The organism is Paenibacillus sp. Z6-24, from assembly GCF_054161335.1.
This window is the reverse complement of record NZ_CP096398.1, coordinates 1,495,858-1,611,200: the sequence shown is the minus strand read 5'-3', so window position 1 is coordinate 1,611,200 and position 115,343 is coordinate 1,495,858. Positions and strand designations below refer to the sequence as shown.

Here is a 115,343-nt window from a genome sequence, read left to right as displayed (position 1 = left end):
CGGGTAATAACGGTTACGGATTGTCCCTGACGAATAATACCACGGTTTACACGACCAACCGCAATACGTCCCAGATACTCGTTGTAATCCATCAGTGTAACGAGGAATTGCAGCGGCTGTTCTGTATCTTCAGTTGGTGCAGGGATGTTGCTAACGATGGTCTCGTACATAGCTTGCATCGTTTCGTCCTGTTTCTCAGGGTCCATGCTGGATGTACCGTTCAATGCGGATGCATATACGACAGGGAAGTCCAGTTGTTCGTCATTGGCACCCAGCTCGATGAACAGTTCCAGAACTTCATCAATAACTTCAGCCGGACGTGCAGCCGGACGGTCGATTTTGTTAACGACTACGATTGGGGTAAGATTATGCTCGAGTGCTTTGCGAAGGACGAACTTGGTCTGAGGCATACAACCTTCATACGCGTCAACGACAAGCAGAACGCCGTCAACCATTTTCATGATACGCTCTACTTCACCACCGAAGTCGGCGTGTCCAGGGGTATCCACGATATTAATGAGGTAGTCTTTATAGGTAATAGCTGTATTTTTAGCCAGAATTGTGATACCACGTTCGCGCTCCAGATCATTGGAATCCATTGCACGCTCCTGCATAGTCTCGTGATCACGGAAAATACCTGACTGCTGCAGCAGTTTGTCTACCAGTGTTGTTTTGCCATGGTCAACGTGAGCGATAATGGCGATATTGCGGATGTTATTTCTTAAATGCATAAAATTCTCCAAATCCTCTCCATAAAATGAGCGTCGGTCAACGAAGCCGACGCTCTACTATTTATTATAAAAAAATTGTAAAAACCGTCATTAGTAAACTGATTCATTATTCATTATACGGCATAAATCACATAAATCAAGCTTATTCATACTTATTACCAGCCTCTTTTGGAATTACTGCGGTTCAGCAGCATCCAGATTCCCGCTGCAATCAGCAGCAGTGCGATTAGATATAATGCCGAAGTTCCCATCAGGCTGAAAAAGAGCAAAATGATTGACAGCGCGCCCAGAATGACTGCAGCAAAACCGATATTGCGGGATACGGCAAACGATGACAGCATATAATACTCATACAGACCGACAGCGATACCGAGTAGCAGCAGCGGCCATAGATATACCATTAACGACCAGCCCCAGATATTGCAGAAGAAAAATAAAATACCGTAGACCGTCAGTATGCCACCTGGAATCAATACATACGAAGGAGCACTGCGGCTAAAGTAAAACAGCTGCAGCAGCACACCCGGCAGCAAAATAAGCAGCGGCCAGAATACATTGCCGATAAAAGCAAATACACCAAGTTTGCCAAGCAAAATGACCAGCCCGGCCAGTATAATGAATATTGCGATAATTCCCTGATTGCGATTCGTCATGTAACGCTCTCCTCCCAGCCGTTTTTTATCCAAATAGAGCAGCTGATCCCGTATATCTCCATACTCCCAGTGTAGCCGATCTTTTGCAAAAAGACTACATAAAAGCCCCCTCTTTGCTTATGCCTTCATCACCTTCAGCGGTTAATCCTAATGGTATTCTGGTTATTAATACAACATGCAATTCTGATCTACCGATCTGTACATCCGGAACAAGCCTCAACATCTGTAGTGTACATGATCCACTGGTCTGACGGAGCTTTAGGCAATTGACCTGTCCCGTTAGACACCCAGCTGCCGGTATACTATTATTATCGGTTAATTCGGGCTAAGATAAAGGAGTGGAGACATTTTGGATATTACTCAAGCCAGCTTCTGGCTGGCGCTTTTGAACATCATTTTTATCGATCTGATTCTGGCAGGCGATAATGCGATCGTTATCGGCCTGGCTGCACGCAAACTGCCGCAGCAAACACAGAAAAAAGCCATTCTCTACGGTATGGGCGGAGCTGTTATCATTCGGATCGTGGCAACGATCGCCGTTATTTGGCTGCTGCAGATTCCATGGTTGCTCGTCGTAGGGGGTCTGCTGCTGATCGGTATCGCCTACAAACTGCTTACCGATAATGAGGAGCACAAGGAAGTCAAAGCCGGAACCTCTCTATGGAGTGCAGTCTGGACGATTATCGTAGCCGATGCAGCAATGGGTCTGGATAATGTAATCGCCGTCGCCGGTGCTGCCAATCAGCATGTCGGTCTGGTCATTATTGGTCTCTGTATTAGTGTACCTATCGTCGTCTGGGGCAGTACCATTTTCATCAAACTGACCAATCGGTTTCCATGGATTATCTATGTCGGCAGCGCGGTGCTTGCCTATACAGCTTCGCATATGATTACCGAGGAAGAGCGTCTGCATGCTGTTTTTGCAGCGCATCCTCTATGGAGATGGATATTCATCCTCTTTATTATCATTGGCGTACTGATGGCCGGCTATTTGAAAAACCGGCAGGCAAGCCGCCGGACTGCTTCCTGATCACACTAATTCGACTCAAACGAAACAGCAACGTTATTTTGAAAAGCTTGCAGGACCAAGTGAAAAGAAATAAACTGATCGCTCCTTAGATTTATATAAGATTCATCAAAAAAACAGCTGCTCTCATTCACTCCCGGTAGATTCGGTAGTGAATGAGAGCAGCTGTTTTTGGTGGGATTATTTTCGATAGCATACATAATATTCGAAGTCACAGAGAATCATATTAAAACATCCTAATAATGCTTCAGCAATTTCAAGCCGTGTATCTCCTGTCTGCAGCAGCTTTTACCTTGTCGCTTAGAGCCAGTCTTCCTCTGTGGCTTCAACCTCGGAAGCATCGCCTGCCGAACCAGATTCAATGATCAGCAATTCGGTCTGCTCGACTGCTCGCTGAATCATTTCCTCCAGTTCCAGATAAGACTCGACCTTCTCCACAATCCGCAGATTCGGATTAGTTGCCGGCGACTTGGGCACAAACAGCGTACAGCAGTCTTCATAGGGAAGAATCGACAGCTCATAAGTGCCAATCTGCTGGGAGACGTGAATAATCTCATCTTTGCTCTGCATGACCAGCGGCCGCAGAATCGGCAGTTCGGTCGCCCGTTCAATGACATTCATGCTGTTCAGCGTCTGGCTCGCTACCTGTCCGAGGCTCTCGCCGGTAACGATAGCCAGTGCCTTTTGCTGCTCAGCGAGACGGGTCGTAATCCGGAGCATGGCTCTGCGCATCAGCGTAATCATCAGATTATCCTGTCCTGTCGTTGTAAAGGCTGTCTGAATCTCGGTAAAAGGTACTACATGCAGCTTGATTTTACCGCCATATCCAGCCAGTACGCGGGTCAGATCAATGACTTTTTGCTTGGCTCGTTCGCTGGTGAATGGATAGCTGTGGAAATGGACGCACTCAATCTCCAGTCCTCTTTTCATCGACTGCCACCCTGCTACAGGGCTGTCAATCCCGCCGGACAGCATGAGCATTGCTCTGCCATTGCTGCCACGCGGGAATCCGCCAACTGCCGGAATAATCTGGCTGTAAATGTAGGCTGCATTCTCGCGTACTTCCACCCGAAGCTCAATGTCGGGATGGTGTACATCCACGCTGAGCAGCGGGTTGGCACGCAGCACCGGTGACCCGATCAGGTGATTCATATCCTGGGAAGAATGTGGGAATGGCTTCCAGACCCTTCGTGCGGTGACTTTGAATGTGGTCGCTGCCTGTATACCATGTTCGCTAATCAGTTCCAGGGCAGCCTGAATAATGGAATCCAGCTTCGGCTCTGCCTGTTTGACCGGAATAATATCCACAATTCCAAATACATTGCGCAGCAGGCCAATCAGCAGTTCGGCAGATACGCCGCCGGTCTCCACGTATAATCGTCCATATTCACGGTGTACCTTGGCCTGCGGATAAGGACGCAGGATCTCACGCACATGTTCGGCGATGACCTTTTCAAAACGGCCTCTGTTTTTTCCTTTGAGTGTAATCTCGCCCATTCTGAGCATCAGGCGACTAATATTATGCATCAAACCGTTTTATCTCCTCTCCAATGAGCGCAGTGACTGTACTGTCTGTTCAAGCGCTCCTATCAGATACTCCATATCATCCAGCGTATGTTCGTCTCCCAGACTGATCCGGATGCCGCTGTCCGCATGTTCACGATCCATTCCCATTGCTGTCAGCACGCGGCTTGGTACCGACTTGCGTGAGGAACAGGCAGACTGGGTCGATACCAGGCAGCCCTGCTGTTCCAGACTGTGCAGTACCACTTCGGCCTTCATGCCCGGATACGTAAAATGTACAATATGCGGCGCGGTAGGCGACACTTCGGTCAGTACCAGTCCCGGAATATTGCGGATCGCCTGCTGGAGCCTGTCCCGCAGCATACTCAGGTGCTTATACTGGTCCTCCTGCCGCTCTGCCGCAAGACGCAGCGCTTTGGTCATACCGGCAATACCGGCGGCATTTTCGGTGCCGGAACGATATCCCTGCTCCTGCCCGCCGCCAGCCAGCAGCGGCAACAGTTCAATCCCCTGTTTTACATAAAGCAGACCGGTTCCTTTGGGCCCTCTCAGCTTATGGGCAGACAGGCTGTACAGATCAATTCCCCATTCCTGCAGGGATACGGGAACCCGGCCAAATCCCTGTACCCCGTCCACATGAACGAGTACACGCGGATAGCTACTTTTGACCAAGCGTGTAATCTGCTCTATCCACTGGATCGCACCTGTCTCATTATTCACATGCATGACGCTCACCAGAATTGTGTCCGTTCTTACCGCAGCAAGTACATCCTCCGGAGATACGGTTCCATCCGGCAGCGGACGTACATAGCTTACTTCAAATCCAAACAGTTCTAGCTGACGGCATGTCTCATAGACGGACGGATGCTCGATCATGGTGGTGACGATATGTCCTTGCGTCCGTCCTTTGCGCAGGGCCGCCCCCTTGATTGCCATATTGTTGCTCTCTGTCGCCCCAGATGTCCAGATTACCTCCGAAGGCTGAACACCCAATATGCCGGCTGTCACTTCACGTGCGCGGCGAATCAGCCGTTCCGCTTCTTCACCATACCGGTGAAGCGAAGAGGGATTGCCGTAATGTTTGTCCATGATCTCGGACATGGCACGTACGACCTCGGGATAAGGAGGCGTCGTTGCCGCATAATCAAAATATTTCATTCGATCCTACCTCCTGCTTCATATCTATAGGTACAGGCAGCAGACAAGACTAAAAGAGATCAAAATACGGATAAACGCTCCGCTTTTTGATCTCTTTCAAAAATAATAGTCGATGCCATTTCTTCTGAAAGTTACAGTCAGATGCTAAAACCATCTGCCTGTCATTATACCATACATTACTGGTTGAAGAGTTGGCTTTATTGGGATGGATCACTGAAAGTTAAAGGGCATATTTGCTCTGTGCATTCTCAATTTTGCCGATGTAACGCTGTGTTTCTTTTGGCAGCTGATCAAACTTGGCCATCAGTTCGTTATCATTGGAGATACCGAGCCTTTGCAGACGACCCGGACCTGCATTGTAGGCAGCCAGTGCAGTCTTGATGTTGTTATCATAATGCTTCAGCTGGTAGGACAGATACTTGGTGCCTCCATCGATATTCTGGGCAGGATCATAGGAGTTGCTGACTCCGAGACCAGCGGCTGTACCATCCATCAACTGCATCAGGCCTTTGGCCCCGGCAGAAGAACCGGCATTCGGGTTAAAGGAAGACTCTACATCGATAACCGCTTTAATTAGTGATTCAGGAATTCCATACTTGCTGCTGGCCTTGCTGATCAGATCATTATAAGCGGTTGCCTTGCTTCCACTGTCATCTCCACCCAGTCCCTGCAGCGCAGACACATCACCGGCAGATACAGCAGCAGGAATACTGCCTGCTGACATGCCAGTGCGTGCAGTAGCTGTCGCATTCTCCGGACTTACTTCCGGCAGTTGATCAAAGTTATACCATGGATCTGTAGACCCTGCTCCATACGTGCTGCCTGTTACGGAAGAAGGAGTGCCTGTCGATACCAGACTCGCCAGATCCTGTACAGCCGCTCCGGAACTCTGTGCTTCCGCAGATGTGCCAATATTTTGCTGCAGCATCAGTTGAAACAGCTGATCCGTATCATTGGTCTTTACCGTTGCAGGGGTCGTGCTGCCTCCACCTGACGCATTCAGATATCGAAGTTCAAGCATTTGTTTGGCTGTATTTGGATCAATTTGCATACGGTTGGTAGCTCCTGTCTATTTATAAAATAATTGAAGGATTATTCGTCTAAATATTCTCTATATTCTCAGTGTACTGCTTTTGCATCCTTCTGGCATGGGAATGAATGACGATTCTGCCGAACCTGAGGGGAAATAGGAACAATCTCCTGTATGATACCATGGTTCATCACGCCCATACACTGTAAGTATATGCGGGTACAAATCCGAGCCTGCAGGCCAGCTGATAGGAAGCCTGATTGTCTGCGCTGCATTCCCAAACAGGCTGGCATGCCGTTTGCAGGCATTCTTTTATAAAAGCGGCCGCCGTGATTGCTGCGAGGCCTTTGCCCTGATGTTCTGACGCTGTATAGATATCCATCTCCGCTGTCCATGCATTTGCAAAAATGGAAGTGCACTCGCAAACCACCTGATTCTCATACAAAATGGCATAGCCCCATCCATGGATCATATAGTTCGCAAGCGACTGCCAATACGCTATATAATACTTTTCGTCAAAAACTGTGCTTTTTTGAATAACGGAAGCATTTATTTTTTGCAGTTCATATCCGTCAGGCATCTGTCTTCTGGTATCCAGCATAGCTGTGGATGGATAATTCATCGCTTGTCTGGTGAGCTGCCGAAGTGGAGCAGGAAGATCAGCAGCCATTTCATCCCAGAACGGATCACCTGAAAATAAGGTAAATCTCTTACCAGCCCGTATCCGATTCAGACAGCGTTGATGAACCATATATTTGAATGATTCTGAAGGACAGGATCCTCCTGCATAGTACAGACCTGCCGGTGTCTCTACCCATATCGATCTGTCGGCATTATATAGGGATGCGGAAGTGATTTGCAGCAGGTGAGATGGAGCAGGGATGTCACTTAGCAAATGGATCTGTCCATCTGTTGACTCTGTATGTATAGTGCCAGGTATACGGGCGTCCAGCACGGAGTATACAAAAGCGGGATAGCGCTGAGCATATGGTTTTTCTATGGCGTTATCATTGATTTTCATATCTACATGGAGCTCCTTGGAGGGTTTTATGTATACCGCTGATTTGGATTCAATGCAGGTTAGTCTGCCTGTTATAAAAAATAAGGATGCCTGATCCAGGCACCCTTATCATGTCAATTTCATTATTGGTATGCGTTATTTAAGCGTGGCGCTGATTCATACGGCGCTGTGTCAGATAGTCACTTTCGTAATAGGACAGATCATCACGCAGTTCTTCGAATGTTCTGGTGATTTCCAGAATAATCTCTCTAACCGGCTTCACTGGCGTTTGACGGAAACGGATAGCTTCCTGCCCTGTGTAGGCATAACGTCCATCTTCGGAGTAGCACTCATTTTTGGGATAGAAAAAGCTGTTTACACATTGATGATATGCGTTATACAGAGCTTTTTCAGCAAATTCTGCATCAAAGTTAGCACGGCGCAGAACAACGCCTAATTTCTCATAGGATACTTCGGAGAATACCAGCAGGTGACGCAAATCTGCCAGAAACCCTTTGTAAAAAGGTAATGTATCTTCTCCCTGTTCGGCTGCCAAAGCCTTTAGAGAATACTCATTCAAAAACCCTTCCAGTTTCTCGATGACCGGTTTCAACTTTTCCCGTGTGCCTTCGCTCAACTTATGGACATTTGCAGCTGACATGACTGTAGCTCCCCCTTAATTGGTTCCTTCAAGACCGGGTTAGGTCGTTGTAAAATTTAACCCTGATTTAACTTACATCCTACCATAAAACTCATCTCATGTGTTAGTTACGGCGCAGTTTATAAGCATCAAATTTTAAGCTTTTTACTGCCATTGTCTCATCATTCTCTTAACCAATTCGATTCTTCCTGAAAATTGGTTTCACCAATGTATCAGTCGATGATTGGTTTAATATCATATAGATTACTTCCATTCTCCTTAACAATCAAGGGATATGGCAGGTACATGATAAAGATTTTATCGACTATTGCCGTTTTTACCTGTTTTTTATCATAAAAGCGGTGTGTCTCCATATATTATCGGAAGACACACCGCTTTTGTATAGCGGATATTGAATTGGTCAGTAAAAATGTGATAAAGATGTGTTCCATACATGCGAATAAATCCGCCATACATGACCAAATAGCGATTGTACTTGTTAAATCAACGTGGCGTTAGTTGGGAAAGTTTCTCGTAAGCCGGGTTCTGTACCAGTTGTGGTTCAATCGGGAACTACCCTCCCACTTTTGGTGACAATCATCTATCTAGGCCAAACATTGCTGTTTGGCTCCAGCGACCAACCTCGATACACCTCGGGCTAAGGCTGCTTTTCCGAAGAAAAGCCGTATCTCTTTAGGTCTTGCTCCAGATGGGGTTTACCAGGAACAAAGTCACCAGTGTTCCTCGGGGTCTCTTACACCTCGGTTCCATCCTTGCCTGTGCTCTTACGAGCCATCGGCGGTCCATTTCTGTGGCACTATCCTTCAGTTTGCACTGACTGGACGTTATCCAGCACCCTGCCCTGCGGAGCCCGGACTTTCCTCCCGAAGCCTCTCGGCTACCGGCGATTGTCTGTTAAACTTTCCGCGAACGCAACACATCGTATTATATAATTTTCACGCAGTGGTGGCAAGAGGCAAATGCAATTTTATTTGAATTCTATTTATTGACAACCCGCATCCGAATTTCAGTGATATATTTCTTTTTTAGGAGTCTCTGCTCCTGATACAGCAGCTCCAGTGTATTCTCGCTATTTTGATAATCCAAATAACCCTTGATGTGCTGAATGGCCGAGTACCGCAGCTCAGAGCGCAAACCCCATTCATAAAAAAAGGCTGGCAGCCTATCCAGTTCATTCTGGTAGTCTGCACAGCCCTTATTATTTGTTCTGTCTTATTCTTCTTCTCTGTCGGTACCTGTTTAAACGAACCGGAATACTTCGGTATTAACAGCAGACGCATGCACAGCGGTTGTGTACTTGTCTGCCTGCAGACGCGCGCTGAGCACGCCTGCCACGCCCGGCTTCATAATCTTCTCTGTATTATGTCCCGGATCAATAATGGCGATATCGGCGAGCAGTGCATCGTGAGCGGTATGATAATCAATATCACCGGTTACGATTACATCAGCGCCCTTGAACAGGGCTCCGTTCACATAACGACTACCCGATCCGCCTAGAACTGCAGCTTTTTTGATCGTCCGCTGCAGATCGCCTACGACACGTACAGTCGGCACATCCAGTCCCTTTTTAACGATATCGACAAATTCGCCCAGGCTGACCGGCGCATCCAGCTTGCCGACACGTCCGAGACCATAAGCTTTGCCCGGCAGTGCCAGCGGATACAGATCATAAGCTACCTCTTCATATGGATGAGATTTGATCAGTGCCTGTACTGCCTTGTTACGCAGACTGGTTGGAATAATCGTCTCAAAACGAACTTCGGCAGCATGTTCCAGCTTGCCCTGTTCACCGCTGTATGGGTTGGTGCCCTCTTCCGGCAGGAAGGTGCCTGTTCCTTCGGCACTAAAGCTGCAATGGCTGTAATTGCCGATATGGCCGGCTCCCACTGCCCAGACCGCACTGCGCACTGCATCCAGATGCGAAGCGGGCACAAAAGCAACCAGCTTCAGATAATCGTCCGAGGACGTCTGCTCGATCGGTACAGTCTGACGCAGTCCAAGCGCTTCTGCCATCCAGTCATTGACACCGCCCTCGGCGATATCCAGATTGGTGTGGCTAATATAGACAGCAATATCGTGCTTGATCAGCTTCTCATACAGGCGGCCCATCGGCGTGCTCGTTTGCAGGCTTTTGAGCGGCCGGAAAATAATCGCATGATGGGCAATAATCAGATTGGCATTCAGCGCGATTGCTTCGTCGATCACTTCTTCCGTCACATCGAGTGCAACCAGTACACCGGTAATGTCTTTTTGCAGCGTACCAAGCTGCAGACCGATCCGGTCATCCGGTACAGCGATCGATTTGGGTGCAAACTGCTCCATATACTGGATTACCGTTTGTCCTTTTGCAAGCATAACAGTACCTCCTTAATGAGCTTGATTTGCTGATTGAGCGCAGCGACTTTCAATTTGGCTTCGCCCGTATCCGAACGGCCGACCGAGGCAGCGACTTTCTCCAGCTTGCCGATTTCCTGCTGCCATTTCTCCACAAATACCGGTGAAGCTTCTTCCAGCAAATAAGGACCAAACTGCAGCAGACTGAAATCATGCAGCTCTACCTGCAAGCCTTCCCCTCCTGTGAGCAGTCGTTCAGCATAAAGCTCTCCATTGCGCGCCGCTGCATCTTCCAGCCGATCCGCCGTCAGAATCTCATATGTACGGCCGTCTTCTTCCAGAATCTGCTCGGCAGACAGGAACCAGCCATGCTCCAGCAGCCAGCGGCGGACGAACTCTTCTCCAACATTCGGTTGTAAAATCAGGCGTGACACACCTTCCAGCTTATCCAGTCCTTCGGAGAGAATGGTCACGATCAATGCACCACCCATACCGGCGATCGTAATCACATCCACCTCTCCCGGCTGCAGCACCGCCAGACCGTTACCGAGCCTCGGCTGAATCACATGACCGAGCCCGGCTTCATTGACCTGACGCTGAGCCGCATCCAGCGGTCCCTGATTGACCTCCCCGGCTACCGCTTGCGTTACCCGGCCCTGACGCACAGCAAATACCGGCAGGAGGGCATGGTCGGACCCAATGTCCGCCAGCCGGCTCCCTGCTGGAATCTGCTCCGCAATTCTTGTTAATCTAGTTGATAATTTCATGCAGCCACCCACACTATCCATTTTTTTCGAAGTATAAATAAAAGAATGCAAGCCAGTGCAATCTTGGTTACACACAGCGCTGCAAAAATATCCGGCATCTGACCGCGAAGCAGTACTTCATCCACTTCCGGCATAAACCAGATCGCGATTCCACTCGTAAAATATACGGCCGCCAGCTTTTTACCGCGATGATGTACCAGCCAGCTGAACCATACGAGCAGCAGACTAAGCGGCAGCCACAGGCCCTGCAGTACGAGCCATGATGCTCCTGGATTCACCCGGGCAAAAAATCCGGCATACAACAATACAAAAGCACCAAACCCGATATACAGCAGCACCGGGCTGGAAATCACATATCCCATTATACACCAGATTAACCCACATCCAAGGACAAGTACAGTAATCCAGAAAGATGGATCCAGTTCGTGCTGACGGATGATCAGTATACCTAATCCCAACATTAACATACTTCCAACCGCAAGCAAAAAAGACGAGGCAATCGGATTGCGTTTGCGCCAACGAATGCCGCCTGTATAACAAAGCGCCGTGAACACCGGCACACAGACCAACTGTACCAGAAATGGAAATGTGGTAAAGTACAGCACGATCATACAGATAAAACAAAGCATCAGAAACGTAAACATCCATGTCCGAATATTGCCCTGCTTGAATGACTGCATGGACAATACTTTCTTGTCTCCCCGCTCCTGATTGACGTCATATAAATTCATCAAAAAGTCGCAATAATGCGCCGGCAGCAGACGATTCTCCCGCCAGTATTCAATTTCATCCAGAATAACTTCTCTTTTGTCCTGATTCACAATACTCCCCCGCTTCTGCATTCATTAAAAGCTCATGTCTCCCTCTAAGTATATATCGCTGAATTGGTGCCAAAAGTAAAGGGTTTCCATTTATTCAGCGCAAAAAGGGATCTGCCGCAACAATAGCAGCAGATCCCTTGTATGACAGCTTATCCAAATAAGCGGTTGAATCCTATTCCAGGAAGTCCTTCAGACGTTTGCTGCGGCTTGGATGACGCAGTTTGCGAAGGGCTTTGGCTTCGATCTGACGGATACGCTCACGGGTAACACCGAACACTTTACCCACTTCTTCGAGTGTACGAGTACGTCCATCGTCCAAACCAAAACGCAGACGAAGTACATTCTCTTCACGCTCAGTCAGCGTATCCAGCACATCTTCAAGCTGTTCCTTGAGCAGCTCGTAAGCTGCTGCATCAGCCGGTGCCAGTGCATCCTGGTCCTCAATAAAGTCACCCAGGTGAGAGTCATCCTCTTCCCCGATTGGTGTCTCCAGAGATACAGGTTCCTGTGCGATTTTCATGATTTCGCGTACTTTTTCGACGCTCAGTTCCATCTCGGCTGCGATCTCTTCCGGCGTCGGTTCGCGCCCCAGTTCCTGCAGCAGCTGACGGGATACCCGGATCAGCTTGTTGATGGTCTCTACCATATGCACCGGAATACGGATCGTTCTGGCCTGGTCCGCAATCGCACGGGTAATGGCCTGACGAATCCACCAGGTGGCATACGTACTGAACTTGTAGCCTTTGGTATGGTCAAATTTCTCAACGGCTTTGATCAGACCCATGTTGCCTTCCTGAATCAGATCCAGGAACAGCATACCGCGTCCTACGTACCGCTTGGCAATACTGACCACGAGACGAAGGTTGGCTTCAGCAAGTCTGCGCTTCGCTTCTTCATCTCCTTGTTCGATCCGCTTGGCCAGCTCGACTTCGCTGTCCGCGGAGAGCAGCGGTACTCTACCGATTTCTTTCAGATACATTCTGACCGGGTCATTGATTTTGATACCTGGCGGCAGTGCCAGATCATCGTCAAAGCTGAACTCGTTATCTCCGCTTTCACGCTCATTCTCGGAATCGGTTGTGATTTCCTCGTCACCTTCATTGATTACTTCGATACCCATATCTCCGAGTTGTTCGTAGAACTCATCGATCTGTTCAGCATCCTGGTCAAAAGCGGCCAGTCTTTCCATAATATCCTTGTAGTTCAAGGAGGATCTCTTTTTACCTACCTCAATAAGCTGCTCTTTTACCTGTTCGAGCGTTAATTCGGTTTCCAATTCAGTATGCTGATCGTTCGCCATCTTTCGACTCCCTCCTCCCTGAAAATAAATGCTCAGAACATTTATTGTCTTTCCAGGGTGATAATCTCACTTGCAATTTGAGCCGCACGCAGGAAATCACCGGACTTCTCCGCGCGCAGCATGTCTTCTCTTTTTTGTTCGATCAGTTTTTGCTGTGGGAACTTTTTGATTTCACGAATGTAATCATCCATTCCGCGCAGCGTCTCATCCAGCGGAGCATCCATCATGGAGATGGACGTTGCAGTCTTCTCCAGCCGGTCATCATGGAGCGATCCGATGAACCGGCTGACATCAGGCGCTTTGCCCTGTGCATAATACGAATAGATATAGGCAGCCAGCGCTGCATGTTCCGGGATATTAAATGCTTCTCCCAAATGCTGTGCCACATAGGTGGCCGCCTCTCCATCCTGCAGCATAATCGACAGCAAACGCCGCTCGGCTACATGGTAGGCAGGCAGCAGCGTCGGAGCGGTAGGCTTGCGTGAGTTCCGTCCATTTCCGCCGCTGCCACCACGCCCTCCCTGCTGGCCGGACTGCGGCTGCTTGCGGTTCAGCGTCTGGCGCGCCAGATTGCAGTCCTGCTTCAGACTGTCCAGAGATACACCCACTTCAACGGAAAGTTCCTTGAGGTATACTTCCCGCTCGGTCGGCGAACCCAGATTGGCAATCACATTGATCGCTTCCTGCGCATAGGCAGCCTTGCCGTCCTCTTCCAGCAGATTGTAATTCTTTTTGATGTAAATCAGCCGGAACTTGGTTGTTGACACTGCACCATGAATAATCTGCTCCACAAATCGTTCCTGACCATACGTCTTGATGTATTCGTCGGGATCCAGCCCGTTTTGCAGTACGGCAATCTTCACATGCAGGCCTGCACCTTCCAGAATGGGGATACTTTTGAGTGCTGCTGCCTGACCGGCGTTATCGCCGTCATAGCAGACCACCACCTCTTCGGTTAGCGTGCGTATCAGTGAGGCATGATTGTCGGTCAATGCTGTACCCATTGTCGCTACAGTATGTTGTACCCCCGCATCCCATGCTGCAATCACATCACCAAAGCCTTCCATCAATACAATTTGTCCCTGCTTGCGGATTGGTCCTTTGGCCAGGTTCAGATTATACAGTGTACGGCTTTTGTTGAACAGTCGGCTCTCCGGCGAATTCAGATATTTCGGCTGGCCTTCGCCCAGAATCCGGCCTGCAAATGCGATTACTCTTCCGCTGCGGTTCATGATCGGGAACATGACCCGCCCGCGGAAGCGGTCCACATAGCCCGAGCCATTCTGTCTGGGAGACAGCAGTCCCCCTTTTTCCATTTCTTTCAGATCAAAAGAACGTTTCTCAAAAAACTGCACAAGCGTATCCCAGCGGTCCGGAGCATAACCAATCTGAAACTGATCAATCAGCTTATCGCCGAATCCGCGGGCCCGCAGGTATTCCATCGCAGATTTCCCGTGTTCCGTATTTTTCAAAAGATAATGAAACAGCTTGGCAGCCCATTCATGAGCCTGAAGCAGACGTTCCAGTTCCTTGTTCTGCGGAGTGGTTGCCGCTCCTTTTCCATCCTGGAAAGGGACATGTGATTCTTCTGCCATTAATCTGACCGCTTCCGGGAAAGACAAACCATCAATTTCCATTCTGAACTTGATGGCATTGCCGCCCGCGCCGCATCCATAACAGTAAAAAATCTGGCGTTCCGGTGTGACTGTGAACGAAGGAGTCTTTTCCGAATGAAACGGACAGAGGCCCTTCATGTACTTTCCCTGTTTGGTCAGATGAACATATTTGCCTACCGTGTCAACAATGTCATTATGCTGAAGTACCGCTTCAATGACTTCATCAGGAATACCACCGCTATATCCGGTGTTCATCGTTACCACCTTCATCTCTTTTCACACGATAAATAATATTCGCTATTCCGAATGAAATTCCTGCAAATTTGTTAAAAGTTTTACGAGCTCGGCCTGAAAATTTTTCTTATCGTCCGTTGTAAGCGGTTTGGGCCCTTTACCATACTTACCCTGACGTCTTGCTTTGGCCTGTGCATGACGGCGTGCCAACAGAAATTCGATATTGTCTGCATGGAACTCCATTCCCCGGAAGGACAATATCCGGCAGTGCTTGGCCAGAGCAATCGTAGCCAGCCCATAATCCTGGGTAATGACGATATCGCCGGCATGAACATGATTCACAATATATAGATCCGCACTCTGATCGCTGCGGTCTACCTGAACAACACGTACACCTTCTTCCGCCTGAATTCGGTGATCAAAGGAGGACACCATCAGTACAGGCACTCCAAAAGAGCGCGCTGTCTCAGCAATCTCTGCTTTGACCGGGCAGGCATCGCCATCTACCACGATGGTAGGGATACGGCTTAGCGATTCCGATTCCAATACATGTCCTCCTTTCCGGGATTACATCAGACAGCATACAGGTTCACGGATCATACGTTCGTTTACAAAGCCGAAAATACGGAACGACATCATTTCTCATCGTCGTTCCGTATAACTGTATCTGTTAGTATATAATATATTATTTAACCAGCTTGGAGAAATCTGCATACATCTTGATATCGCGATCGATCACAGTCAGCAGAGCCAGGCGGTTCTCGCGTACCGCAGCGTCGTCCACCATAACCATAATATGATCAAAGAAGTTCGTAATCGCCGGACGAAGTGTTGCCAGTAAAGTCAATGCTTCTCCTGTGCGATTATCGGCAAGCAGATTATGGTAAGGCACGCTGACCGACTGCCATGCTGCATAGAGTTCTGTCTCTCCTGCTTCTGTAAACAGCGCCGGATTCACAACTGCACCTGCCGATTTGGCAGCCAGATTGGATACACGTTCAAACGATTCGATGATCAGCTTGAAGTCAGGGACTTCATTAACAGCTTGCATCAGATCATTACCGCGTGCGACCACGGAGCCAATATGATTGAATCCTGCCGAAATAACAGCATCCACAACGTCATAGCGGAGTGTCTCGGACAGCAGCTTTTTCACACGCAGTCCAAAGAACTCATATAATTCTATACGTATTATATCGGAAGAACGTTTCATATTCCTTAAATTTTCATGAATATTCAGTGCAATATCAAAAATCTGTTCCAGGGTCAGCGACAATCCGCGTTCCAGCAAGATCTGAACGATCCCTGCCGCCTGACGACGCAGCGCATATGGGTCCTGTGAACCGGTCGGAATAATACCGATCGAGAAGCAGGCTACGATCGTATCGATCTTGTCCGCAATGCTGACCAGCGCACCGGTCACCGAAGCAGGAGCAGCTTCACCTGCAAATCGAGGCTGATAATGTTCAAAGATGGCACGGGCCACTTCTTCGCTCTCGCCGGCTTTGCGGGCATAATCTTCACCCATGACACCCTGCAGTTCAGGGAACTCATAGACCATCTGGGTCACCAGATCAAACTTGCTTATATCTGCAGCGCGGCTGATGGCCACTGCCTGGTCGGCCGGCACCTGCAGTACAGTACCCAGCTGATCGGCGATCTGGCGAATACGGCGCACTTTCTCGCCGAGTGTTCCGATTTCCTCATGAAAAACGATATTATCCAGCTTGGCAACCGCATCTTCGATCTTCATCTTCTGATCTTCTTCATAGAAGAACTTCGCATCCGACAAACGGGCACGCAGTACTTTCTCGTTACCTCTGGCAATCACATCCAGCGAGCGGCTGTCTCCGTTACGAACCGTTACAAAGTACGGCAGCAGCTGGCCTTCGTTATCCAGTACCGGGAAATAGCGCTGATGCTCACGCATCGAAGTGATCAGCACTTCCTGCGGAATGTTTAGGAAAGACGGATCAAACGTACCATACAATACCGTCGGCGTCTCTACCAGGAACAGTACTTCTTCCAGCAGATCTTCTTTCACATCGATATTCCACTTCTGCTCGGCTGCCAGATGGGAGATCTGGGCACTGATCATCGCTTCACGCTCTTCCACATCGGCGATGACATGCTGTCCGCGCAGTGCTTCCATATAGAGTGTAGGCTCGGCAATCTCGGTCTCGGTACCGAGGAAACGGTGACCGCGTGTCACACGTCCTGTGCGAACGCCAGTAATTTCAAAATCAATTACATCATGTCCCCACAACGCGACCATCCAGCGAATCGGACGAACAAAGCGGAAATCATATGCACCCCAGCGCATATTTTTCGGGAAGTTCATGGATGTAATGATGTTTTGCAGCGCCTCGGCCACAATAGTCTCCGTGCTGGTACCGATACTGCTCTTGCGGGCATAGATGTATTCCACACCACCGACTTCGCGGAATGTAAATTGTTCCGGATCAACACCCTGACTGCGGGCAAAACCAAGTGCAGCCTTGCTCCAGTTGCCGTTCTCGTCCTGGGCAATCTTACGGGAAGGTCCTTTCACTTCCTCGTTGATGTCTTCCTGCTTTTCCGCTACATCCTTGATCCATACGGCCAGACGGCGCGGTGTTGCGAATGCTTTGGCTTCTCCATAAGTCAGACGGGAATCATCCAGCCATTTGACCGTTTTATCACGCAGCTGGTTCATTGCCGCACGCAGGAAGCGAGCAGGCACTTCTTCCAGACCAATTTCGAGCAATAAGTCCTTCGCCATGATTACATCTCTCCTTTCTTGAGCATCGGGAAGCCAAGCTTCTCGCGATTTTCCAGATAAGTGGCCGCCACCTGGCGTGCCAGATTCCGTACACGGGTAATGTAGCCTGTCCGCTCGGTGACACTGATTGCGCCGCGTGCATCGAGCAGGTTGAATGTATGCGAGCATTTCAATACATAATCATAAGCCGGGAATACCAGATGCTGATCCATCGCACGCTTGGCTTCCTGTTCATAGGTGCTGAACAGATTGAGCAGCATAGGCACATCGGATACTTCGAATGTATAAGTAGAATGCTCCACTTCCGGCTGATGGAATACATCACCGTAAGTCATGCCATTTACCCACTCCAGATCAAATACATTTTCCTTTTCCTGAATGTACGAAGCCAGACGTTCCATACCATAGGTAATCTCAACCGATACCGGGTTGGTCTCGATACCGCCTACCTGCTGGAAATAAGTGAACTGTGTAATTTCCATACCATCCAGCCATACTTCCCAGCCGAGACCCGCACAACCGAGGGAAGGATTCTCCCAGTTATCTTCGACAAAGCGAATATCGTGATCCAGCGGTTCAATACCAAGTGCTTTAAGGCTGTCCAGGTAAATCTCCTGGATGTTGTCCGGTGAAGGCTTAATAATCACCTGGAACTGGTGATGCTGGTACAGACGGTTCGGGTTCTCCCCATAACGGCCATCGGAAGGACGACGGGAAGGTTCGACATAAGCGACACGCCAAGGCTCAGGACCGATCGAACGCAAGAATGTCATCGGGTTCATCGTGCCGGCACCTTTTTCCGTATCGTAAGGTTGGACAATAATACAGTTATGCTCGGCCCAGAAGTTTTGCAGCGTCAAAATCATTTGCTGGAAGTTCATTGACATTACTCCTTTATCTTCGTAGTGGGATTACTGGAATCGGCCCGAATCTTGTATCCATGAAAAGATCAGGTTCCGGCAGCCAGCAACCGGTCATGCTCTCCCGCTGAAATAGGCATCTGCAACGCACGCAAAAAACTCCCGTTCCTACGCCTGGTTACAGACATAGGGACGAGAGGTTCAGTTCCCGCGGTTCCACCCTATTTGAAGACATTTGCATGTCATCCACTTTTCCATATTCAGCTCATATGCTCACGGCTGCCATTCAACTGCTGGTCGTCATCAGGCTCTCACGATCCCTGACTCGCTGGTGGACGGTAATCAGCAATTTACTATACCGGTCAACGCATCATGTGTGTCTGCAGGAGACACAATTTATAAGTTAGATCATATCGGAATTAGCGTGGTTCGTCAATGTCGTTTTGCAATGATGCACGAAATGGATAGGAGTCTACAGTAGATCTCTACATGCGCACAGGTTCAACAAGCTGAAAAACCAGACGGAATGAGGGCGGCCCGCTGTTCGGCGAACTACCATTTCTCCATCAATGGAAAACATGGGAATGTGTGCCTGATGTCTTCCTAACGCCAATCTTCATGCCTATTAGATCTCGTAGCGTTCGAGCTGCTCCAGGAAGCGACGAGATTTCAGTTTGAGGCCGAGCTGTGCTTCCATAAAGGAATCCATAACTTTCTTCAGCTCGGCACGGGTCTCTTCCTTTACATCAATATTGCCCAGTCGGCGGATATCCAGCCTGCTGAACAGACGCAGCAGCTTGAGCACACCCGGGGATACGAGTACGGCTGCAGGATCCTGACGCCGCTCCTTCTCGGATAAAATACCGCCCAATCCCGCACTGATCCAGAACTTGCCCTCTGTCTCTCCGGAGAACATGCAGGCATCTACCTGCGGTCCATATCCGGCGGCCTGCAGCACTTTCATCTCGAACAGTGAAGTGAGTACAACCGGATCACGGCCTTCCCCGAGAAAGGACAGATAGGCCTTGAGCTGTTCAAACCAGAAATGGCCGGTTTCATTATCCTGCAGTGCCTTGTCCACCAGCTCGCATGCATACGCACTGTATGCGGCCAGTATAATATCTTCACGCAGCCGGTGATTGGATTCGATCACTTCTCCCTGGTTCAGTGTCCCCATTCCCGTTCCGCTGCGGATGAAGGAAAACTCTCCATAGGTAAAAGGCTGTACAAGCGCACCATGGCGACTTTTTGCTTTTTTGGCTCCGCGCACAAATACGGCGACTTTACCGTGTGCTTCCGTGCATAAGGTAATGATCTTGTTGCCCTCGCCGTAATCCATGCTGCGGATGACGATACCTCCCACTCTGTATAGCATGCGTCATCTCCTGATCTGTATTGAATTCCAGCGTGGATATCCGGCGCTGGTTGACGTATTTGCCGATGGTATGACTGCTGTTACAAAAGAAACAGAGCATTGATGCAATGCTCTGTTCAACTTTATTACGCGTCCCGGTGGAAGCCCAGATCCTTGAGGACCCGATCCTGGTTACGCCAGTCTTTCTTCACTTTTACCCACAATTCCAGGAATGTCTTGGAACCGAGCAGGTTCTGGATATCCATTCTGGCCCGCTTGCCCACTTCCTTGAGCAGCGCACCCTGTTTGCCGATAATGATTCCTTTTTGGGAATCACGTTCCACATAAATGACAGCGGAAATATTTACAAGCCCATTTTCCTGGGTATACATGTCTTCGATCGTTACCGCGATGGAATGCGGAATTTCTTCGCGGGTCATCTGGAGGATCTTCTCACGAATCAGCTCGGCGCAGACAAACTGCTCGGGGTGATCGGTTACCTGATCGTCCGGATAATATTGTGGACCTTGCGGCAGGTATTTGCCCAGCTGTTCCAGCAGTGTATTTACATTGTTACCAAGCTTGGCAGAGATCGGAATAATCTCGGCAAACTCATGCAGTGAACGATATTTGTCGATGATCGGCAGCAGCTGCTCTGGAGCTACCTGATCAATTTTGTTAATCACGAGGAATACCGGCGTTTTTACTTTTTTGAGATGTTCGATGATAAAGCGGTCACCGCCGCCGAGTCCTTCGGCTGCATCCACGAGGAATAGAGCCGCTTCGACTTCATTTAATGTGTTCAACGCCGTCTGGTTCATAAAGTCACCCAACTTGGACTGACGTTTGTGCACGCCTGGTGTATCCAGAAATACAATCTGCATTCCCTCAGTGGTATATACACCGTGAATCTTGTTACGGGTCGTCTGTGGTTTATCGGACATAATCGCGATTTTCTGACCGATCACCTGGTTCATGAGGGTGGATTTCCCTACATTCGGGCGGCCTACAATCGCGACAAATCCTGATTTGAATTGTTTTTTTGACATATTACACTCCGTTCATTAGCGGATCATTATCCGCCTGGGTTGTTAAAAATAATTAATCAGATCCGGCTCTTATGAATCCTGTATTTACTGATCCAGATTCCATGGACCAAACGCATGCGGCAGCAATTCGGCAATGGTCGTCATACGGGTATCACCTTTCATATTGCCAAGCAGTACAGGCATATCGGGATGGCACAGTTCCACCATCACCTGACGGCATACCCCGCAGGGAGCAATCGGCTCATCGGTCTCTCCGATGACGGCCAGCATTTTGAAAGTACCCGGCCGCTGCCCCTGTGCAATCGCACTGAACAGGGCCGTACGCTCTGCACAGTTGCTTGGAGAGTAACCGGCATTCTCGATATTGCAGCCATGATGCACCTGTCCATTGGCATCCAGCAGGGCTGCACCTACCGAGAAATGCGAATAAGGTACATATGCTTTGGCACGTGCAATTATGGCTTCCTGTAGTAATTGTGATGCTTCCATCATGTTCCTCCTGTAATTCGGCATTCATGATTATCGCTTAATTCCATGCAAGTTGCTGTATACAATATGCGCGGCTGCTTACTGCTGCGCATCTTATCCATAATGTTAATTTATAATCAGATCCGCATAAACAGACAGGTATCTCCTGTGCAGAAATCATACTGCCTGCCATTCATTTAGCAGCCTCTGCTTGCTGAATTGGAAAATGGCTGTTGTTCGAACAGCGACGTTTATCACTGACCATACAGCAGTATATATCTATTTTACACGATTTATGTCTATTCGCCCATAGTGAAACTGTTTTGTCAGCTAGCCGGCTCACTGCGATCACATTGTCAGCAATTATTTCCGCTTATCGTCAAAGAAATCCTCCCTGCCACCCGAGAGGGCTGCAAAAGAGGATTTCTTAAAGAAAACCTAATCCGGTCAGATTGATTGCATTGGCATTAACTTGCCGGTTAAAAGTTCAGCCAGCTCAGTACCGGTCCAATAAAAACAGCAATACCGATTACAGCAGCCGCAAGAGAAGCGACCAGCACAGCACCTGCCGCGGCGTCTTTAGCCTTTTTGGCAAACGGGTGCCAGTCGGGAGAGCATAAATCAACAGCAGCCTCAACAGCGGTATTCATCAGTTCCGCGCCAAGCACCATCGCAATGGCCAGCGTTAACAGCATCCAATCTCCAATATCAACGTGAAAATACCATCCAGCTACGATAATTACCATCGTAGCCAGCACATGCACACGGAAATTGCGTTCCGTACGGAAGGTTGCAATCACGCCTTCAATCGCAGAATAAAATACAGCTCTCCACGTTCTCTTTTTCATTAGCGGGTCAATCCGATCTGCTGTAGTACCGCTTCTTGTTTGCCCATCATTTCCGCTTCACTCTCATCATCCTGATGATCATAGCCAAGCAGATGCAGGAAGCCGTGCACAAACAGGAATCCGATCTCGCGTTCCACCGAATGTCCATAATCCTCACTCTGTGCAATCGCACGCGGAATGGAAATGATAATATCACCCAGCATATCTCCAGGCAGCGGCTCGCTGTCTGCTTCCGGATCTGTACCATAGTTGATCTCCATCTCATCGTCCATAGACTCATGCATGGCAAAGGACAATACATCTGTTGGGCGATCCATATTCCGGTATTCCTTGTTCAGCTGGTGAATCGCCTCATCATCCACAAAGGTAAGCGCGACCTCACCTTCCTGAACACCTTCCTGCTCGCCTGCCTTTTGCAACACCTGCTCCAGCAGCAAGATCAGCTCCCCGGTAATTTCATATTCAGTTTGTTCATTTTCCCAAGCGAGCTGCAAACTCATACGTTCTTCTCCTTTATCTCCGGCTTCTTGATATCTTCCGGATACTCAATACGGGAATGGAAAATTCCCATTACCGCTTCCTTGAGCGTCTGGGCAATCACATCCAGCTCTTTCATCGTAAGATCACACTCATTGAACTGGTGATCATCCAGGCGCCCTTTGATAATTTTCTCGATCATGCTCTCGACCTGTTCTACAGTCGGCTTGTTCAGGGAACGCACCGCTGCTTCCACGCTGTCCGCGATACCAACCACCGCCGCTTCCTTTGTCTGTGCTTTGGGACCCGGATAACGGAAATCTTCTTCTGTAAAGTCAGGTTCTAACCCCTGCTCTTCCGCCAGCTTGAGCGCCTTTTGGTAAAAGAAATACAAAAAAGTCGTACCATGATGCTGCTCGGCAATATCGCGAATCGGCTTGGGCAGCTTGTATTCCTTTTGCATTTCCACACCATCCCGGGCATGAGCAATAATAATCGACTTGCTGAGCTTCGGATCAATACTATCATGCGGATTCTCCATATGATTCTGATTCTCGATAAAGTAACCCGGCCGCTTGGTCTTGCCGATATCGTGATAATACGAACCGACACGGCATAGCAGACCATTCGCGCCAATCGCTTCCGCTGCGGCCTCAGACAGATTACCGACCATTACACTATGATGGTATGTACCCGGAGTCTCAATCAGCAGCTTGCGCAGCAACGGATGGTTCGGGTTGGATAATTCTACTAGCTTGAGCGCCGACAGAATACCAAAAGTCGTCTCGAAAAATGGCATCAGCCCCAGCACCAACACAGTCGTCAGCAGACCTCCGATAAAAGCAAAACCCAGCGCATACATGACGGTCATGCGCGTCCAGCTTTCATCATTTAACAACACAAGTGCCAGCACCGTCAACGCTCCAAACAGACAGGTCATAATGCCTGCCTTGAGAATAGTGGAACGCTGGCTCGCACGGTGGATACAATGAATAGCCGTCAATGAAACGACCAGGGTAAACAATCCAAACTGATAATCAAATATCTCATTCTGTCGCATATTGAGAATTACGCTGACCAGAATACTCAGTACAACTGAACATACATAAGCCAGATGAATATCCAGCAGTACGGTAATCAGCATCGCTCCTAGTGCTGCAGGCACCAGATAACCAAAGTACGGGAAATTGCCCGCCTGTAAAATACGTACCAGATGGAAACTTACAATACTAATCGCAAAAATAAGGATCAGCATAAGCAACTGCGAATTGTTGTACGGCGTGCCTCTCTGGGCATTCTGGCGGAAAAATACATAAATTCCCAACGTTAGCAGAAAAGCAAATAAAAGCAGTCCAAGCTGAGGCCAGTAGTTCACTTCATTTTTAAGCAAATTGTTCTCGTCCAGCAATGTGTACATTTCCTGGGTAATAATCTGGCCTGCAGGTACAATAACATCTCCCTGCTGCACATACACGACTGGCGTATTCTCACGCGCTTCTACTTTGGCTGCCTTGGTCGCTTCTTCATCATAGAACTTGTTGGCTGTCAGCGTAGCACGGATCAGTTCCTGCGAGACTTCACGCGCTGTCCGGCTGTTCAGCGAGCTGGTACTGACCATCTCTGCCACACGTGCTCTGGCAGACTGGGCATCCCTGATCTGATCGCTCATCAATCTGGAGACGATCGACGTGGCCACCTGGCTCATCTGCTGAACTTCCTCTGTGGACAAGCGCGGAATTTTCAGGAAGGTCTCTTCCGGAATGCTGTAGGTCTGATTGGAAATGGTCTTCTGCATTTCATCCATCAGCTGTGCGGAATAATTGCCTGATTCCCGGTGATTTCGGATAAAGTTGGCAATCGAATTGCGAATGCGCTGCGGAATCTCCTGGCTGTATATCTGTGCCTTGTCGGAACTTGAAATCTGATCGTCCTGATTGAGCGACTCAATTCGTTCCAGCATCTGCGACATAACCGTATCCCTGTGCATGGATACAATAGTGTATACAGCTTCGACCTTTTCCGCTGCCGCTTCCTGCGCCTGCAGTGTAGCTTTGTTATTGGGGAGCTGCATAGGCGCCACAATATCTTTTTCACTAACCGCACCGACTTGAATATCAAAACGTTGCGGCACCAGATTGGGCGCCAGACTCCCGTAAAAAAGCACAAGCAGTACTGCAAATAAAATATAGCGGGTTCCCCGGCCGCTCTTCCATCCTGCCACTCTGGAATAGAACGAATTGCGTTGGGACGGTTCCTTGGAAGTCATACATACAGTCCTCTCACTTCTGAATATTCAAAATGTGCGGTTGCTGCGTACCCACTGACCGTCTGCTATTCCAGATTCTCTGATGCTCTGTCATATGCGACGATAATTTTCTGTACCAGTGAATGGCGCACCACATCCTGCTCGGCAAATGTTACAAACCCGATCTCTTTAATGCCATCCAGCACAAGACGGGCTTCCACCAGTCCTGACTTTTTGCCGCGCGGCAGGTCGATCTGGGTCACGTCTCCCGTAATTACCATTTTGGAGCCGAAGCCAAGTCGTGTAAGGAACATCTTCATCTGTTCCGGCGTGGTGTTCTGCGCTTCATCCAGAATGATAAAGGAATCATCAAGTGTGCGGCCACGCATATAAGCGAGCGGCGCGATTTCGATCAGTCCGCGTTCCAGCGCTTTGGCCGTCTGCTCCTGACCCATAACATCATAGAGGGCATCGTACAGCGGACGCAGATAAGGGTCTACCTTTTCCTGCAGATCGCCTGGCAGGAAGCCGAGACTTTCGCCTGCTTCAACAGCCGGACGGGTCAGCACGATCCGTTTTACTTTGCCTTCCTTCAATGCGGCTACAGCCAGCACTACCGCCAGGTAGGTTTTACCGGTACCGGCAGGACCAATCCCAAAGACGATATCACGTTTCTGAATCGTGGATACATAATACTTTTGACCAATCGTTTTAACACGAATCGGCTTTCCGCGAAACGTCTGGGTGATCTCCCCTTTATATAAGTCGAGCAGCTGATCTGCCCGCATATCCTTCGCAAGCTCAATAGCATATAAAATATCCCGTTCTGTGAGAACATATCCTTTGCGGATCAGCTCCAGCAGCACCTCAAATAACTGCTGTACCTTATCCACAATCTGAACGGGACCCTGAATGACAATATCCGCTTCTCTACTGCCGATATTGGCTTCCATTTCGCGTTCGATGATTTTTAGAAAACTATCCTGTGGACCGAACAACGACAAGCCTTCTTCTGCATTTTGCAAGGGTATTCTGACGCTTTGCGTTTGCTCTGACAAATAGCCTCAATCTCCTCAATTATAGAATTAGTGTATATGCTGCCTTCTTCATAAACTTTACCATTGTATCTGTGCTCATGCAAAATTTTTTAGGGGCATATGGTTTTATTATTCACCCTTATACAGCGGTTTGAAGCAGATGTAAAGAACAAACCGGCCTCGTAGAGACCGGTTCATTAAAGGGACAACTGCTGCTGGGCTCCTGATGAAAAAAAACGTATTCCTCAGGAATTGCGATTACTCCCGCGGTTCCATACCTGTGGCTGACGAGAACGCGGTGATCCAAGAATCTCTGCCCACATCATCCCTTGACGCAGCTGATCGGCATGCACCTGTTCTCCGCTCACCTGTACAGCTTCCGGCTGCTCGGGACTGCTTTTTAGAGCATTGCTGCCAGTAATCAGTCCGCCGGCACGGCTTTTGAGGTTGGATTCCAGACTCTTTAGACGCTGATCCAGCGCTGCCTGTCTGCCGGACAATCCTTCCAGTTCGCCGCTTTCTCCCCGGACGCTTGTATGATCGCTGCCGGATTCCCGTGCAGGACGGCTGGGACTGTTATCCCAGCTCTCATCCTGTTCATAGGATTCACTGCTCTCATACGTATCCGGAGCGTTATAGCGCCGCTGGGCTTCATGATAACGACGCTGCGCTTCCTCGGCTCCATCATTATTGATAAGCGGAGGAACAGCGTCACGGGCAGAGCGATCTCCCTGTCTCGGCTGTCCGCCAAATGTAGGCATAGATGAAGGACGATTATTGGACTTTCCCTTACCGGAACGACTGCTGATGGCTGTAAAAATAGCGAAGCCAATAATCAGCACAATATAGATATTGCTAAAAATCCAGTCCATCATATGTTAACCACATCCTTATTTATTCGGGTGCTGATCGCTGCTACCCTGATTCGGATCGTTGACTTTGCCCAGCGAACCGCGCATTTGCGTATCTGCCTCAATGTTTTTGAGGTTCATGTAATCCATAACACCCATCTGGCCTTTACGCAGCGCTTCGGCCATAGCCAGAGGTACATCCGATTCGGATTCAACTACACGCGCTCTCATCTCTACGACACGCGCCTTCATTTCCTGTTCCTGCGCAACAGCCATTGCACGTCTTTCTTCCGCTTTGGCCTGGGCGATACGTTTGTCCGCCTCTGCCTGTTCGGTCTGCAGGATCGCACCGATATTTTTACCCACATCCACATCCGCAATATCAATGGACAGGATTTCAAATGCAGTACCGGCATCCAGTCCTTTTTGCAGTACGGTACGTGAAATCAGGTCCGGATTCTCCAGTACCTGCTTGTGAGATGTACTCGAACCTACAGTTGTAACAATACCTTCACCGACACGGGCAATGATTGTCTCTTCACCGGCACCGCCGACGAGACGGTCGATATTAGCACGTACGGTTACACGAGCTTTAACTCGGACTTCAATACCGTCCTTGGCTACTGCTGCCACAATAGGCGTCTCAATCACTTTGGGATTAACACTCATCTGTACTGCCTGTAGCACATCACGGCCTGCCAGATCGATCGCTGCGGCACGTTCAAATTCCAGGGGAATATTGGCACGCTGTGCCGCGATCAGTGAATTTACTACGCGGTCCACATTACCACCGGCAAGATAGTGACTTTCCAGCTGATTCAAGCTCAATCCAAGACCGGCCTTATGCGCTTTGATTTGCGGATTGACGATACGGGAAGGCACAACCCGGCGCAGACGCATCGCGACAAGGGTAATGATGCTCACCCGCAGACCGGAAGCCACTGCGGAAATCCATAATGCTACCGGGAAGAAACTGAAAAACACGCTAAGAACAACGATAACAACAACAGCGATTAGCAGAAAACTTAAAATACCTGGACTCATTGGTTAGATCACACTCCATTTCAGAATTTACTAACAAAATAACAATCAAAAAAATAATTTTGATGGCTGGGTCATTGCTTGATCAAAACAAATACCTGCTTTATACAATAGAGAAAGAGCAGTTTGTACACAGCTCTGGCGGATGTCCAGCCAATAAAACAATAAGCAGGTATATATGTAAGAATAACAGTAGAATGACAGATGATGAAACTAACCAATCTTGTATTCTACTGTTGTTCAAGCGACATACCCGCTGAATGTACAGAGACAAGATTACACTTCCCTGCCTTTTTCAGCGATCCGGTTAAATAAGAGGTCCTATACTTCCATGAACATTAGGCTCGGTATCTTCAGCTTTCTCATCTACGATGATCCGGCTACCGTCAATGCGAATGATGCGCACCGGGCAATTTTTATCAATATATACGCCCTGGGTTACCACATCCAGATGCTGGCCATCCACTATAATCGTACCAGAAGGCCGAAGAGGTGTGAGGCTAATACCTTCCAGTCCGAGCAGCTGCTCTCTCTGCAGATTGGACATATAATTCTGATCTGAAGACAGCTGTTCTTTTAGAATAAAACGATTCCAGATGCCTCGTTCTTTGAAAATAACGGCTACAATCGATACGAATATTACTGCTACTCCAAAAGCAATCCCCAGCGACAGAAGCGCGTTGCTTGTATCATAGGCGGCTTTCACTACACCGGTTATGAGACTGGCGGCTCCAAGAACGCCCAGAATCCCAAAGCTTGGTATAAACAATTCCAGTATGAGCAGCACAAGGCCTACACCAAACAGAATCCATGTCTCTGATCCGGAGAAGCCTGCCGCATAACCACCAAAGAAATAAAGGCCAAATGCAACCACACCAATAATACCCGGTATACCAAAACCCGGAACCAGAATCTCAATGGCAATACCGGCAATACCAATAAACAGTAAGATCGTCACTACTATAGGATTGGTCAGGAAACGAGCAATATTCTCACCGATTGAAGGCTCTACGCGAACGATATCAGCTGGTGAATGTCCCAGAGCGGCTACCGCCTCATTTACGGAAGATACCACTCCTTCGGCATAACCGACTTTTTGAGCTTCCTGGGCAGTGAGGGAAATGATTTGTCCCTTTTCCTTGGTCTGATCAATCTCCGGCATGGCCACTGTGATGTTAACGTCTGTCATCCCTGCTGCGATATCGGGATTACGCGAATTCAATTGAGCTGCAGAGCGCATCTCGCTTTTCCAGTAAGCCACCAGCTTGGCATCATTGATGGGCTGTCCTTTACCATCCACGACTGTAGCTGCACCAATCATGCTGCCTGGCTGCATATAAATTTTGTCTGCATTCAGAGCAATGTAACTACCTGCCGAAGCGGCTCTGTCCTGTACAAGCACAGCTGTTGGAACTGCGCTGTTGCGGATCATTTGGCCGATAGCTTCCGCTGCACGCACTTCCCCGCCAGGCGTACTCATCTCCAGCAGAACCCATGAGGCTTTATTTTGCTCTGCCTCCTGCAATCCACGAGCCAGAAACTTCTGTAACCCATTCTCAATCTCACGGTCGATTGGAATAACATAGACCGCCCCGCTTGAAGCTGCTGATGAAGAAGCAGCGAATACCGAATGAATGGATGTTATTCCCATAGCAAAAATCATCATCGACATGGATAACCACATCAGAAGACGGCGGTAACGTTTCAAGCCGTCTGTTTGTTTCATCATGCGTTGTAGCCCCTTTCTCTTCAGGTAAACCTTCTTCGTCACACGGATCAGGCTGCCTTTCATACGGACACTACGATACTGTCATCACGATACGAAAATATAGTTAGAACTGGTAAAACCTTCTCTTTTTATTATACGGGAAATCAATGAATACGTTTCATTAAAATGTCACATTCCTTTGAAAAAGCACCGAGGAGCCGTGTTTCCCTAAGAAAGTATAGAAAAAAGCACCTTCTTTCAAAGAAAGAAGGTGCTTTTGAATTTGTTTATTGCAGAAGTTGTTGAACCGTTTGGTTCACAACTTTTCCGTCTGCGCGACCTTTGACCTTAGGCATCAAGGCGCTCATCAGTTTTCCCATATCGGCTTTTGAAGAAGCACCGGTCTCCAGGATGGTCTGCTGTACAATGACTTTAATTTCTTCTTCAGAAAGCTGGGCGGGAAGATACTCTGAAATGATCTCAATTTCAGCTCTAAGGTTGCTTGTCAGGTCGTCACGACCTGCTTTTTCAAATTCTTGGAGGGCATCTTTGCGCTGTTTGATCTCACGGCTAAGAATATCAAGCACTTCTTCATCGTTCAAATCACGTTTTAAATCTATTTCGAGATTTTTTATCGTGGAACGCACCATGCGGATCGTAGACAATTTGAACTTGTCCTTGTCCCTCATGGCCTGCTTCATATTCTCGTTCAATCGTTCGCTAAGACTCATAACGGATAAATCCTCCTAAAACTTTCTCTTGCGCGCAGCCTCGGATTTTTTCTTACGCTTTACGCTCGGCTTTTCATAATGTTTGCGTTTTTTCACCTCAGCCAGAACGCCATCTTTAGCGATGGAGCGTTTGAAGCGACGAAGTGCTGCATCAATTGTTTCGTTTTTGCGAACTTTCGTTTCAGACACCAGTTTTCCCTCCCTCCGACCAGACCGTCCGGAAAAATAACACGGCTTATCAACTTTCATTATAGGTGAAAGTCAAATGAAGTGTCAACCTGAACAGAGCTTTTTCCAGTCATTTTTTTAGCGTTATATTATATACCCGGTTTTTGGGCGATTGGAAACACTATTTCCAACCTAATTTAAGTAAAAAATATTCAAATAATTACTTTTTTATATAATTATTGAATTCAAAATATGCATTGCTTGAAGAAAGGCGGAGAGAAGCGACTGCTTGGCATGTCCGCTTTCAATCCCGAAAACCATCATCAGGCGTGAGAATCGGAAATTCCTGTCAGTGCTCCAAGCTTGGTACCGGCCAGCAGATGATAATGAATATGCTGAACGGCCTGGCCGCTGTCCGGACCACAGTTGTTGATCAGACGATAGCCGCTATCGGCAACTCCCAGCTCCGCAGCAAGCTGAATGGCTGTACGATGGATATCCGCAATCAGGGAGAGGTCCTCCTCTATTACCTCATTCATGGAGTCGATATGCTTTTTGGGAATAATGAGCACATGGACAGGAGCTGCCGGAGCAATATCATGAAAAGCAAGCAGTCGCTCGTCTTCGTATACTTTGTTGCTCGGGATGCTTCCTTCTACAATTTTGCAAAATAAACAGTTTTGTTGTTGTACCATACGAAATGGCCCCTTTCGTCATTCAATTGGTTGGAGAAGCGGTGTTTTATTACATTTTTTCCAGCATGACTTTGGAGCCGCTGCCTGCCTGCTCGGCAGGAATAATAACGAGTTTGCGCGGCAGTCGCATGCGCAGTTCGGGCACGTGGCTGATAATACCGACAGACAGCCGATCCGTGTGCAGCTTCTCCAGAGAAGTTACCACTGTATCCAGAAGTTCGGGGTCCAGTGTACCAAATCCTTCATCCAGGAAAAAGAATTGCAGCGGATAGCGCCCACGCAGCTGAATCTGGGCGGAAAGTGCCAAGGCAAGCGACAGGGAGGTCAGGAACGTCTCACCACCGGACAATGTCGATACCGGACGGCGTATCCCTCCGTTGCCATTATCGCAAATGACAAAGCCCCCGCCGGAATCGACTTCCAGTGAATAGCGCTGCTTGGTCAGGAAGCGCAGACGTTCCGATGCAGCCAGACTGACCTGCATCAGCTGCTCTTCGGCAATATACTCGACGAAGGCGTTACCCCGCATACTCGCCTGCAGCTTGGACAGATGTCCTGCCTCCACGGCCAAATCGGTACGCTCGTTCTCCAGCTCCAGCCAGCGTATATGACGATGTTCCAGATCTTCAAAATCACGCGCGGCCTTGGCTCTGTTTTCCAGTGCCGTCTCATCGGCCTGACGGGCCTCGGTCCAGCGCTGCTGAATCTCCTGCCACTGCTGTTCGGTAATGCTCTGTCCGTCCAGCTTGGTCTCTACTTCACGCAGATGAAGCGACAGTTCACGCTGCTGCTCACGATGCCGGTCGATCCGCTGGCGGCTGAGCTGAATCTGCTGCTCTTCCATACGGGCAGCATTGACGCTCTCGGCACTTGTAAAAGGAGAAGCCTCCAGCGCCTGCTGCCACTGCTGTCCGGTCTGTACGGACTGTTCTTCCAGCGAAGCACAGGATTGTTCAGCCAGCGCTACCGCCTGGACAGCCTGCTGCTGACGCTGCTCCGCCTCCCGCAGCTGGCGAATGCATTTCTCGGATTCCTGACGATACTTAGCAAGCTCCACTTCGACCTGGCGGATCAGCTGTTCTGCCGACTCGCTGCCAATCCATTCCTGCAGACGGTTCTTTTTCTCCTGCAGCAGTCGTTCGTCGCCTTCATGCCGGGTGCTGTCCTGAATAAGCTGACGGTCGAGCTGATTCAGCTGCTGTTCGCAATGACGCAGTGCTTTTTGCCGTTCCTCAATATAGGGTGTACTTTTCTCCAGACCTTCGCGGATTTTCTCCGCCTGCTCGTCCAGAGCGGCAATACGGGCAAATCCTTCGCGCGCGGATTGCTCAGTCAGATGAGCCAGCTTGGCCTGCCAATCCTGCTGCAGATCATTTACTGCCTGATGGGCAGCATTTAACCGGGCCGAAGACTGCTCCAGCAGACGGGCTGCACTCTGCTGCTCAGTCTGCAGGGACGCTGTACGCTGAGACCATTCCCGCTGCTGCTGACGCCATACTCTGATCTCTTGCTTGAGACGGTTTAGCTGCTGTTCCAGCTCAGTATTATGCTGCTGTGCGGCAGCAAGCCAGCTGTTCATCGCCGGATATTCGTTTAGGCTCTCCGGTGCCTGCAGGGCGTTATTCGCATCCGGACTGATGTTGTCTGCTTGCCCGGAGTCATTGGCATCCGATTGTGCATTAGCAGCCGTCCATTCCCACTCAGCGAGCAGACTGTCCAGTTCAAAGCGGCGGGCACGGATACTGTCATTCAGCTGACGGGCAGTCTGCTGCAGCTGCTCCAGTTCTCCAAGCTGCTGTTCATGTTGGTCTGCCGAAGCATCGTTAGTGTCCGGTACAACAGCCGGCTGAGGATGGTGTACCGAACCGCAGACTGTGCAGGGTTCTCCATCCTGCAGACGGGCCGCCAGTACAGCGGCCAGACGATGGGATTCGGCTGTGCGGGCTGCCTGATGATACTGCTGTTCCTGATCACGCAGGACGTTCTGGAATTGCAGCAAATGCTGTTCATCCTGCCGATGTCTCTGCAGTAGACGGGAAGCTGTCTGATAAAGCTTCCGCTCCTGCTCACTGTGCTGCAGTGTCTCCTGCTGCAGTGCATTCCAAGCTTCATGCGTACGCTGATTGGTCTGCTGGTAATGGTCGTGCTCCTGCTGCATCTCATGCAGACGGTTACGGGCCGCATCCAGTGCAGACAGGCGCTGCTGGGCATCCTGAAGCTCTTTGCGATCCTGATTGCGTACTTCACAGGCTTTGAGCTGGAGAGACAGCTCTTCACGCCGCTTCTCTGCTTTATCCAGCATGGTCTTTTCATGATCGGCTTGACGCCGCAGCTCAGCCAGCTGCTGTCTGGTCTGTTCCAGGCGGGAGTTCAGCAGCGTCTGCGTCTGCTCCAGACTACTGCATTCCTGCTGCAGCTGCAAAGCCTGCTGCAGCTGTTCCATCCGCAGAACAAGACGCGGTTCGTTGAGAGACAGTTTCTGTTTGGCTCGGTCTTCGCATTCAGCAGCATGTACTGCAGCCTGCTCGGCCTGCTGCAGTTGTTCTCTGAGCAGATTGGATCGGCTTTGTTCCTGTTCCAGCCGGGTTAGCGCCGTTTTCCAGGCGTCCAGCAGCGGAAGTAGCACACGCGCGGCTGCTGCGCCATCAATCTGCTGCTCCAGTGCCTGTATATCCTGCTCATGCTGCTGCAAATCATTTAATCTGGATTGCAGCATGGTCTGCTCTTTCATCAATTCGCGTATTTTGCCCAGCTGCTCGGCCTCTGCATTGATTTCCTGCAATTGACGACGAATCTGTTCCGCTTCCTGAATTGCGGCTTGTAGACGCTCCTTGGACAGCTTAACCGCTTCGGCCGAAGCATCACCAAGACCGGCCTGCTCCGCAGCCAGACGACCGAGCTGATTGTCGGTTTCCTTGACACGCTGACTGAGCTTTTGCATCAGCCGGTCGCCGTAACGTTCCAAGTGGAACAGACGCTGCAGCATCTGGCGCCGGTCACTGCCTTTTAATGACAAGAATTCGGCAAATTTGCCCTGCGGCAGTACCACTGCCCGGGTAAAGTCGTCCATTTTGAGTCCTATATACTCTTCCACGCAGCGGGTAACGTCGCCCAGCTTGTCCGCCATCACTCGATCTCCATCGGCATGGCATTCAATAAACCGGCTCATCGTATTGCTGACGGTATGGTCTCCTGTACGCTTGAACCGCCGCTCCACCCGGTACGTATGCGGACCCAGATCGGACAGCAGCTCAAACGAGAACGAAACAAACACGGCGTCCTCGGAATGATTCAAAATACCCTGTGTTCCGTTTTGCGCGCGCTCCACCTTGCCGTACAGCGCCAGTGTAATGGCATCCAGTACGGTGGATTTGCCGCTCCCGGTTGGGCCGAATATACCGAACAGACCGGTCTCGCACAGAACGGTAAAATCGATTTCCTGTTGTTCACGGTAGCTTTGCAGGCCTGATAATTTCAGGGTGATCGGCTTCATACTGCATCCCCTCTATCTGTACATATAATCTGCTTGCTTTTATTCATATTGCGATATGGTTGAAGCTGACATTTCAGCTGTTTTTTCAAATTAAAAGAAGAAAGTCTATTGGATAGTCTACCGGGCATCGCTATCCTGATTCAGTGATTCCATGGCATCCTCGGCATCAATCAGTTCAAGGAAAAGCTCCACTAGCCGGTCTTCCGGAACAGCGCCGCCGGTCTGGCGTTCATAAAATTTGCGGAACAGCTCGTGCACCGGCAGCTGGGAGCGCTCGCTGAACTGCTCCTGCATTTCGGTCTCCGGATAGACCGGACGGATGTTAACAATGCCTCCACAGACTTTGCGTAAATTCTGGATGTCGCTCATGGCCAGCGCTTCCTGTAGGGAAATTTCCAGATCGATAAAGGAGTTCGGATCTCTGCCTTCTTCCAGCCACTGGTATACTTCTGTCAATCCGCCTTTGGCTTTCCAGCGTACCAGCGGACGTCCGCTCGTCAGAAAGATTTCTTCCATCTGCGGAATACCGCCGGGCTGTATATCAAGGATGGTCACAGATTTGGCCTGACCGGCTTCGGAAAAGCTGTAGGCCAGCGGCGAACCACTGTAGCGGATCATACCCTCACCCTTGACCGCCTGCGCGCGATGCAAATGACCGAGCGCCGTGTACTGGGCGCCCGTATACAGTGCCGACGGATCAACCGTATAAGCGCCGCCTACCTGAATCGGACGCTCCGAATCGGTCTCCACACCGCCCAGTACATAAATATGACTCATCGCCAGATTTACCGTGTCCGGGCGAAATCCTGCCGCCAGCTGCTTCATCAATAGACCGACACGCTCACTATAGGCGCGCCGGATCAAATTTTCCTCATTATCATCGGTCAGCAATTCATTCAATCGGGCTTCCGATGGATAGGACAGCGGTGCGATAACCGCCATCTCGGATGTACGCGGAATATGAATCTGCAGCCCCTCTGCGGCCGGTACACCCAGCAGGTGAATCCCTCTACCTCGAACAAGGGGGGTAGCCGACGAGATCCGCTCGGGCTGATCGTGATTTCCTGCAATAATAACCATTGGGCGCCCATTGCCGGTCAGCTTGGCTGCCGCTTCGTAAAACAGCTGCTCTGCTGCTGCCGGAGGATTAACTGAATCGTATACATCACCAGCCATCAGGATCAGATCTGCCTGCTGCTCGTCTGCAATCCGTGTCAATTCGTCCACAAAAGCAGCCTGCTCTTCCAGACGGCTGCGGCCTTCCAGTGTTTTGCCAAAATGCCAGTCTGCCGTATGTAAAATACGCATCGGACTCCTCCTTCATCTTCATACATAATAACTGCAGGACCGCCCTTGAACAGGCGGCCCTGACAGTGACCTGGTTTGGTATTCGTATAGTATTCATTTTCTCTTGGTTTAGCCTTCGTTTTGCACTCTTTATTTTTTATTCTTTGTTCTTTTTTTATTTGCTGGTTGTTCCTATTGTAACAGGATGCAAAAGGATGACTGGTCTAACTACGGATGCAAGGATCAATTGTACCTGACCTTGCTGCCATCTCCCCTTAGAGCTTAACAGCCCGTGCACCATCGAAAAAGTACAGCCACAGCTCATCCACCTGCCAGCCCAGCGATTCACGAACCGCCTGGGCATATAATTCCAGCTGCAGGCGATAACGCTGCTCCAGCGCTTCCAGACCGCCTTGATGGGCTGCGATTCGATCTGTTTTGTAATCGATCAGAATGGTTCGTTCGCCTTCGCGGAACAGACAATCGACAATTCCCTGCGCCAGCATAATATCGCCCTGTTCATTGACAGGAATGCCATAGCTAAACGGCATCTCGCGTCTGACCCATTGAGATGCTGTCAGGCGCTGTCCCAGATCGCTGGAGAAAAAGGCGGTAATATCCCTGGTCTTCACTGCATTTGCCTCCGGCTGGGTGAGAATCTGCAGCTGAACCAATTCCTCCCTGACACGGTCTACGAGCGAATCATCTACCGCACCTGTGTTAAGCGGAATTCGCTGCATCAGCGTATGGTAGGCTGTTCCCCGCTCGGCTCCGCTCAAGCCGCGCTTCTCCATAAATTTGGGACGCTGCAGTTTGAGTGTACCGTCGGTATACAGACTGGACGCCGGGCTGTAAGCCATCGTACCGGCTTCCGTGTCGCTGTCTGCTGTAGAATCCGGCTGTGGTGAAGATGGAGCGGTATCTGCAGCCAATGGTGCAGATGCACTGCGGCTGGCAAACGAGCCAAGCAGCGGCTGCAGGTTCCAGATTCCTTCCCATACATCCGTATCAGGCACGTCATCGTTAGCTAGCTGCCTTTTCAGCTCACTGACTGTTGTCTTGGCCGGGGTATGCACCGCATCTTCATACGGATACTCCCAGGAAAGACGATCGTAAACGAGGCGCTGCCAGTCCGCTGTATCTGTATCTGTATCTGTATCTGTATCTGTATCTGTATCTGTATCTGTATCTGTATCTGTATCTGTATCTGTATCTGTATCTGTATCCAAATGGTCGCGGATTTCCGCTGCTGTGACTGCACGTTTTTCCATCAATGCATGCCATTTGGGATCATGCTCACGCGGGCCGGCATAGCTCAGTTCGCCATTTTCTTCTGCTATCCGCAGTTCATGACTGTCGATGATGCGAATCTTCCAGTCGGATGGATCGGCAGCCAGACAGTCCGAATAAGGTCCCGCTGCTGCTTCATTGCGTTCGCGGAACACGGATGCCGCACGGTGACGCATCATCGCAGGTCCAAGCCAATCGAGATAACTGCGGCCGCGGGCCAGTATATAATCCGGCAGCTCCAGCTGTTCCGAATTCTGAACCTGACTCCAGGCCGAGATTTTCTTGTCCAGTCCACGCACCGTTCCGATCATAATCAGCTTGTCTCTTGGACGTGTAAGTGCAACGTACAAGACGCGCATCTCCTCAGCGAGCAGTTCTGTCAGTGCCTTCCGGCGGATCGCCAGATTGGGCAGCATCGGATAGCTCACCCGTGTGTCTTCATCGACAAATTTGGGACCAAAACCAAGTTCCTTGTGCATCAGGAACGAGCCATTCAGATCCTGCATGTTAAACATTTTGGACATCCCCGCCAGGAATACGACCGGGAATTCCAGTCCTTTACTCTTATGAATCGTCATGACGCGAACCGCATTCTCCTGATTGCCAGATACAGCGGCACCGAGATCACCGCCATTATCCTTGAGCCGGCGAATAAAGCGCAGGAAGCGGAACAAGCCGCGGGATGAGGTGGAACGCTCGAACTGGCGTGCACGATCGTACAGGATGCGCAGATTGTTCTGACGCTGGATACCACCCGGCAATCCGCCCAGCCAATCCACATAACCGGTCTCCCGATAAATCCGCCAGATCAGATCGCCCAGCTCATCTTCTCTCGCCTGGGCACGCCACTTGGCCAGCTGCTCCATAAAACGGCGCAGCTTGCTGTTCCAACCGGCAGGATGCTCTTCCATCTGTTCGGATGCCAGCAGCATCGCTTCATAATAGGAAACATCCTTGCCAAACAGCCGGATTGCTGCCAGTTCATTCTCGTTGAGTCCAACAATCGGTGAACGCAGTACCGAGGCGAGCGGAATATCCTGCTGCGGGTTGTCGATAATTTCCAGCAGCGACAGCATAATGTCCACTTCCACCGCTTCGAAATATCCCTGCTCCAGATCACTGTAAGCCGGAATGCCCAGCAGCTGCAGTTCCTCTACCATCATCGGCGCCCATACGGATACGGAGCGCAGCAAAATAACCATATCCCGGTATTCCGCCGGACGCAGTCCATCCATACTTTTATCATAAATCAACAGCGGACGACCGTCAGGTGCTACCATCTCACGGATGCGTGCAGCGATCGCCTGTGCTTCCAGACGGGCCGCTTCCAACTCCGCCTCATCCGCAGCGGAACCGGCAGGCAGCTCTGCTGTCTCTTCGCTGTCTGCCGCTCGTTCGCTGCCCGCACGGTCAATCAGCCAGAACTCCGGTGCGTAGGCATTTTGTTCACCAGGAGGATACTGGGCACCGGCTACAAGCTCGGCACGTTCATCATAACGGATCTCGCCGACCTTCTCATTCATCACCTGACGGAAAATCATATTCACGGCATCCACGACCTGTTGACGGCTGCGGAAGTTGCGTGACAGATCGATTCGACGGCCTTCTCCCTGCCAGTCTTCGCTGTAGGTATGATACTTTTCCAGGAACAATCCCGGTTCTGCCAGACGGAAACGGTAAATGCTCTGCTTTACATCTCCTACCATAAACCGGTTGCCCTGTTCGGGCCGGGAAATGAGCCGGATCAGCTGCTCCTGCACCGAGTTGGTATCCTGGTATTCATCCAGCATGACTTCATCAAATCGCTCCTGGTACTCCAGCGCAGCGGAAGAAGGCAGCACATGATCAGGCTCAGATGCCGGATCGCGTAGAATCTGCAGGGCATAATGCTCCAGATCGGAAAAGTCTACCCAGCCCCGGCGCTGCTTCTCCTGCTGGTATTTGTTACTGAAACGAATAACCAGCTCGGCCAGCTCCATCATGAGCGGAGCCGCTTCACGCAGTTCCTGGGCAAATTCATCCGGTGTACGACCGAAAAACGAAGATTTTAGATCAGCCAGCGTTTTCTTGGCATTCTCCCGCAGCTGCTTGACGGTATCCTGCAGATTCGGATCAATGCCCTCTTTGCGTACCGCTTTGAGCTTGCCGAATCCGGCATTCTGGAAAGTCATATATAGCGCTGTCCAGGGCTGCTCTTGCAGCGCATCCTGCAGCTGACGGATCACTTCCATATCTTCATTCAGACTGTCTGCATAGGCAGCCGGTCCACCCGGCAGCCGAGCCGTATCTATTCCCTGCAGCAGCAGTGCTTCGATCCCTTCCAGCGATACTTCAATATCCTGCATAATGTAGCTCACCCATGGCGTATTCTGCAGGGCTGCTCCATCAGCGGCCTGGAAATGGGCAGCCGTTTGCCGGAGCCAGTGTTCCGGCCACGGATGACTGCGGGCAAAATGATACAGCCGCTCTACGAGCACAATCGCCGCATCATCACTGCGTTCTCCGCCGAACCAGTTCATCAATCGGTGAAACTGCTTAGAATCGCGCTCTTCTTCCTCGCCATATTTCTCCTCAAACAATTCTTCCAGCAGCTCCTGACGCAGCAGGCCGCTTTCATTTTCACTGGCAATACGAAAACCCGGGTCCAGCGGAATGAGTGAATAATAACGACGAATCACTTCCAGGCAAAAGGAATGCAAAGTCGTAATCGAAGCCTGGCCGAGCAGAGCCAGCTGACGGCGCAATCGTTCATCATCCGGACGCTGCAGCACTTCCTTGTCCAGCGCCGCCCGAATACGCTGACGCATCTCGGTTGCTGCTGCCTTGGTAAAAGTCGCTACCAGCATCCGGTCCACATCCAGCGGATGATTCGTATCTGTCACCTGTCGAATAATTCGCTCTACCAGAACAGCCGTCTTGCCAGAACCAGCTGCAGCAGCAACAAGCATATTGCCGCCACGCAGAGAGATGGCCTTCCACTGGTCATCGGTCCATGTGCTGTCTGCCGGTCTTGGCATTTCGGGATAATCGGTTGGGTTAACGGTCAATGGAATCTTCTCCTTTCTGCGTGTTCTGCTGATTCTGCAGCAGCTCCCACGTTTCATTTTTGTTCGGTTTCTTCAATATGTTATAGGCATTGCCTTTGACGGACTCATCAAACTGGCAGACCGACTTGTAGGCACAGAAGGTGCAGGCTTTTTCCTGCTCCATCCGGTACGGGGTAATATCGGTCTGTCCATCCGTAATACCTGTGCCGATATCGCGCGCGGTCTGTCTGACATTGCGCAGCAGTTCATCCCATTGTCCGGGCGATGCTACCGCCGAGCTGCTGTAGAATCCGCCATCGGTCTTCACGGCTACCGGTAAAATGGTCGAATACCCTTTGTCCAGTTCCATATCCATCCGACCAATCACATCACGGTCGGCGAGCAGCAGACCTTTCATTTTGAATTTCTTGAGCAATTCCTGCTGGGACTGCTGCAGGGTCAGCCGGTTGCCGGATTGCAGCATTGGATTATGCACATGGAAATACAGTGCGCCTGCAGGCGAAGCTGGCTGTCCCAGCATCTCTTCCGCATGGGTCAGCAGCACATCCAGATAGGTAAGCATCTGCAGTGCCAGTCCATAATAGACTTCATGCAGCTTTAGATCGGTCTGGCTGGACTTGTAGTCGATAATACGCACGAGCAGTCCATTGTCGCTCTCGGCGATATCCACCCGGTCGATTTTGCCTACGATCTCCATCGTACAGCCGTTATCCAGCGTGAAGCGCAGCGGCGGCCAGTCGCCATTGGGACCAAATACCAACTCCAGATACCATGGTTCAAAGTCTCCGCGGCGAGACTGCTCTCCAATAATGACGGAAGCCCGGCTGACGACTTCACGCAGCTTGCGCGTAATATAGCCGTACCGTTTGGAGCTGAACAGAATCTCTCCCTGCAGCCTTGGCACATGCTTGTCCACTGCCGCCTCGGCAGCCTGAATACATTCTTCGGGACTGAGATCGCCCCATTTGCGCCCCTGATTTTTCAAGTCTCTCGCCAGGTCGGTCAGTGAAGCATAAAACAGCTTGCTGATATCCGGTGCTTTGAGCCGGTATTCCTGACGTTCCCGCAGCTTGAGACCGCGGGCCGCAAAGTGGGCAAACGGACAGGAGACGAACTGCTCCATGCCCGAGACACTTGTCCGCAGTACACTGCCATACAGATGACGGCTTGTATCCTCTGCCAGCTGCCGTCCACTATTTTCATAAAACAGCGAATCCAGCAGCATATGCAGCTGGGGCTGCCATTTCTCCTGCGTCGCATACCAGTTATAGGCATGCCACCAAGATGGCTGAATCGCGCTGCCTCTGCTCCAGTCCCGCAGCTGTCCGATCAGCACCGGCAACGTGGTCGCCGGACGACTAATACGGGCACTGTCCTGCTCTGCCGATGATGCAGCCGGGCTGTTATTCTGATGCTGCAGGAAAGGAAACAGACTGCGTACCTGGGTGATCACTTCCGAAGGCAGTAGTCCTTTGCCTTCATGATCGGTCTGGGAATAGCTGATCCACAGCTTGTCGCTTGCCATGGTCAGCGTATTGTATATCAGAAAACGCTCATCCAGCTGACGGCGCGTAATGCCCGGTGCCAGCGCCAGTCCGTCTTCCGACATACTGGTGCGTTCCATTTCATTGAGAATACCATCATCCATAAATACGGATGGCACGATCCCGTCATTTACTCCGAGCACAAACGCATACCGGATATCCATCGGGCGGGTCCGATCCATGGAACCGATCAGCACCTGATCCATCGCTGGCGGAATAATACCAAGCCGTAGACCGGCCAGTCCCGTCTCCAGCAGACCGGCAAAAGTAACCAGTTCCAGCTCGCCTTCTCCCATAATATCCACCATCTGCTCCAGCAGATCCATAATACTGCCATAGATCTGTACATGCTCACGTGCACGCAGCGGATCGCCTGCCAGGGCTGCACTGCCGCTCATCTGCTCCAGCTGTCCGGCAATATTGCAGTCTTCGATCAGCTGGTACAGAGCGATGCACATCTCGGTCGCATGACGAGCCTTTTTGATTTTCTTTTCAAAAACGATTAATGGGCCGGTCACCAGGTCTCGCGCCTGTTCGATACGCTGTGCAGCTGCACGTTGGCTCTCACTGCGCTCTTCTTCATTATCCATATGAATACCGGGAATATTCCGCCATGGACGTCCATCGGTCCAGCGAGAGCCGTGAATGCCTGTCGCCAGCACCGCATTCTCCAGCCGGTCGAGGTCTTCCATACTGACACGTCCGTCATCGGGAACGAGCATCCCCGTCTTGATACAGCGAAATACATCTTCGTAGCGCCAGTGATACATGACGATATCAAGCGCAGAACGCAGAAACTCGGCCAGCGGATGATGCAGAATGCCGCGTCGTTTATCCATAAAATAAGGAATGCCATAATCCTGCAGCAGCGGCTCAATCATATGTTCGTAATCATCCAGCGTACGTACGAACAGCGCCATATCCCGCCATCGCGCACCTTTATCCCGGGAGATCCGCACCATCTCACGCAGGGCAGCTTCCACTTCGGAGCGTCGATCGGGCGCACTATAAATAGTAATATCATGCTCCTGAGCGTCTTCCTGATCAGTGGATGGCGCACGCCATACTTTGCGGTGGCGATAGCCGTATTCCAGATGCGCCAGCTGCGGACTGTGCTGGAAACGAACCGGTACGCTATCCAAAGAAGCCGACAGGTTCTCGATAGTCGGCATGGTCCCTCCATCGATCGCAGCAGCCAGCTGGGACAGCTTGCGGTATGTCAGCGCCGTCGGATGGAACAGCTCCATCTCCTGCGGCGGCTCCTCCTCATAAGGACGATCCAGGGTAAGCGTAATCGTGACCGATACAGCTTTGTCCAGCAGCGCGGCGATAACCGCATACTCCTGCGGACTGAAGCTGTGAAATCCATCGATCCATACTTCCACTCCATTTAGCGACTCCGACTGCGGGATCGCGGCTGCGAGATCATTCAGCGTATCATCCCGATCCACATACAGACCGGCCAATCCCTGTTCATATTCCTGATAGATGCGCTGCAGATCATGCAGCTTATCGCTCAGCAGCGGCGAACGCCGTGTCCCCTGCTGCTGTACATAACGGGCCAGCTCCTCCGCAGACAGAGCATGATGCTTGAACTCCGTATATAATTCACTTAATTTGCCGATAAAACCGAACTGATCACTGGATGCACCGAATAACCGCAGTTCCGGCTGATGGGCATGAATCAGCTTATACAACAGCATTTTCTTGCCTTCATCGCCGATTGGCGTACGGGCCGATCCGCCGGTTTCCCGCAGAATCCAATCGGCAAAATGACGGAACCCGTACGTATGCGCCCGTACATTACCGCGAAGCTCGGGCGTGCGAATCAGTGCATACTGCGCCTGAAAGGAAGCCTGTTCAGGCACAAGCAGCAAAATGGGCGGACCATCCGGCTGCTGCCCAATCCGATCGATAATCCGTTGAATGACTGTTGTCGTCTTACCGCTGCCCGAACGGCCCAGCATAAACTTGAGTGGCATACCATCACCTTCATTCCTGCAAAATAAAATCTATATTTACAATCAAGCTGTTATAGAAACGAGACATGTAAAGATCACAAGCAAGGACCACAAATAAACATCCCAAGCATCATATCCATAAAATACAATATCAAAAAAGGAACACATGTTCTTATCAGTATCCTATTAAGAGTAATACAATTCGGCTCATAATTCAATCCTGTTCGCCCTTGATCCGGCAAACATATGTAAATCCCCTCTGCCTGAAATACATTATATTGTATATCCGGAAAGAGGGGGTTATGGGATAGGGTCAACAATCGGCTTGGAGACTGTTGATCGTTATCTAATTATAGTTTAAAAGTTTTTGCTGCGTACTTCAAAGATCGCAAATTTCAGGTAATGTCCTTCATTTACACCCAGAATCTGCGGGTGATCCTTGCCGGCTGCACGCCATTCGACCAGACGCAGCACTTTGCCGGCATCTTTGGCTGCATCCTGGATCGTCTCCAGGAATAGATCGGGACGCATATGATAGGAACAGCTCGCCGTAACCAGATAGCCGCCTTCATTGACCAGCTTCATACCGTGCAGATTGATATCCTTGTAACCGCGGATTGCACCAGGTACAGCACTCTTGGTTTTGGCAAAAGCAGGCGGATCGAGGATGACCACATCCCAGCTGCGTCCGCCGCCAGCTGTCATCGGCTTGGATGTATCCTGTCCTGCATCGGCAGCAGCACGCTGATTGCGCTCTTCCAGCCCTTTGGCATTGCTGCGCAAATAATCAAAGGCATCATCCACGACAAATTCCACCCGGTCTTCGAATCCGTTCAGACGCACATTCTCGCGGGCGCTCTCAATCGCATGAGCGGATATGTCCAGGCAGGTCACTTTTTTGGCTCCGTATTTGCATGCATTGAGTGTAAAGCTGCCGGTATGGGAGAAGCACTCCAACACGGTTGCGCCATCCCAGTACGGGAAGTCGACGACTTTGCCTTTGCGATTCACCGGTACCGTCACCTGCTGTCCATCCTGCTCCATCTCTGTCAGCTGAATACCGCTTCGTTCACCCCAGCCAAGCATCAGCGGTGCAATCGAAGCACGATTCTCGCGCTGGTCGAAGAAGTAGCCGGTTTTCTGACCTTCCTCAATATCAACCTTGATCAGCAGTCCGTTCTCCGATACGGTTACGTGACGCGGGCACTCTCCATACATTACGCCTTTGACTTCTTCCAGACCTTCCAGCTTGCGTACGGATACGTCGCTACGTTCGTAGATGCCGGCAGGCTGAACAACCTGTACCAGCGCATCAATGATCTGCTGACGGCGGCGGTCCATTCCCAGTGTCAGCAGCTGTACGACCAGAATATCTCCAAACCGGTCCACGATCAGACCCGGCAGGAAATCAGCCTCTCCATAAACGAGACGATAAGCATTCCCCCCACTCAGAAAACGTGTCCGGTGCTTGAGACACCATTCAAACCGCTCTGCGAAAAAGGCGGTATCCAGATCTTCCAGCGGCTGATGGGATACTACACGTACCGTGATACGAGACGCGGGGTTGTAATAACCGGAAGCGAGGAATTTGCGCTGATGGTTCAGAATGCTGACGATCTGACCGGGTTCCGGCTGACCTTCCACCTCGGCGATTTCACCTTCAAATACCCATGGATGTCCCTGTTCGAGTCTTTTCTTACGCTTTTGATGCAAAATGATGCTTGCCAATAGTGGTCACTCCCTCATAAAGTCCGTACAGCCCGCCAACTTACATTTTGGCTGCCGGTTGTGTGTATGCGCACAGATTCATGCTTGATCAAAACAAAGGATTTCACCTTAACCGAACGGTAAAGTGAAATCCTTTCGTCGTATCCTGTCTGTTATAAAACGATATAAAAGCTCTTACTGGGCCAGCGGAGTTGGAGTCTGCTCCAATACACGAACCAGTTGACCTTTGCTTGTATTGACGCCGGGTTCGGTAAGCTTGACGCGGCACAGCTTGCCGACCATATCTTCGGATCCTTCAAAAGCAATCTGCAGATAGTTATCGCTGTATCCCGCGATCATACCTTCACCGTATAATCCTTTGTCGTTATTTTCCGGAATCACATCAAGTACATGACCGACAAACTTCTCCGCATAGGACAGCTGCATCTGCTCGGACAGATCGATCAGCTGATGTACACGGGCATTTTTCACTTCTTCATCCACCTGGTCTTCCATGCGTGCAGCCGGTGTACCGGTACGCTTGGAATAGGGGAAGACGTGCATCTCGGAGAAGCCGATCGACTTCATCATCTCGTATCCATTGCGGAACATTTCTTCCGTCTCGCCCGGGAAGCCTACGATGACGTCTGTCGTAATCGCTACATCCGGCATGGACTGGCGAATACGGCGGATTTTCTCCGCATATTCAGCTACGGTATATTTGCGGCGCATCCGTTTCAGAACGTTATCATCGCCGGCCTGCAGCGGAATATGGAAGTGACGGCACATTTTCGAAGAGCGGTTCAGTACATCCAGCACCTTTTCATCAATCTGACTCGCTTCGATAGAGCTGATACGGATACGTTCCAGCCCTTCGACCCGGTCCAGATCCCATAGCAGATCCGCCAGATCATAATCTTCCAGGTCATCCCCGTAGCCGCCCGTATGAATACCGGTCAGTACGATTTCCTTGTAGCCTGCTGCCACCAGCTGATGCGCCTGGGCAATTACACTGCTGGCTGCACGGCTGCGGGACAGTCCGCGAGACCATGGAATAATGCAGAAGGTGCAGAAGTTATTGCAGCCTTCCTGGATTTTGAGAAATGCGCGGGTATGATTGGCAAAATCCGGCACATCCAGCTCTTCAAACTCGCGTGTCTTCATAATATTGCGTACAGCGTTAATCGGCTGACGCTCGCTCTGCAAGGTGCGAATATGATCCATCAGCTTGTCGCGATCCTGCGTACCGACGACCAGATCGACGCCTTCGATATCCAGAATCTCGGCCGGGGACGTCTGTGCATAGCAGCCGGTTACCGCGATGACCGCATCCGGGTTACGGCGTACGGCACGACGGATAATCTGACGGCTTTTTTTATCGCCGGTATTGGTTACGGTACAGGTATTAATCACATATACATCCGCAGTCTGTTCTTCAAAATCGACCTGGTCATAGCCTTCATTTTTGAACAGCTGCCACATGGCTTCGGTATCATAAAAGTTGACTTTACAGCCCAACGTGTAAAACGCTACAGATGGCATAAGTTAAATTCCTCCCATTTCTCCGGTTTCATACATAATGCAGGCCAGCGCCGTCATGGCAGCCGTCTCCGTGCGGAGAATCCGTCTGCCCAGACCTGTAGGTACAGCCCCCTGCTGCTCGGCTGCTTCCACTTCCTGCTCGGCAAATCCGCCTTCCGGTCCGACAACAATCAGTACCCGTGCAGGTGTGTCCATATCCTGTCTCTGCTGCAGATTGGCAGCAAAAGGCTGAACCACATCGCGCAGCTGGCTGCCATTTTCCTTTTCATAACAAAAACAGATTAAATCATACTGCCCAAATGTGGCAAGCAGCTGCTTCCAGCTGAGCGGCTGACCGATCTGGGGAACACGGCTGCGGTGACTCTGCTCGGCCGCTTCCTTGGCAATCTTGCTCCAGCGTTGAATGCGCTTCTCTTCCTTACGTGAATCATACTGTACCACCGTACGCTCGGACAGAAACGGAACAAATGCTGCCGCTCCCAGCTCCGTGCATTTCTGGATCACGGTCTCCATCTTATCACCCTTCGGAAGGCTCTGGGCAATCGTAACCTGCACCCCCGCCTCGGACAGCTGCTCCAGCCGCTCGACGATACGCGCAATGACAATGCCGTCGTCCATACTGCTAATCTCGGCCAGCACATCCAGCTGGCTGCCGTCACAGGCGATCAGCTTGTCGCCTTCCTGCGAACGCATCACTCTTATAATATGCCGTGCATCCTCACCAGTGATCGTAACTTCCTGCTCACTGAACTGATTGGCCGGTACAAAATATCGCTGCATCACTCATCCACTTTCTGTATGGCATTTTCGTACTGGGATTGAATCCTGACATTCTCTCGCATGGGTCGGTATGCGGCGTGGATCAATAATCTGCTTATGTAGCCTGCCGCCTGACTCCGGTATCTGTCATTGCAGCACATGGGGAGCACCGGGTGACATTCAAATAGCCCGGTTTGTAAAGACAAGCCGGACTTCCAAAGGCCCTGCAGCTCCATATCGGAGTGAAATACCTGAATCCCTATCATACAACTTTTGAACAGGTAGGGCTAGGGTTTCACTTCAAATTGTACATCGGAATTCTTAGTAAATGCTACTGCATGCTCGGAGTACGGTTATGTATTCTGATGCATTTCCTGCTGATTCCCCCCAACAAAAAACTCCCGCTTCTGCGCCGGATGATCCGGTTGCAGGAGCGGGAATTTTATTGGGTTTGCATGTAATGAATCACAATACCGGATATACCAAGCGCGTGATCCGACTGCCTATCGTAACAGCGGGTTGGCTGCCGGAGTCATTATGCTTGTGGTATCCGATCAGTTGCGGATCATGTAATCGAATGCGCCCAGTGCTGCAGTAGCGCCGGAACCCATCGAGATAATGATCTGCTTGTAAGCACTGTCTGTGCAGTCGCCAGCAGCGAATACGCCAGGCAGGCTGGTTGCACCGTGTTTGTCCACAACGATTTCACCCATGCGGGTCAGCTCGAGTGTATCTTTCAGCCAGTCGGTGTTAGGCACCAGACCGATCTGAACGAATACGCCCTGCAGCTTCACATGCTGCTCTTCCATCGTGTCGCGATCGATATAGGTAATACCGTTGACTGTATCGTCGCCTATAATTTCCTTGGTTTGCGCGTTTTTGATTACCGTTACGTTTGGCAGGCTGTACAGACGCTCCTGCAGGACGGAATCGGCTTTCAATTCCGAGGCAAATTCAAGAACAGTGACGTGCTTCACGATACCGGCCAGGTCGATCGCTGCTTCGATACCGGAGTTGCCGCCGCCGATTACTGCAACGTGTTTGCCTTCGAATAGAGGGCCGTCACAGTGCGGGCAGTAGGCTACGCCTTTATTTTTGAATTCTTCTTCACCCGGTACGCCGATATTGCGCCAGCGTGCACCGGTGGAGAGAATAACGGTTTTACTTTTCAGTACTGCACCGTTTTCCAGTTCCACTTCAACCATGTCTTTTTTCTCAAGACGCTTCGCACGCAGGGATGGCATAATATCCACGCCGTATTCCTTTACGTGTTCTTCCAAGCTGGCTGCAAGCTTTGGACCTTCGGTGTATTTCACACTGATAAAGTTCTCGATACCGACCGTATCCATTACCTGACCGCCAAAGCGCTCGGCTACCAGACCGGTACGAATACCTTTGCGGGCTGCATAGATCGCTGCACTGGAGCCGGAAGGACCGCCGCCGATTACCAGCACATCATAAGGTGCTTTCTCCGACAGTTCATCCGCATCCGGGCCTGCGCCCAGTTTAGACAGGATATCCTGCAGGGACATGCGTCCGCTGCCGAATGGCTCGCCGTTCAGGAATACCGTAGGCACTGCCATAATGTTTTTGCTGTCCACTTCATGTTTGAATGCGCCGCCTTCGATCATCGTATGCTTGATGTTCGGGTTCAGTACACTCAGAATATTCAGCGCCTGTACCACATCCGGACAGTTGTGGCAGGTCAGGCTGACATAGGATTCAAATGTATATGGACCTTTAACTGCTTTCGCCTGAGCGATCAGACTGTCATCCACCTTGGGTGCACGGCCGCTTACCTGAAGCAGTGCCATGACCAGCGAGGTAAACTCGTGTCCAAGCGGAACACCGGCAAATATAACGCCGGTGTCTTCGCCTACACGGTTTACACTGAAGCTTGGTGTACGTTCCAGTACCGCTGTTTCCACTTTGATGCGCGGAGAAATGGCAGCCAGTTCGTCAAGGAGTGCCAGCGTTTCCTGGGATGTTTTATCATCGCCAGCGCTGACTTTCAGCACGATGTCGCTCTCCAGCATCTGGAGATATTGCGACAGTTGGACCTTCATTTCTGCATCTAATACCATTTGCTCATGCTCCTTACTGTTAAACGTTTCAGTTTAAACTTAGATTTTACCAACCAGATCCAGGCTTGGTTTCAGGGTTTCAGCGCCCTCTTTCCATTTTGCAGGGCAAACTTCACCCGGGTTGTTGCGAACGTATTGAGCTGCTTTGATTTTGTCTACCAGCGTGCTTGCATCACGGCCGATACCGTCAGCATTGATTTCAACCGTTTGAACAACGCCTTCCGGATCGATGATGAATGTACCGCGTTGTGCCAGGCCTTCTTCTTCGTCCAGAACGTCGAAGATACGGGAAATGCGTTGGGAAGGGTCACCGATCATGATGTACTCGATTTTGCCGATTACATCGGAGTGATCGTGCCATGCTTTATGTGTGAAATGAGTATCTGTGGATACGGAGTATACTTCCACACCCAGATTTTTCAGTGTAGCGTATTGATCCTGCAGGTCACCCAGTTCAGTTGGGCATACGAAAGTGAAGTCAGCCGGATAGAAGCAGACAATGCTCCATTTACCCTGGAAGTTTTGTTCGGATACATCGATGAACTCACCATTGTGGAAAGCCTTTGCGTTGAAAGCATCTACTTTTTTACCGATAAGAGACATAATAAAATTCCTCCTGATTCCAATATTTTTTGGTTATCCTAAAATGTAATTAGAATAAGTATAATCTGAGAATCATTATCATACTATACACAGGGTGATGTCAAGCGATGTACGGGACTTCACTTAATCTTCATTTTGGAAAGGAATTTTCTTCCTTTTTATAGGCGATTATCAATTATTTTGCCCTTTTGAAGAAGTCAAATCACCTTGTGAAAGTTCAATAATTGTTCATATTTATCCTTTTTGATTGCAAAGCATTTTCATGCTCCACCATGTTAATACCCATTATGTCGACTCCTGATCTTCATGAATTTCATGAGTATGTAAAAAGCCGCTGATCGGAATAAGCTCCGGTCAGCGGCTTTGGGTCTATTATCAAGATTGTTTGGTTATTCGATTGCTCAGCCGCCGAATATGACATTGCCGAGTGTGTAAAAGCTGCTGCCCAGCGCATTGGCGAGCTGGTACAGCGGCAGGATAGTCACCTGGCGCAGCGGCTGGATAAATACGAGCAGCAGGAACAGCAGCATGGCCCATTGTTCCACACGCTGCAGACGTGCGCTGATGCGCGGAGGCAGCCAGTCGGACAGAATCCGGTAGCCATCCAGCGGCGGCAGCGGAATCAGATTGAAGATGAACAGGAAGCAGTTCATCAGAATCATATTTTCCACAAACGTATAAATCGCGATATCAATCCGGTTGTTGGCAAACGAGCCGATCAGACCGAAATAGTTGAGTGCATAATAGATAATGGCGGTGAACAGGGCCACGAGCAGGTTGCTGACCGGTCCTGCCGCCGATACCATAATTCCCATCAGCCGAGGGCGACTGAAGTTCTCGCGGTTAACAGGCACCGGACGCGCCCAGCCAAAGCCGGCGATCAGCAGCAGGATCATCCCGAGCAGATCAATATGAGCAGCCGGGTTAAGCGTCACCCGCCCGAGCAGCCGGGCCGTAGGATCGCCCAGCTTGCTCGCTACATACGCATGTGAAAATTCATGTACGGTAAATCCGATGACGAGCGCCAGTACGTAAAATGGCAGCACATCCAGCGGAACAAATAAAATACGATCCAGAAAATCCATTCCTTACCTCTTTCTCGCTACAAAGGCGATCCAGTCTTCATCGCGATGTGCACCTTCCACTACAAAACCGGCAGCTTCCAGTCCCTGACGCACATCGTCTTCTTTGTTTTTATAAATACCGGAAGCGATATACACACCGCCCGGCTTGAGCGCTTCATATACATCATCGATAAACAGCAGAATGATTTCGGCCAGAATATTGGCTACAACTACCTGTACCGGCAGCGTAACATTCAGCTTTACATCCAGGCTATCGGGGTCAGCCTTGAGTACGGACAACAGATCACTCTCATATACTGTAATATCCTGTTCCAGTCCGTTCAGGCGTGTATTCTCTCCTGCACTTGAGACTGCGACAGGATCAAGATCCAGTGCCAGTACACTCTTCGCACCAAGCTTCATGGCACCGATGGCCAGAATACCCGAGCCTGTACCGACATCGATCACTTCTTCACCACCGTGGATTACGGTCTCCAGGGTACGCAGACAGAGCGATGTGGTCGGATGTGTCCCTGTTCCAAAAGCCATACCCGGGTCCAATTCAATAATCTGCTCCTGCGAACTCTCCGGTGTATACTCTTCCCAGGTCGGCTTGATCGTCAGACGCTCCGATACACGGATCGGCTTGAAATACTGCTTCCAGGCGTTCGCCCAGTCATCCTCATCCACTGTTTTTACAGAGATGGTTGCAGCACCCGCATCAATACCAAACTCTTTGAGCTGGCTCGTACGCGTGCCAATCTCGGCTGCGATCGCATCCATATCGGTCGCTTCGGCAAAGTAACCCTGAACAACTGCCAATCCTTCCGGAATATCGTTCAGCGGCATTTCATACCATTGTCCATAAGAGGTATCACGCGGCTTGTTCAGCGTACCTGATTCCTCGATTGTTACACCGCCTGCGCCTGCTTCATGCAGAAAGTTGGAGATCATCTCCACCGCTTCTTCGGTTGTATGTATAGTCAATTCATGCCATAACATGGTTTAAGTTCCTCCTGTTTTCGAGCGTGCATTACGCTTCATTGTACTACAGATTAACAGTATAATTCAAAATGGCCTGCTTTTACAGGGCATCATCGATGAATACACTTGGTTTACGGCTTGGAGCAGACTATGTACTCCATGACTGTATGGGAACACAGCTGGCCATCCCTAAGATGCTTCAGCTTTTTTGGGGCCAATTATGTAAAATAAAGCCCGGTTCTTGGCAGAACCGGGTCACTTTATCCTGTTTAGTTCACATGCCGATGCTTAGTCGCCGCGGAATGCTCTTTTCACACGATCAAAAAAAGACTGCTCATTCTCGTGTGTGTTCTCCCCGCTCAATGAGCCGAACTGACGCAGCAGTTCTTTCTGGTCGTCGGTCAGATTGCTTGGTGTCACCACGACAACCTTGATATGCTGATCACCCTGTCCGGTACCGCGCAGACGAGGTACGCCTTTGCCTTTGAGACGGAAATAGGTGCCGGTCTGGGTACCTGCAGGTATTTTAATTTTGACTTTCTCAGTCAGTGTCGGCACTTCAATCTCGTCGCCAAGCGCAGCCTGGGTAAAGGTAAGCGGAATCTCACAGTAGATATCATCGTCTTCACGCTCGAAAAAATCATGGGATTTCACGCGGAATACGATATACAGGTCACCCGGAGGGCCCCCGCGTACACCGCCTTCCCCTTCACCATTAACTCTCATCTGTGAACCATCATCCACCCCTGCAGGGATACGGATATGAATTTTACGCTGCTTTCTTACACGGCCGCTGCCGCTGCAGTTGTTACATTTCTCTTCGATAATGGTACCTGTACCTCCGCAATTGGAACAGCTGCGGCGGTTTACCATACGACCGAATGGTGTATTCTGTACCACTTCTTCCTGACCAGAGCCATGACATACCGAACAGGTCTTCGGCTGGGTGCCCGGCTTGGCACCGGAACCATCACATACATCACAATTCTCGGTACGGTTGATCGTAATATCGGTTTCCTTGCCAAATACCGCTTCCTTGAATTCCAGGTTCATCGTGTACTGCAGATCGTTACCACGCTGAGGTGCATTCGGGTTACGCTGTCTGCCGCCCTGACCGCCAAAGAACATATCGAAAATATCACCGAAGCCGCCGGAAGAGAATCCTCCTCCGCCAAAGCCGCCCTGATTCGGATCGATGTGTCCATATTGATCATACTGGGCACGTTTGGATGAATCACTCAGTACGTCGTAGGCTTCCTTGACTTCCTTGAACTTGGTTTCCGCGTCCGGCTCTTTGTTAACGTCCGGGTGGTACTGGCGTGCCAGCTTCCGGTAGGACTTTTTAATCTCGTCATCGGAAGCATCCTTGCCAACGCCCAGTACCTCATAATAATCGCGCTTATCCGCCATCGGTCCACCTCCACTCCTTTATCTGAATGCTATGAATTACCGGATAACGAATCCGGGTGTATTGATGTCTGAAAGACTTCCTCTGTCCGAAATTCTGCATGATATGCGATCGATACACGCACCTCGCTGCAGACTTTGTTCATACCGGCGAGTTCTCCCGTTATATAGCACTCTGTGTGTTATACCATGTTCCCATAAAAAATGAAAGTCAAAGCACGGGATGCCCCGGCTTTGACCTTCCCATTTCAAGCACTAGCTGATTGCGCCGAGATTAACCGGCGCTTTGTATACGATATTTTGCGAGGCAAAAATCGTTTGGATAGACAGACACATGTTGGTGATTCAAACAGTGCTTAGTCTTTTTTGTCTTCGTCAACTACTTCGTACTCTGCATCCACGACATTGTCGTTTTTCGGAGCAGCGCCTTCTACACCCTGCTGCTCTTGTGCAGCCTGCTCGTACAGTTTGACTGCCAGAGCCTGTGCCACAGTGCTCAGCTCTTCTGTAGCCGCTTTGATCGCTTCTACATCGTCGCCTTCCAATGCGGATTTCAGCTTGTCTTTGGCAGCATTAGCTTTTTCAACTTCGCCTGCATCCGCTTTTTCACCAAGGTCTTTGATTGTTTTTTCTACCTGGTAGATCAGCTGGTCGCCGCTGTTTTTGACTTCAACGAGCTCTTTACGTTTACGGTCTTCTTCAGCATGCAGTTCAGCGTCTTTCATCATTTTCTCGACTTCTTCATCGCTCAGACCGCTGGAAGAAGTGATGGTGATTTTCTGGCTCTTGCCTGTACCTTTGTCTGTTGCCGATACGTTAACGATACCGTTGGCATCGATGTCGAAAGTAACTTCGATTTGCGGTACGCCGCGTGGTGCAGCAGGGATATCGCCCAGCATGAAGCGTCCCAGTGTTTTGTTGCCGGCTGCCATTTCACGCTCACCTTGCAGCACGTGAATTTCAACGCTCGGCTGGTTATCCGCATAAGTGGAGAACACCTGGGATTTGCTTGTTGGGATTGTAGTATTGCGCTCGATCATTTTGGTGAATACGCCACCTGCTGTCTCGATACCGAGGGACAGTGGAGTTACGTCCAGCAGGACAACGTCTTTTACGTCGCCAGTCAGAACGCCCGCTTGAACCGCTGCACCCAGTGCAACGACTTCATCCGGGTTAACGCCTTTGTGAGGCTCTTTACCGGTCAGTTTTTTGATTGCTTCCTGTACGGCAGGAATACGAGTGGAACCACCCACCAGTACAATTTTGTCGATTTCGTTAGCGCTCAGACCGGAGTCTTTGATCGCTTGACGAGTCGGGCCGAGTGTACGCTCTACGAGAGAAGCGGACAGTTCTTCGAATTTCGCGCGAGTCAGGTTTACTTCCAAGTGCTGAGGCACGCCGTCTGCAACCGTGATAAATGGCAGCGAGATCGTAGTAGTCAGTACGCCGGACAGTTCTTTTTTCGCTTTTTCAGCTGCGTCTTTAAGACGTTGTACAGCTGCTTTATCTTTGCTCAGGTCGATGCCCTGATCTTTTTTGAATTCACTTACCAGATAGTCGATGATCACTTGGTCAAAGTCATCACCACCGAGGTGGTTGTCACCGCTGGTTGCTTTAACTTCGAAGAAGCCATCGCCCAGTTCAAGAATAGAAACGTCGAATGTACCGCCGCCCAGGTCATAAACGAGAATTGTTTGGTCTTCGGATTTTTCCAGACCGTATGCCAGTGCTGCTGCTGTCGGCTCGTTGACAATACGCAGAACTTCCAGACCGGCAATTTTACCTGCATCTTTGGTTGCTTGACGCTGACTGTCGTTAAAGTAAGCCGGAACCGTGATAACCGCTTGAGTTACCGGTTGGCCCAGGTAAGCTTCTGCATCGGATTTCAGTTTTTGCAGGATCATCGCGGAGATTTCCTGGGAGCTGTATGTTTTGTCATCGATTGTTTCTTTGTGGTCTGTACCCATGTGACGCTTGATGGAGCTGATCGTGCGGTCAGGGTTAGTGATGGATTGACGCTTCGCTGTCTCACCAACGATACGCTCGCCGTCTTTTTTGAAGCCGACTACGGAAGGGGTCGTACGTGCGCCTTCCGGGTTAGGAATAACGACTGCTTCGCCGCCTTCCATTACTGCCACACATGAATTTGTTGTACCCAGGTCGATACCAATTACTCTGCTCATGCTTAATTTCCTCCTTGTAACGTCTATGTGATTGGATTGTATTTTTATTGGACTTGGTCGCGTTTATACTGCCAAACGCTTAGCCGCTTACTTTGACCATTGCTGGGCGGATGACTTTATCCTTCAGCATATAGCCTTTTTGCAGTTCTTCCACCACGATGCCTTCTTCGTGTTCGTCGGACTCTACCTGCATAACAGCTTGATGGAATTCCGGGTTGAATGGTTGTCCAACGGCTTCCATTGGGGTCAGGCCTGTGTTTTTGAGTACGTCGGACAGCTGGCGGAAGATCATGTCTACGCCTTTGGAGAAGGATTCCAGTTCCGGGTTCTCCGGACGGGTAGCCATCGCGCGTTCAAAGTTATCAATAATCGGGATCAGTTCAGTAATGAGCTGGGCAGAAGCGTACTTCGCCAGTTCTTCCTTTTCCTTTTGTGTACGGCGGCGGAAGTTATCAAAATCAGCCTGTGCACGCAGGAGACGCTGTGTCTGATCATCTGCGTGTGCCTGCACACGTTCCAGTTCAGCACGGGATACCACTTCCTCGGCTGCGGACTCCGTGTTGGCAGAATCGGTAGTGTCTACGGACTCTGCGGCTACATTGTTGTCTTCAGCCTGGATATCGTTCATCATTTCCTGATCTTCCGGATTGTTGTTTTCTTGAAAGGATTGCTCTTTATTCAAGATTGTTCACCTCCTTGTAATAGCTCGTCATTCATAATAGTTCATACTGCAGCTCCTGATACATTCAAGCAATATATGTTAGTCATCAGAGAGAACAATTAACGATACCATTGTTTGAGTATCCGGGTCATATCGTGTGACAGCATATTCAGCATGCCCATCACTCTCGCATATTCCATGCGTGTAGGTCCCAGTATACCAATAGTACCCAATGATTCGCCATCCAGCTCATAGGTGGCTGTAATCAGACTGCAATTTTCAAAAGCCTGATGCGCATTCTCCGCACCAATACGTACCTGGATGCCGTGGGGTGCAGAAGCTTCCGCCATCAGACGGGTAAGCGTCGGTGTCTCTTCCAGCAGATCCAGAATACTTTTGACTTTGTCCATATCCCTGAATTCCGGTTGAATCAGCATATTCGTCGCTCCGCTCAGGAAAATCTTCTGTTCCTGTTCGTGACCGAAAGCAGAATTCAGCGTGGCCATCATTTCTTCATAATGCTCCAGATGGCGCTGCATCTCTTCGCTGATCTCTGAGAAAATACGGGTTTTTAATTTATATAAAGGCACACCGGTCAGTCTGCTGTTGAGCAGGTTGACCATTTGCTCCAATTCGGATGCAGACACATTGTCCGGAATTCGGATTTTGCGGTTCTCCACCTGTCCTGTGCTGGTAACCATGATGGCAATTGCCGTCTCGTCATCCAGCGACAATAGTTGAAAATGGCGCAAAGAGGTATGGAATACCTCGGGGCCCAATAAAATGGAAGTATAGTTGGTCACATTGGACAGCACCATCGCAGCATGCTGCATGAGCTGTTCGGCCGCTGACAGCTTTTCCGCGAAGAACTGCTTCAGCTCCTTGATCTCGGCGGTGTTGACCGCTTCAACCGGTGTCAGATGATCCACATAATAACGATATCCCTTTTGAGAAGGAATACGCCCGGCTGAGGTGTGCGGCTGTTCCAGGAATCCCAGTTCTTCCAGATCGGCCATTTCATTGCGAATGGTCGCCGGACTGTAATTCACATCGCCTCGTTTGGATATACTACGGGACCCGACAGGTTCCGCCGAACGAATGTAATCATCCACAATTGCATTCAGAATCATTTTTTGACGCTCGGTTAACATGAGGCTCCCTCCTTTTGGTAAGATATCCGTTCTGTGAGGATCAGGATCATATATGCCAGCACTGTTCTTTTGTCCAGGATCAATTCAATCTTCAAAATCTGGTTCCCTGAAAAGAAACAGCCAAGAGATATGCCGGTTCCTTGTAGAGAAAGATATCCACTTCGTTAGCACTCAACATTAGCGAGTGCTAACGACTAATACAAAAATACCAAACTGCCTCATTTATTGTCAAGTCAGTTTGGCTATTTTACTGCAGTTGTTTTGTAAAAATCGAACACCCGCCGCAGTCCTGCTGGCGACGGGTGAAATTTTTTAACAAAATCAGAGACTCAAAACTTTGAGAACAGCGATCTCATCACAGCGATCCTGCTTGGGACAATGTCTGCAATCCGCCCATACCTTTTCCGGGAAAATGCTGGTGTCCACTACTTCAAAACCGTTCTTTTTAAAAAAGGAAACTTCATACGTTAGCGCCATCACTTTGCGCAGTTTACGGGCTGCTGCATGCTCGATCAGCTTGTTCAGCAGATGGGAACCAATCCCCTGTCCCTTGTGACCGTCGGAGATTCCAAGCGAACGAATCTCCACCAGTTCCGGACCGAGTTGACAAAGAGAGCCGCAGCCGACCAGCTCATTATCAATCTCTGCAACGACAAAATGCCGAAGCTGACGTTGCAGTGCTTCAGGCGAGCGAGGAAGCATAATGCCCCGTTCGGCATAACCGGCAATTAATTGATACAGTGGTTCTACATCTTCGGGTACGGCAGCTCTGCAAGTGACTACAGCGGGCATTCTTGTTTCCTCCTCGGGACGGTGATGCGGATCAGTTGCATAATGCGACGACACAGGTCCGTATACCTTTGGTTTGAATTGTACCTAATGGTTTGTTTGGCAATTTCAATTGTATATGCAGACAGCATAGACATATAGCACTTGGTTTCATACGTACACCGATTGAATTAATACGTATAAATATACAATATTACGAATTTATTTTCAAGTTCTATTTTCATAAAAAGGGGCAGCGGCACTATTATTTTTGTTTGGCATTTAAACCTTACCCAGCTATATAAATAAGGACATTTTTGCAGTTTTTAATTATTTTCCCCCTTAAACATACACTGGATTATCGCGTTTATTCTTCCTTGATTTCTTCCATCCAAACATTCACTGTTTATTCAATGGCTATGTATATTTAAACCAATCGATCCGTATGTATTCACAAAAAAAGCAATCAGTTCCAAAAATGGGACTGATTGCTTAAATGAGTCATATCATGTCTATTTATGCGGAGCGGCTAACAACGATCATACATCCTGTGTAAGATGTATCGTTCCGAGAAGAATCCCTGCGATTAGACGGTCTCCGTCTGTTGAACCAGACTGCCGACAAATTCACCAAATACATCGTTGCCAAACAGAAGTCCTTTTTCACTTAATCGATATCCTTCGGCAGTAACTTCCAGCAGTTCTTTTTGCATCAGCTTCTGAATCGGTCCACGGAAAATATCATCCAGCTCTGCACCGTTAAATTGGCGGGTAAAACGCTCCTTGGATACACCTTCCAGCATCCGCAGTCCGACCATCATAAAGTCTTCCATCGCTTCTTCGCGATCGATCTCCGCGTGATCCAGGCGAGGCAGCCCCTGCTGGGCGGCTTCATTATACGGGTTAACCCCTTTAATATTCATATGGCGCTCGCCAGCCACATATCCATGCGCTCCTGCACCAAGACCGTAATAATCCTCATTGCGCCAGTATGTCATATTATGACGACTTCCATATCCCGGCTTGGCGAAGTTGCTGATCTCATACTGCTCATATCCAGCCTGCTTCATCTTCTCCATCAGCAGCAGATACATTTTCAGTTCCACTTCCTCATCAGGCAATGGCAGCTGGTTTTTCTGGAACATGGTATGGAACAGAGTGTTCTCTTCCACTTTGAGACTGTAAATGGAGTAGTGCGGCAGATCCAGCTCCAGTGCACGATCCACGCTGTAGGACAGCATATCCAGCGTCTGGTTCGGCAATCCGAACATCAGGTCAATGGACAGATTGTCCAGTCCCACTTTGCGGGCATTCTCCAGACTCCGGTACACGTCATCTGTATTATGAATACGCCCGATACCGGTCAGCAGATCATTTTGAAATGCCTGAACGCCAAAGCTGACACGGTTAACACCGCCTGCCTTCATAATCGCCAGCTTGTCCGCATCCGTCGTTCCGGGATTGGCTTCCATCGTAAACTCGATATTATCCGACCAATCCGGAAAATACGTACGGATCGACTTGAGGAAATATTCCATCTCATCGTTCTTGAGCACAGTAGGTGTGCCGCCTCCGACAAAAATTGTATCAATGATGCCCGGCGGATGCTGCTGTACCGTATATTCCATCTCCTGTTCCAGCGCCCGCAGGTAATCCATTACCGGCTGGTCTTTGAGAACATAAGAGTTAAAGTCGCAGTAAAAGCACTTGTTCGTGCAGAACGGAATGTGCATGTATATCGCACGGGGCGCGTCGTTGTTCAGTTGTTTATTCATGACTCTTTTCCTCCCCGTCATTCTATTTTGAACCTGGCTGTATACCAGGGTACGGTCATTGTGAAAATGGTTAAATTGGCATCTGAATGGTAATCATCTCAGCAATGGACAAAAGGGAAAGCCCGTTTCCAGGCCTTCCCCTCGTCTTACCGGTAAAGCTTGCTTATAGGACAGACTAGTCGTCGATCCGCAGAACTGCCATAAAGGCTTCCTGCGGTACTTCTACGTTACCGACCTGCTTCATACGTTTTTTACCTTCTTTTTGCTTCTCCAGCAGCTTACGCTTACGGGAGATGTCACCGCCGTAACACTTGGCGAGTACGTTTTTACGCATCGCTTTGACAGTCTCACGGGCAACGACTTTGGTACCGACAGAAGCCTGGATCGGAATTTCAAACATCTGGCGCGGAATAAGCTCGCGCAGCTTCTCACAGATAATCCGTCCGCGATGATACGCACGGTCACGGTGAACGATAAAGGACAATGCATCGACCTGTTCGCCGTTCAGCAGAATATCCATTTTCACCAGATTGGACTTGCGGTAACCGGAAATCTCGTAATCAAAGGATGCATATCCTTTGGTACTGGATTTGAGCTGGTCAAAGAAATCATATACGATCTCGGACAATGGTACCTGGTACGTAATCGTAACACGGGTCGTATCCAGATATTCCATATTGACGAACTCGCCGCGTTTGGTCTGGCAGAGTTCCATAACGGTGCCGACAAAATCATTCGGTACAATAATGGAGGCTTTGACAAACGGTTCTTCTACATACTCAATCCGGCCAAGCTCCGGATAGTTGGACGGGTTATCAATTGTAATCACATCACCATTTGTCAGGGTAACATGATAGATAACGCTCGGTGCCGTCGTGATCAGCGGAATATTGAATTCGCGCTCGATCCGTTCCTGAATAACATCCATATGCAGCAGTCCGAGGAATCCACAGCGGAAACCAAAGCCCAGTGCACTGGAAGATTCCGGCTCAAAACTCAGGGAAGCATCATTCAACTGCAGCTTCTCGAGTGCTTCACGCAGATCAATATAATCGGAAGATTCGATTGGATACAGACCGCAGTAGACCATTGGATTGATTTTACGGTAACCCGGCAGCGCTTCAGCTGTCGGATTCTTCGCATCGGTAATCGTATCCCCGACACGCGTATCTCCAACCGTCTTGATCCCCGCTACGATAAATCCAACATCGCCGACGTTCAGTTCGTCCACGATTGTCATGCGCGGCATGAATGCGCCGACTTCAATAACTTCAAATTCCTTGCCGGTAGCCATCATTTTGATTTTGGAACCAGCTTTGATTTTTCCATCCACGATCCGGGAGTAGATAATAACCCCTTTGTACGGATCATAATGCGAGTCAAAGATCAGCGCTTTCAAAGGATTGGATGGATCACCCGTTGGCGCGGGAACCTTTTCCACGACCTGTTCGAGGATTTCCTTGATACCAATGCCCGCTTTGGCCGAAGCCAGTACCGCTTCACTTGCATCCAGACCGATAACATCTTCGACTTCCTGCTTAACTCGCTCCGGATCAGCGCTTGGCAGGTCGATCTTGTTAATAACCGGCAGAATCTCCAGGTTATTATCCAGTGCCAGATACACATTGGCCAGTGTCTGCGCTTCGATCCCCTGTGCAGCATCCACAACCAGCAGAGCGCCTTCACAGGCTGCCAGACTGCGGGAGACTTCGTACGTAAAGTCGACGTGTCCCGGTGTATCGATCAGATTGAGCAAATACTCTTCGCCATCATCGGCTTTGTACGTCAGTCGTACAGCCTGAAGCTTGATCGTGATTCCGCGTTCGCGTTCCAGGTCCATCTGATCCAGTACCTGTTCCTGCATTTCACGTGAAGTCAGTGCGCCAGTGTACTCCAGAATACGGTCAGCCAGTGTTGATTTACCGTGGTCTATATGCGCAATAATTGAGAAATTACGAATTTTTTTCTGTCTTGCTGCAATATCAGTCATTCCTTACCCCCAACATAAGCCTGAAATATAATGCTGATGGTCCGGTCCTACTTGAAAGGTCAACCATTCCATTAATCAATTTATTATAGCAGTTGCTTGATTCCCCAGCAATCCCACAACGCTAAGTAAAATGGAAGGATCATCGGGAATAATTTTCTTGAAGCAAGATAGTATTGCAATTGACTATAGTCCATGCTAAAATATTTAGAGTTGTGAGTCTTAACGATGATCCGTATATGCTTTACAGGAGGTGAATGTAATGCCTAACATTAAATCCGCAGTAAAACGTGTAAAAACTAACGAAAAGCGCCGTGCTCTGAATGCTGCACAAAAGTCCGCTCTGCGTACTAGCGTGAAAGCTGCAGATACTGCACTTGTGAATACTGATGTTGAAGTTGCAAAAACTGCTGTTGCTGCTGCTTCCAAAAGCCTTGATAAAGCTGTAACTAAAGGCCATATCCACAAAAACGCGGCTGCTCGTAAAAAATCCCGTTTGGCTAAGAAATTGAACGCAATTTCGAGCCAAGCCTAAGCTTGATTAATATAAACCCCTGATCGGTTCGCCGGTCAGGGGTTTATTGTTATGTGCGGATATTCGTTTGTAGTTCGCGGGTGAGAAACGGACAAGCCAAAAAAGCCGGGAGACTGCTCTCTCTCTCCCTGCTTGATGATTGAAGCCTTTTGCAGGCCGCTGACCTCAGCAGGGATATTTATTTGAGAGGGTCTCTCGGACTTTAGAAGCTGCCTATTCAGGCACCCAGCCGCAGCAGGAACATCTCCAATCCCAGTACTTTGTCGATCGCTCCTGTCTTCATCTGGTAATCCAGACGAGCCAGATGGGCGACGATCGATCGAAGCTTCTGACTGTCAAATTTGCGGGCCTGCTCACCGGCAATCTTGACCGCATATGGATGCAGACCGAGCTGGGAAGCGATCTGCTGCTGGGAATAATTCTGACCGGACAATTCCTTGACCTGCAGCATAATACGGAACTGTCGGGCAATCAGAGCCGCGATCTTGATCGGCTCTTCCCGCTGCTTGAGCAGATCATAAAAGATAGTCAGCGCCTGTTCCAGACGCACCGCAGCGATTTGCTCCACGAGCATGAATACATTTTGCTCCGTGCTGCGGGCGACCAGCTGGTGTACATTATCGACAGTGATCGCACCTCCTCTGCCCGCATGCAGACAGAGTTTATCCATTTCTGCCGATAAAATGCCCAGCCCGGTACCAGCAGATTGTACAAGTGCTTCGGCCGCCGCCGTCGAGCATTCGCATTCCTGCTTTTTGGCATGGCGGATCAGCCAGTGAATCAGCTCTTCGGCTCCCATCGGCTGAAACGGCAGCACACAAGCATGATTTTTGATCGCCTTGACGATTTTTTTGCGTTCATCCAGTTTCTCGCCGTTTACCCAGAACAGCAAAATGGAATACTCGGCGGGCTCTTCCATATAACGCAGCAGCGATTCGACCCGGTGTTCCAGCTTGCTGTTATCCTTGCCGGCGGTCAGTACCGAAGAATCCTTGATAATGATCAGCTTGCGCGGCACCATAAAAGGAATCTCTTCCGCCTCCTCGACGACCGTCTCCAGAGCCGTCTCGGACAGATCATAATGAGCAAGCGCAAAATCCCGATGTTCCGGCTCGATGAGCTGGTTGGTGGCAAAATCGATAAATTCCTTGATCCGATATTTCTCCGCTCCATAGCATACATAAATTGCGGCAGGTTTATTATTTTGAATGTCTTTACTGGCTGTCTTCAGATCCATATTCCGTTCCTCCTGAGTTCAATATTAGTATTGTAACGGAAAAAGGAACAGACGACAAAGGACTTCCTGCTTTTTCGCACAGAAAGTCCCTTGTTTCAGCATTGTACTATATTTTATCTACAGGATGCTTTACCCTGTATCCTGCCTGTATACCAGCACGGCAGGATCACAGGTCATTCTAACCTTTTTATCTCTCTTGTTAATTGTTACCGATACTAATTTTGTACGTTTTGCTTATACCGCTTTCGTTGACCTGATAGGTAAATGTCTTGCCATCTTCCGACCATCTGCCGCTGATCAAGGTCCCTTTCAACGAAATGGAAGAAACAACGGTACGTCCATTCACATTATCTTCCGCTATACTGTCCAGCCGCAAAATATTATCTGTCGTCAACACGACAGTATACTCTGCGCCAGGAGCCTTCCATTCCTGTTCCTGCTTCGGTGCGTTCACACCGGAAGGCAGTAAGGAACGTTCTGTGCTCTTGCTGTCCAGCGTAGGCGTATCTGCCGGCGGAGCATCCGCTTTTGGTGCTGCATTGCCGGATGCTTCCGGATCTGGCGTAGTGCTTTCCTGGGACATAATTGAAGGCGCATCATCAGCGTTCGACTTGCTGTCCGCTGCGCTCTTCTTGTCCTGGGAAGCATCATTGTTCGCAGTACCTGAACCCGTATTAGCGGACGGAGTTGTTTTGCCGCTGTCCGTTGAACTGGATCTCTGGCTGGAAGATGCTTCCGGGTTCGTAGCAGGTTGCTGTGAGCTGCCGCTTGATGAACCTGAATCCCTTTTGTCCCCTGAAGGGATTCCGCCACGGTTACCCGATGCAGGAGGCTGCTCCTCACGAGTATTCGGTGTACTGGTACTTTCCCGGGTAGTCACGTCACTTTCCGGCTCTTTTGAAGTCGTAGGTGTATTCGTGCTTTCCCCTGCAGAAGGTGTATTGGATGAAGTCTCAGGTTCCTTGGTATCCTTGCTACTGGATGGTTCCTGACTTCCGCTAGACGGTTGATCTGATTCCTGCGGGTTCAGATTGCTTTCTGTATCCGCTGGTGGGGTAATATTGCCCGATTCGGATTGGGATTCTTCCTGCTGTTTATAACTAAATGGCGAAGAAGGTGGTCCTGCGTCGGTAAGTGTCTTCGGCTCGTAGCTGGCGATCGATACGCCCAGTACAACGCCGGCAGCAACAATACCACCGATCGTACGTACCGGCAGGCGTTCACGCCAGGTGCGACGCTGACGGCGACGATCTGCCAATTCATCCTGATCGTCCTGCTGTGGTTCCATAATACCGATCTCGGAAGCACTTTCCGTGCGCCGTCCTTCATCCAGCAGATCGAGCTGTGGCAGAATAGCATCTACCAGGCTGTACTTTGGTGTGACATCAGGTAACTTTTCCAGGCGTAACGATAAAGCCGTCATAATCCGGAATGTCTCTGCCGCTTCTGGATTCTCATCCATATAACGGAACAAGGCTTTCGTATCTTCCCCATTCAGGTCACCGTCCAAATAGCGGCTCATCCACTCTTCCGCTACTTCACGTTTCATCCAATCATTCCTCCTTTCTCATAATCTGCTAGCAGATTCTGTAATTGTTGCCGGGCTCGAAACAGGTACGATTTTACTGTATTCAAAGGTAAATCCAGACAATCCGCGATTTCATTGTAGGACAGGTCCTGTATATACCGAAGCACGATAACCGTACGGTGATGCTCCGGCAGTTGATTGATCGCTTCCCTCACATCCTTGGACGTATAAGCACGCATCACTTCGTGTTCCACATCGTCATGACCTTCGAACACCATTTCGTGTTCTTCAATGGAAACAGTAGGTTTGCTGCGTCTGAATTTATCAATACAAATATTCGTCACGATTCGCTGCACCCAGGTCTTGAATTGTGCTTTTTCTTCGTAGGAACCGATTTTGGTGTAAATACGGATCAGTGCCTCTTGAGCCGCATCCAGAGCATCCTGTTCATTGTTCAAAATGTAGTAAGCTGTTTTGTACACATGATGTTCTATCTCTCTTAATAGGGTGATTAGAGCATCTCGGTCTCCCTCTTGGGCGGCCTTGATGAGTCCCTGCTCCACCACGGAGGATCCCCCTCTCCTTACAACCCCTAGACGCATAACCCCGTCTAATTGTTGCAGTACTTTTAAAATAATTTCAATTTATTGATTCATCCCGGATGGTACTGATGAATGGCTTTGTAAACACTTACCCTATGTAGGAATCATTCGAATCCGGGCCATTTCCAGATCACTTTTAGAGCGGATTTGAAGCGATTTTGACGGCAATGCGGAAGAGAGCTGTATTCAGGATACCAAAATCCGCTCTATTCGTCATCTTCTGACCGATAACTTTAAAATCCCGCAGCACTTTCCGCTGCGGGTCCGGCTAATTGGGTCGGTAGATGAGTAGTAAAGACGGCGGATCGGAAATGAATGTGATCTGCCGCTATTTCGATGGGGTATCATTCTGCAGCAGTGTACGGCGGGATAGCTGGCCATCTGCATTTACCCTTATCTGCACTTCGCCGTTCAGATCGGTGCGGGCCACATCCGAGCCAGCTGTCTGAATCCGCTTCAGTACTTCTGCGGTCGGGTGGCCGTATGTATTATGCTGACCAACCGAAATGACCGACAATGATGGCTGCCAGTATTGAAGCCACTCTGCCGAGGTCGATGTTTTGCTGCCGTGATGGCCTATTTTAAGTATATCGACCGGCATAGGAATAGACTGGCCGGAAAATTGCTGTGAACCCTGCATCTGTGGATTTGGCTGCGGGTTCTGCTTGGAAGCCAGCTCATACAAAATCCCCTTTTCCTCTGTCTGATCGGCATCCCCGGTAAATAAAAACCGACGCGAATTCATCGTCAGTAAAAAAACCACCGAATAATGATTCTGTTCTTCTTTGCGCGGAAGCGGATTTACAGCGGATGCAAGGGGATATGGCAAGGAAGACTGCAGGGCTGCGGCGGCAGGATCAGTCTCTTTTACGTTATCGGTATTCAGACCGGAAGTAACCGCTATGGGTGACAGAAAGGCAAGTTCTGTCTGATCATCCGGCTGCAGCTTCATTCCCGGCGAAGAGCCATATATCGGTACCTGCCTGTCCAGCAGTGTCCGCATCAGCCCATCCAGCCCACTGCCCTTGGGCATCGTTCCATTAAATATAAACCGGCGGATCGGTATCTGCTCTGCCACCGCCAGCAGCCCACCTGCATGGTCATGATCGCCATGTGTCAGTATGACTGCGTCGAGCTGATGAATTCCTCTTTGCTTGAGCAGAGGCACCAGCAGTTTGGCTCCGATTTCATAAGGATCTTTGCGCCTGCGCCATTCCTGCCCTTTTTGCTCAAAATTCATCGTGCCTCCACCATCAACCAGAATATGCTTTCCACCCGGTGTGGTAATCAGAATGCTGTCACCCTGTCCTACATCCAGATACTGAACCATACCGTCTCCATGCTGCAATGGACTCTCATAGCCGTAAATGAGCATTACAATCAGCAGACACGGAGCCAGCATGATCCCAAGCAGTCGGCGGCGCAGCCAGGGAGAGCCTACAGTATGAAAATAGAAAACCCTTGTAATTACAGCAGATAGCGCTGCTAAAAGGAACCCTCTCTCTGGAAAAACGGCCATCCAGCGCTGTTCCAGCCGGATTCGATACAGTAACCCTTTGGGAGCAACATCGGATACATAGCAGGATTTTGCATGAGAAGATCCAGCCATACCTCCAGCCATCGCATGAACCGATCCTGTGCCGAAAAGGCCTTTCCCATGAAGGTTTGTCCTGCCGCTCATCCTACTGGAATTCCGATATTTAACAGGCAATGGAGCAGTAGCCTGGGCCTCTTCACCACGATATGCAGCAGCCCCTGAATGGGCTGCATTTGATGTGGAGAAACCGCCCTGCTCCTGCTTCCCCTGTATCAGGTCCCGTCCGTATCGAAGCAGCAGATACAGCGCACCATAATAAATAAGTATCCAGCCAAGCGATGGAGAGTGCCAGATCGTCAGCATGAGCGGCAAGCCATCCAGCCAGTTCATTATCCAAAAAGACCCTATATTAATCCACGACACCATACTGCCAATCCATACCGCGGCCTGCAGCCATATATAGCTGATTACCAGCGCTATGGAACCTACCGGCAGTACAACTAGACTGGATACAGGTACCAGTACCAGATTGGCCGCAAATGACAACAGCGAAAACTGGTTAAAATAATAAATCGTTAGTGGAAATGAAATCATCTGTGCGACCAGCGTCACCGTCAGTGCTCCAGCCAGCCGGGAAGGCAGCTTTTGCAGTAAGGGCTGCATCAAAGGCACATACAAAATCAGTCCCGCTGTCACGACAAAGGAAAGTTGAAAGCTTATATTGAGCAGAAAATACGGCTCATACAGCAGCATACCCCAGCAGGCAGCACACAAAATATGCAGCCCGTCCTTGAGCATTCCCCGGCTTGCCGCATAAAGAGCAATCATCCCCATAATACCGGCACGAATCGCAGACGGCGAAGCCCCGGTGAGCAGTACATAAACGGGAAGCAGCAGCATGACTACCAGACAGGCTCTTTCACGTGTCAGACCTATTTTGCGGAGCAGCCAGAGCAGGATGCCGGTATAGATCGCTACATGCAGGCCGGAGATGGCCAGAATATGCGTCAGTCCCAGCCGGGAAAAAGAAGCGAACTGCTGCGGATCGATATCATTGGCATCGCCAATGAGCAGTCCTTTCATATAACCCTGATCTTCGGTATGGAAAATCTGTCCGATCCGGCTGCCAAGCATTTGCCGGGTATCGTCATTCCAGCGCAGCAGCTGCCATCGCCATGAAGCAGGACCGGTAACATGAATATTGGAAGGCTGAAGTGTGGAGACCCCTTCGGCTTTGATCATCCAGTGAATGTACTGGGTCCGCAAATACTGCCGGTAATCAAAAGTATCAAAATTGCGCGCTTCTCCAGGCTTTTTCCAGGTTCCTCGGACCGTTATGCGGTCGCCGCGCTTCCATGCTGCTGCATGCTGCAGTTCCTGACGTGCAGCCAGCTTGAGCTGTACGATTACCGTCTCCAACTCCTGCTCCTGCTGTGGCTTTGCTTTCTCTGATTGCGATAGTCGATACAATTTCATCCGGAAACTAACCCGGTCTCCATCTGTCTCCGGCAGGCTGGTAATCACTCCTTCCGCATAAACAGGCTGTTCATTCATCTGCTCCGGTGACTGCTGCAGCAGCGCCGGTATCATGCTCTCGTTATGTCTGTCGTTCCAATGCCAGTATACCGCAGCACAGCTCAATGTCAGCGCAAGGATCAGTACCGTCCGTCGGTGATCCGGCCAAAATAAGAGCAGCGCCGCCGCGATCAGCGATAGTCCGAGCATTCCCCATCCAAAACCGCCATTTTGCAAAACAGCTGCAAACATGCTGCCGGTCACCCAGGCTGCGCACAATGCAACCAGTGGTCTTGTTTTCATCGTTTCTCCTTTGCTTTTCAAATTTGGCGAATCTGCTCCTCCTATGTCTCCATCACACAGATAGAACAAAGAAATCGGATCTTTTCCATAGAAATCCGCAAAAAAGAACCATTATCTTATCGTGGGGATGACAGGCATCCGGCGGATCTGATAATGGTTCTTCCATTAATGGTTACTTCTTCTATTCTCCTGTGCGATGAGGGGTAACAGAGGGTGCAGACATGCATCTGCACGGCATATATTCAATCAATCGATAATTATAGTCTGCTGCGGCGGCTCATAGGCCTGCAGCTGACGGAATACAATTCCTTTTTGACGCATCATTTCATGTACTTTGCGGGTATCCTTGGGATATGCACGGTGATAGACCACTTCGACAATACCGCTGTTGGCCAGCATATTGGCGCAGGTCCAGCAGGGTTCATCCGTTACATATACAGTAGAACCTTCGCGGTCTGCACGGTCGGTAAACAGCAGCAGATTCTGCTCGGCATGGATCGTACGAATGCAGCGCTGTTTCTTCACCATTGTCTCGACACCGCCGGATATCACCAGTTCGACCTCCTCCGAGATCATACAGCCGGCTTCCGAGCAGTCCGGCACACCCATGGGTGCTCCGTTATAGGCGGTACCGAGCAGCTTTTTGCCCTGTACGAGTACAGAACCGACATGACGGCGCGGACAGCGTGAACGTGTCGATACCATATGTGCAATATCCATAAAGTACGTATCCCAGTCTTTACGCATCCTGGTCTTCCCCCTTAACCATTTAAAGCCTTGCATATGGCAGCAGTTTGGCGAGCATTTTGCTTCCGATCCCTTTGACATTGTCCAGTTCGCTTACACTCCGAAAAGGACCGTGTGCATTACGGTAATCGATAATAGCCTGTGCCTTCTTTTCACCGATGCCGGGCAGCTCAGTCAGTTCGGTCAGACCGGCCTGATTGATACTGATTCTGCCGGACGTATCCTCTGCAGTGGTTGTACTGATCGATGACTCGGCCGCAGATTCTGCTACCGGATCAGATGACTGGCCGGATATGGGCTGTGCTCCTTTACCGGATTGGACAGTACCTGCATCTTCGGATCGTCCGGGTGAGTGAGCGGCTGCACCGGTATCGGAACCGGGCACAGCTGAATGCTCACCTGTTCTCTCAAGAGAGGACGGATCAGATTGACCTGAATCCGGCTGGACCGCAGGAGACGGCTGGCTGCCCGTCTTGGGTTGTGTTGATACCGGCTGGACAGTCGCTGTCTGCGGAGCAGGAATTTCCGCATTCTGCCTGGCATCGGCAGAATACGTCTTCCCTTTTCCATGATCTGTCTGAGCATTCTCTACCAATGAAGCTTCGGTTCTCTCATTCAGTACGGTCCAGGGTGTCCCCTCATCCGCAGGCTGCCCGGCACCAAAGCAGATCAGACCGACTCCAAGTACAGCCGACACGGCGGCTATCCACATCATATTACGTTTCATACCTGCACCTCTGTTTGTCGGGACCCGGTACATTACCGGTGTCCCGGTAATTGGTCTCCCATCGCATAGGAGATAAATAATAAGAAGCTCAATAGTCAAATCGATTATTCATCGTCTAACAATAGTCTGAATTAGTTGGCTACGATATTAACCAGTTTGCCCGGAACAGCGATAATCTTGCGAACCGTCTTGCCTTCGATCGCTTGTTTGACCGCATCAAGAGACAGGGCGAATTCTTCCATCGCTTTGGCATCCATGTCTTTGGCAACGTTGACGCGCTGCACGATTTTACCAGTGATCTGGATAACGATTTCCACTTCGGATTCGGTTGTCCAGGCTTCGTCATGCTTCGGCCATTCTACATAGGTGATACTGCCGCTGTGACCAAGACGAGACCACAGTTCCTCAGCAATATGCGGTGCCAGCGGAGACAGCAGCTGAACGAAGTTCTCCATTGCCTGACGAGGCAGCTCGTCGGTTTTGTAAGCTTCATTGATAAAGATCATCAGCTGGCTGATCGCCGTATTGAAGCGCAGATTCTCCATATCTTCGGTTACTTTTTTGATCGTTTTGTGCCATGTGCGCTTGAAGTTGTCATCGCCACCGTTGTCGACAATTTTGGAACTGATAGTGCCTTCTTCATTAATAAACAGACGCCATACCCGTGCCAGGAAGCGATGCATGCCTTCGACGCCATTTTCGTTCCACGGCTTGGTCGCTTCCAGAGGACCCATGAACATTTCGTACAGACGCAGCGTGTCCGCACCATATTCGTTGACGATATCATCCGGGTTAATAACGTTACCGCGGGATTTGCTCATTTTCTCATTGTTGGTACCGAGGATCATGCCCTGGTTAACCAGCTTCTGGAAAGGCTCCTTGGTGTTGACTACGCCGATATCGTACAGCACTTTGTGCCAAAAACGCGCATATAGCAGATGTAGTACAGCGTGCTCGGCGCCGCCGATATACAGATCCACCGGCATCCAGAAATCCAGTTTCTCCTTGGAGCACAGTTCATCATTGTTTTTCGGATCGATATAACGCAGGTAGTACCAGCAGCTGCCGGCCCACTGCGGCATCGTGTTGGTCTCACGGCGTGCTTTCATGCCTGTCTCCGGATCGATCGTGTTCACCCAGTCGGTTGCATTGGCCAGCGGCGATTCGCCTGTACCGGACGGCTTGATCTCTTCCAGATCCGGCAGCAGCAGTGGCAGACTGTCTTCCGGTACCGGCTTGATGGTTCCATCTTCCAGATGCAAAATCGGAATCGGCTCTCCCCAGTAACGCTGGCGGCTGAACAGCCAGTCACGCAGACGATACGTCGTTTTGCCTTCGCCTTTACCGTTTTCCTCCAGCCACTGAATCATTGTAGAGATCGCTTCTTCCATTTGCATGCCGTTCAGCATACCGGAGTTTACGTGTTCACCTTCACCGGTATAGGCTTCTTTGGTGACATCGCCGCCGGCAACCACTTCGATGATCGGCAGTTCGAACTTCTGGGCGAATTCCCAGTCGCGTGTATCATGAGCCGGTACGGCCATGATTGCGCCTGTACCATAGGCAGCCAGTACATAATCGGCGATCCAGATTGGCAGTTTCTCGCCATTCGCCGGATTTACTGCATAGGCGCCTGTGAATACACCGCTCTTGTCCTTGTTGAGGTCGGTACGCTCCAGATCACTCTTGTGGGAAGCTTTTTCCTGGTAAGCTTTGACTGCTTCCTGCTGCTCCGCTGTTGTGACTTTCTCTACCAGCGGATGCTCAGGAGCCAGCACACAGTAAGTTGCTCCGAACAGTGTATCCGGGCGTGTTGTGAACACGCGGATTTCTTCTTCTGTATTTTCCACCTGGAAAGTAACTTCCGCACCTTTGGATTTGCCGATCCAGTTGCGCTGCATATCCTTGATGCTTTCCGCCCAGTCCAGCTCATCCAGATCTTCGAGCAGACGATCTGCATACTCGGTAATTTTCAGCATCCATTGACGCATCGGGCGACGGATGACCGGATGGCCACCGCGCTCACTTTTGCCATCGATGACTTCTTCATTTGCCAGTACCGTGCCCAGTGCAGGACACCAGTTCACCGGAATCTCGGCGATATAAGCCAGACCTTTGTTGTACAGCTGGATAAAGATCCACTGTGTCCATTTATAATAATCCGGGTCAGTCGTGCTAATCTCACGATCCCAATCATAAGAGAAGCCCAGGGACTTGATCTGACGGCGGAAATTATTGATATTCTGAATCGTAAATTCACGCGGATGACCGCCATTGTCGATCGCATACTGCTCGGCCGGCAGACCAAATGCATCCCAGCCCATTGGATGCAGTACGTTGTAACCCTGCATGCGCTTGTAACGGGAAACGATATCTGTCGCCGTGTAACCTTCCGGATGGCCTACATGCAGACCGGCGCCGGATGGATACGGGAACATGTCCATCGCATAGAACTTCGGTTTGCCCGGGTCCTCGGTCGTTTTGAATGTTTTGTGCTCATCCCAGTAGCCCTGCCACTTGGGTTCGAGTTCCTGCGGACGGTAGCCCGGCTGGGAAGTGTGTACTTCTGTCATAGTATTTCCTCCTTGTAGTGTAAAAATGGCTGCTTTCGGTGATGCCCTTCTCCTGATAATCCATTCTGTTATTCGTGCGGACGACACAGCCTTTACGTCCGAAAGCAACAAAAAACCTCTCGTCTCCAGCGTATATATCGCTAGGGACGAGAGGTTAGATCTCGCGGTACCACCCTAGTTAGCGAACAGGTATGCTTCACCATTCACTCACTTAGTTTCCTGATAACGGCAGGAAGCCGATGCGTTTCAGAATCTGCGGTTATGATATCCGGTAGTGATCCGGCTGCATTCCGTTATTCCTGACGCATATCTCCAAGGCGAGTTCACACCAGCATCATATCGGCTTGCACCAGCCGCCGACTCTCTATGTAATGCTTGCTGATATTACTATTCCTTTTCACTGAGCATTAACTATGAACCGATCAGCATAAAGCTATCCGGTTATAACAATGTTTTTATTGTAAAAAAGTTAATCGTTAAAGTCAATGAAAGAAATAGTGAAGCTGCTTTCGCTTAGGTAGGATGCTTCGGTGACGAAGCGCAAATTCACACAGAACAATTGATCCTCCGGGTTATATATCGGCAGTTCTCTTAATTGGATTTTCTGCAGATGCCTTGGCTATATTCAGATTTTCAATAGAATACTATAAACCATGCCTTCAATAAACCATAATCACAGCGCCCACAATAAACACAGCTGGAATTCATATCTTCAGCTGCTTTCATATTTTCATTCCAGTATTAGACCTGTATTACACAATTCCGAAAAATACAATCAGGCGATTTTACGGATCAGTCCAGTTTTGGATCTGTCACGGGCCGCCTCTTCTTCCGGTGTAGCAATAAACCTGGTAATTGCCGTACTGATAGAGTATATAATTGCCAAGATCCACACCATTCCGTGCGCACCGATCGAGCCGATAAATGCATAGGCAATCGCCTGAGCAATAAAGAATGAAAGTAGTGTAGCTTTAAAGCGAAGAAGCAAGACGGTATATCGGTCTCTTGTGCGGCACTTTACTATGCCTGCTGGAATTGGCACGTTTTTTACCTGGGTTTCGCAGGGCCGGTCCCTCTACCTCTCTGAATAGAAGATATAATGAATATGTAGTTGTAAGGTTGTGCAATAATAAGGAACAAGCTATGATATGTAGCAATGTTAGCTTGACGAATTTTATCAATTTGACATTTTTTTAATTTCAATTAAACCCAGTCATACATTCGACATTAAAATGCATATTTTTTTGAGCAAAATTTAAACCAAATACTCACCCGAAAGGAGCAGTGATTCATGTCTGCTTATACGCAACAGCCGGATGGCGTCTTCAAAACGGTCTGCTCACTGGACTGCCCGGATCAGTGCGGACTGCTCATTTATAAAGAAAACGGCAAAATCACCAAAATCGCCGGCGACCCGGAACATCCGGTTACCCGCGGCAATATATGCAATAAAGTACGGCATATGTCCGAGCGCATTTACGATGATCAACGCCTCACCCAGCCGCTTAAACGGGTAGGACCCAAAGGCAGCCGCCAGTTCGAACCAATTACGTGGACAGAGGCGATTGAGACGATTATTTCCCGCTGGAAGGGTCTGATCGAACAGCATGGTCCGGAAAGTATTCTGCCGTACAGCTTCTATGGCAATATGGGCAATATTAATGCGGAAGGCATGGATCGTCGCTTTTTCCATCGTCTGGGTGCCAGTCAGCTGGAGCGTACGATCTGTACCGCAGCCGGAGGAGCAGGATTCAAGTATACGATGGGCGGCAGCATAGGAACCGACCCGGAAGATACGGTGCATACACGATTGTTCATCCTGTGGGGAATCAATGCGGTCAGCACCAATATGCACCAGATTACTCTTGCCCAACAGGCACGCAAGCAGGGCGCCAAAATTGTCGTGATCGACGTACACCGCAATCAGACCGGCCGGATGGCGGACTGGTTCATTCCGATCCTCCCCGGCACGGATACCGCACTGGCGCTTGGGCTGATGCATGTGCTGTTCGCCGAGAACCGGGTGGATGAGCATTTTCTGCATGAATATACAATCGGGCATGAAGAGCTGCGTGAGCATGTGAAGTCCTATGATCCGGTAACCGTATCCGGCATCACAGGCGTTCCTGTGGATGACATTTACAAATTGGCCCGTATGTACAGCGAGACAACTCCGTCCATGATCCGTATCGGCAACGGGCTGCAGCATCATGATAACGGCGGCATGAATACCCGCGCGATTACCTGCCTGTCCGTATTAACCGGCCAGTGGCTCGTACGCGGCGGCGGAGCGATCCGTTCCAATTCTGCCTATCTGGCTCATAATAGAGCCGCTCTGCAGCGTCCGGATCTGCTGCACAACCGCAATACCCGTTCCTTTAACATGAACCAGCTGGGAAGGGCGCTCACCGCTGCCGAGCCGCCGGTATATTCCCTGTATGTCTACAGCTGCAACCCGGCTGTCGTAGCGCCTCGTGCTGCGCAGGTGCGTGAAGGACTTGAACGGGAAGATTTGTTTACAGTGGTGCATGATCTGTTTTTGACGGAGACAGCGGCATATGCGGATATTGTACTGCCTGCCACCTCAGCCTTTGAGAATCTGGATTTCTATACGTCCTACTGGCATCATTATATGCAGATCGGACAGCCGGTGATCGAGAATTATGGACAAAGTAAATCCAATACCGAGGTGTTTCGTCTGCTGGCGGCTGCGATGGGCTTTGAAGAGCCGGCGCTGCAGGACAGTGATGAGCAGATGATCCGCCAGGCGCTGGCTCATCCGGGCAATCCGTATTTGCAGGGAATTGATTACGAGGGGCTGCTGGCTCATCAGTATCTCAAGGCGAACCGCGCCACCATTTACCCGGAGCGGCTGGGTACGCCAAGCAGTAAGGTGGAACTATACTCCAGCACCATGCTGCAGCATGGTCTGCCGCCACTGCCTACCTATATTCCGCTCCAGGAACAGGACAGTCACAGCTATATTTTCGTACCGGGACCGACACATAATTTCCTGAATTCGACCTTCTCTAATAATGCCAAGCATGTCGGTATGGAAAAGCTGCCAAAGCTGTTCATGAACACGGCCGATGCAGAGCGCGAAGGCATCATTAATGGCGATACCATTACAGTCTCCAACAATTACGGTTCCTGTGAACTGATCGCCGCTGTCGGCGAGACGGTACTGCCTGGCGTAGTCGTCAGCCAGGGACTATGGGCGGATACGCCGGATCATCAGCCGGATCATCTGGTGAATGCACTAACGCCGGACCGTCTGTCCGATATGGGCGGCGGCGCGACCTTCTTCTCCGGCAGAGTCGATCTGCACAAAAAGCAGGCAGTCATGCCTGCCGAATCGATCAGTTGAGTGGATCAGCTGGTGTGATCGGCTAAGAGCGAGATTATTTAACCTAATATATCACCAAAAAGGCTGTCTGCTCCTGATACTTACAGGAGAGACAGCCTTTTTGGTGATTTATCTTATCAAATCTTACTCTGCCGGTTTGCAATCAGCCAGAGTGACACGGTTGCGTCCATTTTCCTTCGCTTTGTAAAGTGCACGGTCCGCTTCGGAAAACAGCCGTTCCGGTTCGATCAATGGATAGCAGCTTACCCCGATCGAGGCGGTCAGATGAATACTCTGTCCTTCTTCCAACACAAAGGTATACTGCTCCATTGCAGCGCGTATTTGCTCTGCCAGCTCTACCGCCTGCCGCGAGCTGCAGGCATTCAAAATAACCGCAAACTCTTCCCCACCCTTGCGCGCGCAATAATCTCCTGACCGAATCGTCCGGCTCAGCACTTCGGCTACCTGTACCAGTACCGTATCCCCATTGAGATGCCCGTAATTATCATTAATCTTCTTGAAAAAGTCGATATCCATTACCAGCAGGGCAAACGATCGCTGATGCTCCCTTGCATCGGTAATTGTCTGACGGAACAGCCGGTCAAAAGCACGCGAGTTGTATAACTGGGTCAGAAAATCATGATTGGCTGCTTCCCTCATCATTACCAGCGTATCATCCGCCCGCTGAATATAGCGGATGATATAATAGGCGAACAGCCCGGCACAAATATATAACAATCCAAAAAACAGATTCAGCTCAATATGTGTAATCGCCTGCAAAATGGTGACAGTCACGATGTAAACCAGCAAAGTAGCAATAATCGCCCTGAGCCAGATTTTCAGTGAAGTCTCTCGTGAACGACGCATGCACAGCGAGGTAACGACATACGTAAACATCGCATTGCCAAAACCGACCCAGGAACTGAATTGCAGCGGCTCTCCGCTGAACAAACGGTACAGGCCTATCATAATCGCCGAGATCAGTCCACTCCAGGCTCCGCCATAATAAAAGGAAATCATAATAGCCAGCTGGCGGAAATCCACCATAACTGCATTATTGCCGGTATGGAAACGAATGGAGAAAAAGCTCATCATGCAAATACCCAGCAAGCCTGCAAATAACCCGGCAAGCAAGGGAATGAGCCAACTCACTCTATGTAGTTTTTGATCCATGAGTTTTAGAAACAGATTTCCGAAAAAGAGTACGGTCGTCAAAAAGGTAAGATTGTTGAACAATGTCTGAATAATCATCTGCATATCTCGTCCCCATCATCGCAGCCTTGAATTGCCGCCTGCCTGTTTGTATGATGCACATTCTTACACGCTATATTCATTATACACAATTCGTGCTTCGACAAATATCATCATTTTTTCATATTAAGTCATACTGCTTATTATGCTTTTACAAGCAAAAAGCTCCTATGACAGGAGCTTTTTGCTTACACATTATTCCATTATCTTATCATAAAAAAATTACTTTACAGCAATAAAAAACAGCCGGGCTGCATCAGCGCCTGCTTCGATCCATTCAAAATCGGCATAACATTTTACATCGCGGAAACCGGTCTTGTACAGTTCGGTGCTCAGCCATTCCTGTTCATAGGAGCGCTGAACATGAACCTCTTCGAAGCGCTCATATAGTGACTGGCTGTCCTCACCCACCCGAGCAAAGATTGTCAGATGATGTTCAATCTCCGTACGGGTCGTATCATACTCGCAGGTCCACAGGTAGGAGATCGACCGATCATCCAGCATAAATGGCTGCTCTTCATCATATCGGCGCAGCGTGCTCGGATGATGCACATCAAAAATAAATGTACCCCCCGGCTTTAGACCGGCATAGGTAGACTGAAACGTATGCACAATATCCTCCGGTTCGGTCAGGTAATTCAGACAGTCGCAAAAGGAAATAACGCTGTCTACCGGCTCCGGCAGCTTCCAGCTGGTCATGTTCTGGCAGATCCACTGGACACTGCCATCCTGGAACAGCCGGTGTCCCTGCGGTGTCGATTCCATTTTGTCACGGGCGACCGACAGCATATCCGACGACAGATCAATTCCGGTCATCCGGAAGCCGGAGTTCACCAGCGGAATGGTAATACTGCCGGTACCACAGCCCAGCTCGGCTACCGTACGCGGCATTCCGTACCGATCCCAGGCTTCACGTACAAAACGCAGCCAGTCCGGATAAGGCATGTCTTCCATCAACTCATCATATACATAGGCAAACTTGCGGTATGGCACTGCTTTAACCGTCCTTCCCTGTTTTTGCATGCCGTTAATCATGGCTGATGCAAAAACAGAAAGGCTCGGACTGCGGGATGCGGTCCTAACCTTTCCGTCTGTAATTGAAAATCAATCGTTCCCTTTATTGTTGGGATTCCTGTGTGCCTTCAGCGGCAGGAGCATCTTTGTCCACGATACGTGTCCAGTTCTGATCCTGTACGACAACGCCTTCTTTCATCAGCTTGCCGAGTGCGCGCTTGAAAGCTGCTTTGCTGATGCCAAAGCGCTGCTTGATCACATCCGGTGGTGTCCGGTCCGAATAAGGCATCGCCTTGTCCGGACGGTCCAGCATAAAGGACATCAGACGCTGGGAATCTTCATCCCGTCCGATTTCCTTGCGCTGGATCATGGACAGATTCACACGTCCGTCTTCCTCGCGTACCTGGGTTACGCGTACTTTGACCCGTTCCCCGAGGCGCAGCATCCGGCTGCGTTCGTTCTGATGAATCAAACCGAGTACGCCGAAGCCGAGTACGCCGCCATCCACGAGTACAAATGTACCCATCTGGAGCGGCTTGTACACCAGCGCTTCCACCCATTCATTCATCCAGCTGGTTGGTGCATGGAATACGAGCGGACTGAATTCCTCTTCACCGGCGAGACGGGCGAGCAGACGACCCTGACGGTCATGCTGCATCACCACATACACCTCGTCACCGATCTGCGGACGCAGTTCCGGTTTCTCCGGCAATTCGCTCATCGGCAGCAGCAGCTGGCGTCCAAGCCCCATTTCCAGAAAAGCACCCAGACGCGGATGCAGATCGGCGATCTTCAGCTTGCCCAGTTCTCCCAGAGTTAGCAGCGGCTTTTTCATCGTAGCGGCCAGACGATCTTCGGTATCATGGAAAATAAATGCTTCCACCCGGTCGCCAACTTTTACTTTGCCGATCAGTTCACTGTAATGCATCAGTACTTCCTGCTCACCATCAGTCAGGAAAAAGCCATAGGGAGATACTTCACGCCCGATGGGGAGCGTGACAATCGTTCCTGCTTCCAGGCTCATACTTTCTCCACCACTTTGGCGTCAGACCACAGACGCTCGATATTATAATATTCGCGCTCGTCGCGATGGAAAATGTGTACCACAACGTCACCCAGGTCGATCAATACCCAGCGTGCCGCGTTAACGCCTTCCATACCACGGATAACGACATTAGCATCATGGGCGCGCTTGCGCACCTCGGATGCGATCGATTGTACTTGCGTATCCGAGTTACCGTGACAGATTACAAAATAGTCGGCTACCAGCGAGATTCCTCTCAGGTCCAGTGCCACCAGGTCGTGAGCTTTTATACTTTCGGCTGCGTCAATTGTCATTTGCAGCAATTGTTCCGGATTTAATGCCATTTAAAGTTCTCCCTCCAATTCAAGTTGTTTGACCAGATCATTTCTGGACAATACCGTTAACGGGTAAATCACCTGACGCCGCGCCAGCAGCAGATTAATCGTGGAATCAAATCCTGCGACCAGTCCGGCTTCCAGACTGGTCTCCGCCAGACGGCGGATATGGTCGACTCCCGGGAAATCACGGCCAGGTTCAATATAATCCGCGAGACAGATAACCTTTTCCAAAGTCGTCATGCCTACGCGGCCGGAGGTATGATAGCGGATGGCATTGAGAATCTCCGTGTCTTCAATACCGTATTCGGTCTCGGCGACATAAGCGCCGATCTCCGCATGCCACAGCGGCTTATCATATAACAGCAGTTCATCATTGAGCGCCTTGTCGCGGAGCAGCTGCTCCTGACGGTCACTCGGCCAGTATTTGGCCACATCGTGCAAAATGGCGGCAAGATCCGCCTTGTCGGGGTCTGCCCCATAACGCCGGGCGAGTACGACAGCAGACTGCATGACACCCTCGGTGTGGCGCCAGCGCTTTTCCGGCATTTGAGAGGAGACGGATTGAATGAGTTCAGCGCGTGTCAGATTCATAGAGTCCACTCCTCTTGATATATTCATACACATGATCGTGCACCATGTAACGGACGGTTTTGCCGGCAGCGAGACGTTCACGGATGTCTGTAGAAGAAATATCCACCTGCGGCATATTGACCAGTACCACTCTCGGCTGCAGATAGGCAGGCATAGTCTCCGTATGAATGACCGAACCCGGACGCCCCACACCGACAAAGGTCAGACGCCGGGCCAGCTCTTCGATGCCATGCCACTCGGTCAATGAGTTCACCATGTCCGCTCCGATAATAAAGTAGAATTCATGCTGATCATACCGCTCCTGCAGCGCACGGATTGTCTCAATCGTATAGGATACACCGCCGCGGACCAGCTCGATATCGAGCGTACGGAATGCCGGATTGGTGCCAATGGCATGCTCCACCATTTCCAGACGCTGCTCTCCGCTTACACCGGCCGCATGCTTATGCGGCGGAATATGCGACGGCATGAACCAGACTTCATCCAGTTCGCAGCCTTCAAGCGCGGCCTCTGCGGCGAGCATATGCCCGATATGCACAGGATCAAATGTACCTCCCATAATACCGACTTTCATGAACCCACCACCGAATCATTTTTTATTCCAGCAAAATCGGCTGCCTGACTTTGACTTAACCTCTAGGCAATTCGATCTGCTTGTGATCTTTGGACTCTTTGTACAGAATGATTGTGCGTCCGATAACCTGTACCAGCTCGGCTCCTGTACCTTCAGCCAGCTGCTCGGCCAGATCTTTTGGTTCTTCCAGGCAGTTGTTCAGTACGGATACCTTCATCAGTTCACGTGTCTCGATCGCATCCAGAACGTGACGGACGATACCTTCATTCATACCGGCTTTACCGATTTGGAAAATCGGGTCCAGATGATGCGCCTGACTGCGCAAATAACGTTTTTGTTTTCCAGTTAGCATTGTATATCCCCTTAATTATAATTAATGATTTGCATGGTTCAGTGCTTCCAGTACCGCGCTGTGCATCAGCGAGACCGGTGCATCCTGTCCTGTCCAGTATTCATACGCATACGCGCCCTGATAAATGAACATACCCAGTCCGCCTACCGTCCGGCAGCCCCGGGTACGCGCTTCACGCAGCAGGCGTGTCTCCATCGGATTGTAAATGAGATCACTGACAATAATGCCTTCCGGAATCAGCTCTGCGGCTACAGGCGTCTCGTCCATATTCGGATGCATACCGATCGAGGTCGTATTAATGAGTATATCGGTCTGCGGCAGATACTCTGCCAGCTCTTCATAGGTCGCTGTCTGCATCTGTGCATCGGAAGCATTCAGTTCCCGAATCAGTTGTGCTGCTTTGTCCACCGTACGGTTGATGATCGTAATACCGGCGACATTTTCCTTGAGCAGCGCGTAGACGATGCCTCTCGCTGCTCCTCCGGCGCCCAGTACGGTCACCCGCTTGTCGGCCAGTTCCCCGGCTTCCTCACGCAGTGAACGCACATAGCCGATGCCATCGGTATTATATCCTTTCATCCGTCCATCACGGATCACTACCGTATTCACCGCTCCGCAGCTGACTGCGGATTCGTCCAGTTCGTCCAGCAGCTTCATAATCTCCACCTTGTGCGGGATCGTGACGTTGAAGCCGGTGAATCCAAGGGCACGGGCGCCTGTGACCGCCTCGGCCAGATGATCCGGCTTGACGTGCAGCGGCACATACATTCCCGGCAGTCCGGCCGCTTCCAATGCGATATTATGCATTACCGGGGACATGGAGTGGGCGATCGGATCACCCATGACTCCGAGCAGCAGAGCAGCCTGCTTGTTGGCCTGATTACGGTCAGTCATGATTCTCATCCTCCTCATCACTTACGAAATGATCAGATCAGCGACGGACGCATCATCACTTTGACGCCTTTTGGCAGATGTACGGCAACGAGTGCGCCGTCCGTACTGTTGGCTTTGATCCAGCCCAGTCCGGAGATAAAGATATCCGTCGGTTTGCCTTTGGGAATACGCAGCTCGTGACGTGTCCACGCCGGCAGTTTGTCCAGATCCGCTTTGACCGGCGGAGCCAGCATCTCACCTGCATGGTTCGCATACAGTTCATCTGCGCGCTCCAGCTTGGTGCGGTGGATTTTGAGGCGATTATTCAAGTAGAGGGTAAAAGACTGACGTCCTCCCTGAATATAGTCAAACCGTGCCATCGCACCGAAGAACAGAGATTGTCCTTCATTTAACTGGTATACGAGCGGCTTGAGTGGTTTGTCCGGCATAATCGCAGCCAGATCCTGCTTGTTCACCAATTCGGTATAACGGGATTCGTATACAATTCCCGGTGTATCGATAATATAATGACCGTCATCCAGCGGAATATTCACCGTATCCAGTGTCGTACCCGGATAACGGGAAGTGGTCAACTCTTCTTCCAGATCGCTGTAATCGGAGATCAGACGGTTAATGAGCGTCGATTTGCCGACATTGGTCGCGCCGACCACATAGACATCGCGGTCACCGCGCATCGAGCCGACAATATCCAGCAGACGATCAAACCCGGTATTCTGCTTGGCACTGCACAGTACGATATCCTCGACTTTAAGTCCAAGTTCCTTGGCTTCCTTCTGGACCCAGTTGCGTAGCTTGTTCCAGTTGGTTACTTTGGGCAGCAGATCGATCTTGTTGACCGCCAGTACTACAGGATTGTTGCCTACAAAACGCTGCAGTCCGGAAATCACACTACCGTGAAAATCGAACAGGTCGACAATATGGATGACCAGTGCATCCTGTTCCCCTACTTGACCAAGCAGACGTAAGAATTCACTCTGATCTACCGTTACTGTCGACGATTCATTGTAGTTACGTATGCGGAAACAGCGCTGACACAGCAGTGGTGTCCGTTCAAGCGCCTGTGCCGGTATATAGCCCGGATGATCCGGGGATTCATTCTGCAGCACGATACCGCAGCCGCTGCATTTGGTTCCAGCGGTTAACCCGCTAAGTTCTGTCATTTATTGCGTTCCTCCTCAGCCCATAAGCCTTTTTTGCGAAGTCTTGTTCTTGCCAGCCGTTCCACCTGACGATTAAACCGGGTTCGCCAGCCCTCTTCATTGAGAGCGATTGGCAGCACCAGAACCGTGAATAAGCCCAGACGATTCCCTCCATACACATCCGTCAACAGCTGATCCCCCACAACGATCGTCTGATCATCGCGGCAGTCCATCAATTTCATCGCCTTCCGGAAAGGGGCATTGGACGGCTTACGTGCAGCATGCACGAACTTAATATCCAACGGAGTGGCAAACAGGGACACCCTGTCCATTTTGTTGTTGGATACAATAATCAGTTCAAAACCGTATTTTTTCACTTTGGCGAACCATTCTATCAGTTCAGGCGTAGCTGCCGGTGACTTGGCACCAACCAGTGTATTATCAAGGTCCGTAATGATCCCCCGATATCCCTGGGCATACAGCTTTTCCAGATCAATATCAAATACTGTATTTACACGTAATTTAGGAATGAGTAATTCAAACAAGCTTTATTCACCTCGATTTCATACGACAAACTATATCATAAATTTAACCAGTCTGACAAAAAGAAACGCCGCTATGCGGCGTTATTTTGAACTTCATGGTATTTTTTTGATCGGGATACTCTGGCTCACACGATATCGGCCGGTACTCTATCGAGACCGGCCGACACGCACTTTATCCATTATACTACTTCGTGGCAGATTTGCGCCATAACTTTCGTAAATCCTGCAAATGCTGCTTCATTGATATCCATTCATCCTCGGTAACCACCTCGGGACTGTACTTGGCCCGTTCAAACAGGGCAAGCAGCGGGTCCAGCACTCCGCTCAGTTCGGGACGCATCTCTCGCCAGCGGCTTACCGATTCTCGCAGGGTCTCATGGGATTGACGATCCATGCCATGCCGCTTCATCCAGCTCAGCCAGCGTTTGGATTCCGCCATAATTTTCTGCTGGGGTGTCATCGGCTCTCCATAACGAATACGTGTATAGGCCTTTTTGAGCTGGCGGCGGTAACGATACAGCATAAATCCTGCCCAGGCAGCGACCAAAACTGCTGCTGTCCAGACAACAGCTGATGATACAGCATTATTCGAAGCCTGCACAGGAGCCTTCGTATCTTTCGCTTCCGGCTGCGGCGCCGTTTCTTCCTGCTCCGGTGTATCCGGTGTCGCTGCAGGAGTCTGTACATTCTCGGTCAGCAGCGGCATGTCAAAGCCAGGCGTTGCTTCCACAGGAATCCATCCGTACCCGGCAAAATAAATTTCTGCCCATGAATGGGCATCCGCATTGGTCACCGTATACTCGGTGGCGCCGTCCGGGAAGTAGTCATTGGTGACATAACCGGACGCCTGACCGGGCGCATAACCTTTGACCCAGCGGGCCGGAATATCCAGCGAACGGGCCATCATGACCATCGCTGTGGAATAATAATCGCAGTACCCTTCCTTGATCTCAAACAAAAAACTGTCGACAAAGTCGCTGCTTTTTTTGCGGGAAAGATCCGGGTTGTTCGTATAGGCATAATTATTTTGCAAATACTGCTGCAGCAGTTCGATCTTGCGGTAAGGCGTCTCTGCCGAAGCGGTTACTTCCTTGGCCAGATCCTTGACCCGTTTGGGGAAATCCGACGGTACCTGCAAATAGGGCTCCAGCGATTTGCCGGCGTACAGCTGGTTGTAGGATTCCTTTTCCAGTTCGGCTATCGGTACGATCGGTACTCTCGATACGAGCGAGTAGGATTCCGGGTACTGCCGATTCTGCCGGGTCTGGCTCCAGTGTACCTCACCATTGTTGCTTCGCCAGTCCAATTGGCTCGTATCATCTCCGCCATTGACGTCTTCGATGCGAGCAATCGTATAGGCCCCGAACAGTACCGGATAGGTCGTATTATTGTCCGACAGCATTTTCACCTGCTGCTTGACGCTGCGTCTGTCTTCCTCCGAACTCTCATCCAGCGACAGCTCGTCTCCGGCTTCCACCGGATCCAGCTCTCGCCAGCCATTACCGGAACGGTCAATCCAGCCTGTGCCCGAATAGGCCAGACGAGTCTCTCCGCGCCAGTAACTACGGCTGGTAGTGCTTACCGTCATTACCGGCGTATAATCAAAATTGAACCCGCCGCCCAGATTGGAGTCTTCGCGACTGTAACCGGAGGAAGCACCCTGTCCATCCAGCGGACTGGAGCCATTGATCGTAATGACCGACTCGCCACGCCAGTTTTTCCAGGCAGTATACGGATCTTTCAGTGTCGGCTGAATCTCCGGCATGTTGATCCCGGCAAGCAGCACAATCGAGAAAATCACAGCGATATTAAACATAATTTTGAGCGGGTATTTGCGCAGATGCTTCCAGCCTTTGGGAAATCTCTCCTGAAAATAACGGAAATGATTGCTCACCAGCCAGCCCATTCCGGCAAACACGACCCAGGCGACTTCCTGCCATAATGTCGCAGCCGTAAAGGAATCAAGAACGGCCAGTGCGATAATATTCGTACCGACAAACATAATGATCGCCCGGCGCGACGTACCGATACGGGCGGACACTTCCAGCAGTACCCAGGCAGAGATCACGAACCACACATAGGAACGGAGCGTCTCTACGAATAGCTCCAGATTCGCGGTCAACGACTCGCCCGGCTGCCAGTAATATATACCGTAATAATCCAATGCATAATACACAACCACAATAACCGCAACCAGCTTAACCAGCAGCCGGTACCAGGCATTGACCGGCAGTACAATATCTATAACTGCAACAGCAGCCATCGTTCCGAGTACGAGTAGTGTCGTCTCGGTATACCAGATGTCTGCTGCATATTGAATCCATTGATAGGCAATAATCATCACCCATAACAGGCACAGCGAGTAATACCAGGAGCTGCGAATACCGCTCCACCACTTTATCATAGGGCTCTCCCTCCTAAAACCACCGGCAGCTGATCCAGGGAATTCAGTGCATAGCTGGCCACTCCCCGGATATGATCAACAGCAGGTTCCTGTCCGGCGGATTCCTGCTCCTTGCTTTCAATCCGGATCTGTACCGGATTCATCTGACGCATCCGTGCAAACTGGAAAATCTCCCAGGCTTTGTCACCGCGCAGCGGACTGATCAGAACAAACAGCGAACCTGCAGGGAACAGACGTGCATCCTGCTCCAGCTTATCCAGCAGCTCGCCCCGGCCATCCGCCATAATATCCACCAGATGAACCTGCATCCGATGCCAGTCTGCCGCTTGATCCGTCGGCAGGAATGAATAATTGTCTTCACCAATTGTAAATAAACCCATGCCCATTCGCTCGCGCATGCCGTATTCCAGCATGGACGAAGCGACCGATACCGCCAGTTCAAACTGGGCACCGGATTCATAATGATCCGCCATCCCATCCAGCACAATCACGGTCTTGGGCAGTGCTTCATGTTCAAATTCCTTGGACTTCCAGATCCCGGTACGCGCAGTCGCATTCCAGTGAATCCGAGAAATACGGTCGCCGTACACATAGTCGCGCACCCCGTTGATCTGATTGGTCTCGGGACGGGACATCAACTGCGAGGTTTGCTGCCCGCCGAGACGCGAATGACGGGAACCCATCTCCCAGTAAGGAACAAAAGCAGTCCGCGGCAGCACTAAAAATTCACCGGGAGCGTTGAATTTGCCCTTGTTCTCCAACAGTCCGAAAATATCTTCACTAATACATTCCGTTCCATAGAAACGGTAACGCCCGCGTTCCAACGGCGGCGTCTGGAACAGCAGTTCTCCCTTGCCTCTCATGCTCGGAATCAGACTTTCCTCAAACGACCAGGATTCGCCGTTATGACGCTTTAGCGTCTCACGAACAATCACATACGGCAGCGGCAGGAAACCCGGGATAGTTACACTCAGGCGCACCTGCACTTGATCACCCGCATGGATAATCTCGCTATGATCACCGCCGATAGACAAATGACGGCTGCCCCGCGCGCGTCCCACGCCGCGAAAGCCTCCGCCAATCAGATAAAGGGACAGCAGTGTCACCATGGAAAATAACATGACCGACGTTTTGCCGCCCTGAAAAAGCATATACAACAGGCAGCCGATCCATACCAGTACGACAAGCCCTAATTTGGATGGCTGACGCTGGCGCTGCAGATTCAGCCTCAAATATGAAAATAGTGCTCTCATCGTATTATGGACCCACCGATACAGGAGCCGCGATCTGCTCCAGAATCTGATGCATAATCCGGTCCGCGCTCATGCGCTCCATCCGTGCTTCCGGGCGGGCAAGTATGCGGTGACCGATAATATAAGGCGCCAGACGCTTCACATCATCCGGCAGCACAAAATCGCGCTCATGAATAAATGCGTATGCTTTGACTGCCATCATAAAGGACAGCGTCGCCCGTGGGCTTGCACCAAGCAGTACCGAGCGGTGCTCACGCGTCGCCCGGATAATCCGTACCAGATAGTCGCTAACGGATTCATCCATATGCACCCCGCGAATCTCCTGCTGGATATCCGCAATGCTCTGCATATCGGTAACAGGCTTCAGACGGTCAACCGGCTGTCCGGCCGCTCCCTGCTGAAGCAGCAGATTTTTCTCGGTCTGCTCGTCCGGATAACCGATCGTAATCTTCATCATGAACCGGTCCAGCTGCGCTTCGGGCAGCATATAGGTTCCTTCAAAATCAATCGGATTCTGGGTGGCGCACAGCATAAACGGATGCGGCAGCGGATGGGTCTCGCCGTCGACCGTCACATTGCGCTCCTCCATTACTTCCAGCAGTGCCGACTGGGTCTTGGTCGTTGCCCGGTTAATCTCGTCAGCCAGAAGAATGTTGGTCATGACCGGACCCGGACGGAAATAAAACTGTTCATCCCGCGGATGGAAAATGGACACGCCGGTAATATCGCTTGGCAGCAAATCGGGATTACATTGAATCCGGCGGTATTGGCCGCTCATCGATTTTGCAAGCGCTTTGATCATTTGCGTCTTGCCTGTTCCGGGAACATCCTCAATCAGGACATGTCCGCCTGCGAGCAGAGCAGTCAGCAGAAGCTCGATTTCAAAAGACTTTCCAAGTATGCATGATTCCAGGTTGGATCTTACAGCTGCGATGACTTGCATTGATTCCTTACGTGCCGGCATATATTGAAAACCTCCTACATCAGGTTCATAAATTCAAAGACGCCAGTCAGCAGATTCGACAATTCTTGTGCCCTGCTGCTGGATTATTCTTACTATATAAGAATATTTCATAAGAGAAATACAGTTATAACGTATATTGTACATGAACGATAGGGCATAGTCACTTTTAGATGAAATAAATATAGTTACATGTACCAAATCTTCATGAGGATGGTTGGACATTTTTCGACAGTACCTTCATACTGGTATGAGCCAAATTATGCTAAGGAGTGAACGATGGAATGAATCAACACACACTTCAGATGTTTAAACAATTAACCGAATTTCCGGCAGTCTCCGGCTTTGAGCGGGAGCTGCGGCATCTGGTCAAGGAGAAAATGTCTGCTTATACCAATGAGTTTGTGCAGGATCGGCTGGGAAGTCTGTTCGGTGTGCTTCGCGGTGAAGAAAATGGCCCGAAGATCATGGTAGCCGGGCATTTTGATGAAGTAGGCTTTATGGTGACAGGCGTCACGGAGCAAGGGCTTGTGCTGTTTCAACCGCTCGGAGGCTGGTTCAGCCAGGTCGTGCTCGCCCAGCGGCTGCACATCATTACCGATCATGGGCCGGTAACCGGTGTGGTCGGCTCGACGCCTACTCATCTGCTCAGTCCCGAACAGCGCAGCAAACCGGTAGACATCCGGACCATGTATATCGATATCGGTGCCGATGACCGGGCAGAAGCCGAATTGCTCGGTATCCGTCCAGGTCTGCAAATCGTGCCGGTGTGTGAGTTCACTCCGCTGGCGAATCCCAAGAAAATCATGGCCAAAGCCTGGGATAATCGCTATGGCGTCGGCCTGGCGATCGAACTGCTGCAAGCGCTGCAAGGCGAAAAACTCGGCGGCACGGTCTACTCCGGTGCTACGGTACAGGAAGAGCTGGGACTGCGCGGCGCCCGTACGGCGGCCCAAATGATCCAGCCGGACATTTTCTTCGGACTGGATTGCAGTGCAGCCAACGACATGACAGGAGACCGCAACGCATTCGGTCATCTGGGCAAAGGTGCACTGCTGCGCATCTATGACCCGACCATGTTCACCCATCGCGGAATGGTGGAATACATCCAGGATACAGCCAGTACACACCGAATTCCTGTACAGTACTTTGTCTCCCAGGGCGGTACGGATGCAGGAGCGGTTCACCTGAGCGGAATTGGCGTTCCTTCGACCGTCATCGGTATCTGTGCCAGGTATATTCATACCTCTTCTTCGATTATTCATACAGATGACTATGATGCAGCCAAGGAACTGCTGATTCATCTTGTCAAAGGCATAAATGCGTCCACGTACCAGACCTTGCTGGAACGCGCCTGACTTCCAGATTCTCCAGCTGTTGTACCTTATCGGTGCAGCAGCTTTTTTGTTATTCAACCGGATATTCATATCTGGCAGACCCTGTACTCCGGCTGACTGCCTCTTTTCCATATCCTTTTATGCTCTTCTTAAAATGATATGATGTATTACTCCATTATAACCCGGCGTTTCGCCGCTTCAATCCACTTAACGCACAGTTTCACAACTATTTTCCAATGGCAATTTTATATGCTGGTACTAGATTAACCATCTCTCATTTTGAAGACTGAGTGCTATATTTTATCATATTTATAATATTTTTTGGCTAAAATTACCTAAAATTGTTTCAAATCACCTATATTTATTATATCAATGCCAGGTATGCTTTTATCAGTCGTTGTTTTTGATATCTTTGTTAGAATTCACGGTTCCCCTATTTCCAATCCAAAGGAGTGAAATGATGAATTGCAGTCGTTATACACTGCAGCTGCTGTATCTTATGACCAGCATGTTACTGCTGCTGTCCACAGTCGTTCCTGTTCACGCTGCCCTGAGCGAACCTTCTTCCGGGATAAATGATCCCGATTCGCTCCAATCCGAACTGTCTCCTGTCACGCCAATGAACATTTATGTCTCTCCAACAGGGAGTGATGCCCTGAATAACGGTACGTTGGAGAGCCCTTACCGTACACTTGGCAAAGCACGTTCTGTTGTTCGTGATACGTATGGGCAGCGTCCTGAAGGCGGAGTTACCGTCTGGCTGCGCGAAGGCAGGTATGCCCTGCCCGCTTCCCTGAACCTGAAGGAAGAAGACTCCGGATCGCCCGGCAGTCCTGTCATTTACCGAAGTTATCCCGGGGAGCAGGCAATTGTTACCACAGCCAAAATCATCCCGCCCGCTGCCTGGAGTCCGCTGAACCCTGAAGCGGCTGCCCGTGTTCATCCTGACGTCTATGCCGGAGATCTGCGGGAGCTTGATCTGACAGCACTCGATATTCGTAATATTCAGGGATTTCCCGGCGGCACGACATTTATTCAGGAGTGGGGGATTCCCGATCTCATTGTTAACGGAGTCAGACAACCTATCTCCCAGTGGCCAAATCCGAATCAGGGAGTCGGCGGTGGGCGCCCCGGCTGGGCCACCATGAATGGATCTGCGGATGCTCAATCCTTTTATTATGGCCCTGGCGGACAGCCCAAAGATGCTGTGACCACCAATGATCTGGATGCGGATGGAACCGCACGCAGCAGCCGTTGGGCCGCTTCGGTAGCCCAGGGACATGATCTGTATTTACGAGGCTTCTGGCGGACCGATTTCGACCCGGTCATGAGCAAGGTAGAACAGATTGACGTCAACCGGAACACCATCCGGCTGATCGATGTACCGGAAGGCGGCATGGGCTCCAAATGGAGTCAGGCAGCCCCCAACATGGAGGAACCTGAATCACCGGGTCCCTCTGCCATGAGCAGCACCCATACCTCCTTGAATGTCCCTTACGGGGTAAATGACAGTGTATACGGAGCAGCCGAAACGGTCGCTCAGGATGTATATGCCGAACCGCCAGTTCTGCCTAAAGTAACCGATCAGGTCTACCGGGTAGGTACCGGCAAAGAAGAATGGCAGGCAGTCAATCTGCTGGATGAGATTGATACTCCCGGCGAGTGGGCACTCGATTTTCATGATCGCAAGCTGTACTACTATCCAAACGGCAGCATTGCAGATCAGGATATTATCGTCGCTGACCGTTCCCAACCTATTATCGAAATGTATAACGCAGCCTATATCCAGCTGGTCGGGCTTACAGTTGAAGGCAGCATGAGTAACGGAATCGAGCTCCAGCACTCCGATCATATTACGATGGCAGGCAATACGATACGCAATGTCGGCGGTGGAGGCATTCTCGATTATTACGGACATCATAATATCATTCGAAGCAATGACATCTATGAGACAGGAAGCTTCGGTATCAGCGTGGGACAAGCCGGCGACCGGATGAAGCTGATTCCTTCCCATACCCAGATTGTGAACAATCATATTCACGATATCGGTAATCTGATCCATCTGGAAGGCATGATCATTACCGAATCGATCGGTATGACGATTACTCATAATCTGCTCCATCATATGCCCAAGCATGGTATCCGCTATGTATCAAGCAATGATCTGCTGTTTGAATACAACCGGGTGCATCATGTCTCCTTGATCGATGGAGATGCCGGTGCCTTTTATACGGGAAGAGATTGGTCCTCCTATGGCAATGTAATGCGGTACAATCATATTGCTGACAGTCCAAGAGCGAACGGCTTTTATGCCGATGATGGAGACAGCGGAGATACCTACTATAACAATGTGATAAACAATGTTTCCAAAGCTTTTATCTTTGGCGGCGGTCATTACAATCAGGCTTACGGCAATCTGATTATCAATGCCGCTTCGATCCAGATCGATGATCGCGGCATTCAGCGCAATTATACGCCGGACAGCGAACAGGCTCAACCGCTGCTAAAGAAGCATCCTTTCGAGGAACCCTGGAAAAGCTATGGTACTGTGCTGGCCAGCACTTATGGATATAATACACGCAACCTCTGGCAGGATGTACTGGATCCCGACTGGAATCCGGAGTATCCAAACGGTTCCCGGTTTTTCGATAATATACTGGTAGAGACCGGCTCGATTGCTGCTCCGAAAAAAGGAGTGGTCATGATTACCCATAATACGCGAATCAAAGATATTCGGCTGACCGATCTGCAGGGATTCAGCAAAGCCGCCTCCACTGTTCAGCCGCATACCCGTAATGCTGCCGTATTATCTGTATTCCCGAACATTAATACCGCCTATTCACAGATCGGGCTGTTCAAAGACCAATACCGTCCTGCACCATCTTGAATTCCATATCAAAATATGGAAATAAATGGTTTATTTTGTGAAAATCATATCTTATCATGCCCCTGAGTTCATGAGGGGCATTTTTATGTAGGAATTTTCCGGACAAAATCCTGGGAGTATAAGGATAGACAGGGATAATCCGCTGACTGACTTCCTATAAAAGAATAAAAAGTGACTGCTTCTCAGGTCCCCTTTTCCCATTACTCTCCTCCATTATACATAGAAAATATGGGAACAATTGGTTATTATTAGTTTATTTTCTATATTTTTATCTTAATTATATGGAAAGGAACATTTTTACTCTCCCTATGAGAACTAGAAAGCATAGGAACTCAGAACCAACAAACTTCTAATTTAAAATTCCTCATACAGGACTTTAGATATTCTTTCTAACTACACCTTTTAGTCTTTTCACGGATTAAGTAAAGATGTTTCTATCTTTCATATTATTTATTGACCCGATCGCTAACCGTTAACAATCACACATCAGGAGGTAATACAACATGATTAAATTCAAAAAATTGACTGCACTGACTTTGTCGGCATCACTGCTGATCAGCTTATTACCCGGACAGATCAGAGCCACTTATGCCGCGACAGGCCAGGCACTGAGCAGCGGCAGCATTCCACAGACTGGCACTAACATCTATGTAGATACCAAGGGCGACGACATTACCGGTAAAGGCACCAAAGAGGCTCCATTCAAAACGATCACGAAAGCGAGATCTATTGTACGTGCCTATAAAGGCGCTTTGCCGGCTGGTGGCGTAACCGTATGGGTCAAAGGCGGAACGTACAATCTGCCGGCCACACTGGAAATGTTCCCGCAGGATTCCGGCACAGCTGACAAACCTGTCATTTATCGCAGTTATCCAGGCGAGACTGTCCATCTGACTACAGGTAAAGGAATCGATCCTGCTCTCTGGAAGCCCCTGAATGCTGACGCTGCTGCCCGTGTACATCCATCCGTAAGTGCAGGCAAGCTGCGTGAGCTGGACGTGGCAGCTCTCGGTATCAAAAATATTACCGGCTTTGAAGGAGGAACATCCTTTACCGAAAAATGGGGCATTGCTGATCTGATCGTTGACGGCGTTCGCCAACCGATCTCCCAATGGCCAAACCAGAACGAAGCAGCAGGCTCCAATCGCCCTGGATGGGCTACGGCCAATGGATCAGCTGATTCCAAATCCTTTTACTACGGTGAAGGAGGTATTCCCGAAGATGGAGAAACAGCTGACGAACTGGATGCGGATCATACCAATCGTGCCGAACGCTGGAAAAGGTCGATCGAACAAGGACATGATCTTTACCTTAAAGGATTCTGGAGAACAGCGTGGAGCCCGGTAACCAGCAAAGTCGGTGCCATCTATCCAGCCGAGTCCATCATTTCCCTGCAGGACATTCCAAATGGCGGTATGGGAGACAAATATAGTCGAACGATTGTCCCTTCCAACCCGACTATCCAGCCATCAAATGTAACTAACAACGAATACTCAACAACAGATAATTCATCCACTACTACTTCTGATGCTTCATCTGCGTCTGCTAGAGCCTCATCACCTGCTACCGTTTTGTCCGATGCTTACAACTTTCCGACCCCTTCAATCAGTGCAGCACCAGCAACTGCTGCTTCAGATGTATATGCCCTGACAGCTCCTAATAGTGTACCGTTTACTCCAGATACAAGTGTCAGCTACCGTGCCGGCAGTGGACTGGAAGAATGGAAAGCAATCAACTTTCTGGATGAAATTGACCAGCCGGGCGAGTGGGCACTGGACTTTAAAGACGGTAAAATTTACTATTATCCGTCCGGCGACCTGACCAAACAAATCGTAACCATCGCCGATAACAAATCATCCATCGTCAAATTCAATGATGCTTCCTACATTCAGTTCCTCGGCTTTGACGTAGCAGGCGGCATGGGCAACGGATTTGAGTTACAACGGTCTCATCATATTACTCTCGCAGGTAATAACGTATCTTATGTTACCGGCAGCGGAATTGTTGATTACTATGGTAATAACAACGTTATTATGAGCAATGATGTATTTGAAGTGGGTGCCAGCGGAATTACTATTGGTTTTTCCGGTAATCGCGCCAACCTGACAAATTCCAACAGCCGCATTACCAACAACCATATCTACCATGTAGGTACACTATCCAGTCTTGAAGGTATTGTTGTCCGTGAGTCTGTCGGTGTCACAGTCGATCACAATCTGGTGCATGATACACCAAAAGCAGCCATCAAATATCCTTCCAACAATAATCTGCTGATGGAATACAACGAAGTGCACAATACTTCCCTGGTTGAAAGTGATACTGGTGCTTTCTACACACCACAGGATTGGACTTCATACGGCAACGTACTGCGCTACAACTTTATCCATCACAACCAACGTTCACATGGTTTCTACTTTGACGATGGGGACAGTGGTGATGTGGTGAGCAAAAACATCATTCAGCAATCCCAGACCGGCTTCCTGATGGGCGGTGGACATGATAATCTGGCTCACAACAACCTGTTAATCAATGTTCAAAAAGCTGCACAGATCGATGATCGTGGTATCCAGCGTGGTTATACAGCTACAAGTGCTTATGCCCAGAATCTGCTCAGCAAGAACCCGACTTCCGGCGCATGGCTGCAGTACGGTAAAGATCTAAAAGCAACTTATGGATATACTACCAATCTGTGGTCGGATATTCTTAATCCTGACTGGCATCCGGAATATCCAAATGGATCTAATGTTTCTAATAATGTATTTGTTCAGACGGGGGCTGTAACCACTCCCAAAAATGGTACATTCACTGTACAGGATAACCTGAATTTGACCAATATCGCAGATGCTCAATTTTTCGATGCTGCGAATTTGGACTTTCGCTCCAACAATCCACAGATCCAAGCTAAATTTAGCGAACTCAATACCATTTTCCCTAAAATTGGTCTGATACAGGATCAATACCGCACCAAAGTTGTATCCCGTGCAGAGTCCGGAGGCACAAGTAACCGGTAATCATTTCAATGAATAAATTGACTGCTGCCAAACGGCAGAAAGTTGAATAATAACAACTAAGACCCTGGAATAATCCAGGGTCTTAGTTGTTATACTACTGCTTAATTATGTACTTAGAAATTATAAACATCTGACTAATTAACGATAGAATAAGCAAAATTATTTGGAATAAATTATATATATGAGGAAATTAGTAATATTACCTGTATTTTATAGTAAAAATTGTATCAAAGATACAGATTTCATTATATGCTTGCCAAGCACCACTTCATCGTAATTGTAACTGTAATTGCAGCTGTCTCTGTCCCTGCTGCCAGACATCAGTATCGCACATTCAATATCAATTATGAAGAGGAGTGAAATCATGAAACGCAGTCATTATGCACTGCAATTGTTGTGTCTGCTAACCAGCCTGTTACTGTTGTTGTCCGGAACAATCCCTGCGCATGCTGTCAGTGGTAGCGCTGCTTCCCCAAATGAATCGGATCAGCCGAAACCATCAATGTCTCCTGTAACAACGGTTAACATTTATGTCTCTCCGAATGGAAGCGATACGTCCAACAACGGAACCATGGAACATCCCTACCGTACGCTGGCCAAAGCACAATCAATTGTCCGAAATACGTCTCAGCAGCGCCCCACGGGAGGAGTGACCGTATGGCTGCGCAAAGGAGAGTATACCCTCTCCGCTCCACTTGAACTTCTGGAGAAGGATTCCGGGATGCCCGGCAGTCCGGTCATCTATCGCAGCTATCCTGGCGAGCGAGCAACGATTACTACTGCCAAGGTTATCCCTTCCTCCGCCTGGAAAAAACTCAATCCCCAGGCAGCAGCCCGTGTTCACCCCAAAGTGTCTTCAGGCGAACTGCGGGAACTGGATTTAAAAGCACTTAACATCAAAAACATTGACGGCTTTCCCGGTGGTACAACATTTGTTCAAGAATGGGGTATTCCGGATCTGATCGTAAATGGAGTGAGACAGCCTGTCTCCCAATGGCCAAATCCGGATCAGGGAGTGGGCGGTGGTCTTCCGGGTTGGGCGACCATGAATGGCTCTGCAGACGCCCAGTCCTTCTATTATGGACCTGGAGGACATCCAACCGATGGGGTTACTACCAATGATATGGATGCAGATGGCAGCAAACGCAGCAGCCACTGGGCCGCTTCCATGAAGCAGGGACATGATCTGTATCTGCGCGGATTCTGGCGGACCGACTTTGATCCGGTAATGAGCAAGGTAGAGCGAATCGATGTGAAACGGAATACGATCCGGCTGCTTGATATACCCGAAGGCGGCATGGGCTCCAAATGGAGTATGGATGCTCCCGGAGTGGGCCTTACAGCGACGCCAGATCTTTCCGTAACCAGCAGCACCTATATGGAAGAATCTGATCCAGCCAGATTAAACAGTCCTGCAGACCGTGAATTCGGCACCGTTCATCATAATGTCTATGCTGAATCGCCGGCTACGGTAACCACTCAGGTGTACCGGGTAGGCAGCGGAACCGAAGGATGGCAAGCAGTCAACCTGCTGGATGAGATCGATGTTCCCGGCGAATGGGCACTCGACTTCCATGACCGCAAGCTGTACTACTATCCGACTGGCAGAATAGCTGATCAGGATATTATTATCGCTGACAGTTCCGGTCCCATTATTCAAATGCTCAACGCATCCCATATCCAGCTGGTCGACCTGACGATTGAAGGCGGCATGGATAACGGAATTGAGATGGAACAATCCCATCATATTACGCTGGCAGGCAATACGGTTCGTAATGTCGCTGGTGGTGGTATTCTCGATTATCACGGACGTAACAATAATATCCGAAGCAATGATATCTATGAAACGGGAAGCTTCGGTATTAGTGTCGGTGAGGCCGGCGACCGGATGAAGCTTATTCCTGCCAATACCCAGATCGTGAACAATCACATCTATAATATTGGCAAGCTGATTCATCTGGAAGGCATGATCATCAGCGAATCGATTGGCGTCCGCATTACACATAACCTGCTGCATGATATGCCAAAACACGGTATCCGTTACATTTCCAATAATAATCTGCTGTTTGAGTACAACCGGGTTCATCATTTCTCCCAGATCGATGGCGATTCCGGTGCCTTTTATACAGCAAAGGACTGGTCTTCTCATGGAAATGTACTGCGCTACAATCATATTGACGACAGTCCACTCGCCAATGGATTCTATGTTGATGATGGAGACAGCGGAGATACCTACTATAATAATGTCGTCAGTGATGTCTACAAGGCGTTTCTCTTTGGCGGCGGTCATTATAATCAGGCTCACAGCAATCTGATTATCAATTCCTATTCCATCCAGATCGATGATCGTGGTATTGAACGTAATTACTCACCGAGCAGCGAACAGGGGCGGCTGCTGCAGAGGATGAAACCGATGCAGGAACCATGGAAAAGTTACGGTACATTCCTGGCCAAAACGTACGGGTATAACACCCACCACCTCTGGCCGGATGTGCTGGATATCAAATGGAATCCTCAATATCCAAATGGCACCCGTTTCTTCGATAATATACTCGTAGATACCGGAATGATTGTAGGACCCAAAAAAGGAGTCGTCATGATTGCACACAATACCCGGATCAAAGATATTCGGCTAACCGATCTGGAGGGATTCGCCGACAGCGATTCTTCCGTGCATCCGCAGACCAAGAATCGTGCAGTTCTGTCTGTGTTCCCCAATATCAACAAAGTCTATGCACAAATCGGACTGTTCAAAGATTCCTATCGCCCTGCCCTGCTCCGCTCTGATCCTGCAGACTAATCCCACAGAAACAATCACTCTATCCTTTGATCACGCTCCCGGACTAGTCCGGGAGCGTTTTTGTATGTACAGAGAGTCCTACATATAAGACGGTACAGGACCTTCATCCATCTGTGAGGTCCCAGTTTGGCATTTACTTGGTATGTAATAGGAATTAGCTACTATCTTTCCATTAATTAACTGTATTCCCTCTAATAAATAATAAGAAGTTCTGGCGGTTATCAGATATTCCATGGTGTATTATACTAAATTATGTCGAAAGGAACATTTTTACTTCACCTATGAACTACTGGTAATTATAAGCCAATGGAACCACACTGACTCCTTTGTACCTGACCATTCGACAAGATTATCATTTTGCTGGATGTGTTGAAGGTTCTACCCTTATCTTACCTTTTTTTATTTCACGGATTAAGTAAAAATGTTTTTACCTTTTAATCCATTTACCGGGTTACTTACCGGATCCATTATATCAGGGGGAATTTATTATGTTTAACGCAAAAAAATGGACAGCATTGACTTTATCGGCGGCATTACTCGTGGGCTTCCTGCCAACACAAACCAAAACCACTTATGCAGCAGCAGCCACTCGGATGGTCAGCAGCGGCAATATCGTTCAGACCGGCGCCAACATCTATGTCGCTCTGACAGGTAATGATGTGACAGGCAAAGGAACAAAAGAAGCTCCATATAAATCCATCACCAAAGCAAGATCAGCTGTACGTGCTTACAAAGGTGTCCTGCCTGCGGGTGGCGTAACTGTCTGGGTCAAAGGTGGAACTTATAATTTGCCAGGCACACTCGATATGTTCCCACAGGATTCCGGAACAGCAGACAAACCGGTCATCTACCGCGCCTATCCTGGTGAGACCGTCAACCTGACTACAGGCAAAGGCGTCGACCCTACAATGTGGAAGCCGCTCAGCGCTGATGCAGCAGCTCGTGTAAACCCTGCTATCAGTGCCAGCAAGCTGCGCGAGATTGATGCAGCGGCTCTCGGTATCCAAAATATCGCCGGATTCGAAGGCGGCAGCACTTTTACAGAGAAATGGGGTATCGCGGATCTGATCGTTGATGGTATCCGTCAGCCGATCGCCCAGTGGCCGAACGCTGACCAGTCCATCAATTCCAACCGTCCCGGCTGGGTAACCATGAACGGTTCCGCCGATTCCAAATCCTTTTATTACGGTGAAGGTGGTATTCCGGAAGATGGAGATTCTACGGATGATCTCAACGCCGATAATACCAACCGTGCCGAACGCTGGAAAAAATCCATGGCACAGGGGCACGATCTGTACGTTAAAGGTTTTTGGAGAACAGCTTGGAGTCCGGTAACAAGCAAGGTCGGCGCTATTTACCCTGCAGATTCCATCATCTCTCTGAAAGATATTCCAAGCGGCGGCATGGGTGACAAGTTCAGCCGGACTGTCGTAAATACCAATCCTACTCTCAAATCTACCAATGTTACTGCCAATGTATACAGCACTTCCACTTCATTCACCCAACAATCACCAGTTACGTATCTGTCTTCTTCCAATAACAACGTATCATCCAACGTATATGGAACACCTTCATTGATCGTTCCACCGCTCGGCGCAGCAACTGCAACATCCAGCGTATACGGACTGGCAGCAGCGAACAGCGAGCCATTTATCCCGGATACAAGTGTAAGCTACCGTGTCGGCAGCGGCCTGGAAGAATGGAAAGCCATCAATTACCTCGATGAAATCGACGTACCGGGCGAATGGGCACTGGACTTTAAAGACGGCAAAATCTACTACTATCCTACCGGCGACCTGACCAAACAAATCGTAACCATCGCCGATAACAAATCATCCATCGTCAAATTCAACGATGCTTCCTACATTCAGTTCCTCGGCTTTGACGTAGAAGGCGGCATGGGCAACGGATTTGAACTGCAGCGTTCCCACCATATCACTATCGCCGGCAACAATGTATGTTATGTAACCGGCAGCGGTATCGTAGACTACTATGGCAACAACAATATTATTCAAAGCAACGATGTATTCGAAGTAGGTGCAAGCGGCATTACCGTCGGCTACTCCGGCAATCGTGCCACACTGACCAACTCCAATACCAAGATCAGCAACAACCATATTTACAAAGTCGGTACACTCTCCAGCCTCGAAGGAATCGTTGTTCGTGAATCGGTTGGCGTGACTGTTGATCATAACCTGGTACATGATACACCAAAAGCAGCGATCAAATATCCTTCCAACAACAATCTGCTGATGGAATACAACGAAGTGCACAATACTTCCCTGGTTGAAAGTGATACCGGTGCTTTCTACACACCACAGGATTGGACTTCATACGGCAACGTACTGCGCTACAACTTTATTCATCACAACCAACGCTCACATGGTTTCTACTTTGACGATGGGGACAGCGGTGATGTAGTCAGCAAAAACATCATTCAGCAATCCCAGACCGGCTTCCTGATGGGCGGCGGGCATGATAACCTGGCTCGTAACAATATGGTCATCGACACTCAAAAAGCCGGACAGATTGATGATCGTGGGATCGAGCGTGGTTACACAGCTACAAGTGCTTATGCCCAGAATCTGCTCAGCAAAAACCCGACTTCCGGCCCATGGCTGCAATACGGCAAAGATCTGAAAGCAACTTATGGCTACACTACCAATCTGTGGTCGGATATTTTGAACCCGAAGTGGCGCCCGGAATATCCAAATGGATCCAATATTTCCAACAATGTATTCGTACAATCCGGTGCAGTCACCACTCCGAAAAATGGTACCTTTACCGTAAAAGACAATCTGAATTTGACCAATATCGCTGATGCCCAGTTTTTTGACGCCAAAAATATGGATTTCCGCTCTAATAATCCTGAAATTCAGGCTAAATTTATCGGACTCAACACTATTTTTCCAAGAATCGGTCTGGTAAAAGACCAGTATCGTACCAGAGTTGTATCTCGTGCCGAATCCGGAGGTATGACCAACCGTTAATCTATTTTAATAAATAGGTTATTTTCAAATAATATGTATCTTTATACTCATGAATCCTGACTAACCTCTTCTCCCCTCATACTCTACCAGGCAGAAATCCTGTTGATTCGGGATTTCTGCTTTCCTTTCCTTAGCACAAAAAGTCGATTTTTGTTATTTTTTAACCAAATTTATCTATAAATATTAATAAATAGACCACTGCATCCGACAAAATAACTAGTACACCATTCCTGCAATTTTCTACTACCCACATTCCCCCCAAAATATCATACACCACCAGTCAGGATATCAAGTTGAGAAAGGGAGTTTTATTATGTTTGGAAAGAAGCCTATTGCAGCTATTCTTCTGATGAGTACGTTAGTGCTGGGATCAATCGCATCCCCGGCCTCTGTATATGCGGACCGTACGTTAAATGGCAATGTTACTACTCTAAGCAGCGGCGCTACTACAAATACGGGACTTAACCTCTATGTCGATGGTTCCGTAGCGATCGGCGGAGATGGCAGCAAAGACAAGCCGTTCAAAACCCTGCCGCAGGCACGTGACGCAATCCGTGCCAAAAAAGGAGTCCTTCCCGCCGGCGGTATCACCGTCTGGGTCAAAGGCGGAACGTACAAGATTACCGGTACGTTTGAATTGACCGCTTCCGATTCCGGAACGACTGGCAAATCCATCGTCTACCGCTCTTACCCTGGAGAGAAAGTTATCATCTCCAATGGCGTATCTGTGGACCCTACCCTCTGGAAGCCGCTGAACAGCAGCGCTCAGAAACGCGTTAATCCCAAAGTCAGCGCATCCAAGCTGGTCGAGCTGGATGTGAGATCCATGGGTCTGACCAATATCAATTCCTATCCAGGCGGTACCTCTTTCTCTGATAAATGGGGAATCATCGACCTGATCGTCAACAATGAACTCCAGCCAATCTCCCAGTGGCCGAATCCGGAAGAAGTAGCCGGCGGCAGCCGCGGCGGCTGGACGACAGTCAACGGCTCTGCAGATGCCAAATCCTTTTATTATGGGGAAGATGGCGTTCCGGCAGACGGAAATACCATTGACGCACTGAATGCGGATGGAACCAATCGTGCCGAACGCTGGAAAAACTCGATCGCTGCTGGCCATGACGTGTATCTGCAAGGCTTCTGGAGAACCCTATGGGCGCCACTAATGAGCAAAGTGCAGAGCATCAACACCTCCGAGGGCAGTATCACCTTGCTGGATATGCCTGCTGGTGGCATGGGCTCCAAATTCAGTAAGGAAGTTGCCGGGGCCAATCCGGTCTACCGTGTAGGTGAAGGTACCGAAGAATGGCGTGCACTGAATTTGCTGGACGAGATTGATCAGCCGGGCGAGTGGGCCCTGGACTTTAAAGACGGCAAAATCTACTACTATCCGAACGGCAACATCGCCGATATGGACGTAGAGATCGCTGACAAACCGAATGCTGTTGTGAAAATGAATGGCGCCTCTTATATCTCCTTCCTCGGCTTCCAGATCGAAGACACACTCGGCAACGGTATCGATCTGCAGAAGAGCCATCACATCACCATCGCCGGCAATACCGTACTCAATGTAGGTAACGGCGGCATCATCGACACTTACGGTTATTCCAATCTGATCAAAAGTAATGACGTGTACGATACCGGCGGTTTTGGTATCAGTGTCGGCAATGCGGGCAGCCGCGCCACCCTGACAGGCGCAAGCACACGAATCACCAACAACCATATTCATCATATCGGCCAGCATGCCCATCTGGCAGGCATCGTTATCCGTGATTCGGTCGGTGTCTGGGTGGATCACAATCTGATACATGATGTACCAAGAGACGCTGTCCGCTATGAGCGGGATAACAACCTGACTTTTGAGTTTAACGAAATCCACAATACTGCCCTTGCCGAAAGCGACACTGGTGCTTTCTATACTGCACAGGATTGGTCTTCCTACGGTAATGATCTGCGTTACAACTTTATCCACCACAACCAGCGGGCCAACGGCTTCTACGCGGATGGCAGTGATGCCGGAGATAACTATTACAACAATATTATCCAGGGTTCCGATCGTGCCCTTCAGCTGAACGGCCATCATAATATCGCCAAAAACAATCTGATTATTGCTTCCAATACTGCCCGCATCGAGAACCGCAGTGATACGCTGGCAATTAGCGATACGGTCTCCAAAAACTATGGAGTAACCAGCATTTTTGCAGAAACTCTGCGTTCCAAAAACCCTGATTCAGGCGTATGGCTAAACTATGCAGCCCAGCTGAAAAGCAAATATGGATATACCGACAACCTGTGGTCAGATATACTGGACCCTGCTTGGCGTCCGGAATACTCCAATGGTTCCAAAATTATTGATAACGCACTTGTGCAAGTTGGAAGTGTCATCAAGCCAAAATACGGCAACTACACAATCGCAAATAACAATACGATTGATACGGTCGCTTCCGCTTCATTCTACAACTACAACCAGATGGACCTACGCTCCAAAAATACCCAGATCCTCTCCAAATTTCCTAGCCTGAACAGCATTTTCCCTCAAATCGGGCTGCAGCAGGACACTTATCGTATCCGCGTCGTTACCCGCGCAGAGACCGGTGGATTAACCAACCGTCAATAAATGCACAGTGACCGAATTTATGATCATTAAAACATCTTTTATAGAAGAAACCTGTCTGCTACCTGCGGACGGGTTTCTTTTTTATATAAGTTAGTCAATTAACAAACAGGCACAAAGGCCGAACCTGTTCTTCATTCAAAAAATTGACACTGCTGTTCTTCCCTCCATATACTACCTTTAATAAGGAAAAAAGGGAGGTTAGGTATTGCAGGTGAAAAACATAAGATATGTTGTACTGATGAGCGGTCTGATCCTGCTATTATTGTTCCCTTTATGGCAAGGCGGACGAGCTGATTCCAAACAGGGTGCACTGGATAGCGGACCTGATGCTTCGACACCGATCAATCTGTATGTGGATGCTGCTGCCAGTGCCAAGCATCCGGATGGCAGTCAGCAGCACCCTTACCCCACTATTCAGGCGGCACGCGATGATCTGCGCAAACGCAGCAAGCCGCTGCCATCCGGCGGAGCTACCGTATGGGTCAAAGAAGGTAATTACAATGTCACTGCCACACTGGAATGGACAGCTGCCGATTCCGGCACTACCCAGGCACCCATCACTTACAGGACTTATTCCGGCAAAGTCGCTACATTGTCCAATGGCACGGCAGTGAATGCGTCCGATTGGAAACCGCTCAGCCCGGAAGCGCGTGAACGTGTGAATCCGGCGATTCAGGCCAGTCAGCTGATGGAACTTGATGTGAAAAAGTTAGGCTTTCAAAATATTCAGGGTTTTACCGGCGGTGATTATTTCACCGAGAAATGGGGCATTCTACAGCTGATTGCCGGCGACGCGATGCAGCCGGTCTCCCAGTGGCCCAACCGGAATGATGCATCTGCGGGCAATCGGGCTGGCTGGGCGGTCGCTTCGGGGATCGTCAACGAGCGCTCTTTTTACTATGATGATATGCAAAATAAGGATACAAGCAATCTGGGACGAATGGCACGCTGGCAGCGGGCCATTCAGACGGGACATAGCGTCTACCTCCAGGGATTCTGGCGCACGGTATGGAGCCCTGCAACGATACGCCTGAAAGAAATTCAGCCTTCTTCCCGTTCCATTCATCTGTCCCAGACACCGGCAGGCGGAATCGGCTCCAAATTCAGCGCCGTTGCCAATGCAGCGACACCGGATAACCAGTACCGTGTAGGTAATGGCACCGAGGAATGGCGGCTGCTTAATCTGCTCGAAGAAATCGACCAGCCGGGCGAATGGGCTCTTGATTTCAAAGACGGCAAAATTTATTATTATCCGCCCAAACCAATCAGCGAGATGCATACCGTAATTGCAGACCGTACCGATCCGATTATCCGGATCAATGGTGCTTCCCACCTCCGCTTTATCGGCTTTGAACTCAAAAATGGACTGGGTAACGCGATCAATGTACAAAACAGTAATCATATTACACTGGCCGGACTGACCATACGTAATATGGGCAACGGCGGAATCACCGATTCCGGCGGCAGTCATAACATGATTCAGAGCAATAATATTTATGATACCGGAAGCTTTGGCATCAGTGTCAATAAGGCAGGCAGCCGGGCCAAACTGACTGCTGCCAATACCAGAATTACCAACAACCATATCTACAATACCGGTATACTGGTGCATCTGGAACCGCTCATTATACGCGAGTCAGTCGGTCTGCGGATTGATCATAATCTGCTGCATGATGTGCCCAAGGATGCGATCCGCTATACGTTTAGCAACAAACTGTTATTTGAATACAACGAGGTACATAATACAGGACTGGTTGAAGGCGACACCGGCGCATTCTACACTGCACAAGATTGGTCTTCGTATGGCAATGTACTTCGTTACAACATGATTCACCATAACCAGCGTTCCAACGGTTTCTATGCGGATGGCGGCGCCAGCGGCAATACGTATCAGAATAATATTATTCAGAATACCAAACGCGCCTTTATCGTGGAAAATGGACACCACAATGTGGCGGTCGGCAATCTGCTGATCGAGACGGAATCGATGGAGATCAATGATCGATCCGACAGCCTAAATTACGGGCTGAACAGTCCATATGCCCAGCTTCTGCGCGGTTTCCATCCGCAGAGCGGCCCATGGAAACAATATGGGGAGAAGCTCGCCAAACAGTACGGTATGAAAGGCAATCTGTGGAGTTCGGTATTGAGTGCCGGCTGGAATCCGCAGTATCCGAACGGCAGCAAGCTAAATAATAATGTGATGGTCGGCGGCGCCACAATCAAGATCCCCAAAAAAGGCGATGTAGCCGCCCAGGGTAATGTCGTTTTAAACACGGTAAATGAAGCCGGATTTTATAATTATAACAATCTGGATCTGCGTACCCAGAACAAGACCATTCTCCAGAAGTTCCCTAACCTGAATCAGGTGGTTACCGAGATCGGTCTGTACAAAGACGCCTACCGTGTACAGCCGATTGCTCGAAATCAGTACAATGGATTAAGCAACCATTCTGCCCCCGATAAAACTTCCTGATTCTTAGTCGGCAGCATCGCTTCACAGGAACAGCAAGCATTATGGACTGCTGTTTCTGTGAAGCTTTTTTTGTGCGAAACTTGACAACGTTTAACAAGCTATGCTCAAATGGTTACAAAAAAGAAACACATATATTAATTTTATGAGATAATTTTTACATTTACTGATATTTTTTTTTGTTTTTGCTAATTTCTCGACAATCTTTTATTATATATAATGGCTTTGGCTGAATTATTCTGTGAAGGAGGTGGTTGCAGATTATAAATCAGGTACTGCATCTTGGCGGGGAGATACTATTCCCCCGGTTACTCGCACACAAAGAGAATGGAGGGAAATCATACACATGAAGAAGTTCCAAAAAATTGTATCGCTTACGGCTGTACTCGCGCTGTCCAGTACATTGGCCGTTCCCTACACGGTCGCCGAACAGATAAGCAACCAGGGGACTGCCATACTGAGCAGTGGAGCAGTAACAGCAACCGGAATGAATCTGTATGTTGCTACTTCCGGTAGTGATACAAACGGAGATGGCAGCGAAGACAAGCCTTATGCCACTCTGGACAAAGCAAAAAATACGATCCGTGCTCTGCATGGCAAACTGCCCGAGAACGGAATCACCGTCTGGGTTAAAGGCGGCGAATACGAGACTTCCACACTGGAGCTGACCGACCAGGATTCGGGTACAGCGGACAAACCGATTATATACCGCTCTTACCCTGGCGAGCATGTCACGCTGACCAACGGTGTGCATGTACCGGCCTCTGACTGGAAGCCGCTCAACCCGGAAGCAGCAGGCCGTGTTCATCCGGATGTCTACGCCGGCGACCTGTACGAACTGGATATGAAACAGAAGAACTTCAAGCATATTTTCCACTTTCGTGGCGGTACTTCCTTTACCGAACAATGGGGTATTGTCGATCTGATCGCCAATGGCGAACGGCAGCCGATCTCACAGTGGCCGAACTCTGGTGAATCGGTGAATAATCATCGCAAAGGCTGGACCACCATCAACGGTTCTGCGGATGCCAAATCCTTTTATTATGGCGAGGGAGGCATCCCAGAAAATGATGATACGACCAATACACTGGATCTGGATGGTACCAATCGCTCCGAGCGCTGGAAAAAGTCGCTGGAAGCGGGCCATCCACTCTATCTCAAAGGATTCTGGAGAACAGTATGGAGCCCTATTACCAGCTCTGTACAGGAAATAGATACCAACCATCATGTCATTACACTGAAAGATATTCCTGCTGGCGGTATGGGTTCCAAGTGGAGTAAGGCTGTAATCGATTATCGCAACAGCACATCCGCTTCGGTAAATACGTACAAAAATCAGCCGTCACTGACGACTCTGCCTTCAGCCGACGATGCGCTGCATGATGTGGATACATCCAGTCAATCCTATACGATGTATCAAAAAGGCGGCGAAACCAAATCTGTCGACCTTAAGGAAGAACTGACCGAAGATTCCCTGCTGAAGACCGAGACGGCTAATCCTTCCCAGGAAGCCGAAGATGCCAAACCGGTCACTCTAAAGTCGGAGCCGGTTACCATGCAGTCGGATGAAGCCGATTCACCGATCACGTATCTTGGCGATCAGCCTTCACCGATCTATTATCCCGGAGAAAACACCAAACCGGCAGCGGTCACCCCGGATGTGTATCAGAAATCCGTCAAAGCCGATGTCTATGCTTATAGCTCGGAATACAAGGCCAAGATCCGCGCGCCTTACCGGATCGGAACAGGTGTTGAAGAATGGCGGGCCATTAACTATCTGGATGAGATTGATCAACCGGGCGAATGGGCACTGGATTTTAAAGACCATAAGCTCTATTACTATCCAAAAGGCGGTAAACTCCAGAATCTGAATATCATTATTGCCGATAATGAAAACCCGGTTATTTCATTCAAGGGCGCCTCGTATGTACAAATGCTGGGCTTTACGATTGAAGGCAGCATGGGCAACGGAATCGAACTCAAGAACAGCAATCATATTACAATTGCTGCCAATACGCTGCGCAATCTGGGCAATGGCGGTATTCTCGATGTGAGGGGTTCATCCAATCTGTTCCAGAGCAATGATATTTATGAAGTAGGCGGATTTGGGATCAGCATCAACGATGCCGGTAACCGTAAATCCCTGACGGCCGCGAACAGCCGCGTGACCAACAACCATATTCACCATGTCGGTGAATTGACCCATCTGGAACCTATCCTGGTGAGGAACTCGGTCGGCGTTACTTTCGATCATAACCTGATGCATGATGTACCCAAGGATGCTGTACGCTATGTATACAGCAACAATCTAACATTTGAATATAATGAGGTACACAATACCTCGCTGATCGAAGGCGATACCGGTGCTTTCTATACAGCGCAAGATTGGGCGTCTTATGGCAATGTGCTCCGCTACAACTTTATCCATCATAACAAGCGCTCCAACGGCTTCTATTCGGATGGTGCGGACAGCGGAGATAACTACCAGTACAATATCATCCAGGGCTCGACCAAGGGCATTCTGCTGAATGGTCATGATAATATCGCCAAGAACAATCTGGTCGTGGATTCCAATATGATTCAGATCGACCAGCGTGGCAACCAAAAGAGCCATGGGGTGAAAAGCATTTTCGCCGATCAGCTGCGCGAGATGAATCCAAGCAGCAATCCATGGGCGCAATACGGTCAGCAGCTTCAGGAAAAGTATGGCTACGATCACAAACTGTGGGACAGCATACTGGACCCAAGCTGGCATCCTGAATATCCTAACGGAACCAAAATGACGGATAATGTGCTGGTAAATACGCCAAGCATCGTTGTTCCTAAAAAAGGAGATACCACGGTAGAAGGCAATGATTTTATCAATATGGTCAGTGAAGCTGGATTTTATAATTACAGCAAAATGGATCTGCGTACCGACAACAAACAGATTCTCGCTAAATTCCCTAACCTGAATGAAGTCTTCCCACAAATCGGACTGAAAACAGACGATTACCGTACGCGGACAGTTACCCGGGCGGAAAGCGGCGGTTTGTCGAATCACTGATAATACTGATAATATGATCACATTATAATTTAAATGATTTTGATCAAGACCACCCGGGCAAGTTCCGGGTGGTTTTTGCTGTATGATTTTCAGTATGGCTTATGGTTTGATTACCGTATGATTTGCTGCCTCATTGGTTGTATGGCTTGCTGTAAGTCTGGTGTACGAATCGCTGTAGCATTGCAAAGTACAATCCCACTTTTTATAAAGCAGCTATACTTTTTTCACAAAAATTGCTCTACTCTATTGTATTCTTCTGGACTCATGTTATAATTATCTTAACTTTAAGATTTCAAATACAAAAACAATTTATATAAACAATCTCAGGAGGATGATAAATATGGAACTGTTAGGTATTCATCATGTATCGATCATGACCGGCAAAGCGGAAAAGAACTTCGAATTTTACACCAAAGTAATGGGTATGCGTCTCGTCAAAAAAGGGGTTAATCAGGATGATACAACTTCCTACCACCTCTTTTATGGAGATGGTGTAGCTTCTCCCGGGAGCGAACTGACCTTTTTCGATCTGCCGGGTATTGGCCCTACGTATCAGGGGGTATCCAGCATCTCTGCTTCCTCCCTGCGGGTAACCGATACAGCGGCGCTGCAATACTGGTCCGACCGGTTCGACAGCCTGAACGTCACCCATGAAGAGATCAAACAGCGCGCCGGACGGGACACACTCGCTTTTCAGGATTTTGAAGGCACCCGTCTGATTCTGGTAGCGGATAATAATGAACAGGGTGTAGCACCCGGACAGGCATGGGACGGCTCGGATGTACCGGTAGAACATGGTATTCTCGGTCTTGGACCGGTGACCTTAACGGTGGCCAATCCGGAGAACACGGTACTTATTCTGACCGGCGTACTCGGCTTCCGCCACGCAGGTTCCTATCCATCCCTCGCCGGTGAAGAGCACGCGGATATTCAGGTATACGCTACCGGTGAAGGCGGCGCAGGTGCCGAAGTTCATATCGAGACCCGTCCGGAACTGCCATTTGCCCGTCTTGGCCGCGGCGGCGTCCACCATGTCGCTTTCCGTGTGCCGGATGAAGAACAGTACAATGCCTGGTCGGAAAGGCTGTCCAAACTCGGTATTCCCAACTCCGGAAAAATCGACCGTCACTACTTCCGTGCCCTCTATTTCCGTGAGCCAAACGGCATCCTGTTTGAGCTCTCCACCGATACGCCGGGATTTGATATCGACGAATCGATGGATTCACTGGGCGAGACACTGTCCCTGCCTCCTTTCCTGGAGCCCCACCGTACCGAGATCGAATCCAAGCTTCGGCCGCTGGTGCTGGAAGATTAATTTTATAATATACAATCCGCAGTCATCCCTGTCGATGCACTGCGGATTTTTTCTTTATAAGATATAAAAAAATATACTTTTAAGTAATTTAATGGATTATAATCAAGATATATTACATATTTATGGAGGTTAACGAATGAAAAAATGGTATCTTTCTACCTGGTTTATTGGCTTGTTATGCTGCTTTGCTACTGCCGTAGTCCCTCTAATTGCAGCGGTAATTCTGCTGCTGATTCGCTATTCTGCCGAGAAAAAAGAATACGCTGAACAGGCCCGACAGGATCAGGAATATCAGTTGCTTCGACAGCAGCATGACTCCCTCGAAAGTCAATATCAACACCTGCAATCCGAGCAGGACAACCTGCAGCAAAGCCGTGATACGATGGAGCACCAATATAAATTAATGAAAAATGAACATCATATGATGAGAGTCGCCTACGAACAGATTGATCCAGTGGAACGTCAGCGGCTTATTCAAGAATATGAACATCATAAGCAGCAATTGATTGAGTTGAATGACGAGCTGCTGATGCAGGAGTTTGGGCTGTACGAACCCCTGTATGATCTGGCTACATCCGAAGCTTATAAATACCGGTTGGAAGAAATTCGTGATCAGCAGAAAGAAATGGTTCGCAATAAACAGGCAGCCGCGTTTAGAGAAGCATGGACAGTGAATGGAAGCGAAAAAGAAGGCAAAAAAATGATGAATGATCTGATTAAGCTGTTTATTCGTTCTTTTAATAACGAGTGCGATGCCTCCATTATCAAAGTCAAATTCAACAATATAAACTCGATTGAGAACCGCATACAGAAATCGTATGATGTTTTGAATAAACTGGGAGCCATGAATGGTATCTCCATTACCCTGGCTTATTTAAATTCCAAGCTGGAAGAACTGCATCTGAATTATGAGTACGAGAAGAAAAAGCAGGAAGAAAAAGAAGAACAGGCACGGATTAGAGAGCAAATGCGCGAGGAAGCCAAAGCATTGAAAGAAATTGAAGCCCAAAAACAAAAATTCGAAAAAGAAGAAAATCACTTTAATCAGGCTATTGAAGCATTGAAATCCAAAATGCAGCTGGAAAATGCAATCGAACAGGAGAAGATTCAGCGCAAACTGCAAGAGCTTGAAGCCCAGCTTGCTCAAGTACAGCACGCTAAAGAAGATGTCATTAACCGTGAACGCAATACAAGAGCAGGCTATGTCTATATTATTTCCAATATTGGATCTTTTGGTGAAGAAGTATACAAAATCGGCATGACACGCCGTCTTGAACCGCTTGATCGCATTATTGAGCTGGGAGATGCTTCGGTACCTTTCCGGTTTGATGTACATGCCATGATCTTTAGCAATGATGCACCTGCTCTGGAAAATGCATTGCATCGACGCTTTACCAATCACCGGTTAAACAAAGTCAATTTAAGAAAAGAATTTTTCCATGTGACACTTGCGGAGATCGAGGAAGAAGTTCGCAAAAATCATAATGAAGTCGTACAATTCACCAAACTGGCAGAAGCTTCCGAGTACAGACAATCTATTCAGGAAGAAGACATTGCTGTTTAAAATCTGATAGGCTTCCCAGATACAGTAAAGGCAGCGTTCCCGCAACAGGGCGCTGCCTTTCTTTTATCAAATAATCAGAATACGCTTCGCACCAATCCACCATCAATCCGCAGAGCTGCTCCGTTGATCGCTCCCGATAGCGGGCTGCTTACAAAAGCAACAAAGTCCGCAATCTCTTCCGGGCGAATCAGACGCTGGATAATGGAGGTTGGCCGGTTTTCTTTCATAAACCGCTTCTCCGCCTGCTCCAGGTCAAAGTCATCCCCCGGGTACAGACTGCGCAGCATCTGTTCTACGCCTTCTGTCATCGTCGAACCCGGCATAATCGTATTCACGGTCACTGCCGTGCCCTGAGCTAGCTCCGCCAGGCTGCGGGAGACGGAGAGCTGCATCGTCTTGGTGGCGCTGTAATGAGCCATCTCCTGGGATGGCATCACAGCAGCTTCACTTGCGATAAACAGAATACGACCTTCGCCGCGATCGATCATTTGACGCATATAATGACGGCTCAGTCGTACACCGCTCATCACATTCACCTCGAAGAACCGGAACCATTCTTCATCAGGGATGTCGAAATATTCCGCCGGTTCAAAAATTCCCAGATTATTCACCACAATATCCAGCTCCGGATAATCTGCAATCAACTGCTGACAGCCTTCTTCACTGCCCAGATCTGCCGCCGCCGGCAGCAGTCGTGCCGATGGCAGTTGTTCCTGAATATCGCCGATTGTCTGCCGAATCTTGTCCTCGCTTCGCCCGTTGATTAGCACTTCCGCTCCTTCCCGTGTCAGTGCTGTTGCAATTGCCCTGCCGATCCCGTGTGTAGAGCCGGTTACGAGTGCTTTTTTGCCTGTAAGTTGTAGATCCATCTGCGATTCCTCCTCTGATTGATTGCTGCAAATCACTTCAGCATCTTTTCACACGCTGGCCGAAAGTTGAATCAGCAGATGCGGCAGGCTGTTACATACCCCATAGGACCGAATGAAGTTTAATACAAAAAAAGTCCCTGCGCAGGGCAGGGACTTTTGGAATAACACTGTGCAGGAGTTAGAACTGCAAGAGTTCGCCGTCCAGCTTCTTTGTATTTAGCTATGCATTACTGCATCTGATCCGAAGGTTAATTCCCGTTATTCTGTCGACGGCGGCGCAGTTCTTCGGTAATTTTGCGACCGGTCGGTGTCTGGGCCAGTCCGCCACGAGCGGTTTCGCGGTGCTCACTCGGCATGGACCGTCCGACCTGCAGCATCACATCCACCACTTCATCCGAAGGAATCGCGCTGCGCACTCCGGCCAGTGCCATATCGGCAGCAGCCAGTGCATTGACCGCTCCCAGTCCGTTGCGTACGATGCATGGAATCTCTACCAGTCCGGCTACCGGATCACAGATCAGTCCCAGTGTATTTTTGAGCGCCAGACCGACAGCATGCATCGCCTGCTCCGGCGTACCGTTACGCAGTTCAACGACCGCTCCGGCAGCCATACCGATCGCCGATCCTACTTCAGCCTGACAGCCGCCCTCCGCTCCAGAGATGGAGGAGTTATTGGCAATGACGTAGCCGATCGCTCCAGCTGCAAATAATCCCATAACCATCAGCTCATCACTCCAGCCGAACCGCTCCTGGGTGCTGACGAACACGCCCGGGATAATACCGCAGGAGCCTGCGGTTGGAGTCGCAATAATGCGTCCCATCGAGGCATTCACTTCGGATACTGCCAGCGCGTAGGACATCGCCCGCGTCGCATCACTACCGGATGCGGTCTCGCCATTATTGAGGTAATTGTATACCCGGCGCGCATCGCCGCCGGTCAGTCCGCTGCGGGATACGGTATCTTCGGTAATCCCCTTGTGTACCGCTTCTTTCATAATA

81 protein-coding genes, 1 other RNA gene and 1 other annotated feature (2 of these 83 only partly in view) are annotated in these 115,343 nt (G+C 49.7%); of the genes, 13 read left to right on the top strand and 69 right to left on the bottom strand.

What is annotated here, in order from left to right; genetic code table 11:
• Both typA and M1D61_RS07040 read right to left on the bottom strand, forming a co-directional pair.
• Positions 1–731, bottom strand: the 5' portion of a protein-coding gene (typA, locus tag M1D61_RS07045) for a translational GTPase TypA (protein WP_458121725.1). Its footprint begins 1,108 nt before the window's first position; the window shows 731 of its 1,839 coding nt (coding positions 1–731); its start codon is at positions 729–731; the stop codon falls past the left edge of the window.
• 155 nt (positions 732–886) lie between these two features.
• The gene (locus M1D61_RS07040) at positions 887–1,384 is read right to left on the bottom strand and encodes a hypothetical protein (RefSeq protein ID WP_458121724.1); all 498 of its coding nucleotides are present in this window, start codon (positions 1,382–1,384) and stop codon (positions 887–889) included.
• Positions 1,385–1,733: 349 nt separating this feature from the next.
• Here M1D61_RS07040 and M1D61_RS07035 point away from each other — a divergent pair, with 349 nt between their 5' ends.
• Positions 1,734–2,414, top strand: a complete 681-nt coding sequence (locus M1D61_RS07035) for a TerC family protein (RefSeq protein ID WP_458121723.1) — start codon at positions 1,734–1,736, stop codon at positions 2,412–2,414.
• 297 nt (positions 2,415–2,711) lie between these two features.
• On the opposite strand, the gene thiI is transcribed toward M1D61_RS07035, so the two are convergent.
• The 45 genes from thiI to lepA all read right to left on the bottom strand — a co-directional run bounded on the left by thiI (position 2,712) and on the right by lepA (position 62,448).
• A complete protein-coding gene (gene thiI / locus M1D61_RS07030) occupies positions 2,712–3,938 on the bottom strand; it encodes a tRNA uracil 4-sulfurtransferase ThiI (protein ID WP_458121722.1) in 1,227 nt (408 codons plus the stop codon).
• Positions 3,939–3,947: 9 nt separating this feature from the next.
• A complete protein-coding gene (locus M1D61_RS07025; protein WP_458121721.1) occupies positions 3,948–5,093 on the bottom strand; it encodes a cysteine desulfurase family protein in 1,146 nt (381 codons plus the stop codon).
• Between the two features lie 220 nt (positions 5,094–5,313).
• Positions 5,314–6,144, bottom strand: a complete 831-nt coding sequence (locus tag M1D61_RS07020) for a lytic transglycosylase domain-containing protein (RefSeq protein WP_458121720.1) — start codon at positions 6,142–6,144, stop codon at positions 5,314–5,316.
• A 169-nt stretch (positions 6,145–6,313) separates the two neighbouring features.
• Positions 6,314–7,144, bottom strand: coding sequence for a GNAT family N-acetyltransferase (locus M1D61_RS07015; RefSeq protein WP_458121719.1), 831 nt, complete (start codon positions 7,142–7,144; stop codon positions 6,314–6,316).
• A gap of 139 nt (positions 7,145–7,283) precedes the next feature.
• Positions 7,284–7,784: a YpuI family protein gene (locus M1D61_RS07010; protein WP_046214729.1), complete on the bottom strand. Its 501-nt coding sequence runs from the start codon at positions 7,782–7,784 to the stop codon at positions 7,284–7,286.
• A 499-nt stretch (positions 7,785–8,283) separates the two neighbouring features.
• An RNA gene (rnpB, locus tag M1D61_RS07005) (RNase P RNA component class A) lies at positions 8,284–8,687 on the bottom strand.
• Positions 8,688–9,023: 336 nt separating this feature from the next.
• Positions 9,024–10,139 carry a Nif3-like dinuclear metal center hexameric protein gene (locus M1D61_RS07000; protein WP_458121718.1) on the bottom strand — a complete coding sequence of 372 codons (1,116 nt, stop codon included), beginning with the start codon at positions 10,137–10,139 and terminating at the stop codon, positions 9,024–9,026.
• Positions 10,115–10,885 (bottom strand): tRNA (adenine(22)-N(1))-methyltransferase, encoded by a 771-nt coding sequence (locus M1D61_RS06995; RefSeq protein ID WP_458121717.1) that lies wholly within the window; start codon positions 10,883–10,885, stop codon positions 10,115–10,117. The genes M1D61_RS07000 and M1D61_RS06995 overlap by 25 nt, the downstream gene beginning before the upstream one ends.
• The gene (locus tag M1D61_RS06990) at positions 10,882–11,706 is read right to left on the bottom strand and encodes a hypothetical protein (protein ID WP_458121716.1); all 825 of its coding nucleotides are present in this window, start codon (positions 11,704–11,706) and stop codon (positions 10,882–10,884) included. Before M1D61_RS06990 ends, M1D61_RS06995 begins: the two co-directional genes overlap by 4 nt.
• A 172-nt stretch (positions 11,707–11,878) precedes the next feature.
• A complete protein-coding gene (rpoD, locus tag M1D61_RS06985) occupies positions 11,879–13,006 on the bottom strand; it encodes an RNA polymerase sigma factor RpoD (protein WP_458121715.1) in 1,128 nt (375 codons plus the stop codon).
• A 41-nt stretch (positions 13,007–13,047) separates the two neighbouring features.
• On the bottom strand, positions 13,048–14,877 hold the full coding sequence (gene dnaG / locus M1D61_RS06980; protein ID WP_458121714.1) for a DNA primase: 1,830 nt from the start codon (positions 14,875–14,877) through the stop codon (positions 13,048–13,050).
• 42 nt (positions 14,878–14,919) lie between these two features.
• Positions 14,920–15,402, bottom strand: coding sequence for a YaiI/YqxD family protein (locus tag M1D61_RS06975; protein ID WP_458121713.1), 483 nt, complete (start codon positions 15,400–15,402; stop codon positions 14,920–14,922).
• A 139-nt stretch (positions 15,403–15,541) separates the two neighbouring features.
• The gene (gene glyS / locus M1D61_RS06970) at positions 15,542–17,617 is read right to left on the bottom strand and encodes a glycine--tRNA ligase subunit beta (RefSeq protein WP_458121712.1); all 2,076 of its coding nucleotides are present in this window, start codon (positions 17,615–17,617) and stop codon (positions 15,542–15,544) included.
• Positions 17,618–17,619: 2 nt separating this feature from the next.
• A complete protein-coding gene (gene glyQ / locus M1D61_RS06965) occupies positions 17,620–18,498 on the bottom strand; it encodes a glycine--tRNA ligase subunit alpha (RefSeq protein WP_046214720.1) in 879 nt (292 codons plus the stop codon).
• 604 nt (positions 18,499–19,102) lie between these two features.
• A complete protein-coding gene (recO, locus tag M1D61_RS06960) occupies positions 19,103–19,852 on the bottom strand; it encodes a DNA repair protein RecO (RefSeq protein WP_458121711.1) in 750 nt (249 codons plus the stop codon).
• Between the two features lie 125 nt (positions 19,853–19,977).
• Positions 19,978–20,880, bottom strand: coding sequence for a GTPase Era (era, locus tag M1D61_RS06955; RefSeq protein WP_458121710.1), 903 nt, complete (start codon positions 20,878–20,880; stop codon positions 19,978–19,980).
• Positions 20,881–20,964: 84 nt separating this feature from the next.
• The gene (cdd, locus tag M1D61_RS06950) at positions 20,965–21,369 is read right to left on the bottom strand and encodes a cytidine deaminase (RefSeq protein ID WP_458122431.1); all 405 of its coding nucleotides are present in this window, start codon (positions 21,367–21,369) and stop codon (positions 20,965–20,967) included.
• Positions 21,370–21,827: 458 nt separating this feature from the next.
• Entirely contained in the window at positions 21,828–22,196 is a 369-nt protein-coding gene (locus M1D61_RS06945) for a diacylglycerol kinase family protein (protein WP_458121709.1), read from the bottom strand.
• Positions 22,196–22,696 (bottom strand): rRNA maturation RNase YbeY, encoded by a 501-nt coding sequence (ybeY, locus tag M1D61_RS06940; protein ID WP_458121708.1) that lies wholly within the window; start codon positions 22,694–22,696, stop codon positions 22,196–22,198. Before ybeY ends, M1D61_RS06945 begins: the two co-directional genes overlap by 1 nt.
• Positions 22,693–24,939 (bottom strand): HD family phosphohydrolase, encoded by a 2,247-nt coding sequence (locus M1D61_RS06935; protein ID WP_458121707.1) that lies wholly within the window; start codon positions 24,937–24,939, stop codon positions 22,693–22,695. The genes ybeY and M1D61_RS06935 overlap by 4 nt, the downstream gene beginning before the upstream one ends.
• A gap of 65 nt (positions 24,940–25,004) precedes the next feature.
• Positions 25,005–25,976: a PhoH family protein gene (locus M1D61_RS06930; protein WP_458121706.1), complete on the bottom strand. Its 972-nt coding sequence runs from the start codon at positions 25,974–25,976 to the stop codon at positions 25,005–25,007.
• 224 nt (positions 25,977–26,200) lie between these two features.
• On the bottom strand, positions 26,201–26,830 hold the full coding sequence (locus M1D61_RS06925) for a hypothetical protein (protein ID WP_458121705.1): 630 nt from the start codon (positions 26,828–26,830) through the stop codon (positions 26,201–26,203).
• 15 nt (positions 26,831–26,845) lie between these two features.
• On the bottom strand, positions 26,846–27,850 hold the full coding sequence (floA, locus tag M1D61_RS06920) for a flotillin-like protein FloA (protein ID WP_458121704.1): 1,005 nt from the start codon (positions 27,848–27,850) through the stop codon (positions 26,846–26,848).
• 304 nt (positions 27,851–28,154) lie between these two features.
• Positions 28,155–29,576: an NfeD family protein gene (locus tag M1D61_RS06915; protein ID WP_458121703.1), complete on the bottom strand. Its 1,422-nt coding sequence runs from the start codon at positions 29,574–29,576 to the stop codon at positions 28,155–28,157.
• A 266-nt stretch (positions 29,577–29,842) separates the two neighbouring features.
• Positions 29,843–30,286 carry a GatB/YqeY domain-containing protein gene (locus M1D61_RS06910; protein ID WP_046214709.1) on the bottom strand — a complete coding sequence of 148 codons (444 nt, stop codon included), beginning with the start codon at positions 30,284–30,286 and terminating at the stop codon, positions 29,843–29,845.
• Positions 30,287–30,301: 15 nt separating this feature from the next.
• Positions 30,302–30,475: a 30S ribosomal protein S21 gene (gene rpsU, locus M1D61_RS06905; RefSeq protein WP_005547957.1), complete on the bottom strand. Its 174-nt coding sequence runs from the start codon at positions 30,473–30,475 to the stop codon at positions 30,302–30,304.
• Between the two features lie 302 nt (positions 30,476–30,777).
• Entirely contained in the window at positions 30,778–31,149 is a 372-nt protein-coding gene (locus M1D61_RS06900) for a histidine triad nucleotide-binding protein (protein WP_046214708.1), read from the bottom strand.
• Positions 31,150–31,198: 49 nt separating this feature from the next.
• On the bottom strand, positions 31,199–34,642 hold the full coding sequence (locus tag M1D61_RS06895) for an AAA family ATPase (RefSeq protein ID WP_458121702.1): 3,444 nt from the start codon (positions 34,640–34,642) through the stop codon (positions 31,199–31,201).
• A 117-nt stretch (positions 34,643–34,759) separates the two neighbouring features.
• Complete coding sequence (locus M1D61_RS06890) at positions 34,760–35,950, bottom strand: exonuclease SbcCD subunit D (RefSeq protein ID WP_458121701.1); 1,191 nt, start codon at positions 35,948–35,950, stop codon at positions 34,760–34,762.
• Between the two features lie 254 nt (positions 35,951–36,204).
• Complete coding sequence (gene addA, locus M1D61_RS06885) at positions 36,205–40,236, bottom strand: helicase-exonuclease AddAB subunit AddA (protein ID WP_458122430.1); 4,032 nt, start codon at positions 40,234–40,236, stop codon at positions 36,205–36,207.
• Between the two features lie 19 nt (positions 40,237–40,255).
• Positions 40,256–43,792 carry a helicase-exonuclease AddAB subunit AddB gene (addB, locus tag M1D61_RS06880; protein ID WP_458121700.1) on the bottom strand — a complete coding sequence of 1,179 codons (3,537 nt, stop codon included), beginning with the start codon at positions 43,790–43,792 and terminating at the stop codon, positions 40,256–40,258.
• 336 nt (positions 43,793–44,128) lie between these two features.
• Positions 44,129–45,499, bottom strand: a complete 1,371-nt coding sequence (locus M1D61_RS06875; protein ID WP_458121699.1) for a class I SAM-dependent rRNA methyltransferase — start codon at positions 45,497–45,499, stop codon at positions 44,129–44,131.
• A 174-nt stretch (positions 45,500–45,673) separates the two neighbouring features.
• Positions 45,674–47,020 (bottom strand): tRNA (N(6)-L-threonylcarbamoyladenosine(37)-C(2))-methylthiotransferase MtaB, encoded by a 1,347-nt coding sequence (gene mtaB, locus M1D61_RS06870; protein WP_458121698.1) that lies wholly within the window; start codon positions 47,018–47,020, stop codon positions 45,674–45,676.
• Between the two features lie 3 nt (positions 47,021–47,023).
• Positions 47,024–47,800: a 16S rRNA (uracil(1498)-N(3))-methyltransferase gene (locus M1D61_RS06865; protein WP_458121697.1), complete on the bottom strand. Its 777-nt coding sequence runs from the start codon at positions 47,798–47,800 to the stop codon at positions 47,024–47,026.
• Between the two features lie 533 nt (positions 47,801–48,333).
• Complete coding sequence (gene ahpF, locus M1D61_RS06860) at positions 48,334–49,863, bottom strand: alkyl hydroperoxide reductase subunit F (protein WP_458121696.1); 1,530 nt, start codon at positions 49,861–49,863, stop codon at positions 48,334–48,336.
• Positions 49,864–49,902: 39 nt separating this feature from the next.
• Positions 49,903–50,466 carry an alkyl hydroperoxide reductase subunit C gene (ahpC, locus tag M1D61_RS06855; protein ID WP_458121695.1) on the bottom strand — a complete coding sequence of 188 codons (564 nt, stop codon included), beginning with the start codon at positions 50,464–50,466 and terminating at the stop codon, positions 49,903–49,905.
• Between the two features lie 401 nt (positions 50,467–50,867).
• The gene (locus M1D61_RS06850) at positions 50,868–51,551 is read right to left on the bottom strand and encodes a site-2 protease family protein (protein WP_458121694.1); all 684 of its coding nucleotides are present in this window, start codon (positions 51,549–51,551) and stop codon (positions 50,868–50,870) included.
• A gap of 3 nt (positions 51,552–51,554) precedes the next feature.
• Entirely contained in the window at positions 51,555–52,532 is a 978-nt protein-coding gene (prmA, locus tag M1D61_RS06845; RefSeq protein ID WP_458121693.1) for a 50S ribosomal protein L11 methyltransferase, read from the bottom strand.
• Positions 52,533–52,802: 270 nt separating this feature from the next.
• Positions 52,803–53,924: a molecular chaperone DnaJ gene (gene dnaJ / locus M1D61_RS06840; RefSeq protein ID WP_458121692.1), complete on the bottom strand. Its 1,122-nt coding sequence runs from the start codon at positions 53,922–53,924 to the stop codon at positions 52,803–52,805.
• Positions 53,925–54,277: 353 nt separating this feature from the next.
• Positions 54,278–56,104 (bottom strand): molecular chaperone DnaK, encoded by a 1,827-nt coding sequence (gene dnaK / locus M1D61_RS06835; protein WP_458121691.1) that lies wholly within the window; start codon positions 56,102–56,104, stop codon positions 54,278–54,280.
• 79 nt (positions 56,105–56,183) lie between these two features.
• Positions 56,184–56,786, bottom strand: a complete 603-nt coding sequence (gene grpE / locus M1D61_RS06830) for a nucleotide exchange factor GrpE (RefSeq protein ID WP_458121690.1) — start codon at positions 56,784–56,786, stop codon at positions 56,184–56,186.
• 98 nt (positions 56,787–56,884) lie between these two features.
• Positions 56,885–57,916, bottom strand: coding sequence for a heat-inducible transcriptional repressor HrcA (hrcA, locus tag M1D61_RS06825; RefSeq protein ID WP_458121689.1), 1,032 nt, complete (start codon positions 57,914–57,916; stop codon positions 56,885–56,887).
• 321 nt (positions 57,917–58,237) lie between these two features.
• Complete coding sequence (locus M1D61_RS06820) at positions 58,238–58,708, bottom strand: N-acetyltransferase (RefSeq protein WP_458121688.1); 471 nt, start codon at positions 58,706–58,708, stop codon at positions 58,238–58,240.
• Positions 58,709–59,270: 562 nt separating this feature from the next.
• Entirely contained in the window at positions 59,271–60,458 is a 1,188-nt protein-coding gene (hemW, locus tag M1D61_RS06815) for a radical SAM family heme chaperone HemW (RefSeq protein WP_458121687.1), read from the bottom strand.
• A 175-nt stretch (positions 60,459–60,633) separates the two neighbouring features.
• Positions 60,634–62,448: a translation elongation factor 4 gene (gene lepA / locus M1D61_RS06810; protein ID WP_458121686.1), complete on the bottom strand. Its 1,815-nt coding sequence runs from the start codon at positions 62,446–62,448 to the stop codon at positions 60,634–60,636.
• Positions 62,449–62,707: 259 nt separating this feature from the next.
• On the opposite strand from lepA, the gene rpsT reads away from it, so the two are divergent.
• The gene (gene rpsT, locus M1D61_RS06805) at positions 62,708–62,980 is read left to right on the top strand and encodes a 30S ribosomal protein S20 (protein WP_458121685.1); all 273 of its coding nucleotides are present in this window, start codon (positions 62,708–62,710) and stop codon (positions 62,978–62,980) included.
• Between the two features lie 217 nt (positions 62,981–63,197).
• Here the strand turns inward: rpsT and holA are convergent, their stop codons facing one another.
• The 7 genes from holA to leuS all read right to left on the bottom strand — a co-directional run bounded on the left by holA (position 63,198) and on the right by leuS (position 73,749).
• A complete protein-coding gene (gene holA / locus M1D61_RS06800) occupies positions 63,198–64,217 on the bottom strand; it encodes a DNA polymerase III subunit delta (RefSeq protein ID WP_458121684.1) in 1,020 nt (339 codons plus the stop codon).
• Positions 64,218–64,416: 199 nt separating this feature from the next.
• Entirely contained in the window at positions 64,417–65,766 is a 1,350-nt protein-coding gene (locus M1D61_RS06795; protein ID WP_458121683.1) for an anti-sigma factor family protein, read from the bottom strand.
• Positions 65,763–66,311, bottom strand: a complete 549-nt coding sequence (locus tag M1D61_RS06790; RefSeq protein WP_017811864.1) for an RNA polymerase sigma factor — start codon at positions 66,309–66,311, stop codon at positions 65,763–65,765. Before M1D61_RS06790 ends, M1D61_RS06795 begins: the two co-directional genes overlap by 4 nt.
• Positions 66,312–66,675: 364 nt before the next feature.
• Positions 66,676–69,702 (bottom strand): ComEC/Rec2 family competence protein, encoded by a 3,027-nt coding sequence (locus tag M1D61_RS06785; protein WP_458121682.1) that lies wholly within the window; start codon positions 69,700–69,702, stop codon positions 66,676–66,678.
• Positions 69,703–69,948: 246 nt separating this feature from the next.
• Positions 69,949–70,449 carry a deoxycytidylate deaminase gene (locus M1D61_RS06780; RefSeq protein WP_458121681.1) on the bottom strand — a complete coding sequence of 167 codons (501 nt, stop codon included), beginning with the start codon at positions 70,447–70,449 and terminating at the stop codon, positions 69,949–69,951.
• Between the two features lie 22 nt (positions 70,450–70,471).
• A complete protein-coding gene (locus M1D61_RS06775; RefSeq protein ID WP_458121680.1) occupies positions 70,472–71,176 on the bottom strand; it encodes a ComEA family DNA-binding protein in 705 nt (234 codons plus the stop codon).
• A gap of 131 nt (positions 71,177–71,307) precedes the next feature.
• Entirely contained in the window at positions 71,308–73,749 is a 2,442-nt protein-coding gene (leuS, locus tag M1D61_RS06770; protein ID WP_046214685.1) for a leucine--tRNA ligase, read from the bottom strand.
• A 139-nt stretch (positions 73,750–73,888) separates the two neighbouring features.
• Positions 73,889–74,159, bottom strand: a binding site (T-box leader).
• Between the two features lie 881 nt (positions 74,160–75,040).
• On the opposite strand from leuS, the gene M1D61_RS06765 reads away from it, so the two are divergent.
• Complete coding sequence (locus tag M1D61_RS06765) at positions 75,041–77,116, top strand: molybdopterin-dependent oxidoreductase (protein ID WP_458121679.1); 2,076 nt, start codon at positions 75,041–75,043, stop codon at positions 77,114–77,116.
• A 123-nt stretch (positions 77,117–77,239) separates the two neighbouring features.
• Here M1D61_RS06765 and M1D61_RS06760 read toward each other — a convergent pair whose 3' ends face one another.
• The 13 genes from M1D61_RS06760 to M1D61_RS06700 form a co-directional block, all read right to left on the bottom strand.
• A complete protein-coding gene (locus tag M1D61_RS06760) occupies positions 77,240–78,352 on the bottom strand; it encodes a GGDEF domain-containing protein (protein ID WP_458121678.1) in 1,113 nt (370 codons plus the stop codon).
• A 216-nt stretch (positions 78,353–78,568) separates the two neighbouring features.
• Positions 78,569–79,369 carry a class I SAM-dependent DNA methyltransferase gene (locus M1D61_RS06755; RefSeq protein ID WP_458121677.1) on the bottom strand — a complete coding sequence of 267 codons (801 nt, stop codon included), beginning with the start codon at positions 79,367–79,369 and terminating at the stop codon, positions 78,569–78,571.
• Positions 79,370–79,463: 94 nt separating this feature from the next.
• Positions 79,464–80,384 carry a CvfB family protein gene (locus tag M1D61_RS06750; RefSeq protein WP_458121676.1) on the bottom strand — a complete coding sequence of 307 codons (921 nt, stop codon included), beginning with the start codon at positions 80,382–80,384 and terminating at the stop codon, positions 79,464–79,466.
• Positions 80,381–80,728: a ribosome silencing factor gene (gene rsfS / locus M1D61_RS06745; protein ID WP_060535874.1), complete on the bottom strand. Its 348-nt coding sequence runs from the start codon at positions 80,726–80,728 to the stop codon at positions 80,381–80,383. Before rsfS ends, M1D61_RS06750 begins: the two co-directional genes overlap by 4 nt.
• Complete coding sequence (gene yqeK, locus M1D61_RS06740) at positions 80,729–81,313, bottom strand: bis(5'-nucleosyl)-tetraphosphatase (symmetrical) YqeK (protein ID WP_082096566.1); 585 nt, start codon at positions 81,311–81,313, stop codon at positions 80,729–80,731.
• The gene (gene nadD / locus M1D61_RS06735) at positions 81,294–81,887 is read right to left on the bottom strand and encodes a nicotinate-nucleotide adenylyltransferase (protein WP_046213617.1); all 594 of its coding nucleotides are present in this window, start codon (positions 81,885–81,887) and stop codon (positions 81,294–81,296) included. Before nadD ends, yqeK begins: the two co-directional genes overlap by 20 nt.
• Positions 81,888–81,942: 55 nt before the next feature.
• A complete protein-coding gene (yhbY, locus tag M1D61_RS06730) occupies positions 81,943–82,239 on the bottom strand; it encodes a ribosome assembly RNA-binding protein YhbY (RefSeq protein ID WP_046213616.1) in 297 nt (98 codons plus the stop codon).
• A 21-nt stretch (positions 82,240–82,260) separates the two neighbouring features.
• Positions 82,261–83,133: a shikimate dehydrogenase gene (locus M1D61_RS06725; protein WP_458121675.1), complete on the bottom strand. Its 873-nt coding sequence runs from the start codon at positions 83,131–83,133 to the stop codon at positions 82,261–82,263.
• A 32-nt stretch (positions 83,134–83,165) separates the two neighbouring features.
• Positions 83,166–84,293, bottom strand: a complete 1,128-nt coding sequence (yqeH, locus tag M1D61_RS06720) for a ribosome biogenesis GTPase YqeH (RefSeq protein ID WP_458121674.1) — start codon at positions 84,291–84,293, stop codon at positions 83,166–83,168.
• Positions 84,290–84,817, bottom strand: a complete 528-nt coding sequence (locus M1D61_RS06715) for a YqeG family HAD IIIA-type phosphatase (RefSeq protein WP_458121673.1) — start codon at positions 84,815–84,817, stop codon at positions 84,290–84,292. The genes yqeH and M1D61_RS06715 overlap by 4 nt, the downstream gene beginning before the upstream one ends.
• Before the next feature lie 184 nt (positions 84,818–85,001).
• The gene (locus M1D61_RS06710) at positions 85,002–87,221 is read right to left on the bottom strand and encodes a transglutaminase domain-containing protein (protein ID WP_458121672.1); all 2,220 of its coding nucleotides are present in this window, start codon (positions 87,219–87,221) and stop codon (positions 85,002–85,004) included.
• A complete protein-coding gene (locus M1D61_RS06705) occupies positions 87,218–88,474 on the bottom strand; it encodes a DUF58 domain-containing protein (protein ID WP_458121671.1) in 1,257 nt (418 codons plus the stop codon). The genes M1D61_RS06710 and M1D61_RS06705 overlap by 4 nt, the downstream gene beginning before the upstream one ends.
• 4 nt (positions 88,475–88,478) lie before the next feature.
• Complete coding sequence (locus M1D61_RS06700; protein WP_458121670.1) at positions 88,479–89,438, bottom strand: AAA family ATPase; 960 nt, start codon at positions 89,436–89,438, stop codon at positions 88,479–88,481.
• 281 nt (positions 89,439–89,719) lie between these two features.
• Between M1D61_RS06700 and M1D61_RS06695 the strand changes: the two genes are divergently transcribed.
• The 10 genes from M1D61_RS06695 to M1D61_RS06650 all read left to right on the top strand — a co-directional run bounded on the left by M1D61_RS06695 (position 89,720) and on the right by M1D61_RS06650 (position 113,475).
• Positions 89,720–90,793, top strand: a complete 1,074-nt coding sequence (locus M1D61_RS06695; protein WP_458121669.1) for a M42 family metallopeptidase — start codon at positions 89,720–89,722, stop codon at positions 90,791–90,793.
• 436 nt (positions 90,794–91,229) lie between these two features.
• Positions 91,230–93,659 (top strand): right-handed parallel beta-helix repeat-containing protein, encoded by a 2,430-nt coding sequence (locus tag M1D61_RS06690; protein WP_458121668.1) that lies wholly within the window; start codon positions 91,230–91,232, stop codon positions 93,657–93,659.
• Positions 93,660–94,162: 503 nt separating this feature from the next.
• Positions 94,163–96,670 (top strand): right-handed parallel beta-helix repeat-containing protein, encoded by a 2,508-nt coding sequence (locus tag M1D61_RS06685; protein ID WP_458121667.1) that lies wholly within the window; start codon positions 94,163–94,165, stop codon positions 96,668–96,670.
• Between the two features lie 364 nt (positions 96,671–97,034).
• Positions 97,035–99,470, top strand: coding sequence for a right-handed parallel beta-helix repeat-containing protein (locus M1D61_RS06680; RefSeq protein ID WP_458121666.1), 2,436 nt, complete (start codon positions 97,035–97,037; stop codon positions 99,468–99,470).
• 488 nt (positions 99,471–99,958) lie between these two features.
• Positions 99,959–102,460 (top strand): right-handed parallel beta-helix repeat-containing protein, encoded by a 2,502-nt coding sequence (locus tag M1D61_RS06675; RefSeq protein WP_458121665.1) that lies wholly within the window; start codon positions 99,959–99,961, stop codon positions 102,458–102,460.
• A gap of 313 nt (positions 102,461–102,773) precedes the next feature.
• Positions 102,774–105,077: a right-handed parallel beta-helix repeat-containing protein gene (locus M1D61_RS06670; protein ID WP_458121664.1), complete on the top strand. Its 2,304-nt coding sequence runs from the start codon at positions 102,774–102,776 to the stop codon at positions 105,075–105,077.
• Positions 105,078–105,288: 211 nt separating this feature from the next.
• On the top strand, positions 105,289–107,553 hold the full coding sequence (locus M1D61_RS06665; RefSeq protein ID WP_458121663.1) for a right-handed parallel beta-helix repeat-containing protein: 2,265 nt from the start codon (positions 105,289–105,291) through the stop codon (positions 107,551–107,553).
• Positions 107,554–107,896: 343 nt separating this feature from the next.
• Positions 107,897–110,596: a right-handed parallel beta-helix repeat-containing protein gene (locus M1D61_RS06660; RefSeq protein ID WP_458121662.1), complete on the top strand. Its 2,700-nt coding sequence runs from the start codon at positions 107,897–107,899 to the stop codon at positions 110,594–110,596.
• A gap of 340 nt (positions 110,597–110,936) precedes the next feature.
• Complete coding sequence (locus M1D61_RS06655) at positions 110,937–111,911, top strand: ring-cleaving dioxygenase (RefSeq protein ID WP_458121661.1); 975 nt, start codon at positions 110,937–110,939, stop codon at positions 111,909–111,911.
• Between the two features lie 136 nt (positions 111,912–112,047).
• Positions 112,048–113,475, top strand: coding sequence for a DUF4041 domain-containing protein (locus tag M1D61_RS06650; RefSeq protein WP_458121660.1), 1,428 nt, complete (start codon positions 112,048–112,050; stop codon positions 113,473–113,475).
• 74 nt (positions 113,476–113,549) lie between these two features.
• On the opposite strand, the gene M1D61_RS06645 is transcribed toward M1D61_RS06650, so the two are convergent.
• Together M1D61_RS06645 and sdaAA are read right to left on the bottom strand one after the other, a co-directional pair.
• Positions 113,550–114,344, bottom strand: coding sequence for an SDR family NAD(P)-dependent oxidoreductase (locus M1D61_RS06645; RefSeq protein WP_458121659.1), 795 nt, complete (start codon positions 114,342–114,344; stop codon positions 113,550–113,552).
• 248 nt (positions 114,345–114,592) lie between these two features.
• A protein-coding gene (gene sdaAA / locus M1D61_RS06640; RefSeq protein WP_458121658.1) for an L-serine ammonia-lyase, iron-sulfur-dependent, subunit alpha crosses the window boundary here: on the bottom strand, positions 114,593–115,343 show its 3' portion. 143 nt of this gene lie beyond the right edge of the window; 751 of the gene's 894 nt are visible here — the last part of the coding sequence; the start codon falls outside the window, past its right edge — the gene reads right to left on this strand; its stop codon occupies positions 114,593–114,595.

What these genes read in the sequence shown, in the direction of transcription:
- M1D61_RS07015 (WP_458121719.1), bottom strand. Translation starts at nt 7,144, where the DNA reads ATGAAAATCAATGATAACGCCATAGAAAAACCATATGCTCAGCGCTAT.
- lepA (WP_458121686.1), bottom strand. Translation starts at nt 62,448, where the DNA reads ATGACTGATATTGCAGCAAGACAGAAAAAAATTCGTAATTTCTCAATT.
- nadD (WP_046213617.1), bottom strand. Translation starts at nt 81,887, where the DNA reads ATGAAAGTCGGTATTATGGGAGGTACATTTGATCCTGTGCATATCGGG.
- cdd (WP_458122431.1), bottom strand. Translation starts at nt 21,369, where the DNA reads ATGGAAGCATCACAATTACTACAGGAAGCCATAATTGCACGTGCCAAA.
- M1D61_RS07040 (WP_458121724.1), bottom strand. Translation starts at nt 1,384, where the DNA reads ATGACGAATCGCAATCAGGGAATTATCGCAATATTCATTATACTGGCC.
- M1D61_RS06705 (WP_458121671.1), bottom strand. Translation starts at nt 88,474, where the DNA reads ATGAGAGCACTATTTTCATATTTGAGGCTGAATCTGCAGCGCCAGCGT.
- M1D61_RS06760 (WP_458121678.1), bottom strand. Translation starts at nt 78,352, where the DNA reads ATGCAGATGATTATTCAGACATTGTTCAACAATCTTACCTTTTTGACG.
- addA (WP_458122430.1), bottom strand. Translation starts at nt 40,236, where the DNA reads ATGCCAAGACCGGCAGACAGCACATGGACCGATGACCAGTGGAAGGCC.
- leuS (WP_046214685.1), bottom strand. Translation starts at nt 73,749, where the DNA reads ATGACAGAAGTACACACTTCCCAGCCGGGCTACCGTCCGCAGGAACTC.
- M1D61_RS06785 (WP_458121682.1), bottom strand. Translation starts at nt 69,702, where the DNA reads ATGAAAACAAGACCACTGGTTGCATTGTGCGCAGCCTGGGTGACCGGC.
- M1D61_RS06750 (WP_458121676.1), bottom strand. Translation starts at nt 80,384, where the DNA reads ATGAGCCTGGAAGCAGGAACGATTGTCACGCTCCCCATCGGGCGTGAA.
- M1D61_RS06775 (WP_458121680.1), bottom strand. Translation starts at nt 71,176, where the DNA reads ATGAAACGTAATATGATGTGGATAGCCGCCGTGTCGGCTGTACTTGGA.
- M1D61_RS06645 (WP_458121659.1), bottom strand. Translation starts at nt 114,344, where the DNA reads ATGGATCTACAACTTACAGGCAAAAAAGCACTCGTAACCGGCTCTACA.
- M1D61_RS06895 (WP_458121702.1), bottom strand. Translation starts at nt 34,642, where the DNA reads ATGAAGCCGATCACCCTGAAATTATCAGGCCTGCAAAGCTACCGTGAA.
- hrcA (WP_458121689.1), bottom strand. Translation starts at nt 57,916, where the DNA reads ATGTTAACCGAGCGTCAAAAAATGATTCTGAATGCAATTGTGGATGAT.
- recO (WP_458121711.1), bottom strand. Translation starts at nt 19,852, where the DNA reads ATGCTATACAGAGTGGGAGGTATCGTCATCCGCAGCATGGATTACGGC.
- dnaK (WP_458121691.1), bottom strand. Translation starts at nt 56,104, where the DNA reads ATGAGCAGAGTAATTGGTATCGACCTGGGTACAACAAATTCATGTGTG.
- M1D61_RS06650 (WP_458121660.1), top strand. Translation starts at nt 112,048, where the DNA reads ATGAAAAAATGGTATCTTTCTACCTGGTTTATTGGCTTGTTATGCTGC.
- M1D61_RS06945 (WP_458121709.1), bottom strand. Translation starts at nt 22,196, where the DNA reads ATGAAAAAGAGAACGTGGAGAGCTGTATTTTATTCTGCGATTGAAGGC.
- M1D61_RS06765 (WP_458121679.1), top strand. Translation starts at nt 75,041, where the DNA reads ATGTCTGCTTATACGCAACAGCCGGATGGCGTCTTCAAAACGGTCTGC.
- M1D61_RS06850 (WP_458121694.1), bottom strand. Translation starts at nt 51,551, where the DNA reads ATGGATTTTCTGGATCGTATTTTATTTGTTCCGCTGGATGTGCTGCCA.
- prmA (WP_458121693.1), bottom strand. Translation starts at nt 52,532, where the DNA reads ATGTTATGGCATGAATTGACTATACATACAACCGAAGAAGCGGTGGAG.
- M1D61_RS06995 (WP_458121717.1), bottom strand. Translation starts at nt 10,885, where the DNA reads ATGAAATTATCAACTAGATTAACAAGAATTGCGGAGCAGATTCCAGCA.
- glyQ (WP_046214720.1), bottom strand. Translation starts at nt 18,498, where the DNA reads ATGAACTTCCAGCAAATGATTTTGACGCTGCAAAACTTCTGGGCCGAG.
- glyS (WP_458121712.1), bottom strand. Translation starts at nt 17,617, where the DNA reads ATGGCGAAGGACTTATTGCTCGAAATTGGTCTGGAAGAAGTGCCTGCT.
- M1D61_RS06660 (WP_458121662.1), top strand. Translation starts at nt 107,897, where the DNA reads ATGAAGAAGTTCCAAAAAATTGTATCGCTTACGGCTGTACTCGCGCTG.
- M1D61_RS06695 (WP_458121669.1), top strand. Translation starts at nt 89,720, where the DNA reads ATGAATCAACACACACTTCAGATGTTTAAACAATTAACCGAATTTCCG.
- addB (WP_458121700.1), bottom strand. Translation starts at nt 43,792, where the DNA reads ATGCCACTCAAGTTTATGCTGGGCCGTTCGGGCAGCGGTAAGACGACA.
- floA (WP_458121704.1), bottom strand. Translation starts at nt 27,850, where the DNA reads ATGAGTCCAGGTATTTTAAGTTTTCTGCTAATCGCTGTTGTTGTTATC.
- ybeY (WP_458121708.1), bottom strand. Translation starts at nt 22,696, where the DNA reads ATGAGTTTGCAGCTCGCTTGGGAAAATGAACAAACTGAATATGAAATT.
- mtaB (WP_458121698.1), bottom strand. Translation starts at nt 47,020, where the DNA reads ATGCCATCTGTAGCGTTTTACACGTTGGGCTGTAAAGTCAACTTTTAT.
- M1D61_RS06700 (WP_458121670.1), bottom strand. Translation starts at nt 89,438, where the DNA reads ATGCCGGCACGTAAGGAATCAATGCAAGTCATCGCAGCTGTAAGATCC.
- dnaG (WP_458121714.1), bottom strand. Translation starts at nt 14,877, where the DNA reads ATGAACACCGGATATAGCGGTGGTATTCCTGATGAAGTCATTGAAGCG.
- yqeK (WP_082096566.1), bottom strand. Translation starts at nt 81,313, where the DNA reads ATGAATCTGACACGCGCTGAACTCATTCAATCCGTCTCCTCTCAAATG.
- M1D61_RS06755 (WP_458121677.1), bottom strand. Translation starts at nt 79,369, where the DNA reads ATGCAAAAACAGGGAAGGACGGTTAAAGCAGTGCCATACCGCAAGTTT.
- M1D61_RS06925 (WP_458121705.1), bottom strand. Translation starts at nt 26,830, where the DNA reads ATGATGGACTGGATTTTTAGCAATATCTATATTGTGCTGATTATTGGC.
- M1D61_RS06865 (WP_458121697.1), bottom strand. Translation starts at nt 47,800, where the DNA reads ATGCAGCGATATTTTGTACCGGCCAATCAGTTCAGTGAGCAGGAAGTT.
- M1D61_RS06820 (WP_458121688.1), bottom strand. Translation starts at nt 58,708, where the DNA reads ATGCCCGCTGTAGTCACTTGCAGAGCTGCCGTACCCGAAGATGTAGAA.
- M1D61_RS07025 (WP_458121721.1), bottom strand. Translation starts at nt 5,093, where the DNA reads ATGAAATATTTTGATTATGCGGCAACGACGCCTCCTTATCCCGAGGTC.
- M1D61_RS06685 (WP_458121667.1), top strand. Translation starts at nt 94,163, where the DNA reads ATGATTAAATTCAAAAAATTGACTGCACTGACTTTGTCGGCATCACTG.
- M1D61_RS06680 (WP_458121666.1), top strand. Translation starts at nt 97,035, where the DNA reads ATGAAACGCAGTCATTATGCACTGCAATTGTTGTGTCTGCTAACCAGC.
- M1D61_RS06675 (WP_458121665.1), top strand. Translation starts at nt 99,959, where the DNA reads ATGTTTAACGCAAAAAAATGGACAGCATTGACTTTATCGGCGGCATTA.
- thiI (WP_458121722.1), bottom strand. Translation starts at nt 3,938, where the DNA reads ATGCATAATATTAGTCGCCTGATGCTCAGAATGGGCGAGATTACACTC.
- holA (WP_458121684.1), bottom strand. Translation starts at nt 64,217, where the DNA reads ATGGATCTGAAGACAGCCAGTAAAGACATTCAAAATAATAAACCTGCC.
- rpsT (WP_458121685.1), top strand. Translation starts at nt 62,708, where the DNA reads ATGCCTAACATTAAATCCGCAGTAAAACGTGTAAAAACTAACGAAAAG.
- yqeH (WP_458121674.1), bottom strand. Translation starts at nt 84,293, where the DNA reads ATGACAGAACTTAGCGGGTTAACCGCTGGAACCAAATGCAGCGGCTGC.
- M1D61_RS07000 (WP_458121718.1), bottom strand. Translation starts at nt 10,139, where the DNA reads ATGCTTGCAAAAGGACAAACGGTAATCCAGTATATGGAGCAGTTTGCA.
- M1D61_RS07020 (WP_458121720.1), bottom strand. Translation starts at nt 6,144, where the DNA reads ATGCAAATTGATCCAAATACAGCCAAACAAATGCTTGAACTTCGATAT.
- M1D61_RS06795 (WP_458121683.1), bottom strand. Translation starts at nt 65,766, where the DNA reads ATGAAACGTGAAGTAGCGGAAGAGTGGATGAGCCGCTATTTGGACGGT.
- M1D61_RS06670 (WP_458121664.1), top strand. Translation starts at nt 102,774, where the DNA reads ATGTTTGGAAAGAAGCCTATTGCAGCTATTCTTCTGATGAGTACGTTA.
- M1D61_RS06725 (WP_458121675.1), bottom strand. Translation starts at nt 83,133, where the DNA reads ATGACTGACCGTAATCAGGCCAACAAGCAGGCTGCTCTGCTGCTCGGA.
- yhbY (WP_046213616.1), bottom strand. Translation starts at nt 82,239, where the DNA reads ATGCTAACTGGAAAACAAAAACGTTATTTGCGCAGTCAGGCGCATCAT.
- ahpC (WP_458121695.1), bottom strand. Translation starts at nt 50,466, where the DNA reads ATGTCTCTTATCGGTAAAAAAGTAGATGCTTTCAACGCAAAGGCTTTC.
- M1D61_RS06890 (WP_458121701.1), bottom strand. Translation starts at nt 35,950, where the DNA reads ATGCGTATTTTACATACGGCAGACTGGCATTTTGGCAAAACACTGGAA.
- ahpF (WP_458121696.1), bottom strand. Translation starts at nt 49,863, where the DNA reads ATGGTATTAGATGCAGAAATGAAGGTCCAACTGTCGCAATATCTCCAG.
- dnaJ (WP_458121692.1), bottom strand. Translation starts at nt 53,924, where the DNA reads ATGGCGGATAAGCGCGATTATTATGAGGTACTGGGCGTTGGCAAGGAT.
- era (WP_458121710.1), bottom strand. Translation starts at nt 20,880, where the DNA reads ATGTCAAAAAAACAATTCAAATCAGGATTTGTCGCGATTGTAGGCCGC.
- M1D61_RS07010 (WP_046214729.1), bottom strand. Translation starts at nt 7,784, where the DNA reads ATGTCAGCTGCAAATGTCCATAAGTTGAGCGAAGGCACACGGGAAAAG.
- M1D61_RS06935 (WP_458121707.1), bottom strand. Translation starts at nt 24,939, where the DNA reads ATGACTTCCAAGGAACCGTCCCAACGCAATTCGTTCTATTCCAGAGTG.
- M1D61_RS06710 (WP_458121672.1), bottom strand. Translation starts at nt 87,221, where the DNA reads ATGATAAAGTGGTGGAGCGGTATTCGCAGCTCCTGGTATTACTCGCTG.
- hemW (WP_458121687.1), bottom strand. Translation starts at nt 60,458, where the DNA reads ATGAATAAACAACTGAACAACGACGCGCCCCGTGCGATATACATGCAC.
- rsfS (WP_060535874.1), bottom strand. Translation starts at nt 80,728, where the DNA reads ATGGCATTAAATCCGGAACAATTGCTGCAAATGACAATTGACGCAGCC.
- M1D61_RS06910 (WP_046214709.1), bottom strand. Translation starts at nt 30,286, where the DNA reads ATGAGTCTTAGCGAACGATTGAACGAGAATATGAAGCAGGCCATGAGG.
- M1D61_RS06900 (WP_046214708.1), bottom strand. Translation starts at nt 31,149, where the DNA reads ATGGTACAACAACAAAACTGTTTATTTTGCAAAATTGTAGAAGGAAGC.
- M1D61_RS06655 (WP_458121661.1), top strand. Translation starts at nt 110,937, where the DNA reads ATGGAACTGTTAGGTATTCATCATGTATCGATCATGACCGGCAAAGCG.
- M1D61_RS06915 (WP_458121703.1), bottom strand. Translation starts at nt 29,576, where the DNA reads ATGATGAAACAAACAGACGGCTTGAAACGTTACCGCCGTCTTCTGATG.
- rpoD (WP_458121715.1), bottom strand. Translation starts at nt 13,006, where the DNA reads ATGGCGAACGATCAGCATACTGAATTGGAAACCGAATTAACGCTCGAA.
- M1D61_RS06780 (WP_458121681.1), bottom strand. Translation starts at nt 70,449, where the DNA reads ATGCGTAAAGACTGGGATACGTACTTTATGGATATTGCACATATGGTA.
- M1D61_RS06690 (WP_458121668.1), top strand. Translation starts at nt 91,230, where the DNA reads ATGATGAATTGCAGTCGTTATACACTGCAGCTGCTGTATCTTATGACC.